This window comes from Bacillus paramobilis (assembly GCF_038096195.1).
In the GTDB taxonomy this organism is placed as follows: Bacteria; Bacillota; Bacilli; order Bacillales; family Bacillaceae_G; genus Bacillus_A; species Bacillus_A mobilis.
Map to the genome: position 1 here is coordinate 4,612,672 of NZ_CP151108.1, position 115,343 is coordinate 4,728,014.

Here is a 115,343-nt window from a genome sequence, read left to right on the forward strand (position 1 = left end):
AAATACCTGTCTTCCCATACATTAACTCTTTACCGAGAAACATATTTTCAGCTACTGTTAAATTCGATAATATATTCAATTCTTGATGTATAAATGCAATACCGTACTCTTCAGCTTCTTTCGCATTTTTAAAAGTTCGTTCTTGTCCATCAATCGTGATTGTTCCACCATCTCTTGTATATACACCTGTTAAAATTTTCATGAGCGTTGATTTACCCGCTCCATTTTCCCCCATCAATGCATGAACTTCTCCTGTTTCAATCATAAACTGTGCATTCTTCAAAACAGGATTGCCATTGAACGCCTTTGAAATATTTTTCATTTCAATACGCATTCCCATCACTTCCCTTTATTAAAAAATCACGCCTGCATGTAAAATTACATTGGCATAAGGAGTAGCCTCTCCTGTACGAATAATCGCCTTCGCTTTCTTCGTATGCTCTTTAAATTGTTCATGAGATACATATTCAAATGCTGGCTCTATTATTTTCAGCTCAATCTCTTTATTTACTTCCACATTATTGTTAATGACTTCTTCTGCTAACGTCACTTTTTCAATTGCCATATCATCGGCTACCACTTGCAATACGTCTAAAAAGCTAGGTTTTCCAATCTCAACTGCTAAATCAATTCGTTTTACTCCGTCGGGAATTGGTAACCCGCAGTCTGCGATTACAATTATATCTGTATGCCCAAGTGAAGCAAGGACTGATGCAATCTCACTGTTTAATACACCGTGCTTTTTCATCCGACGATCACCTGCACTTCACGTACTTTATCTCTCGTTGGCATACCACCTTGCGCCCCAAGCTTCGTTACAGAGAGACCACCAGCAATATTCGCAAAACGAATTGCTTTTTGAAGTGCTTCTCCTTCAGAAAGTGCAACTGCTAATGCCCCGTTAAATGTATCACCAGCTCCAGTCGTATCTACTACATCAACAGCAATGCTAGGAACATGTACAATCTCCGTACCATTATGGAAACGAACACCGTTAGAACCTTCTGTCATCAATAGTTTTTTGGGATATTTAGCTAGTAAATCTTCAATTGGTGATGTGAAATCATCTAATACGATGCGGCACTCATGTTCATTTGGCGTAATATAAGTTGCCTTTTCTAAAATATCTTCTGATAACACTTGTGCTGGCGCTGGATTTAACATAACCGGGATTTTGTGTTCCTCACAAATGGCCAATACATATTTTACTGTTTCAAGTGGAATCTCTAGTTGAAGAACAACCATATCTGCTTTTATAAGAAGATCTTTTGAACGATTTACAACCGACTCATTTACAAGAGCATTCGCTCCTTGCACGACAACAATACTGTTATCCTCTTCCGCTAAAACGATATGAGCAATTCCTGTCGCTGCATCTGTAACCGGTACCACATAGTCGATAAAAACACGTTCGTTCTCTAAATTTTTCCTAACTACAGTTCCATAATTATCGTTTCCTACCGCACCAACCATCGCTACATTTGCACCTAATCTAGCTGCAGCAACCGCTTGGTTGGCTCCTTTCCCTCCTGGAATTGTATGAAACGCTTCACCAATTACTGTTTCCCCTGCTTTCGGACGTTTTTTTGAAACGGCCACTAAATCCATTGAAATGCTACCTACTACTGCAATATTTGGCATCTATTTCATCTCCTTACTTCGTTGTATTTCGTTCTATAATTTCAATCGGTAATCGATAATGTTTCTCCTCTAATACGTTTCCTTCCATTTGCTCTAACAATAGCTCTGTTGCAATTTTCCCCATTTCATAAATTGGCTGTGCAACAGTTGTAATAGATGGATACATCATCTCTGTTAAAGAAATTCCATCAAATCCGATAATTTGTAAATCATCCGGAATAGAAATCCCCTTTTGAAGTGCAGCCTTTACAATACCTATTGCAATTAAATCATTTCCAGCAACAATGCCATCAATATGTGGGTATTTTTCTAATAATTCCACCGCTACACGCTCACTATTAGCTGGATCAAATGTACTCTCTGCGATCATATAAGAAAGATTATTTTGCGTAATAACGTCTACAAAACCTTCAAAACGTTCATTAGCGGTGCTTACGTCACGCGGTCCGCGAATATGTGCAATATGTTTACAGCCTTTATCTATTAATAACTTTGTCGCTGCCTGACTCCCTGCATAGTTATCTGCATATACAGTAGGAATACGCTCATTAAACATACGGTCAATTGCAACAACTGGAACAGACAACTTCATGTAATTAACACTATTTTGTGGATTTGTTGCTACAATAAATCCATCCACATTATTTTGCCTAAGTACATCAATATATTGCTTTTCTTTCTCTAAACTTTCATCAGAGTTACAAAGGACAACTGTGTATCCTTGCTTATGCGCTACATCTTCTACGGCACGTGCAACTTCCGGAAAGAATGGATTCACGATATTGGGAACAACTAAGCCAATTAAACGAGATTTTTTATTATACAGTGAACGCGCTACTGTACTAGGTTTATAATCTAGCATCTCAATTGCTCGCTCTACTTTCTTTAATGTATCTTCATGAACATATCCATTTTTATTTAACACTCTGGAAACGGTCGCAACAGATACTCCCGCTAATTTCGCAACGTCTTTAATCGTACTCATTCTCTTCCCTCTCCATTCCATGTAACCGTTTACAGAAAATAATATAACGCATTTCTAGAAATACGTCAATCATTTCTCATGAAAAAGCTTTTAAGGTTATACTCAAAAAAAGCACCGCCATAAGGCGATGCTTTTTCATTACGAATATGATACAGTCTGTTCTTTTTCCTCTGTAGCTGGCTCTTCAGCACCTTTTTTACGATCTGATAGCTTAATCTTCTGTAAGAAAATCGTAAAGATGGCACCTACCACGATAAATACTAATCCTGTTAAGAATACAGTATGAAGTGAATCTACTAAAGAGTTTTTCAAGATTGGTACAATACTATTAGCAAATGCTTCTGGCATTTGTTTTAATGCCTCTGGACTAAATAGCATCGAATATAAACCTTGTGGGTCTGTATGAATCATATCTTTAAATTTCGTTACCATTTGTCCCGCTTCTTTCGGGAATGTATCTAATACAGGTACTAAATTCTTTGTTAATGTTGTACCTGAAGTGTTATTCATAATTGATCCTAAAATTGTAATACCAAATGTTCCACCGATTTGACGGAAGAACTGACTTGATGATGTTACAACACCAAGGTCTTTTTTCGGGAAACTTTCTTGTAACGCTAATGTTAATGTTGGCATTACAAGACCCATTCCTAAACCGATAACCATCATATAAGAAGTTGCAGTTAATTTAGTTGTGTGCATATCCATCGTTGTTAATAACCAGAAACCACCAGCCATAATAAGCATTCCTGTAATAATTTGTGGTTTTACACCAACTTTTAATACAAGTTGCCCGCCGATAATACTCATCACAATCATAGTAATCATCATTGGCGTCATGATTGTTCCTGATTCAGCAGCGCTTACTCCTACAATTCCTTGCATAAAGAATGGTACGAACATAATCGCACCGAACATTCCGATACTCATAAAGAATCCAATCGCATTCAGTAATGTAAATGTGCGATTTTTAAAGAAATGCATCGGTAAAATCGGTTCTTCTGCTTTCGTTTCAACGATAATAAAGCTAACAATACCAATTAGAGCTAATGCAAATAACCCGATAATTTGCCAAGAATCCCATGGGTAATCTTTCCCGCCAAACGTCAATGCAAGTAATAAACTTACAACACCGAGAATCATCGTAAAGATTCCAGCAATATCAATTTTAATCGGTCCTGTTTGTTTATGTGACTTTAATCCCATTGCAATAAAGATTGTTGCTAAAATACCAACTGGTAAGTTAATGTAGAATACCCATCTCCAGTTCACTGCGTCTACAATCCAACCACCAACTTGTGGTCCAATTACAGAAGCAAGACCGTATAACGCACCAAAAATACCTTGCCATTTCGCACGTTCTTTTCCCGTGAACATATCTCCAATAATAATCATAGCCATTGGCATCATAATACCGCCACCAAGACCTTGAATACCGCGGAAAATAATTAATTCTGTCATACCATTTGCCATACCACATAACGCTGAGCCAACCATAAAGATAACTAGCCCTGTTATATATACATTACGACGACCAAGTAAATCCGCTAATTTACCTGCAATTGGTACAACTGTTGTTGATGTTAACATATAAGCTGTTGTTAACCATGTCATTAAGCTTAATCCGCCTAGTTCACCGACGATACGCGGCATTGCTGTACCAACGATTGTTCCATCTAATGCAGCAAATAGCATCGCGATTATTAAACCGATTAACAGCAACTTTCTATTTATGTTTTCTTGTTGCTCCATGTAATCTCCTCAATTCCTCTTAGTTATTCTCTTTTTTCTCTTGTGTCCCGCAAATAATTGTTTCTAACTTCTCAAAGAGGCGTAACAAATCTTCTCTTTCTTGTAACTCTAAATGTGAGAAATATTTTGCAATATGCTCATTACGAGCGGTCATTGCCTCTTCTACTCTAGCTTTCCCCTTTTTTGTTAACTCAATGATGACAACACGGCGATCATCTTTGTCGTGATAGCGTTCTACAAGCTCTTGGTCAATTAGGCGATCAATCATCACTGTAATTGCACTAGGCTTTACATACATCTTTTTCGCTAATTTTGTCGCTCTTGAAGCACCGTAATGATCTAAAATCTTTAAAATATAAAACTGCGGTGGTGTAAGTCCTGTTGCTTGCATTTGTTCTAATAACTCCGTCTGCATTTTCTTTCCAATCGAAAAGGCAAGAGCTTGAATTTTATCGATATGCGTCATATCATTTGGCATGTTATCCACCTCTTATTTAAACAATAAAATATTTAACGTATTTAAATATTAATCCCACGAACAAAATCCGTCAACACTTTTTATTTATAAAAACGTTTACATTTTTGTCACAAAGTTGTATAATTTTCGACGAAGTTAATATTGACAGTCACGGAGAATCGGAGTATACGGCTATGAATCATAAAAAAGGAAACTTTTTTATATTTCATGGCCTTTTTATATTCTCTCTGACTTAGAACATTTCGAATTCATTAGGGGAGGATTTTCATTTTATGTTTTTCACACAATTATTTAAACCTGCGCCCCACGCGGAACGCTTACCAGCTGATCGCGTTGATAGCGAATACCGTAAATTACGTTTACAAGTATTCTTAGGCATCTTCATCGGTTATGCAGGTTACTACTTTGTTCGAAAAAACTTTTCACTAGCAATGCCATACTTAATCGAACAAGGCTTTAGTAAAGGGGAACTTGGGGTTATCCTTTCAGCAGTATCTATCGCTTACGGATTAAGTAAATTTCTTATGGGTATCGTATCCGACCGTTGTAATCCTCGCTACTTTTTAGCAGCTGGGCTATTTTTATCAGGTATCATTAATATTATTTTCGGCTCATTTTCTTTCATTACAACGAGTATTATACTTATGTTTGTCCTTCAGTTTTTAAATGGGTGGGTACAAGGTATGGGATGGCCTCCTTGTGGTCGTACGATGGTTCACTGGTTCTCTATTAGTGAACGTGGTACAAAAATGTCTATTTGGAACGTTGCTCATAATGTCGGTGGCGCGCTGATGCCTTCTCTTGTGACATTAGGCTTATACTTCTTCGCAAATGACTGGAAGAGTATTTTTTACTTCCCAGGTATTCTTTCAATTTTAGTTGGTATTTATGTATTAATTACGATGAGAGATACACCTCAATCTTGTGGATTACCTTCTATTGAAGAACATACTGGAGAATATCCATCAGATGAAAAAGTAAAAGATCGAGAACGCGAACTTTCAGTAAAAGAAATTTTATTTACATACGTACTAAACAATAAATTTTTATGGTACATCGCTATTGCAAACGTTTTTGTTTATTTCGTACGTTACGGCGTTGTAGACTGGGCTCCTACTTATTTAGTAGAGGAAAAAAGTTTCACACATAGTAGCTCTCGTACAGCTTACGCTCTATATGAATGGGCTGGTATTCCAGGTACACTTCTTTGCGGATGGATGAGTGATAAACTATTTAAAGGGCGCCGTGCACCTGCTGGTATTTTATTTATGGTTGGTGTATTTATCGCCGTTCTTGTTTACTGGCTAAACCCTCCTGGTAATCCAATGGTTGATAGTATCGCACTTGTCGCAATTGGATTTTTAATTTATGGACCTGTTATGTTAATCGGCCTACACGCACTAGACTTAGCACCAAAAAAAGCTGCTGGAACTGCCGCTGGTTTAACTGGGTTCTTCGGTTACCTAGGTGGAGCTACTTTTGCTAGCGCAGCTATGGGCTTTATCGTAGATGCATTCGGATGGGATGGCGGATTCATCTTATTACTTGTATCTTGTGTACTTGCAATGTTCTTCCTTGCTCTTACTTTAAAGACAGGATCTGCAAAACAAAAACAAGCTTAAGTACTAATATTATTCTTATCAAAAAAAGAGAGGCTGTTCTTTCCAGAATACCTCTCTTTTTTCTACATATAATACTTTTTTCTTACAAAAGATTTATTTCCCTCACACATATATGTTAGCGTTTTCAAATTACTTCAACTACTAATACAACTACATTCATTTTTTGTATAAAAAGATTTTTGAATATTTTATCAACTTTTCCTTGTCAAACATTGTCAATCTATATTAAAATAACAACAACATACAAAATATTTAGTCTTTTCAGAAAAGATGGAGGGATAGCCATGAAGAATCCACTTCTTCGCATTGAAAACTTACAGACTTCCTTTCGCATACAAGATCACTATCATGCCGCAGTAGATGATGTTTCGTTAACTGTCCATGAAAATGAAATTGTCGCGATCGTTGGTGAATCAGGTTGCGGAAAAAGTGCACTTGCCCTTTCTATTATGCGACTGCATAATGAAGCAAATACAAAATTACAAGGGCAGCTTAACTATAGAGATAAGGATCTACTAACTATGTCAGCCGCAGAGATGAACAAAGTACGCGGATCAAACATCGGTATGATTTTCCAAGAACCTCTTACAGCACTTGATCCTCTCATGACAGTTGGAAAACAAATCGAAGAAAACTTAGACTACCACACAAGCCTTTCAAAAGTTGAAAAGAAAGAACGCACCTTAGAACTACTCCATCAAGTTGGTATTCCAAAACCAGAACTTACATATAAACAATACCCACACGAATTATCTGGCGGAATGAGACAAAGAATTGTTATCGCAATTGCAATTGCTTGTAACCCGGCACTCATTATTGCTGATGAGCCAACAACGGCTCTTGACGTAACCATCCAAGCACAAATTTTAGACTTACTAAAATCTATTCAAGAACAAACGAAAATGGGCATCATTTTAATTACTCATGATTTAAGTGTTGTCGCAGAAACAGCCGATCGTATCGTCGTTATGTACGCCGGACAAGTTGTAGAAACAGGAAAAGTTGAAGAGATTTTTAATAACCCTCTTCACCCATATACTCGTTCTCTATTAAACTCCATTCCATCTGCGTATGGTGAAAAAGAAAAATTGCATGTAATTCAAGGGGTGGTTCCTTCGTTAGCGAAGCTTCCTCGCACAGGTTGTCGCTTCCAAGCTCGAATTCCATGGATTAGACCTGATCAGCACGAGGAAAATCCAATTTTACATGAAGTAAAACCAGACCATTGGGTGCGTTGTACTTGCTACAAGCATTTCAACTTCCAAGATAAGAAAGGAGATGACGTAACTCATGGCACTGCTTAAAGTAGAAGATTTAAAAGTGCATTTCCCAATTAAAGGTGGTTTCTTCGGCCGCACATTAGATTACGTGCGTGCTGTCGATGGTGTAAGTTTTGAATTACAACCGGGTGAAACATACGGGATCGTTGGTGAATCAGGAAGTGGCAAATCAACAACTGGTAAAGCAATTATGCATTTAACGAAAGCAACAGAGGGTAGCATTCATTTTAATAATAGAGATTTAACAAAGTTAAGTCGCTCTGAGCTACGTGAACAAAGAAAAGATATTCAAATGATTTTCCAAGATCCGTATTCATCGTTAAATCCGAAGAAACGTGTTCTCGACATTATTGCTGAGCCTCTTCGAAATTTTGAGAAGCTCTCACCTGATGAAGAACGTAGAGCAGTTCAAGAATATCTTGATAAAGTTGGTCTAAATCCAGAGTCAATTTATAAATATCCACATGAATTTTCCGGTGGACAAAGGCAGCGGATTGGTATTGCACGCGCTCTTACATTAAAACCGAAGCTTATTATCGCTGATGAACCTGTATCTGCGCTTGACGTCTCTGTACAGGCACAAGTATTAAACTTCTTGCAGGATTTACAAGCTGAGCTCGGACTAACATACTTATTCATTAGTCATGATTTAGGTGTAATTCGTCATATGTGTGACCGTATCGGTGTTATGTATCGCGGACGCATTGTCGAAGAAGCAACTAGTGCAGAAATTTATAGTAATCCGCAACATATTTATACGAAGCGCCTAATATCTGCAATTCCTGATATTCGTCCTGAAAACAGAGAGAGACAGCGCAAGCTCCGTCAACAAGTAAGCTCTGAATACGAGAAATCATACGAAAATTATTTCAATGAAAACGGTCGGGCTTATGATTTAAAACCAATCTCGCCAACGCACCGGGTGGCATTACCATAAGGGAGTGATAAAACATGTGGAAGTTTATATTACGGAGATTTTTAGTGATGATCCCGCAATTATTCGTGTTAAGTGTACTTGTCTTTCTACTAGCTAAGGCAATGCCAGGCGATGCCTTAACTGGCAAAGCAATGAATCCAAAAGCGGATCCAAAAGTGATTGAAGAACAGCGAGAAAAGCTTGGATTAAATGACCCAGTTACAACACAATATGTTCGCTGGATTAAAAATGCAGCCCAAGGTGACTTTGGTATTTCCTATGCACATAAAATGAAAGTAACCGATTTAATTGGAGAACGACTTGGAAATACAGTATCTTTAGCACTTGTCATTCTTATTCTTACTTATTTAATTGCCATACCACTGGGAGTTATAAGTGGGCGTTGGAATGATACATGGGCTGATCGACTCATTACCCTTTACAACTATCTAGGTTTTGCTACACCACTATTTATATTTGCACTAGTTATGCTCTTCCTATTCGGATTTAAGTTTGCAATATTCCCAACCGGCGGTAGCGTAGATCCTCAAGTTGCAACAGGTACATTTGCTTACTATTTAAGCAAATTGAATCACATGCTACTACCAGCTTTATCCGGGGCATTAATCGCAACAGTTGGTACTGTTCAATATTTACGAAGCGAAATTATCGATACGAAACATAAAGATTTTGTTCGTACAGTAAGAGCAAAAGGTGTTCCAGAATCAAAAATCTATTCTAGACATATTTTACGAAATTCATTCTTACCAATTGCAGCCTTCTTAGGCTATGAAATTACAGGATTAGTTGGCGGTGCCATCTTTTTAGAAAGTATTTTTAGCTATCCAGGAATTGGACAACTATTTATACAATCTATCTCTCAACGTGATTTTAGTGTAATAACTACACTCGTTATGTTTACTGGATTTGCAACGTTACTTGGAACTCTCCTTTCAGATATTATTCTAAGCATCGTCGATCCACGTATTCGTATTGATTAAAGAAAGGAGATGACGTTATGTTAGCAAACCCTGAAAAACAAACTGAAGTTATTCATTACGAAAAAAGCCCTTCTGGTTTCTCTATTATGTGGCGAGAACTTCGTAAAGATAAATTAGCAATGTTTTCACTTATTTTCCTAGCAATCTTATTAGTAGCAGTCTACGCAACATCTTTTATTATGAAACAAGAAGATATTGTACGAGTTGATTTATTCGCTATTTATGCTCCTCCCTCTGCTGAACATTGGTTAGGAACAGATTACGGAGGACGCGACATTTTCGGCCAACTTATTATTGGTACACGTAACTCCTTTACAATTGGATTAGCAATTACTATTCTTTCTTGTTTCATTGGCCTTTCAATTGGATTAATTGCCGGGTATTTTGGAGGAGCTATTGATAATATCATTATGCGCATTATCGACTTTGTTATGGTTTTACCATTTTTAATGCTTGTAATTGTATTTATTACACTTGTTCCTACATTCAATATTTTTACTTTCATTTTAATTATGAGCGTGTTCTTATGGACAGGAAAGGCCAGATTAATTCGCTCAAAGGTATTAACTGAAAAAGAACTAGATTATGTCTCTGCATCAAAAACTTTAGGAACACCAAACTGGAAGATCATTCTTTTCCAAGTACTACCTAACTTAAGTTCCATTATCATCGTTAGTGTTACATTAAACCTTGCTGGAAACATTGGTATTGAATCTGGTCTAACCTTCTTAGGATTTGGTCTACCAGAAAGTACACCAAGCCTTGGTACACTTGTTAGTTATGCTAGAAATCCAGATGTATTACAAGAGAAATGGTGGATTTGGTTACCCGCATCAGTCATGATTTTAACATTGATGCTGTGTATAAATTTTATTGGTCAAGCGCTACGCCGTTCGGCCGACGCAAGACAAAGAAAAGGATAAGGGGTGGACGAAATGACAAATAAGCCAAAGTTTTTCAAAGTATTAAGTACACTTGCAGTTTCAACATTACTACTTTCAGCATGTGGGGGCAGTGGTGGTGGTGGTAGTGAAAAAACGAGCAGCACAAAAAAAGTAGATACAAATAAATTTAGTACATCTGTTAAAAATGATAAAAAAGAAGTTAAAGATGGTTCATTAACATATGGTCTTGTTTCTAACACACCATTTGAAGGACTTTTGAACTTCGCTGTGTATGAAGGAGATCCTGATAACCAAGTCATTACCATTTTCGATGAATCTTTATTATCAAATGACGAAAACTGGGAATACACGAATGATGGCGCTGCTACATATGAAATTTCTAAAGATAAAAAGACAATTACACTTAAAATTAAAGATAATGTAAAATGGCATGATGGAAACCCTGTTACTGCTGAAGATTTAGAATACTCTTATCTTGTAATTGGTAGCAAACAATATGCCGGTTCTCGCTATGACACTCAAATGCAAATGATTGAAGGTATGGAAGATTACCACAATGGAAAAGCCGAAAAAATTTCAGGTATTAAGGTAACGGATCCGAAAACGATTTCGATTACGTTTAAAACACCGAACCCTTCAGTGAAAACTGGGCTTTGGACATACCCTCTTCATAAGAAATACTTAGGAGATGTACCAATCGATAAATTAGCAGAATCTGATAAAATCCGTAAAAACCCAATTGGTTTCGGACCTTTTAAAGTGAAGAAAATCACGCCAGGTGAAGCTGTTGAATTTGAACGTTTTGATGATTATTATGGCGGAAAACCAAAACTAAAAAGTATGGTTTTAAAAGTTGTTAACCCTTCTGTTGTTAACGCGTCCTTAAAAAATGGTGATATTGACATTGCTGAAGTAAGTGCAGATCAGTATCCAAATGTAAGTACATTAAAAAATGCACAATTAGTCGGTAAAACTGATTTATACTATAGCTATATCGGTTTTAAATTAGGCCATATGGATAAAGAAAAAGAAGAAGTAGTAATGGATAAGGAGAAATTTAAAGATGTTCGTGTACGTCAAGCAATGGCGTATGCTATCGATCGAAAAGAAATTGGTGAAAAATTATATCACGGCCTACGTTATCCGGCTAACTCACCAATCCCACCATCTCTACCAAAATATCATAACAATAAAGCTGGTGCCTATGATAAAGATATAGAGAAAGCTAAAAAATTATTAGATGAAGCTGGCTATAAAGATACGAACGGAGATGGATTCCGTGAAGATCCTAATGGTAAAGAATTTAAAGCTAATTTCTTATCAATGAGTGGTAGCGATGTAAGTGAACCACTTGCAAAATTCTTTATTCAATCTTGGAAAGACATCGGCCTAAAAGTAGAGCTTCTTGATGGTCGCTTACATGAATTTAACTCATTCTACGATATGATTAAAAAAGATGATCCAAAAGTTGATCTTTTCGCGGCAGCTTGGGGAACTGGATCTGACCCAGATCCTTCTGGTATTTGGGCTAAAGATGCAGCGTTCAATTACCCACGTTGGGCTACTGAAAAAAACACAGAATTATTAAAACAAGGTATTTCTCCAGAAGCTGCTGATGAAAAGTACCGTAAAGATGTCTACGATAAATGGCAAAAATTAGTTCATGACGAAGTACCATTAATTCCACTTCATTATAAATTTGACTTAAAAGGTGTAAATAATCGCGTAAAAGATTATAAATATACACCAGAAGATCAATACAAGTGGGGGAAAGTTAGCGTAACAAGCGATAAAGCAGAAACAGAGAAATAAGAAAATAGCTCCTAGCACTAAGATACATGCTAGGAGCTATTTTTTATTTATAATACTTCTCTTGCTATTAATAACAACCAATTCCTTTCCTACTCTAAAATTAAAAGATTTGATGAACCATCTTTATTAAAATAGCTAACGTAACAGATGCAGCAAATCCCCCTAAACAAATAAGACCGACACCTTGGCTATATGATAAATTTTGAAATGCTTTCATCTTTTTCATCCTCCCTCTCTCCCCTTCGATATGTTTATTTTACCAATGGAATAATTTTCATAACATCGATTTCACTAACAACTAACTTACAAATTTGTAAGTTAACAATTTCCCTTTAAAGTTATATATCTAGTATGTCCAAGCTCTCTCCCTTTATACGTCAAAAAAGACCTCGCATTATATCAAGGTCTTGCTTACACTACAGAATATCTCACTCAATTTATTTTATAATCATCACCGGGCATTTCACTCGTTTTGCTATTTTATGACTTACACTACCAAGCACCATCTCTTGCAGTGTATTTAATCCTCTACTTCCAGCTATAACAAGATCTATATCCCCTGTATTTACATATTGAACGATCGTATCTCCAGGATCACCATGTAATATCGTAATTGTATAAGAAATGTTCTCTTTCTTTAATAAACCTTCAATCTCTTTTAATTTATCTTTTCGACTAGCCGATATCGTTTCTAAATCTGTTTGGCCTTGTATAATATCTGATTTTGCCGTTCTATTATCTACTACGTACACAACTTCAACATTTGTTTCTTCACTACATTTCGCAATATATGTTGCATGTTCCGCTGCTCGAAGTGCATGTTCAGAACCGTCACATGCTAATATAATTTGTTTGTACATATGCTGAATCCCCTTTTCGTTATCCTACTCGTATTATATATTAAAGCCCCCTAAAAAGGAGGCTTCTAACTAGCAATTCTTTTATTATAAGTAGCTAAATTTGAAATGATCTTCGAGCTTCGTTCATTTAATCCCGTTATACTTACTTTCATGTCACTTTGTTCATACTTCATGATAACTTTATCAATTGCGGCTACTGCTGAATCATCCCATACGTGTGCATGGGTAAAATTCAACTCAATTTCTTTTACATCTTCATTGAATGCAAAGTTATTTATAAAGTCTGCTGTAGATGCAAAGAAAAGTTGACCATGAATTTCGTATATTTTCTTATTTTCAATATATAAATGTTTCACGTGAATCTTTGCCATATTGAAAGCAAATAAAACTGCACTAATTACTGTTCCGATAATTACACCTAATGCTAAATTATGTGTAATTAAGACAATCACAACTGTTACGATCATAACTAATGCATTTCCTTTTGGTACTTTATGAATCGTTGTTACAGAGTTCCAATCAAACGTTCCGATTGAAACCATAATCATAACTGCAACTAATGCTGCCATCGGAATATGAACGACATAGTCACCTAAAACAAATAGTAATACGATTAAAAATCCACCCGCTACAAATGTTGATAAACGACCTCGTCCACCTGATTTAATATTAATAACAGATTGTCCAATCATTGCACATCCTGCCATTCCACCGAAGAAACCAGCGACAATATTCGCAATACCTTGCCCACGTGCTTCCTTATGTTTATTACTTTCCGTATGCGTCATATCATCTAAAACTGAAGCTGTTAATAATGACTCGAGTAAACCGATAATTGCAAGCATAACTGCGTACGGTAAAATAATCCCTAATGTCTCAAGTGTAAAAGGCACGTCAGGAATGCTAAAGAACGGTAATTCTTTCGGCAGACTTCCCATATCCCCGACTGTTTTTAACTGTAATCCGCTCATAAGTGCAATACTTGTCACGATGATAATTGAAATAAGTGTAGACGGTACCGCCGTCGTAATACGTGGAAATACATATATAATTGCAAGTCCTAGTGCGACAAGTGCATACATTTGCCAAGTTGCATTTTTAAAATGCGGCAATTGCGCTGTAAAAACTAAAATTCCAAGTGAATTTAAAAAGCCACTCATAACAGATTTAGGAACAAACTTCATAAATGAGCTCAGTTTGAACACGCCAAAAATAATTTGGACAATACCCGTTAATATTGTTGTAGCAAATAAATATTGCAAACCGTGATCTTTCACGAGCGTTACCATTAATAATGCCATTGCACCTGTTGCAGCTGAAATCATTCCAGTTCGTCCGCCAACAAATGAAATGGTCACTGCAATACAAAAGGCTGCATATAGCCCAACGGTCGGATCCACGCCTGCAATAACAGAGAAAGCAATCGCTTCAGGAATTAACGCTAAAGCAACGACAATTCCTGATAGTACGTCCCCTCTCACATTGGAGAACCAATCATTTTTTATCGTTTGAAACAAAATACCACTCCTCTACTCTTTTATCCCGCATTAACGGGCAGTAAGATCCCCAACTCAAAATTCAGCGGCAGCAAAGAAGTTAGGCGGGGATCAACTGCCCATAAAAGCCCGATTGGTTCAACTAATAATCAGTGAGGGATGAACAAAACCCCCACTGATTAAAGTTTCACTTTATCATTTGATTTTCTCCATAAGAAAATCTAAGCCGACTGCACGAAGGCTATTATATAACGAGTAGAGAGATTTTTGCTATGTAAAAGTTTCCTACAGAAAAAGACGCTACCTTAGCATCGCCTTTGCTCATTTTATTAATGTCCACCGTGCCCTTGACCACTTTCTTGCACAATCTCTAACCTCTCATCCAATATACCTTGTGTTTCAAATGAAATATCACTCGTACTTCCTAATAAGAAGCCGTGGTTATACGGTCCAAGTGTTGGGTCATCTTTAAACTTCGGCTGAATACTAGCAAGAAAGTCATACACTGGTTGTGAAGCTTTACCTTCTTCTAATAATACAACAGGGGCATGTTTACCCATATGTGAAAAAGGTGCTCCCGCAACTGCTAAGTCTGGTGTTTTGCTTGAAACAAATGATAAACCGTGACCTGGTTTTGTGAATCCCCAGCCAAATTTCGTTTTTTCATCTTTAAATTTCGCAAAAGCAACCGAATTTTCTGTTGGAGTTTCTCCACTAATACGCGTTACTTTCCCGTATTTACTTAACTCTTTTTCTACAGTTTTTGAAATAATTTTTTCTGGTCCTAATACATATATATTCGCTTTATCTTTTCTCATCTTTAATGCCTCTATCGTCGCTTCTGGCACCTTATCTTTATCTGTATATAAAAGCGGTTCTGGCATATGAGAGATCCAGTTCACAGCTGGTGTTGTATATAAACGTCCTTCTTCCTCAGACGAACCGATAATAACACTATTTGGATAGCTACCTGTTATATCGGCATATTCTTTATCCACTTCTTTAGCAAATGTAGCTGGATCCGTTTCTTTTATTTGCTTTACTTTATACTCTTTTAATTGCTCAAGGATAGATGCACCTACATCCCCCATCACCATAATTTGTGTTCCATCTTTCGTTCCGAGCGGATTTAATCGTTTTATTTCTTTTAATGTCATTTCGGGTACCTTTTCTTTTTCTATAAATAAAATCGGCCCGTTATTCGGATGATGAATAAGATCCGCACTCGCAATACCTAATTGCCACTCGTTTACTGGTACTAAAATAATAGCGCCTGGCTGATTCTCTTTATGCGTTGCTGGCCATATCGTTTGCGAAGTTAGTACTGCCATTTGCAGAGGATCGTTTGTGTTTAATCTCGTTACATTTTTTAAACTTGTCGTTAATAAATCATTCGATGCACCTTCGTTCATTTCTTTAGGCGCAGTTACCTCCTGATTCATTTTCATTTCCTTTTGCTCTGTTTTCTTCTCTTTTGTAGATTCATGATTTTTATGATCTGTATTCGTTTGTCCACACGCCGCAAGACCAACCGCCGCAATTATTGTTATCCCAAAAATTCGGGTCATCTGTTTCACTATACCGCCTCCATTTGAATCGTTTTCGAGCCAATATGATTACCTAAAATGGAATTTCAACTTTACAATAACAAGCAATTCTGAAGAAATTATGCAGATGCATGATAATCTGCACCATTTCTTCATGATTTTGACTTACAATTTAAGTAATAACTACAAATGCGGAGGTACTCTATGGTCGATATACTACTCGTAGATGATGAGCCGAGAATGCTTGAATTATTAACGCTTTATCTTACTCCAATCGGATATAACTGCGTATGTGCAGTATCTGGGGAAGAAGCTATTTCACATATAGAAAATCGAAACTTCAAATTTGTTTTACTCGATATTATGATGCCAAAGATGGATGGGTGGGAAACGTGCAAAAGAATTCGATCCTTTAGTAACGTTCCTATCATTATGGTAACGGCCCGTGATCAAACGGTAGATGTCATCCAAGGGTTAAAACTTGGAGCGGATGATTATGTAACCAAACCTTTCCATGAAGAAGAGCTTTTCGCAAGAATTGAAGCTGTTTTAAGGCGAACGAATCAACACGCGCAAATCCAATATCACGGCATTTTATGGGATGAGGCAAAGCATTTCGTTTCTGTCTATAATGAAGAACTTCTTCTCACTCCAATCGAATTTTCCTTACTCGGGTTATTTTTACGTCATGTGAACTACGTGTTAAGCCGCGATCAGCTCATTGAACGAATTTGGGGATTAAATACAAATACAGAAGATAGAACAGTCGATTCACATATTCGTAATTTGCGTGATAAATTACGAAAATTAAATTTCCCTATTGATCACCATTTGAAAACTGTTTACGGAGTCGGCTATCGATGGGTTGATACTGTAGATTAAGGAGCAAAACGATGAAGCGAATATCTATTCAACTCGGATTTTATTTTTTAATTGTTACACTTTTAATCGAAAGTGTTCTATTTGTCTTGCTTTATTATAGCCTTGTCAACAATAGAGTAAACGAAGAAATGACAGCTTTATTAAAGCGCGGAAATAGTCACCGAGATGTCCTTGAAAAGTATTTTGATAAGCAAACAATCTCCCATGTTGCACTAATGGAATCCGAAGCCGAAACCACTGTCGTTATTACAAATGCAAATAAAGAAGTACTGGCTAAATCCAACGAAATAAATACTACTATAAAAAAGCATATTGAAAAAATGCAAACACGGACAGATCATGACGGAGCAATTATAGAAAATCATTGGAAAACATCTAATTATATATGTACAGTTAGCCCCATTATAGTAGCAGGAAAAACAGAAGGCTACGTATATATGTTTCTCGGAACAGAATCGATTGAGGAAATGGTTAACGGGCTAACAAGACAATTCATTATTGCCGGAGTCATTACGTTTCTATTAACAGTCATCACCATCTTTCTATTATCACGATTGTTAACAAAACCATTGTTACACATGAAACATGCCACTGAAAAAATGAGTAAAGGCGATTTATCCGTTTCGTTAAAGACTACTCGAAATGACGAAATTGGTGAACTAGCATCGTCTATTCAAACGCTTGCTAATGATTTACATTATATGAAAACAGAGCGAAGTGAATTTCTAGCAAGTGTTGCTCATGAATTACGAACACCGTTAACATACGTAAGAGGTTATGCTGACATTGCTTTAAAAGAAACCACATCTCCTGAGCAACGTTTGCGATATTTATCTATTATAAAAGATGAGTCTGATTATATTACGAACTTAGTTCAAGATTTATTTTCACTTGCACAAATGGAACAACATAACTTTTCTATTCAAGTAAAGGAAGTACATTTATACGCCTTCCTTACTCGCATAGCCGAAAAGGTAAATGCCATGTATAAAGAAAGATACATTACAGTTTCTTTCTCTTGTCCTCCTACACTGCTAGTAAACTTAGATGAACAGCGATTTGAACAAGTTATAATAAACATTTTAAATAACGCTTATAGACATTCAAAAGAACATTCTCATATAAACATTTCTGTTACAGAAGAACATAAAAATATCTCCATTACAATTGAAGATGAAGGCGAAGGTATTCCTCCTGAAGACCTCCCTCACATTTTCGACCGCTTTTATCGAGTTGATAAAGCAAGATCACGAGCTACAGGTGGAACTGGTTTAGGACTATCTATCGTAAAAGAAATTGTAGAACTACACAGCGGGAATGTTACTGTCACAAGCGAAGTCGATCACGGGTCTTGCTTTATCATTTCATTACCATCTATAAAGAAACACGACTATTGATGGTAGTCGTGTTTCTTTATCATTTTACTTTATCCCGCTTTAATGGGCAGTAAGACCCCCACCTCAAAATTCAGCGAAAGCAAAGAATTTAGGTGGGGATCAACTGCCCCTAAAAGTCCGATTGGTGAGGGCTGATAATCAGTGGGGATGAAGAAAACCCCCACTGATTAAAGTTTCACTTTATAATATAAATTTACAAATTGCCCAAAACGTTTCGTATCGGTTAAAGTTAAATTAATTTCTGGATTCTTGTCTTGAAATAATGGAACTCCAGAACCTAATATATGTGGTGTAATCGTAACGATATATTCATCAATTAGATTATTTTTAAAGAACTCACTCAGTAGACTTCCTCCACCGACCATCCATATTTTAGATCCTTCTTGTGCTTTTAACCTTTTAGTAAACTCCACTACATCTTCATTTACAAACTCCACGTTTCCGTCTGAGCCTTTTTCTGAACGAGAAAAAACATAACATGCTTTATCTAAGTAAGGGAATGTTTCCGTATGCTCTACTACATAATCGTACGTTCTTTTCCCCATAATTATTGTATCAATCGTTTCATACATTTCTGTATAACCGTTATCTCCCTCTCCTTCGGTTTCCATTAACCACTCTAAATCATCATTCTCTTTCGCAATATATCCATCCAAACTAGCGGCTATAAATAAAACAACTTCACGTGACATCTCTTTTCCTCCTTGCAACGTATATTGATAAAATCACCTTATACGCACTATACTATCCTTAAAACATGACAATTCATGTCATATTAAAAAAAGAAATGAGTGAGATAGTTGTCAAAAGCAAAACGTCTACTAGACATTCTTATATTCGCTTCTGCGAAAAGAACATTTACAGCTCAGGAAATAGCTAATGAATTTAATATTTCCGTTCGTACTGTTCATAGATACATTTTAGATTTAAGCGATATGGGATTACCCCTTTACGCAGAACAAGGTCGTAACGGAGGATATAAAGTATTAATGAATAAAGTCATTCCGCCTATTTTATTCACCGAAGAAGAAGCAGTATCCATCTTTTTTGCTTTTCAGTCTTTAAGCTACTACAGAGACTTACCATTTAATACAGAACTCAATTCCGTTACGCATAAACTGTATAGCTCTCTACAACATGATGCGAAAGCGAAAGTTGATAAAATACGCTCTTATATTGCTTTTTGGAATCCAAAGAGAACAATTGATACACCTCTTTTAAACGAAGTGTTAACCGCAGCTATTGAAAATAAAAATTTACACTTTCAATATGAATCTAAATCGGGGATAAAAACAAAACATGTTCATCCTATCGGTGTATATGCTCATGATGGGCTATGGTACTTACCATCCTATGACTTCAGCAGAAAAAAGGTATTACTGTATCGCGTTGATCGTATTCTTTCTATATTATCAACAGAAGAAAATGAAGATACGTTCATGAATTTAGAAAAATGGTTCGACTCGAGCTCTAACGTCGTACACATTCCTACCCAGTTACATGTTTCATTAACAGCAGAAGGCGTGCGCCAATGTAAAAGCGTTCCTTACCTTGAAGAATTCGTGGTAGGAAACGAAGACGGGACAGGATATATACATTCAACAATTGATAAAGGTGAAATCAATTTTATTACCCCTTTATTTTATAGACTTGGAAAAGATGCACGAGTTTTAGAGCCAAAAGAATTGATAGATAGTTTACGTATACGTGCAAAAGAAGTTTTACATATGTATGAAGACGAAAAAAGCTGCTAGATATAAGCAGCTTTTTGTTTATTTGTTCCTATTGTTTTGACTGTTGACGAATATCAATCCACCAACGATATGACGCATTCATATTTTCAGTACTTCCATTCCCTCTGTAATGGAAAGCATCCAAAAAGATTGAATCTAGTTTATCTTCATCTACAAAATAACCTAAGTTAACTTTTACCGTTTCTCCTGGTCGGATACTGCCAATATTGTAGAAGCTTTTCCCATCTCCGTGAGGCTCTAAATAATCAACTTCTCCCGTCATAATACGCGTTGCTTCCATTCCCTCTTCTTTAGCGTATTTCCATGCATTCCCTTCAAATTTAAGCTGCTTTATGGATGGATGCATATAGATTTCTTCTGTCGCCTGTTTACCAATATTTCTCACTGTTGTTGTTAAGTAGACAAATTTAACATTAACTAATTTCGAATCTACTAATGTATCAATTGAATCTTTACCATTCCCTAATTTATATACATCCCGTCTGTACGATAGCAATTTCCCCGTCTGATCTAAAGCCTTCTTCTTGCTTAATATCCCTAGGCCAAGTTCATTAAAATTCTCTTGTTTAAAATCTTTAATCGAATCAAAAACTTCAACTTTTTCTATCACATATTCAATTTGGCTGTTATCCATAGATATCGTTACTGGAACCTTTTGCCCTATATGAAATAGTCGTTTGCTATCTTTTTTCAAAGGAATCACTTTAGGTTTTTTAGGTTCATCTGCTTGGCTAAAATACTTTTTATCATAATTTGATATATGTGCTGCCTTTTCTTTTGACGTGGGCTCAAGTGAAATATTCCCTAACACATCTATCATTTGTTCTTCATTTATATCTGATCCAATAAAACTTTCTAACATAATCCCTTCTTTCTCAAAAAAGAGAAAGACCTTCCTATCAAACATTACATTGTTGTTTCCAGTTTCTTTATGAACAATTACTGCTTTCTTGCCACCTATCTCTTTTTCTTCGTAGCTTTTTGAATATAAAGTTTGAAAGTCCGCATTTTCCCCTACTCTCCAAAGACTAAATGAAAAGCCTCCCTTTGCGTCGTTATCTTTAAATGAATATTTCATAGCAGAGTCATCAATTGCTTCCATATTTTCTGGCAATTTACCAACCTTCAACTTATACCACTTATTACTCTTTTGCGAGTCCTTATTTGTTACTGAAACATTTACTTCGTAATTTTGTTTTTGAACAATCATATTATAAACTTTCACTGCACCAAAAACGGTTGTCGGCATGCCGATTAATAAGCAAGCAGCAGCGATTAACATACGATGTTTTTTACGCTTTTTCTGTGGTTGTCCATCTTTCAGCTTCATTTCCTCCATAAACAATTTCTTTTTACGCGTATATGTATGTGAAAATTCATGTTGTTCTTCGAGTTTATCAAAATCATCTAAAGCAATTTTTTCAGCAAGTTCATATATTTCTTTGGAGTTCTTTGAATTCGTCATGTTGTATACCTCCTATAATATTTTGGACTCGTTTTCGAGCGCGTTCAAACTGCTTGCGGACATTGGCCTCGGTTATCCCCATGACACTTGAAATTTCTTGGTACGTTAAGTTATAGAAGACTTTGTACTTAAACACCTGTCTGTTAGATTCATTTAACTCTTTTAGCAATGTATCAATTTGAACCTCAGACATTTTACGTTTTTCCCACTCTTCAATATTTTCATCTACTGCTTCTGTTAATTCTCTTTCATATTCTTCTAAAAATGTTTCATGTCGTTTATTTTTTCGGTAACTATCAATCGCCTTGTTTTTCGCTATCCTCAAAATGTAGCGTTTAAGCTCTTCAGTGCTCAAGCTATGAAGCTTTTCCAAGTTCTTATAAAGAGTAATAAACGTCTCTTGAACTGCATCTTCAGCCTGCTGAATATTATTTAAAATGGAATAGGCTATATAATAAATTTTTTGCTCGTACAACTCGTATAGCTCTTCCATCTTTTCATAATCGTTGTTTGTAACTTTCATATAATTCCTCCTCTTACTCTATATAACGAATGAGCAATATACTTTGTGACACTGCAAAATCTTTTTATAGATAAAATTTAATAATAGAATAAACAAAAGCCCAATTTCTCTATTGTAACTGAGAAATTGGGCTTTTATTTATTCGAATTTTCCTGACTGCTCCTTTAAGATTATCCCTCTTACGCCTTGTCAGTAAACAGCATTTTCTCTATCGCTTCTTTTAACAAATGCTTTGTCTCTTCCAAGTTATAATTCTGCTTCTCTCCAGGGTGTACCGTATAAAACTCAGCAAATGAGCGCTCTTTATATCTTGGTACGACATGCATATGATAATGTGTTAACTCGTTAAATACTCCACCATTTTGACAAATTGTAATTCCGTCAGGTTTATATAATAGCTTAATCGCTTTTGCAATCAGCTTAGAAGCATCCATAATTGATTTCGCTATAACATCATCTAATTCGTCCACTTCTACAACATGCTGCTTTGGTACAATTAAAGTATGACCTGAATAGAAAGGTTCATGATCTAAAAAGCATGTTACATAGTCATCTTCATATACTTTATATATTTTTTCCTCTCCGCTTGCTAATTTACACCCTAAACATTCCATCATATTTCCCCCTTTATTAAAAACATAAAAACGTGAGAGCCGTATTCTCACGTTTTTATGTTTCACTTTATTAGTTCAATTGTTTCCGTAACTTTTATACTATCTTTTACCGATTGAACAATCGTACAATTTTTCACTGCTAGTTGCAGTGCCTTGTCCAACTGCTCTTCTGTAATGTTTTGTGCTTTAATTTTATAGTGCAAATGAACACTTTCAACTGGTTTTGATAAAGCTTCACTTCTACCAATTTCAGTCTCAATTGTAAACGTATCGTATGTAATACGTTTCTTTTCTAAAATTGTTCGAAAGACAATTGCACTACATCCTGCGATAGAAGAAACAAGTAATTGTAACGGTGAATACCCGTTTTCTTTTCCAATCGCTAATTGACCATACGATAAATCTGCCTCTATATCATCGTGTTTGATTGTTAGTTTCATTTGTTTTCTCCATCTCCACTTTCATCGGTTTCTTCCGTTTCTTACTCATATAATAATATATGTAGCAGAAAATGATAAATGGAATACCACAATATAACGCCATTCTTTGTTCTGGAATAAACGCTAAACTAATAACAACGATACTATTTGTAATTAAAGCTAAAATAGGAACGATTGGATATAACGGTGTTCTATACTTTAAGTCCTCTAACTTTCCCCCGCCTTTTATATACTGACTTCTAAAGCGAAGTTGCGATAGAGCAATAATGATCCAACTTGAAACAGCAGATAAACCAGCTATAGATAATAAGTACATGTATACTGTATCTTCTGCAAGGAAGCTTGTTAATAACGATAACGCCGCAACAGCAATCGTTACGACTAGCGCTGTAATTGGAATACCACGTTTATTTACCTTCTTGAAAGATGTTGGTGCCATTCCTTCATTTGCAAGTGACCATAATATACGAGTTGCCGCATATAATCCTGAATTCGCTACGGATAGTAAAGCTGTAATAATAACGAAGTTCATAATATCAGCTGCGTATGGAATTCCGATTTTATCAAATACAACTACGAATGGACTTTCAATTACTCCTGCTTCTTTCCAAGAAATTAACCCTACTAAAATTGTCATTGTTAAAATGAAGAATAACATAATGCGCCATACTGTATTACGAATTGCACGTGGAATTGTTTTTTCAGGCTCCTTACTCTCTCCTGCTGCAATCCCGATTAACTCTGTTCCTTGGAAGGAAAAGTTAACTGTAATCATCGTAAGAAGCACTGCAGCTAGTCCATTTGGGAATAGCCCACCATCACTTACAAAGTTAGAGAAAAGAGGCGCTGCTTCTTTTCCGTCGTATGGTAAAAATCCTAGTAACGCGCTACCACCAAGTAGAATGAATGCAATAATTGTAACTACTTTAATACTAGAGAACCAAAACTCTAATTCAGCATAACTCTTCGCTGATATTGCATTTGAAGCATATAAAATAACTCCGAATACGAGACACCATACCCAAACATCAACATTCGGAAACCATCTTTTCATCATTAAACCGATCGATGTTAATTCTAATCCTACTGTTACTGCCCATCCAATCCAGTATAGCCAACCGATCATAAATCCAGTTCCTGGTCCAATAAACTTCGTCGCATACTTTTGGAAAGATCCTGAAACTGGCATTGCTACCGTTAGCTCTCCAAGACAAAGCATTGTTAAATACATAATAAATCCGCCTACTAAATATGAAAGGATGGCTCCCCCTGGTCCAGCCTGATTAATGGTGTAACCTGAACCTAGAAAAAAACCAGTTCCGATTACACCACCTAGTGCGATCATAAATAAATGTCTACTCTTCATCGTACGATGTAATTGCTCATTCGTTGTTTGCTGCATCTTAATCCTCCCCCTACAATTACCCCTATCTCTTTTTAAAATTTTCTGATAATAAAAATATACACGAAAGCGATTACAATTTCTATATAAAATTAAAACTTTTCTGATAAAACAATATAAAAAATCGAATTATCGCAAGATTCAGATGCTACTTAAAGGAAAATAAGGATAAACAAGGAAAAACCTTTACATATATTGTAAAGGTTAACGAAGTTCTAATCTTCTCGATAAAATTGATAAACTATAATTTACGATAAAGTACATACAAGCTACTACTATAAACGTTGGAATCATATAATTTACATTCTGTCCGCTAATAATTTGAGCATTATGCATAAGCTCTGGCAGTGATATAACAACTGCTAATGCTGTATCTTTCAGCAATGAAATAAACTGACTGACAAGCGGCGGAACCATTCTTCTTAATGCTTGTGGTAAAATAATATGCCAAAGCGCTTGAACATACGTTAATCCTGAAGATCTTGCGGCCTCAATCTGCCCTTTTTCAATCGATAATAGACCACTTCGAACAATTTCAGATATCATTGCTGCTTCAAATATTGTTAAGGCAACAATTACAGCTGTTATAATTTCTAATTTCAATCCTACTTCTGGAAGTGCAAAATATGTGAAAAATATAATTAAAAGTAGTGGTAAATTCCGAATCACTTCAACGATAATTCCTAATATTTGTGAGACAACAGGTATTTTCATGTAGCGCAATATTCCTATTACACTACCAATAATAAAGCTAAGTACAATTGCTACGAGCGCTACCTCTAACGTTATAAGTAATCCTTTTAATAAAAACAGAATATGATCTCCTGTAATTGCTCCCTTAAAATCCATTTACACCGCCTCCTTTGCTAAGCGTTTTTCTAAATAACGCACTAGCATACTGAGCGGAATTGTTAATATTAAATAAAACATCCCGACAAATATATATACATCGAACGTAACAAATGTCTTCGTTGAAATTAAGTCTCCTTGATACATTAAATCAGCTCCAGCTATAATTCCGAGTATGGAAGAGTTTTTTACTAAATTGAGAAATTGATTTCCTAAAGGAGGGATTACGATTTTCATCGCCTGAGGTAAAACAACATAATACATTCCCTGTACATACGTTAATCCTGAAGACCGCGCCGCTTCCATTTGACCTTTTGCAACTGATAAAATACCAGCGCGAATGACTTCTGCAATAAATGCTGCTGTATATACGGTAAGCGTAACTGTTCCTGCTACAAAACCATTTAAAGTAATTCCTATTACAGGTAAAGCGAAATAAAATATAAATGCGATTAATACGAGTGGAATATTTCTTACAAACTCTACAAAAGCTGATCCTATCCAATTTAAAATACGAATAGGTGCAATGCGCATTACAGCCAAAATTATACCCAAAATAAAGCTGCCTATTAACGCAATTACACTAGACATCACTGTATATTTAAAGCCTTCTAAATACATATCAATGTTATTCGTTAATATAGAAAAATCAGGCACATATTCTCCCCTCTTTCTTTACAAGAAGAGGATGAGCGTCCCTCATCCTCTTACTATTTATCAATGGGAATACAGCTCCGCTCATTAAAATATCACTTTACTACTCTTGCTTTTGCCCAATCCATTTCTCATACAATTTGTCGTACTCCCCGTTCGCCTTCATATCTTTTAGCAAGCTATTAATCTCTTTCGTTAAATCATCTGCACCTTTTTGCACTGCAATTCCGTACGGCTCATCTGTGAAAATTTTCCCTACAACTTCATAATTCGAATCTTGTTTTGCCATGCCGTAAAGAATTGCATTATCTGTCGTTAAAACATCACCTTTCCCTGCTTTTAACGCCGTAAATGCCTCACTGTAATTTTCAAATTCTAATACAGTCGCTTCCGGTGACTTTTGACGAATATTATTTGTAGACGTTGAACCTTTTACAGCTAACACTTTCACACCCTTTTTCACATCATCAATACTTTTAATATCGCTTCCTTTTTTCACAAGTAACGATTGCCCCGCTTTAAAATATACATCTGAAAAATCTACTTCTTTTTTACGTTCTTCTGTAATTGTCATTGTTGCGATAATTGCATCAATATCACCGTTTTTCAGTAGTGGAATACGCGTTTTAGACGTTACTTCTTTTAATTCTAGTTTCTTTTCATCTCCAAGAATTTTTTTCGCAAGCGCCTTTGCTACATCAACATCAAATCCTTCTACTTGCCCTGTTGAAGGATTTTTCAATCCAAATAAGTTCGTATCATTCTTCACCCCAACTACTAGCTTCCCGCGCTTTTTAATTTGCTCAACAGCCCCGCCTTGCTTCGTATTCGTTTCTTTCGCCTCATCTTTTTTACTTCCACACCCGGCCACGACAAGTACGAATAAACATGAGAATACGATTAACGTAAACAACTTTTTCATTTTAAGCATAAAACTCCTCCTTTAATGATTTAACACTCTTCTTAAAAATAGACGTGCTCTTTCTTGTTCAGGACTTGCAAAAAATTGCGCCGGTGTTGTATCTTCAATAATTTGACCATCATCCATAAACAAAATCCGATCTGCTACTTCTCGCGCAAATCCCATTTCATGTGTGACAACGACCATCGTCATCCCTTCTTTAGCTAGCGTCTTCATAACATCAAGTACTTCCCCGATCATCTCTGGATCAAGAGCAGACGTAGGCTCATCAAATAGCATAATTTCCGGCTGCATTGCGAGCCCCCTAGCAATTGCTACCCTTTGCTGTTGTCCTCCGGATAATTGATGCGGGTATACACTAGCCTTCTCCGGAATTCCTACTTTCTCTAAATAAAACATCGCTGTTTTCTCAGCTTCCCCTTTTGAAACTTTATTTACTTTAATCGGTGCTAGTGTAATATTTTGAAGAACCGTCTTATGTGGATATAAATAAAAATGTTGAAAGACCATTCCAATATTTCGGCGTAATTCATTCATATCTGTTTTTGCATTGTGTACTTCCGTATCTTGTACAATTAACGCTCCATCTGTAATTGTCTCTAACTGATTTATACACCGTAGCAACGTACTTTTTCCTGATCCGGACGGCCCAACAACTACTACCACTTCACCTTTTTTCACTTGTACATTAATATCTTTTAAAACTTGAAAGCTGCCATAATATTTATTTACATTACGAAACTCTATCAACATACTCCCCCCTTCCCTTACAAAGCATGTACATTCTTTTTATATTCAAAAATAGGCAAAAAAATAACTTCCAGCCTCATTTTGCCCATAAAAAAAGCAAAGGGATTTTCCCTTTGCTTTTTCATTTCTATTCCATTAAGATACTTCTTCTTTCTTATCTTTGCCGTATTCATGCTCCCAGAAATCCGCATTTTTAATTCCTAATGGCCCTGGATCAAATACTGGATCTTTTCCTTCTTTTTTCTGCTTTTCATAATCCTTTAATGCAACTAATGCAGGTTTTTGTAATAATAAAATCGCAATGATATTTACCCATGCCATAATTCCTACACCGATGTCACCTAAAGCCCAAGCTGTTGCTGCTGTTTTTATACAGCCGTAGAATACAGCTCCTAAAAATACAAATTTTAGTACCATAGACAGCCAAGGACGGTCTTTATCACGATTTAAGTACGCGATATTCGTTTCTGCAATGTAGTAATACGCCATAATTGTTGTAAAGGCAAAGAATAATAACGAGATTGCAACGAAACCGTTTCCAAATCCAGGGAAAACAGATTCTACCGCTGCCTGTGTATATCCAGGTCCTGGCTGAGCACCATTTAATTTATTTACGATAAAGTTTTTTCCGCTTGCATCAAATACGTTATACATGCCTGTAATAATCATCATAAATGCTGTTGCTGAACAAACAAATAATGTATCAATGTAAACGGAAAATGCTTGCACTAAACCTTGTTTAGCTGGATGTGATACTTCAGCTGCTGCTGCAGCATGTGGTCCAGTTCCTTGCCCTGCTTCGTTGGAATAAATACCACGTTTTACTCCCCAAGAAATTGCTAAACCGATAATACCACCGAAAGCCGCTTCTAATGCAAAAGCACTTCTTATAATTAACATAAATGCTTCTGGCAATTTTTCAATATTCATAGCAACAATAACGCAAGCTACTAAAATATAACCAACTGCCATAAACGGTACGACAACTTGTGCAACGTTAACGATTCGCTTTACGCCACCGAAAATGATAAGAGCTAACACAACAACTAATAAAGCCCCTGATACAGTAGTGTTAATTCCAAAAGCTGTTTCTAAACTTACAGCAATACTATTTGCTTGCACACCTGGTAGTAAAAGCCCCGTTGCAAGAATTGTCGCTGCAACGAATACTAATGCATACCATTTCACACCTAAACCTTTTTCAATGTAATAAGCAGGTCCACCACGAAACTGTCCTTGATGTTTCGTCTTATATATTTGCGCGAGTGTTGATTCTACATAAGCTGATCCTGCTCCTAAAAAAGCCACTGCCCACATCCAAAATACAGCTCCTGGTCCACCGAAGGCAACCGCTGTTGCTACCCCAGCTATATTCCCTGTCCCAACGCGCCCTGATAATGAAAGTGCTAACGCTTGGAATGAAGAAACACCAGCCTCTGATTTTTCACCTTGAAATGTCAGCTTCACCATTTCTCCTACATGCCTTACTTGTAAAAACCTCGTTCGAATGGAAAAATATAAACCTACTCCTAAACATAAATAAACAAGTGCTGGACTCCAAACAATATTATTTAACCAATTTACGAAAGCTTCCAACATTCCCCCTCCTTCTTTATAAAGAATATTCAGAATATATATAAAATTATAAGTGTATACCGAATCTAGGACAATATTATTTTAATAAAGTAAACATATTTTTGTATAAAAAAACAAAGTATATATTTATTTTATATACTTTGTTTTGAACAAAATGTATTATATATTCACAATTGCTTCTCTTTTTATAATTCTTTCGTACAGCTCTTCTGATAATTTTCGGAAGTTATCTGGCATATCTTTCCCTTTAAACTTCTTTTGAAGCGTGCCATATAAACCTATATCACGTAAACGTAAAAATAGCGGTAATGATTCATACCAACTATCCGCCAGTCTGTGCTCATACTCATACCCTTTTCGTAACACTTGTAATTGTTTACGAGCAAAATCTGTCTTCTCTTCCGCTGTCCACAGTGTAAATAGAACAGAGTAATAGAGAACCATCGCTAAATCGTGTATAAAGTAATTATAAGCCGCATCATCAAAATCAAAGATTGTTAGCTCTTTACCATCATAATGAAAATTACCTGGATGAATATCACCATGCATAAGACCAAACGCTTCTCTTTCAATGGGAAGGGCCTTTATTTCATCCATTAATACCGCTGCAATCTTTTTCACTTGATCATCTTCTAATTCATTCACAATCCCACTTTCGTCTTCTTCCCACGTATCACGATAGTCTGTTTTAGGATAGTTCATTGTTAGGCGATGCAGTTGGCCAATCGCTTTTCCCCATGCTTCAAAGTAAGTCTCCCCCCAATAAGGTGATTCTTCTCCTTTTACTTGCTCACCCTTTGCATATGTAAATAAAGATGCAAAAAAGAAAGTGCTATCTTCCGCTCCAATTTCTTCTACCAGATTTTGAGAAGTTGAGTAAAGAGGTCCTGCTACCTTTGCCCCATTCTCCGCAACATATCGTAAAAAATCTAGTTCAGCTTCGACTTCTTTCTTTGAACGGTGAGAAGAATGGGTTAAACGTAATACGTAATCTTCGCCACGATTGCCCTTCGCCTTAAAAATATAATTTTCAAAATCTCCAAGTGGCTTTTCTTCCACTGTTACATGAAATGCCCTTGCTGCTCTTGCTAAAATTTCTTTTGTAAAAACTCGTTCTACTGCTATTTCCATCTATATCCCTCCTATATATCTTCTTAATTCGACACAAATGTGAGAAGTACTGCTATGAAATTGAATAATGCGTGGGCAATCATCGCTGATAAAATAGAATTTGTTTTCTCATATAACCACGCAAATACTACTCCACTTAAAAAATTCACTGGTAATGTGTTATATGTTGGAATATGAACAACAGTAAATATTATAGAACTTATAAGCACTCCACCCCATATGCCATATCTATCACGAAAAAACGTATAAAAAACACCTCGATATAAAACTTCTTCATAGATTGGTGATATAACTGCTGCTCCAATTACCGCGATACAGAACGCATATATTGATTTATCATTTTGAACTGTTTCCGTTTTACTATTTTCAAAAGAAATACCCATTTTCTCCATTATCATTAATACAGCAATACTAACTATAATTAAAAAAATTAGCGCTACAACTGTCCATAGGAAATCTCTCCATGAAAGCTTCCGAATTCCAATGTCTTTCCACGACAATTTATATCTTTTTATACAAAAAAGATAAACTACAGTAGTAAATATCACTGCCATTATAAATCCCATTAATACTCCAGCATATAATGCGTTCCCTATTATCTCTAAAGCATAGTCATAAAAAAGAGATTCAACTGTTACTGGAACAATAATGAATACAAACATAAATAAATATAAGATTTCTTTCCATCCCCACATACTTTTTAAAATCATATACACCATCCCCCTACTCTGTGTTTCTTTAAGTATAAAAGATGACGTAACGTAACTTTCAAGCTACTTTTTCAAAAATAACCCAAGCATAAATTTCTCACAAAAAGCAAAAATTAACAGAAGTAACTTTATTCTAAAAGAGGTGGAAATTATGACAAAGCAACAAGAACAACAAGAACAACAAGAACAACAAGAACAACAAGAACAACAAGAACAACAAGAGAGTAAAAAACAAAAGCATATGTTTCCATCACTTCCGGAAAATATTAATTACATTGAAAATAAGCTTTGTCACTCAGATGATATAAAAAAATTAGATGTCCCTTTTCAAAACGGAAAAGGAACGATCATATATATTGAATCTTTAGCAGATCCAAATCTAATTCATCAATTGGCTCTTGAGCCATTGTTAACACGGTCGGATTTATCTTTAGATAAATCTTTTTCTACGTTAAATATGAAAAAAGAAACGAATTTAAATTATGGGGTACAACTTTTATTACAAGGCAAATCCTTATATTTTCATGAACATGTCGACAGTTTTTGTATTTTCGAAACGACCTTATCTTTAAAGAGAGATATAACAGAACCTGATAATGAAGGCATTGTACGTGGACCGCATACTGGTTTTGTAGAAGATTTAGCAACCAATTTAACTTCGATTCGTAAGCTCATAAAAAGTCCAAATGTCGTCGTTAAATATTTCACACTTGGTGAAGAAATGCACACGAAAGTTGCAATTGCTTATATGCAAAATATAGCGAATGACGATTTAGTTGTAGAAGTGAAAAGAAGATTAGAAACAATTAAAACGGACGCACTTATGCCTCCAGGATACATACAAGAATTTATAGAGGATACGTCTTTCTCCCCCTTCCCGCAGCAATTAAATACAGAGCGTCCAGATAGAGTCGCAGCAAATTTAATGGAAGGGCGCGTCGCTATTTTATCTGATGGAGATCCAACAGCGCTCATCGTACCTGTTACGTTATTCGCTTTCTATCAATCACCAGATGATTATAATAACCGCTGGATTGTCGGTTCTTTCGTCCGAATGATTCGCTTAGTAAGCTTTTTAATTGCCTTTCTCTTGCCAGGTTTATATATTGCAACTGTCGCTTTTCATCCTGATGTGTTGCCGCTCGAACTTGTGTATACAATTAAAGCTTCATTAGAGAAAGTACCGCTTCCTCCTATTTTTGAAGCTCTCTTAATGGAATTAATCTTTGAATTACTACGGGAAGCTGGTATTCGCTTGCCAAGCCGAGTTGGACAAACAATCGGTATTGTAGGCGGTTTAGTAATTGGTGATGCAATTGTAAAAGCCGGCCTTGTTTCTTATACGATGATCATCGTTGTAGCTTTAACTGCAATCTCATCTTTTCTCGTTCCATCAAATGATATGAGTTCCGCAGTTCGGATTCTTCGTTTTCCGTTAATGCTCCTTGCTGCCATATTCGGATATGTAGGCATCTCATTCGGTCTAATTATAACTTTCGTTCATTTATGTCAACTACATTCTTTTCATACACCATATCTTTCTCCCGTTGCCCCGATGCGGATAAAAGATATGAAAGATTCTTTCGTAAGACTACCAATTTGGTCATTTTGGGAACGACCACATGATCCAAAACCGAAAAAAATGCAACGACAACATGTAACGAGAGAGGATGAGGACGGTGACAAACACGCAAAGTAAAATCTCGCTAGTTCAATTTACCTTTTTCGTTATTCAATGCCAAATCGGTGTCGGCATACTTTCTCTACCAAACCGTCTTCACCCAATTGCTAAAGGTGGTGGATGGATTTCTGCACTCATCGCTGGATTGGCAATTCAACTTATCATTTTACTTATGTGGCTTTTCTTAAAACGATTTCCTGATGCAGATATGTATGAAAGTGTTTGTATGCTATTTGGTAATAAGTTTGGAAAACTATTAGGTTTTGCTTATGTTTTTTATTTTACCCTTATCGGTATGACGGTTATGTTAAATGTTTGTAATGTCATTAAAGTGTGGATATTACAAGCAACTCCGTGGTATGCCATTCTTATGCTATTTACAATAGCTTGTTGTTATGTAGCTTATAATACGTTTAAAGTCATCGTACGATTTTATGTCATGGCCTCTATTCTCATTTTACCTATGGCGCTTTTAATTGCCCTAGGGCTTACACGAGCTGATTTTTCTTATATTTTTCCCATTACAGAGGCTGGATGGTGGAATATTATTCAAGCATCCAAAGAAACAATTACAGCCATGTATGGTTTTGAAATTATTCTTATCGCTTTCCCAAAAGTAAATGGGAATTCTATGGAAAAACTAAAGGCCATTTCTATCGCTAATGGATTTGTAACTCTTTTTTATACTTTTACTGTTTGGATTTGCTTTATCGTATTTAGTCCAAAGCAAGTTGAGCTTATTCCAGAACCAGTTGCTTACTTATTACGCTCCTTACATATCGGGATTATAGACCGAACTGATTTACTATTCATACCAATTTGGATGATAACTGTTGTAGCTTCTATTGCTAGTTATTACTATGCCGCTTCTATAGGAATCGGACATATCTTCAATCTTGCTAATCAGAAAAAGGCTGTTCCAATCGTTGGTATTATTGCTTTTAGTGTAGCCTTATTTATAGATACACCTGAAGAATTAAAAGTAATTGCAACCTTCACTGATAAGTTCACCTATATTTTTATCGTTCTCCTCCCTCTTTTATTTCTACTTTATTCAGTAATAAGAAAGAAGAAAGGAGAACAGTATGTTCAAAAAAAGAGTTAGACTACTTTTTATATTATGTACTAGTTGCCTCCTTTCTGGCTGTTGGGATCAAGAACCATTAAGAGAAGCTAGATTAGCTTATAGCATTGGATATGATGTTACGGAAGAGAATAAGCTTCAGCAAACGCTTGAACTTGTAAAAAGTTCAAGCGGAGAGCAATCTTCATTCGAGAATGAAATACATTCGGCAACCGGGCATAACATAAGGGATACAAGCGATGCCCTAAAAAAAAATGTGACTGGAAATATTCGCTATTTCAAATATGGTGTTCAATTACTAGGAACCAAAATTCTAAAAAAAGGCATACTACCCTATTTAGATGTCAGCTTTCGGGACCCAACAAACCCAACTGCTTTAGTAAAACTTATTGCAGTAGATGGTGAAACATCCGAGATACTAGAAAAAAAGAAAGTAGGAAATTTACTAATTGGAGATTTTCTAAAGAAAAAAGTAAAAAGTTTAGAAGATATGAGTGTATTTCCAAAAGAAACTTTAGAAACAGCCGCTACAAAAATGTTAGATCCCGGTAAAGACTTTACCCTCCCCTCTATAAAAATAAAAGGAAAAGAAGTAATTACAAACGGGTTAGCTTTATTTAACAATGATAAATTAACTGGGCATTTACCTTTGAAACAATCTGTTTTATTCGTATTATTAACCGGAAAAATGGGAACAAGCGCCCGTATAACCCAAAAACTTACTAGCGATGAATCAGAGAAAACATCTGATTATTTAACAATGGAAATTAGCAATCGAAAGTTAAAACGAGACTTAAAAATAACAACAGATAAAAAAGGAAATGTTTATGCTCACATTAAGCTCCAACTAAAAGTAATAGCACTTGAAGCCCCAAGAGATAATATTTATAAAATGGATGCCAGAAAAAAACTAAATAAGGAATTATCAAAGCAACTTACGAAAGAAGCGAAAAAAATAACAAACAAACTACAAAAAGCAAATTGTGATGCTTTCGGAATTGGTAGACATCTCATTGCATATCACCCTGACTTATGGAAGAAAAAAAATTGGAATAAAGATTATGCAAAAGTAAAATTTAAGCCTGAGGTAGAAGTAAGCATTTTGTATAGTGGTGTCTTAAAATAAAAGGTTGTATGCCGCGCGGGCATACAACCTTTCTATTTCGCATATCGATATACAATGGATTCATATGGTCTTAAGTTAAGTTTTGTAATATCCTTGCTGGAATCTTTATAATTCGACAGTAGTATTTCTTGTTTCATTCCATCTAATTGAACATGTGCTGGTATAGAGTACGTTATTTCTTCTTCATAGAAGTTATTGATAACAAGTAATATTTCATCATTTACAGTACGTGTGTATGCCCAAATCTTAGGATGATTTTCATCTAAAATAGCATATTCTCCTTCTGTAATAACATCATATGTTTTTCTTAGTTCGATTAGTTTTTTATAATGATAAAATACAGATTCCTGATCTGCTAATGCCTTCTCTACGTTTATTTCTGTAAAGTTTTCAGCCACTGAAATCCAAGGTGTACTTGTTGTAAAACCACTGTTCATCTCTTCATTCCACTGCATCGGAGTACGGGAGTTATCACGAGATTTTTGTTTTAAAATCCCGATAATCTCTTCTTTTGATAATCCTTCTTCTCGCTTTATATCGTGTATATTTAACGATTCCACATCGCGATATTGCTCAATGGACTCGAATTTAGGATTCGTCATACCGATTTCTTCGCCTTGATAAATGTAAGGTGTGCCCTGCAACATATGCATAGCTGTCGCTAACATTTTCGCAGATTCATTTCGGTACTTTCTATCATCACCGAAGCGTGACACAATACGAGGCTGGTCATGATTACACCAAAATAATGCATTCCATCCTCCGCCCTTTTGCATTTCAATTTGCCAATTAGACATAATCTCTTTTAATTTAATGAAATCAAAATCTGCTTTCGTCCACTTATCTCCATTCGGATAATCCACTTTTAAATGATGAAAACTAAATGTCATACTTAATTCATTACGCTCAGGGTTTGAATATTTAATACAATTATCAATTGTTGTAGATGACATTTCTCCAACTGTAATTACATCTTTCCCTTCAAAAACATTTCGGTTCATCTCTTGTAAATATTCATGAACCCGCGGACCATCTGTATAATATTTACGGCCATCGCTTGTCGCCGTACTTCCGTCATCATTTAAAAACTGTTGATCTTTTGAAATTAAATTAATAACATCTAATCGGAATCCAGTTACCCCTTTATCCAGCCAAAAACGCATCATATCATACACTTCTTCACGAAGTTTTTCATTTTCCCAATTTAAATCAGCTTGCGTCTCATCAAATAGATGTAAAAAATATTGCTCTGTCTTCTCATCATATTTCCAAGCAGACCCACCAAACTTAGATTGCCAATTATTTTTTTCATCACGCCAAATGTAATAATTACGATATGGACTATTTTTATCTTCCTTCGCTTCCTTAAACCACTTATGCTCCGTTGAACTATGATTTACAACGATATCAAGCATAATTTCAATATTACGTGCCTTTGCTTCTTCTAAAAGCTCTTCAAACTCTTCCATCGTTCCGTAAGATGGATCAATGCTGTAGTAATCACTTACATCGTATCCATTATCATTTTGTGGTGATTGGTATATCGGTGTTAACCAAATATAATCTACTCCGAGTTCTTTTAAATAATCTAGTTTCTCTGTAACCCCTTTTATATCACCGGTTTCTTTATTGTAATAGCTATTAAAGCTCTTCGGATAAATTTGATAAACTACACTTTTATGCCAATCCTTCATGTTTAACTTCCTCCTACTTCTGTTTTGCTCGTTTTGCAAATAACCACGTTAACGTAAATGGGATTACAACTGCGATAATCATTCCTACAATAAATATTGGAATCGATTTCGGAATGATAGAAATAAATGCTGGTAATCCGCCAATTCCGATAGCAGGTGCTAATACACCATTTAGCGTAATAAATATAGCTGCAATAGCCGATCCTATAATTGCGGCATAGAACGGGAATTTATTTCGTAAGTTTACACCAAACATAGCTGGCTCTGTAATACCGAAATATGCTGAGATTGCTGATGTAGATGCCATACTTTTATCATTTTGATTTTTAGAAATCCAGAACATCGCAAGTGCCGCACTACCTTGCGCAATGTTAGAAAGAGCAATCATTGGCCAAATGAATGTACCACCGTGCTGTGCAATTAATTGTAAGTCGATAGCAATAAACATATGATGCATACCTGTAATTACAAGCGGTGCATATAATGCTCCAAACAATACTGCTCCAACTACTGGTACTGTTTCATATACACCTACTAATCCAGCTGTTAATAAATCTCCAATATGACGTGTAACTGGACCAATAATTCCTAATGCTAACACACCTGTTACAACAATCGTTGTAATTGGTACAACTAATAATTGAATTGCATTCGGTACATGTTTCTTTAAGAAGATTTCCACTTTACTTAGTACGAATGCTGCTACTAAAACCGGTAAGATTTGACCTTGATACCCTACCTTTTCAATTTGAAATAGTCCTAAAATATCGAAGTACTCAATCTTTTGTCCATCTAAACCAGTCGCTGCTTTGCCATAATCCCACGCGTTTAATAAGGCTGGATGCACAAGCATTAATCCCATAACAATCCCTAATATCGGACTACCACCAAAACGCTTCGTTGCTGACCAACCGACAAGTGCTGGTAAGAATACAAATGCTGTATTCGCCATCATATTAATTAAATCCCAAAGCCCACTTAAGTTTGGATACACATCTAATAAATTTTTACCTTCAAAAAATAAGTCCTTCGCCCCTAATAGATTGTTAATTCCCATTAGTAAACCAGCTGTTACGATTGCTGGTAATATCGGCATAAATACATCTGAAAATACTTTTACAAACTTTTGAGCTGGATTTAACTTTTGGTTTCCAGAGTCTTTCACGTCAGCTACTGTCGCTTCCTTCATACCTGCAAGCGTTATCAATTCTGCATATACTCGATCTACATCTCCTGGACCAATTACAATTTGAAATACCCCAGCGTTATGAAACGCTCCCTTCACTAATGAAACAGACTGCAATTTATCGTTATCTATTTTACTTTCATCTTTTAAAGCGATACGGAGCCTCGTTACACAGTGCGCAGCTTGTTCAATATTGTCTTTCCCACCAATATACTGCAACACTTCCTCTGCTGTTTGACGATAGTCTTTCCCCATATTCCCGTCCCTCTTTTCTTTTTTTGATACCGTTTACAATTACATATTAACTCGTATATATAAGTTAGTCAACACTCGTATATACGAGTTTGTGATTTTTTTATAAAAAAAGAGATGAAACAATAGTTTGTTCCACCTCTTTACTTCCTCCGCGCCACATCCGAAAAATGAAAAATATCTAAACGATGGCGTGATTCTGTATATTCGAACTGACTCCCATCATAAAAATGCGTAAAGTTTTTCACGACAACAACATAGTCTGTTCCATTTAAATCTAAATACTTTCTATCGTCCTCTGTACATGACTGTACTTCAATTACTCTCTGTGAGTAACTAATATGAAGACCTAGTTCTTTCTCAATGTATTTATAAATGGACTGCGCTGCAATTTCACTCGTTAATCCAGGAATATATTCCGATACAAAATGATTGATATCCAAAATTACTTTTTCCCCATCAATATTCCGTACGCGTTTAATATGATCTATTTCTGTTTTCTCTTTCACATTTAATAGCTTTGCAACCTCTTTTGTCGCTTTTACTTTCTCCATTTCCACGACTTCTGTAATACAATGGCGTCCTAAACGTTCATTTTCTTCTTGGAAGCTTACAATGCCACCGAAGTTGAATTCAATGTTTTTTCGCTTTAAAACAAAAACACCTTTTCCATGTATTTTTTGAACATACCCACGCTCTTGTAATAAATCTACAGCTTTTCTTACAGTACCGCGGCTTGCTTCATACTGCTTCATTAATTCAGTTTCTGATGGGATTTTGCATCCCTCTTTTAATTGTTTATTATCAATTGACTTGCTGATTTCTGTATAAATTTGTTCATACTTACTCATCATCTACAATAGCCCCTTGTCACCTTCTAATTCTATATGTATTATACCACGCTACACTCTTCTGCCAATCTCTCACTTATTTTCCAGTATAGGAAAAATACAGGTAAATATTTAATCTCTAAAACGTATTTTTATAAAAATTTTTATATTTTTCTTTTCATTCAAAAAAACATGTAGTATACTAACTTCAAAATCAGAGGAGAAAGGGAGCAAAGAACTATGCTTACTTATACAACAATTGTAGTTACATTTGCACAAAAACATCATCATCATACGTAACCCTTGAAACCTAGCGGAAAAATTACGCGTAGGTACAAGGGTTATTCCCGTTGTACCTACGTTAGGCGAAGAGCCATGTAGGTATTTTTTATCTACATGGCTCTTTTTTTATTGCCAAAAAGCTAGTAAAAAATGATGTTTAAGCAAAACTTACTACAAAGGAGTTAACAAAAATGGAAACGAAAAAATGGGGATTATGGATTTTAACAGCTTTTGTGATCGGAAATATGGTTGGCGGTGGCGTATTTATGCTCCCAGCGAATTTAGCACAAGTATCAGGTCCAATGGGTTCTACACTTGCTTGGAGTATTACAGGTCTTGGCGTATTTATGATTGCACTCGTATTTGGAAATTTAGCAATTCGAAAACCAGAATTAAAAGCAGGACCACAAAGTTACGCTCAAGCAATGTTCCCTTCAAAAAAAGCGGGAAAAGTTGCAGGATACAGTATGGCATGGGGATATTGGGCTGCGAACTGGGCTGCAACAGCATCTGTTATTATTTCCTTTGCTGGATATTTATCAACATTCTTTCCAGTTTTACAAAGTAAGCAAATTCTCTTTTCAACGAACGGATTTTCACTAGAACTCGGAAAAGGATTAACTTTCCTCGTATGTAGCCTTATGTTATGGGGAATTCAATATATTCTGTCTCAAAATATTGACCGAGCTGGAAATATGAATCTTCTTGCTACCATTGCAAAAATTATCGGATTTACAATGTTTATTGTAATCACATTATTCATTTTCAATGCCTCTAATTTCGGAGACGGTCAAACATTTATGAATGAAGCGGGACAATCCATTTCGTTAGGTGGACAAATCAACTCAGCTGCTATCGCAACACTTTGGGCATTTATCGGTATTGAATCTGCTGTAATGCTTTCTAACCGTGCTAAATCTCAGCGCGATGTAAAAAAAGCTACCATTTTCGGATTAATTATCGCTCTTCTTATTTACATGTCAATTACTTTACTTACAATGGGAGCTCTTCCACAAGATGCTTTAAAAGAATCTCAAAAACCATTAGTAGACGCATTAAATTTAGCAATTGGCAATAAAGGTGCCTATATAATGGCTTTACTTGCACTTGTATCTTTATTTGGATCTACAGTTGGCTGGATTGTTGTTAGTTCAGAAGTACCTTACCAAGCAGCAAAGAATGGACTTTTCCCTACGTTTTTCGCGAAAACAAATAAAAAAGGTAGTCCTTCAAAATCATTATTTATTACAAATGTGATGACGCAAATTTTCTTATTCTCAACGATTTCTGGTACTGTGTCAGAAGCTTATAATTTCGCTATAGTTGTAGCGACATTAGCTTATTTAATTCCATACCTTGTTTCTACGCTGTACCAATTCAAATTAGTTATTACAGGAGAAACGTATGACGTAATGCCAGGCTCTCGAATAAAGGATGGAATCATTACTACACTAGCATTTGTCTACTCTATTTGGGTTATCAAAACAGGAACTGCTGATTTAAAAACGTTCTTCTTAGGAATCGGATTGTTTGTATTAGGTCTTATTCTTTATCCAGTATTAATGAAAGACTCAAAAAAAATGAATTAAAAAAAGAGAAGCTACCAGCTTCTCTTTTTTATTAAAAATCTGTAATTAACTTTTCTTTTAACTCTCCTATAGATAAAGGTCTCGCATAATAAAATCCTTGTACGTAATCACAGCCCATAGATTGTAATAAACTTTCTTGCTCTACTGTTTCTACCCCTTCAGCAACTACTGCTAAATTTAAGCTATGGGCAATTTCAATAACAGATTTTACAATCGTTCGCTCTGGCTGTGCGTGATCATAATGAAATTCACGAATAAAGTTACGATCAATTTTCACTATATCCAGTGGCAGTTGCTTTAAATAGTATAAAGAAGAATAACCCGTTCCAAAGTCATCTAAAGCAATTAAAATACCCATATTTCTTAATTCTTGTAATGTAGCAATAATATAATCAAAATGGCGAACAGCGATACTTTCCGTTACTTCCAAAATTAAACGATTCGGTGGAAAGCCAGTTCTCCTTAAAATGCTACGTACAGATAAAATAAAACGCTTTTGCATTAATTGTTGTATGGATAAATTAACAGATAACCTTAGTCCTTCTTCGTAATCTGGCAATGTTTTAAACAAGCGACATGACTTTTCTAATACCCAGTCTCCTAATTTTATAATAAGTCCAGATTCTTCAGCTACTGGAATAAATTCGCCTGGCGAAATAGGCCCTTCTTCTGTCGAACAACGTGCTAAAGCTTCAATACCAGTATATTTCTTCGTTTTCAAATCAATAATAGGCTGCAGTACCACATCTAATTCTTCATCACGAATTGCCTTTTGCAAAGCGAATTCAATTTTCATTCTACGATTTATTTTCGCACGTAACTCATCTGTAAAGAAACACGCGGCATTTCTACCTTGTTCTTTCGCACTGTACATGGCTAAATCCGAATTTTTCAATAGTGTTTCTACATCTTGTCCGTCTTGCGGATATGAGCACAGTCCTAGACTAGCTGAAATGTATACTTCATGACCTTCAAGCATGAATGGTGCCTGAAAACATGACAACACAGATGTCGCTAACTGCCTCATCTCATCTTGTGTATGATTTTTTGTTAACAGCACAAATTCGTCGCCACCCAGCCTAGCCAGAACATCTTTCTCTCCTAGCACATAATGCAACCGTGAAGCAACTTCGCTTAAAAGTAGATCTCCTATCATATGACCTAGCGTATCGTTTACTAATTTAAAACGATCCAAATCAAAGTAAATCATACCAAATTCTTTTTTGTCTGCAATCATCTCGTTTACAGTCGTTATTAACTGCAATCGGTTTGGTAAACTCGTTAAAGCATCATGATACGCAAGCTCCCTATAACGACTTTCGCTTACCCGCAACCTCCGTTCTGCTTCTTTCCTACTACTAATATCATTTCGGATCGCAATAAATTGATATGGCTCCCCTTTTTCATTTAAAAATGGAACAATTGTTGTTTTAACCCAATAATATGTACCATCTTTTGCTTGATTTCGAATCTCACCTCTCCATACTTTTCCGCTCAAAATGCGCTTCCATAGAATTTGAAAAAATGTTTTCGGGTGATATCCTGAATTTAAAATACGATGATCTTTCCCTATTAACTCTTCTCGTGTATATTTGGAGATTTCACAAAACTTATCATTTACATATGTAATACGACCATTTCGGTCTGTAATCGCAACAATTGAAGACTCATCTAATGCTAACTTTAAATCTCGCAATGAAGAGTCATATAATGCATGACCTCTTTGTTCTAGCATGCGCATCTCTCCTTGCTTCCTATCTGACTAAAGCACAACTTGTTTCTTTTCATAGAAATAGAGATATTTCATTTCCTAATAATCGTCCTCTACATAAATCACGTTTTGAAATATGCCGATTAAAATAACATAATATTATTTGTAATAAAAAGCAATATAATACCGTTTCAATTATAAATAGTAGTCTCTGATCGTTATAATTAGCTTACTTTATTATACCTTATTCATTCTCTTACATTCCTTTATAGCTAGCTCCATACAACCACTGTTTCCTACTAATTCCGCTCACATTTAACCTCTTTGCTTTACTAGCGAAATAGAAGTTTGAGCACACTATACAACTATTCACGAATAATAATATAAAAATTAAAATTAGTATATATGTTTTTGAATTACAATAACAAAATATTAACATATTTTCACCTTTATTTTGGAAATATTTTATAAATAAATACTTTATTAAACGAAAAAAAAGAGGATAGCCTCTTTTTTTCGTTTAATATGGATATGGCATTGGCTGATAACCCGGATATGGCGTTGGGTATGGGGCTGGATAAGTTACTGGGTACGGTGCTGGATAGTAGCCTCCACCTGCTGCACCCGTTAATGCACCAGCTGTAAGTCCACCTAACATGCCTCCAGCAAAACTTCCAGGGAAAAATCCACCGCCCCATGAGCCGCCACCCCAGCCCCATCCACCACCGTGATGATGATGATCATAATGATTGTGACCACCATAGTGATGATGCCCGCCATTATGATGGTTTCCTCCATGATTATGACGATAATACAATCCGTTATTTTCTATATAATTCATATTTCTCCTCTCCTTTGCCATTTTCTCAACTTAATAGGTATTGCATGAATAGTACGGACCTTGTTAGTAACCTATATAATAAGAAGAAACCACATAATACGGATAACCATATCCTAAGTTTCAGCATGCATCTGCTACAAATCCATGATATGATTATCCCCTTTCCTATATAAAGGGCCTGGGTTTTGTCCCTCCTACACTGTTTATTAACCAGCAAATAGCGGGATAATAACGTAACAATATACTGTATGTAGGACAAATGCGGAAAGCATGGGGAAACTGCCTATATTTTGTAAAAAAATCAAAACACTTTATAATAAGAATGTCGGATTATACCTTTTTATATTAGAAGTCTATATTTAAGAAAGATTAGAGGAATTTTATAGAAATGAAGAAGCCTATCGTTCAATTATTATTGGTATTTACAATTATATCTATCGTTCTTTTCCTATTAAATACATCATTTATTTCTTTATATACATTTGTCGGTGCACTATGGTCTATTACAATCGTAGGAATTTCATTCGTTATTTTTATCGAAAATAGGTCTCCTCAAAGCACCTTAGCATGGTTTTTAGTATTAGCACTTCTTCCCGTTATAGGGGTGCTTTTATACTCTATTTTCGGTCGTAGCCGTTGGAGAAGAAAAAAACATCTACATCGTTCAGAAGAGCAAAGAAAATTATTCCGTGAAATATTAGAAGGAAGACGAGTAGAATTATCACTCACAGTCCCCTTACATGAACGTTCTACACATTTAACAAAAGTCGTACAAAGATTTGGAGGCGGACCTGCCGCAGATAAAACAACTACAAAACTTTTAACAAATGGCGATCAAACATTCTCAGAAATTTTGCAAGCTATCGAGCAAGCAAAACATCACATACATATTCAATACTATATTTATAAATCTGATGAGATTGGTACAAAAGTTCGAGATGCTTTAATAAAAAAAGCAAAAGATGGTGTTATTGTACGATTCCTTTATGATGGACTCGGAAGTAACACTTTAAGAAGACGTTTTTTACAACCTATGAAAGAAGCTGGAATTGAAATTGTTGAATTTGATCCTATTTTTTCAGCTTGGTTACTTGAAACTGTCAATTATCGTAACCATCGAAAAATCGTTATTGTAGATGGAGAAATCGGTTTTACTGGTGGACTCAACGTCGGTGATGAATATCTTGGTCGTTCAAAAAAATTTCCCGTTTGGCGTGATAGTCATTTAAAAATAGAAGGAAAAGCACTATATAAATTACAAGCAATTTTTCTAGAGGACTGGCTCTATGCCTCTAGTGGTTTAAACAACTATTCTTGGGATCAATTTATGAATAGACAATACTTCCCAGGTAAAGAAATTTCAAATACAGAAGGCGCTGTGCAAATTGTAGCGAGCGGACCAAGCTCAGATGATAAAAGCATTCGTAATACATTATTAGCCGTTATGGGATCTGCAAAAAAATCGATTTGGATCGCTACACCATACTTTATTCCAGATCAAGAAACCTTAACATTATTACGTTTAAGTGCAATATCTGGCATAGATGTACGCATTTTATATCCTGGTAAAAGTGATAGTATTATTAGTGATCAAGCATCACAATCCTACTTCACTCCACTTTTAAAAGCTGGTGCCTCCATTTATAGTTATAAAGATGGTTTTATGCATGCAAAAATTGTACTCGTTGATGATAAAATCGCGACAATCGGAACAGCAAATATGGACGTACGTAGCTTTGAATTAAATTATGAACTTATTAGCGTACTATATGAATCAGAGACCGTTCATGATATTAAACGTGATTTTGAAGATGACTTTAAATATTCCACTGAAATTAAATGGAACACATTCCAAAAAAGAAGTATCAAAAAACGAATATTAGAGTCTTTCATGCGACTCATTTCTCCATTACTGTAAGCAATCAATATAATATTGATTGCTTTTTGTTTTGCATTTATCCCCTTTCCTTTTCTTTGCATACCATATTAAAACAAGTTATCATAAGATGTATTACTTTATGAAAATAATGTTAGGTGGGAAATACATGTTAGAACAATTTCATATACATGCTGATTTAAAACAACAGCTCTCAACCATTCACGAAAAGAATAAGCAAGAAGCTGGTGAAAATGCACATTTAATTGGTAAGAAAATATATAAAGCATCTGATAACAGCATTATTGAAGATGCTATTACAGCACTTCTTCTTGGCAAAAACATTCTACTAAAAGGACCAACTGGTAGTGGTAAAACAGTACTAGCGGAAACTCTTTCTTCTTTATTCCAAAAACCAATGCATAGCATTAACTGTTCTGTCGACCTAGATGTAGAAGGTATTTTAGGATACAACACGCTACAAACAAAAGATGGCGCATCTGAAGTTACATTTGTTAACGGTCCTCTTATGAAAGCAATGAAGAGCGGTCATTTCTTATATATTGATGAAATCAATATGGCAAAACCTGAAACGTTACCACTTCTTCACGGTGCGTTAGATTACCGTAAAATGATTACTAACCCGTTTACACAAGAAGTTGTATATGGTGATGACGAGTATCGTGTAATTGCGGCAATTAATGAAGGTTACGTTGGTACAAGTGAACTAAACGAAGCATTAAAAAACCGTTTCGTTATTATTGAGGTTCCTTACATTCAAGGTGATACATTAAAAGAACTATTATTAGCTGAATCAAAATTAAATGATGTTGCAACAATTGAAAAGTTCGTTGCATTTGCAAGCGACCTTATGCCTTTAGCTCGTGATGGACGTGTAAGTGAAGAGGCAGCAAGTATTCGTGGCATTATCGACGCATGTGATTTAGGTGTATATATTCCTGTTATGCGCGCAATCGAACGTAGTATTATCGCAAAATTAAACGATGAAACAGAACAAATGACTGTCCGTGAATTAGCAGAAAGTTATTTCTTTGAGGGATAATTCATGAGACAAATTTTTAGTGACAAAAAAATTGATGCGTCGCTGTTTCTACAAATGGAAAACTTAATGTATGCTCTTTTAAAAGAAGACGATGCCTACCTTGAGTATGGCTATAAAGCATACTACGACGAAATTGAAAAAAAGGTTGTCATTAGTCACTTTTGGGATGATCGAAAAGAAGAGGATACAGTAATCGGATTAAAAAGCGAAGTGTTTTTAAAAGCACTTGGTAATAAACATTACTCGGACATGACTTTAATTCGTTCTTATGCGATTGAATTACAAGAATCACCCTTAAAAAAGTTTTTAACACAATTATTTGTTCTATTAGAAGATTTACGTGTTGAGGAAATCGTAAAAAACTTACGCCCTGGCACAAAGCATGTTTTTAAAAGAAGAAAAGAAATGTATCGCAATTACTTTGGTTCACAAAATGAAATCAATCGTGTTCGTAACTATCACGGTGATCGTCTATTTTGTCTCTGCTATCTTTCATTAACGAGCGATAAATATGAAATGTTTAATAATGAATATTTCGAGCAAATTGAAGCAATTTTGCATGAAACATTCCAAGCCCGTAATACAGAAGACATTATGTATATCGTTGAAAAAATTCGCTATCGTTTAGAAGGACTTCTTGAAAGTGATATGCTGAACAATTATTTCGGACATGCTCCGCTTTATTTATCTGTCATTGCAGACGAAAAGAACTGTCGTGTCGAAGATTTAGCAAATGATGATACGCAGCTCGTAGATGACGATGAAAATAAAAACAAAATGGATGAAAGTTTCTCCACATGGCATCGTGAAAATAAAAATAACGAAAACGAGAACTTTTTACGCTTTGAATTAGAAAGCGGAACAAAAACAAACATGATGGGCGATACTGCTCGTGAATCAGAAGATGGTGACCAAGCACTTGGCTCTGTACAAGGTACTTCTCAAAAAAGTACACAATCCAACTTTGATGGCGCTGATACAGAAGAAGCAAGAGCTTCACACGCTTCTAGCCAAAACGAGGGTGCGTACGGTAAGTATAACGTTGGTGCCTCTCATACATTTAAAGAAGCTCGTAAAGCAAATGCCGATGAGAAAAAAGATTACCAAGCTATCAAATCAGTCGTTAATAAAGATGTAAAAGAATTAAAGAAAATTATCGAAAAAACGATTGAAAATAAAACGAATGCAAATAGTGATAAATACTACGGAAGACTTCGTAAGAAATTCCTTCGTATTTATACTGAAAAGCAGCCGCGCATGTTTTATAAAAAAGGACAAGAATCACAAGAACTCGATGTTGCATTCCAATTGTTAGTCGACTGCTCTGGTTCTATGTATAACAAAATGGAAGAAACGAAAAAAAGTGTGGTCCTATTCCATGAAGCGTTGAAATCTTTAAAAATCCCGCACGCTATTAGCGGATTTTGGGAAGATGCTTCTAGTGCTAAACCTGAAGATAAGCCGAACGTTATCCATGAAGTTGTAACGTATAAAAACTCAACGTTACCAAACGTTGGTCCCGAAATTATGCAGCTTCGCGAAGAAGAAGATAACCGCGACGGATATATTATTCGTATCGTTTCTGAAAAGCTTGCGAAAAGACCAGAAAAGCATAAATTCTTACTCGTCTTTACAGACGGTGAGCCTTCTGCGCTGGACTATCAGCAAGACGGTATTTTAGATACGCATGAAGCTGTCAAACTTGCTCGTAAAAGTGGTATGGAAGTAATCGGGATCTTCATCGAAGAAGGCGAAGCGAAAGAAGCAACTTATCAATTAATGAAGAACATTTATAACCATCACTTCTTAGTTGCAAATCACGCTGAAGATTTACGCCTGAAGATTAAACCACTATTGAAAAAGTTACTACTGAAGACGATTGAATAGAAAAACAGGAGCCTTGCGCTCCTGTTTTTTTCTTTCACTCACTTTGTTTCTGGTTGAAATTTGTATGGAATGGCTACTTCTAATAATGCCTCGAATCCTCTATCGTAGAATGGGAATCGTTCATTTGCGAGCGTTCGATCCACCCACTCTATTGCAGAAATTTCTTCTTCATCTTCCGCAATCAGTTCACCTTTTACTACATTTGCTCGGAATGTAAAAAGTATTGCATGATTCCCTGATGCTTCAAAGAATTTTTCATTGATCGCAACAAGTCCACCTGCCACGGCAGTTAAACCTGTCTCTTCTTTCACTTCTCTTATTAGTGCTTCCTCTAACGTTTCATCCTTTTCAACAGCCCCGCCTGGCAATGACCAAACGTTTTGTTCTACATTATGTACCATTAATATTTTATCTGTTTCTTCGTCATGTATTAGTGCATATACGACATCAACTCTTTGCATAAGACTTCTCTCCCTCCAAAAATGATGAAGAGCCGATTCCTAAGAATCGACTCTTCCTATTAATTCATCACTAACTCAGCTGTGAGCTTTTTTTTTAACTTAGCCAGCATGTCCGTTGTCATTTTGTCTAAATCGTATTCTGCTTTAAAGCCCCACTCTTTCATTGCTGCTGTTGCATCAATAGAGTTTGGCCAGCTATCAGCGATTGTTTGACGAGCAGGATCTACAGCGTAATCCATTGTAAACGTCGGGATGTGTTTACGAATTGATGCTGCGATTTGCTCTGGCTCAAAGCTCATTGCTGTAATATTAAACGCGTTTCTATGCACAAGTTTACTTGGATCAGCTTCCATTAATGAAATGATCGCTTGTAAAGCATCTGGCATATACATCATATCCATGTATGTTCCTTCTGCAATGTATGAGGTGTATGTGCCTTTTTTAATCGCCTCATAATAAATTTCAACTGCATAGTCAGTTGTTCCGCCTCCTGGAGGAGCTACGTAAGAAATTAAACCTGGGAAACGTACACCGCGCGTATCAACGCCAAACTTTTGATGATAATAATCACATAGTAATTCTCCTGCTACTTTGTTTACCCCATACATCGTAGTAGGACGCTGAATTGTATCTTGTGGCGTATTATCTTTCGGTGTTGATGGACCGAATGCACCGATAGAACTTGGCGTGAAAAACTTACAGTTTAATTCACGGGCTGCTTCTAATGCATTTACAAGTCCACCCATATTTAAATTCCAAGCAAATAACGGATTTTTTTCTGCTGTCGCTGAAAGTAAAGCTGCTAAATGAATAATTGTATCTACTTCATTACGCTTTGCGATATCATGTAGTTTTTGTCCATCTGTTACATCTAACGTTTCAAATGGACCAGACGTTACTACTTCACTATCTGTTTCACGAATATCTGTTGCAATAATATTTGATGCACCGTATACATCACGAAGTTTCATTACTAGTTCAGAACCAATTTGCCCTAAAGAACCGGTTACTAGAATTTTTTTCATTTTCCCCACTCCTCATTTGCAAGCTATTCAAAAGATGCCCTTACTTAAATGATGCCCATTTCTTTCCCTACTTTTTCATACTTACGAATTGCTTCATCTAACATTTCTTTCGTATGAGCTGCTGTAGGCATATTACGAACGCGTCCTGTTCCTTTTGCTACAGTTGGGAACACGATAGATTTTGCGTATACGCCTTCTTCATTTAGACGTTTACTAAATTCTTGTGTTAATACTTCGTCACCAATAATACAAGGTGTAATTGGCGTTTCACTTTCTCCGATGTTAAAGCCAAGTTCTTTTAACCCTTGTTTTAAATAGCGACCATTTTCCCATAAACGATCATGCAACTCTGTGCTTTCCATTAAGATTTCAATTGATCGCATACATGCAGCTGCATCAGCTGGTGTTAATGCTGTAGAGAATAAGAATGGACGTGAACGAACTTTTAACCAGTCAATTAAGTTTTGTTTCCCTGCTACATATCCACCAATTACCCCAATTGCTTTTGATAATGTACCAATTTGGAAATCAACTTTATCAGATAGACCGAAATGCTTTACAGTTCCTGCACCTTTTCCAAGTACACCTGAACCGTGTGCATCGTCTACATATGTCATTAAATCTAATTCTTCTGCAATCTCAACAATTTCTGGTAATTTCGCAACATCTCCATCCATTGAGAAGACACCGTCTGTAATTACCATTAATTTATTGTAAAGACCTGACTCTTTCGCCGCGATTGCTTTTTGGCGTAAATCTTCCATATCCGAATGTTTATAAACAATAATTTTTGCTTTTGATAGACGACTACCATCAATAATAGAAGCATGGTTTAATTCGTCTGAAAGAATCGCATCATTTTTATCCATAACAGCTGAAATCGCTGCCATATTACAGTTAAATCCTGATTGGTAAGCAATTGCTGCTTCTGTATGTTTAAACTTTGCAATTGTCTCTTCTAATTTAATATGCAAATCTAAAGTACCGTTAATTGTACGAACAGCTCCTGCTCCAACGCCGTACTTATGAATTGCACCAATTGCTGCTTCTTGCAAACGGCTATCTGTTGCTAATCCAAGATAGTTGTTTGAAGATAAGTTAATATATTCTTTTCCGCCAATTGTAATGATCGGTCCATTTGAACTCTCAAGCGGATCAATTACGTTATAAAGCCCCTTTGATTTTAAATCCTCTAAATTTTCTTCTAAAAATTTTGCAAGTGTTTTACTAGACATTGTGAAGCCTCCCATCGTTCATGTAAGCGAATTATTGTCTTAATAGTTCTAATAATCCCTCTACTAGCTTAACACGTTTTCAGAATTTATTATAGAAAAATAGTTTAAAGTAACCGCTTACAATTCTAGATTATATATGATTCATTACAAGAAATCTATCATTTACTTTTCATATTTGGTAGAATAAAAAAAATATTTAAGGGGGCTTCAATCATGGCATTTACTGAATCTGATGCATATAATAACGAAGCATTTTTTAAACAATATATGAAACGAAGATACCGAGAAAATAGCCCAAATGAATCACTTGAAAAACCAGCCTTCTTTCAACTCATTGGTGATGTGAAAGGAAAGGAAATCCTTGATTTAGGCTGCGGTGACGCAAAATTTGGCAAGGAATTATTAGAAAAAGACTGCCGCTCTTACACCGGTATTGAAGGCTCCGAACTTATGTATGAAAAAGCTAAAAAACAACTAGAAAATAAAAATGGGATCGTCCATTTTTTAAACCTCAAAGACTACACATACCCTCCTGCTACTTTTGATTTAGTAACATCTAGACTCGCCTTACATTATATTGAACATCTTCCTATCATTTTTCAAAATGTGTACGAAACTTTAAAAACAAATGGAACCTTTACTTTTAGCGTTCAACACCCTGTTATTACCTCTTCATTTGAAAGCTTGCAAACGAGCGGAAAAAGAACGAGTTGGCTCATCGATGATTATTTTAAAATGGGAAAACGCGTTGAACCTTGGATTGATCAAGAAGTTATTAAATATCATCGTACAACGGAAGAATATTTTACATTATTACAACAAGCTGGATTTACGATTACAAATATAAAAGAAGCTACACCAAATCAAACTTATTTTCAGAGCGAAGAAGAATATGAACGACGTTTACGTATTCCCCTCTTCCTACTATTCTCTTGCGAAAAATAAAAAAGACGATGATGATTCATCGTCTTTTTTATTATCTCATTGCCTGAGCAACCTCTTTACGTACACGTCTTCCTTTTCCGTGCGGAATACAAAGTGGCGTCCCAAATAACGGATCCGTACTAATTTGACATTCCATTCGGAATACATCACGTACTAGCTTCTCATCCACTACTTCTTCTGGCTTACCTTGTGCATATATTTGTTTATCTTGAATGGCTACAATATTGTCTGCATAACGGCATGCTAAATTTAAATCGTGTAATACCATAACAATTGTTCTTTGTTCTGTTTCATTCAATTCGAATAATAAATCTAGCACTTCAATTTGGTGAGTCATATCTAAATATGTAGTAGGCTCATCCAGTAAAATAATATCTGTATCTTGTGCAAGCGTCATTGCAATCCAAGCACGTTGACGTTGTCCACCTGAAAGAGCATGCACATCACGCTCAGCAAATTCTGTCATACCTGTTGCCGCAAGGGCTTTTTGTACCATTTCCTCATCTTTTTCTGACCATTGCTTCAGCCATGTTTGATATGGATAGCGTCCTTGTTTTACAAGTTGCAATACTGTAAGCCCTTCTGGTGCTTGTGGTCCTTGCGGTAAAATTGCCATTTGACGAGCGATTTGCTTCGTTTGCATACTTTGAATGGCTTGATTATCTAACAAAATGTCACCAGTTGTTGGTTTTAATAATCTAGCTAGTGAACGTAATAAAGTTGATTTCCCACAACCGTTAGAACCGATAAAGATTGTAATTTCGCCTTTTGGAATTTCTAAATTCAACTCATCAATAATAATTGTTTCACCATAAGACAACGTCAAACGTTTCGTCTCCAATGCTTTTTGCATATTCATCTCCCTTTATGAATTCCGACTTTTATAAAGTAAATAAATAAAATAAGGTGCACCAATTGCTGATGTAAATACTCCTGCTGGAATTTCAAGTGGCGTGAAAACTGTACGCCCAATTAAATCTGCAGCAAGTACTAAAATTGCACCAACGATTGCCGCCACTGGGAGTAATGCACCGTATAAAGAACCAATTAGTCTTCGTGAAATATGAGGTGCCATTAAACCGACAAATCCAATTCCTCCGGCAAAGGCAACTGCTCCACCAATTAAAGCTGTACTAAGTAATAACATGAATACGCGTGACTTCGTTAAAGGAACACCAAGTCCTACCGCAATATCATCCCCTAGCTCTTGCGCATTTAAATGTCTAGCAGCTATAAATGATATTACCGTTAAAATGATAACCCACGGCGCAAGTACCATAACATTTTGCCATGAAGAACCGTACACAGTACCTGTAATCCATACATTCGCTTGACTTGCTTGATAAATTGGTGCTAACAACATAAACAAAGTCGTTGCCGCTTTCGTTAACGCCCAAAACCCAACGCCAATTAAAACAAGACTAATTGGTGATAATCCATCATTTCTCCATGCAAATAAATATACAAAAAGCGCTACAATCGTTGCCCCAACAAAGGCTGCGAGCGGCATATAATGAATGCTTACGGTTAGCGCATTATTTTTATCGCTAAATATAGCTAAAAATAAGACAACTGCAACACTTGCACCACCTGTAATCCCGATAATATCAGGAGAAGCAAGTGGATTTCGAACGAGACCTTGTAAAATACATCCTGCTACAGCAAGTGCAATTCCTACAAGGATGGCAATTAAAATACGCGGCATACGAAACTTATTTACAACCATATTTGACATCGCATCGCCATTTCCAGTGATCGCTTGCCATACATCATAAGGAGCAATTTTCATGTCTCCCATACCTGCACTCGCAAAAAATAATCCTATTAAAACAACTAATAAACTGAATAAGACGAGACAAGCTCGTTTATACATTAAAAACGAGAGCACGCCTTTTCCTATACGAAACGGAATATACTTCTTCATTTGCTAAGCCCTCTCTTACGTGCAATATAAATAAAGAATGGAGCTCCGATAAACGCTGTCATAACTCCTACCGGTACTTCTTGTGGCATAATGACATATCTTGCTGCGATATCGGCTAAGATTAATAGTATTGCACCTAACAAGCCGCTATACGGTACTCTCCACCTATGATCTACTCCAACAAGAAATCTGGAAAAATGCGGGGTAACAATACCAATAAATCCAATTGGACCTGCGACCGCAACTGAACCACCAGATAGCAGAACAATAATAAGTAGTACGAATGATTTCATTAAAATCGTTCGTTGTCCAAGCCCTTTTGCAACATCTTCCCCCATCATTAATGTATTTACTTTCCCTGCCATCATAATTGATGCAACCCAGCCTACTAATAAATACGGGAATACAGATTGTAAAATTTCTAACTTTCTTCCTTGCACCGATCCGGCAAGCCAAAATAATACCTCTTCAAGTGCTTTTTCATTTAACACAAGTAATCCTTGTGTTAATGATGAAAATAAAGCACTGATTGCGACCCCTGCTAATGTTAACTTAAGAGGCGTCGTCCCTTCTTTCCCTAAAGAACTAGAAGCGAATACAAGTACAGCTGCAACAGCTGCCCCTAAAAAGGCAATCCACGTGAAAGCTGATAATGATGTCACGGAAAAAATAACAATTGCTACAACTATGAAAAACGCAGCACCTGAATTTAATCCAATAAAATCTGGAGAAGCAAGTGGATTCTTCGTTAACGTTTGCATAAGACAACCAGCAATGGCTAAACTAGCACCAACACTAGCTGCAATTAACGCCCTTGGTAGACGCACATTTTGAATAATAATATGTTCATTGGAACCATTAAAATGAAAAAAAGCATCCAACGCTAATTTCCAACTCGTATTTGTATATCCGAAAATAATACTTCCCCATATACAAATAATGACTGCAATGATTCCAACAAATAATCCGATCCATTTTGCTTGATTTGTTTTTAATAACATGCAGCGTTTCCCCTTCAATGTATAATGATACGTTGTAAGTGTATTTCAACTTAATTCGCATTGTCAACGGAAATGAGAATTATTTTCAACCGTATGTATTGACAATCAAAAGATAAAGGCTTAATATCATGCTTGCTATTGAAAAAACTTCTCAATATGTAGGGGGTACATAATGAAATTCATGCGAAAGAAATCGTTTACAGTATTTGTATTTTTACTAGCCTTTTCATTACTTTTAAGTGCTTGTGGAAAATCAAATACGAAAGAAGAAACAAAAGAAGATACGAAAAAAGAAATGATTACAGTTGAACATGCAATGGGTAAAACAGAAGTTCCTGCGAACCCAAAACGTGTAGTTATTTTAACAAATGAAGGAACTGAAGCTTTACTTGAACTAGGTGTGAAACCAGTTGGGGCTGTAAAATCTTGGACTGGTGATCCATGGTATCCACATATTAAAGATAAAATGAAAGATGTAAAAGTTGTTGGTGATGAAGGACAAGTGAACGTAGAAACAATCGCTTCTTTAAAACCAGACTTAATTATCGGTAACAAAATGCGTCACGAAAAAGTGTACGAGCAACTAAAAGCAATTGCACCTACTGTGTTTTCTGAAACGCTACGCGGTGAATGGAAAGATAACTTCAAATTTTATGCAAAAGCATTAAATAAAGAAAAAGAAGGTCAAAAGGTTTTAGCTGATTACGATAAAAGCATGAAAGATTTAAAAGCCAAACTAGGCGATAAAGTAAATCAAGAAATCTCTATGGTTCGCTTCATGCCTGGTGATGTTCGTATTTATCATGGCGATACATTCTCTGGTGTTATTTTAAAAGAACTTGGATTTAAACGTCCTGGTGATCAAAATAAAGATGACTTCGCAGAGCGTAACGTATCTAAAGAACGTATTTCTGCAATGGATGGCGATGTATTATTCTACTTCACATTCGATAAAGGAAACGAGAAAAAAGGTTCTGAATTAGAAAAAGAATATATCAATGATCCTCTATTTAAAAACTTAAATGCAGTGAAAAATAATAAAGCATACAAAGTTGACGATGTTATTTGGAATACAGCTGGTGGTGTAATGGCTGCTAACCTACTACTAGATGACATTGAAAAACGCTTTGTTAAATAATACACCTCTAGCCAGCTCCCTTCTACGGAGCTGGTTTTTTCATTTCACTGAAGTGTCACATTATTTCATTTTGTATTTTTATTCCCAATATGTTATATTATAAAAGTAAATAGAATATATTTTCTCTATATCAGAATAAATGTTTTAATCTAAATTTTCTGATTAATCACTATTTTATTTTCTTTTAGAATTCAATTATTACATTTGAAAACGCTTATCATCTCGTTTTCAGGGCAAAATACAGTAACGGTTGAAGAAAAATAGAAATTTTCTAGAAATTTTCTTTCTATTTCCATATAATTCTATTGACTTCTAAATATTTTGTGAATTAAAATAATTACATAAATATCCGTTATACAGGATTAGGGGGAAACAAAAATGGATGCAGCTTTAAAATTAGAAAAAGCTGGAGAACAACAATCACCAAAAAAACATCCACCAGGATTATATTTGTTGTTCTTAACAGAAATGTGGGAAAGATTTAGTTATTATGGAATGCGTGGCCTTTTAGTTCTTTATTTAACAACTGCTGCCGTTAGTGGCGGATTAGGATTTGATAAGGCAGTCGCAGTGCAATTATATGGTACTTTTACAGCAGCAGTATATTTCATGCCAATTATAGGCGGATGGCTAACTGATCATTATATTACGAGACGTCATGCCATTACTCTCGGCGGAATTATTATGGCGATTGGTAACTTTGTACTATTCTCCATGAATACAAAAACAGGACTATTCCTTGGATTAGTACTATTAGTTATTGGTAATGGATTCTTCAAACCAAATATTTCTACACTGTTAGGTGAATTGTATGACGAAAATGATTCACGTCGTGACAGTGCATTTACTATCTTCTATATGGGTATTAACGTAGGTGCTTTCTTCGCTCCACTTATTTGTGGATTTTTAGCAGAAGATTTCTTTAAAACAAGCGTTGATGGCGTTATGGTTATGGGATATAAATACGGATTCTTAGCAGCTTGTATCGGTATGATTATTGGACAAATTGTTTTCAACTTATTAGCTCCTCGCTACCTTGGTACAGCAGGAACAACAGTTGTTGGTAAAAAAACAAAAAATCAACCTGCAATCGAAAAGAAACCTTTAACAAAACAAGAAAAAAATCGCACTTGGGCAATTGTAATTTTAACTTGTTTCGTAGTATTCTTCTGGGCAGGCTTTGAACAAGCTGGTAGTTCTTTAACACTTTATACAGATAAATTTGTTGATCGTACAATTTTCGGATGGGAAGTTCCAACATCTTGGTTCCAATCCGTTAATCCAGCATTCATCGTACTACTTGCACCATTCGTATCTATGCTATGGTTAAAACTTTCTAAATCAAAACGTGGCGATTTAAAAGTACCAACAAAAATGGCATTTGGTATGATTTTACTAGGTATAGGTTACCTTGTTTTAACATTAGCGGTTCTAAAAACTGGAAGTACTGAAGCTGATATAACTGTTAAAGCAAACTTATTATTCATCGTTATCACTTATATGTTCCATACAATTGGCGAACTATTCTTATCACCAATCGGTCTATCAATGGTAAGTGCAATTGCACCTGTTAAATTAGCATCATTACTAATGGGTGTATGGTTAGCTGGTTCAGGTATGGCTAACTGGTTAGCTGGTAAACTTGCTTCCTTTACACAATCATTAGGTTATCTTGAAGTATTTGCAAGTATCGGTATTATCGTTATCGTCCTAGGAGTTGTACTTCTTCTCTGCTCTAAAAAAGTTGCAAGTATGATGGAATAACACAAAAAAGACGCTTCTAAACATTTAGAAGCGTCTTTTCTATTACTTCTCCTCTAAAGCCGTCACGTTCACGTGAACGCTTTCTCCGGGATTAGATACATCATACACTTGAGCAACTCCACTCTGCTCGTCACAGCTCTCAATCCATACTGGGACACCCTCATATGTAACGTCAATTCTACTTGAAGAAGATAAAATTTGTTTCACACGTTTTACATCCATACTACTATTCCTCCTTTTACTTACTGCACTCCTTTCTATCTTTTCTTTCCCCTTTAGAATATATTCCACATAGCAGCATTTTAATGGATAGCCTTTTCTTCCCTTCATGCTAACATTTTCTCTCCTATTATCTTTCTGACAATAAAAAAAAGACGTATATCCCACACGTCTTTTTCCATAATATTCAAATTTTAAGAAAATAATGTTTTTACAACTTCACTTACTTTATCATTATGAATTTGATAATACACTTCTAGTCCTCGTCTTTCAAAGCGCACTACTTTATTTTGTTTTAATTTCGTTAAATGTTGCGAAACCGTTGATTGTGGAATTTCTAACACTTCCTGTAATTGTGTTACATTACAAGTTCCACGTTGCATTAGTTCCATTACTAGGCGTAAACGTAACGGATGCGCTAGCGCTCTTAACATTTGTACATCTTCTTCTGAAATACGACATTCGAATTGATTTTGGCTCATAAAGTTCCCCTCATTTTCGTTTTTATTTTCTTTTTATTTATTTATATATCTGTTCTTATATTTCCTGTTACGACATAACTTTATCAACCTATAAAGCTGAAAATTTTTTCCACTTTTATCAGGAAAGAGTTCAGGAAAAAATCCTTACTGATTTTGAATATTATACTATATGATATAACGAAAAAGCAAAACAACGGGCTGCAAATACTTTGCTTACAAACGTTGTTTTATCAAGCTTTTTGTTATATTTTCACCTCACTGCAACGTACAGTAATGATATTGTAAAATACCGTCTATAATTGATAACCTATCGTAACGTATTTGGGTTATATTTAACCTCTCTGTTATGCTAAAAGGAATTTTCAGTAAAAAAGATACCGTAACAAAAAAATTAATTTATTGTCGTTTAATTCGTGTTCAATAGCTTGAACTGTGATGGAATACTTCTTATTAAATGTATTTACTGTCCCTTTCTGACTTGATCAAATGGGACAAGCTGTGCTCCCTATTAAATCTTAAGTATTACAACACCCTTTCATATTCGATACAAAGACAGCCTCTACTATAGAGCTATAGGATCAATAATATAGAAATAACTAAAAGAAAAGAATATGCAAATAATTTATCCTTCTATTAGCGGACAATACGAATCCTATTTCAAATTTTGGCGAATGCGGGATAAAGCTTTACTTTATAAAGTACACTCAAATAGATTCGAGTGTGCTTTTTGTCTACTTTATGAACAAAGCATTTCTTTTAACACTATTATGGAATAATTATACTTTTTTACGTTGACAATAGTGTTGAAGGAGAATATACTAAGCATGTAAGTTGATTGTGAATAGTTTCACAAATAATGTGAATTTCTTCACATAAAATAGATAGGAGTTGTCATTATTATGAGTACTTGGACACAAATTTATGACCCATTAAACAATATTTGGTTATCTGCACTAATCGCAGCACTTCCAATTTTCTGCTTCATCATTTGTTTAATGGGACTGAAAATGAAAAGTTACATGGCTGGCCTTTACAGTGTGATTGTCGCTATTATTCTTGCTATATTCGTTTATAAAATGCCAGCAACTGTAGCTGTAGCATCTGCCGGATTCGGTGTTTTATCTGGATTTTATCCAATTTGTACTATCGTTATCGCTGCAATTTTCCTTTATAAATTAACTGTTAAAACAGAGCAATTCAACATCATTCGTGATAGTATTTCAAGCATTACAAATGACCAACGTTTACAAGTATTATTAATCGCTTATTCTTTCGGTGCTTTCTTAGAAGGCGCAGCTGGTCTAGGGGTTCCAGTTGCTATTACAGCTGCATTACTAGTAGGTATGGGCTTTAACCCATTAAAAGCAGCAGGAATTTGTTTAGTAGCTAACATCGCTGGTGGTGCTATGGGTGCTATGGGTATCCCAGTTACAGTACCGGCACAATTAACTGAACTAGATGCATTAACTATCGGTCGTCAAACTGTTCTTATTTTACCTTTCATTAGTATTGTTTTACCTTTCTTACTTGTATCAATGGTTGATGGAATTAAAGGTATTAAGGAAACTTGGCAAGGTATTCTTGTAAGTGGTGTTTCTTTCGCGATTACTCAGTTCCTTGTAACTTACTTCTTAGGTGCAGAACTTACTAATATTTTCGCAGCTGTTGTAAGTATGATCTCTCTTGCATTATTCTTACGTGTTTGGCAGCCAAAATCTTCTACTAAAGAAGAAAAACAAGAAGAAAATGTATCTCATACATTCAATCAAATTTTATATGCTTGGTCTCCATTCGTATTCTTAACTGCATTCGTAACAATCTTTAATTTAAAACCAATTAAAGCTTTATTTGCTCCGGATGGCGCACTAGCAAACTTAGTATTTAACATTCAATTCCCTGGTCTTCATAATGCTGTTATGAAAACTACACCTATTACAAAAGCTGATACACCTTTCGCAGCTGTTTTCAAATTTGATGTATTCTCATCTACAACTACTGCAATCGTATTAGCAATTATCGTTTCACTTATCGTGTACCGCGTAAAAGGTAAAATGGTTAAAGAATTAGTAGTGGAAACAATGAAAGAACTAAAAGCTCCAGTATTTACAATCTGTAGCGTTATCGCTTTAGCTTACGTAGAGAACTACTCTGGTATGTCATCTACACTTGGACTTGCATTCTCTTCTACAGGTAATGCATTCCCAGTTCTTTCTCCAATCTTAGGATGGATTGGCGTATTCATTACAGGATCGGTAGTATCAAGTGGTTCATTATTCGCACCGCTTCAAGCAGTAACTGCAGATCAATTAAACATCGTTCCTTCTACACTTGTTGCATTAAACGTAGTAGGTGGTACAATGGCAAAAATGGTTTCTCCACAATCTGTGGCAGTTGCTTGTGCAGCAGTTGGACTAGTTGGTAAAGAATCTGCCCTATTTAAAACAGCAATGAAATACAGTTTAATCTTCTTAGCTATTATTAGCTTACTTCAATTAAACTCTGTATTTAATATCTTTTAAAAATAAAACACCGATCCAAATGGATCGGTGTTTTTTCACATTACATCTTCTTATTCTTTAATAAAGAAGCACCAGCAATTTCAGGATGCGTCATTTCGAATGGATCTAAAATAATATCCAACTCTTCTTCTGTCAGTACACCATGTTCTAAGCATAACTCCCTAACAGATTTTCCTGTTTCAATTGCTTCACGTGCAATACGAGATGCTGCTTCGTAACCAATATGAGGGTTAACTGCCGTAATAATCCCAACACTCTTCTCCACATATTGCTTCAGCAATTCTTCATTTGCTGTAATTCCTTTAATACAATATTCACGGAATACACGGAATCCGTTATTCATAATACTAATAGATTGAATTAAGTTAAACACGAGTACAGGCTCCATTACGTTTAACTCTAATTGTCCTGCTTCTGATGCTAAGCAAATTGTATGATCATTACCAATTACTTGGAAAGCAACTTGATTAATTACTTCTGCCATAACAGGATTTACTTTCCCTGGCATAATAGATGAACCTGGTTGACGAGCTGGTAATTGAATTTCCGCCAATCCAACACGTGGACCAGATGCCATAATACGAAGGTCATTCGCAATTTTAGACATATTCATCATACATACTTTTAATGCTGCAGATACTTCTGTGTATGCATCTGTGTTTTGCGTTGCATCAACTAAATGCTCTGCACCAACAAGTGGGAATCCGCTAAATGTTCGCAAGTGTTTAACCACTTGTTCAATGTACGTAGGGTTTGCATTTAATCCCGTGCCAACAGCTGTTGCCCCCATGTTCACTTCATATAAATGTTGGCGAGACTGCTTAATTCTTTTTATATCACGCTCAAGCACGCGGCTATACGCTTCAAATTCTTGTCCAAGACGAATCGGAACAGCATCTTGTAAATGTGTACGTCCCATTTTAATGACGTGATCAAACTCTTTTGCTTTTGCACGGAAAGCAGCATGAAGTTCTTCCATTGTAATAAGAAGTTCTTCTAACATCATAAGAGTTGCAATATGAATTCCTGTTGGAAACGCATCATTCGTTGATTGAGCCATGTTCACATGCGTGTTTGGACTAATTTTCGCATACTCACCTTTTTCATATCCCATACGTTCTAACGCTCGATTAGCGATTACTTCATTTGTATTCATATTAATAGAAGTTCCAGCACCGCCTTGGATTGGATCCACGATAAATTGATCATGGAATTTTCCATCAACAATTTCTTGCGCTGCTTCTGCAATTTCATGTCCAATGTCTGTAACTAAGTAACCAGTATCCATATTTGCAAGTGCCGCCGCTTTTTTCACAATTGCCATTGCCGTAATGAGTGACGGATGAATGCGATATCCTGTAATCGGGAAGTTTTCAACAGCACGTAATGTTTGTACACCATAATAAGCTACACTCGGTACTTCCTTTTCACCTAAAAAATCTTTTTCTATACGTATATCCTTCGTTGCTATCATTTTCATCACCTATGCTTTTCATTCTAAATCCTTATCTAAAAAATTCGCCATCTAAAAATACGAGTATCATTCAGAAGAATTTTTCAGTATCCACCTTCACTATATAGCACCCTTTTTGAAAGCGCAAACATTTATTTTTCTATATATACCTTTTATAAAGTGAAACCTTAATCAGTGGGGATTTTGTTCATCCCCCACCTAACTTCTTCGCTTTCGCTGAATTTTGAGGTAAGGGTCTTACTGTCCGTTAATACGGGATAAAAATTTATAGAAAATCATTCTTCTACCTTCTTTATTTCCACTCGTTTAATTTGATGCATATCCTTTTCGAGAACTTTAAAAGAAAAGCCGTGTTTTTCAATAACATCTCCTTCAGCAACGATTTGCTTTTGTACCATAATCCAGCCACCAATTGTATCTACATCATCAGCGATTAAGTGTATGCCAAATAAATCATTTACTTCACTAATAAGCACTTTTCCCTCTACGATTTTACACCCCTCACTTATATGCTCTATAGGCGGGTGCTCGTCTTCATCGTATTCATCTCGGATTTCTCCAACAATTTCTTCTAAAATATCTTCTAATGTAACAATCCCCGCTGTACCACCATATTCATCATATAATACAGCTAATGGGATTCGTTTTCTTTGCATTTGTAATAGCAAATCATGTATAGGAATATTTTCTAGTACTTCAATAACTGGCCTTGTATACGGTGTAATCGAGCACTCCTCATCTCGATTACCATCCATATAACGAATAAATAAATCCTTTACATTAACCATCCCAATAATTTCATCTTTATCTTCACCAAATACGGGATACCTCGTATATTTTTCTTGTGCGATTATTTTAATATGTGTTTCAAATGGTTCGTCCTCATATAAACCTACAACTTCCGTACGAGGTACCATAATTTCCTTTGCGACTCTATTATCAAATTCAAAAATATTATTTACATATTTAAATTCCCTTTGATTAATCTCTCCGCTCTCATAACTCTCGGATAAGATTAATCGCAATTCTTCCTCCGAATGAGCTACTTCATGTTCAGAGGCTGGATGTAATCCGAATAGCCCTGTTACAAGCCTTGCTGAACCATTTAAAGCCCAAATAAACGGATACATTACTCGGTAAAAATAAATAATTGGCTTCGATAATAATAAGCTAACTTGCTCTGCTCTTTGTATAGCGAGCGTCTTCGGAGCAAGTTCACCAATGACAACATGTAAAAATGTAATCACTGCAAAGGCAATAATAAATGAAACTGTACTTGCAATTGCAGGAGAGAAATGTAGTTTTAAAAACAACGGCTCGAGTAAATGTTTTATGGTCGGCTCTCCTAACCACCCAAGCCCTAAAGCAGTAATTGTAATACCTAACTGACATGCTGATAAATACTCATCTAAATTCGAAGTTACTTTTTTTGCTGCCAATGCTCCTCGTCGTTTTTCACTAACGAGTTGATCAATACGACTGCTGCGCACCTTAATAATTGCAAACTCAACAGCTACAAAAAAACCTGTTAACGCGATAAGGATGACTACCATCAATAATTTTAAAATATCCACATATACCCTTTAGCTTTCTTAGCTAAAGTTACACCTCCTTTAAAAAAGAAGTTTCACTTTAGTTTCTTCATTTACGCAAAAGCAACCCTATATAAAATTCACCAATTTCAAACCTCATACAATTCTAAGGGCAAGCCATCAGGGTCTTGGAAAAAGACGAATTTTTTTCCGGTTATTTCATCCATACGTATCGATTCAGTCTCTACACCACATTCATTTAAATGTTTCACAGCTTCTCCTATATTTGTAACAGCAAATGCTAAATGTCTAAGTCCAGCCGCTTCCGGGAAACTTTGGCGCTCAGGCGGACTTGGAAATGAAAATAATTCAATTTGATACTCTTCCCCTACACATAAATCTAACTTATAAGAATCTCGTTCCTTTCTATATACTTCATTTATCGCTTTAAAACCTAATATCCGAGTATAAAAATCCTTTGACACTTCATAATTCGAACAAATAATTGCAACATGGTGCACTCTACATATATTCATGCTCTCTCTATTCCTTTCTTTACCAAAGATGCATATTCTCCCTTGAAATGAAAAACATATATAGCAGAATATTTCTTTTAGGGGGTTTACTATGAAATTTATTACTTTTTTCGTGGGACTTATCGTTGTTTTCTTCCTTGCTTATATTGCTAGCAACAATAAGAAACATATTAAATTTAAACCAATATTCATCATGCTTATTATACAGTTAATTTTAACCTATTTATTATTAAATACAGAAATCGGCCTCATACTTATTCGGGTCATTTCCAGTCTGTTTACAAAGCTACTTGAGTATGCTGCTGATGGTATAAACTTCGTATTTGGCGGTCTTGCCAATAAAGGTGAAATGTCATTTTTCCTTACTGTATTATTACCAATTGTTTTCATTTCCGTCTTAATTGGTATACTACAACATTTCAAAATACTACCATTTTTTATTCATTGGATCGGTTACTTCCTTAGCAAAATAAATGGTCTTGGGAAATTAGAATCTTACAACGCTATCGCCTCTGCCATTGTCGGCCAATCAGAAGTTTTTATTACGGTAAAAAAACAATTAGCTCAAATTCCAAAACACCGTCTTTATACACTTTGTGCTTCTGCCATGTCAACCGTATCTATGTCTATCGTAGGTGCCTATATGACAATGATCGAACCTAAATATGTAGTAACCGCACTCGTTCTCAATTTATTTAGTGGTTTTATTATCGTACTCATCATTAATCCTTACGACGTTAAAGATGACGAAGATATTTTAGAAATTAAAGGCGAAAAGCAAAGCTTTTTTGAAATGCTTGGAGAATACATTCTAGATGGCTTTCGCGTAGCTATTGTTGTCGGCGCTATGCTCATCGGATTCGTCGCATTAATTAGCTGCATTAATGACCTATTCCTCATTATATTCGGCATTACTTTCCAGCAATTAATCGGCTACGTATTTGCGCCTGTTGCATTCCTTATCGGTGTACCAAGTTCTGAAATTGTCACAGCGGGTAGCATTATGGCAACGAAGCTTGTGACGAATGAATTTGTAGCAATGATGGACCTTAGTAAAATTTCTAATAGTCTTTCTCCCCGTACAGTTGGTATTATTTCTGTTTTCCTCGTTTCTTTTGCCAACTTTTCTTCTATCGGCATTATTTCAGGTGCAGTAAAAGGATTAAACGAAGAACAAGGAAACGTCGTTGCCAGATTTGGCCTTAAATTACTATATGGAGCTACTCTCGTTAGCATTTTATCTGCAATTATCGTAAGCATTATGTTGTAATCAGGTAAAATTTTATCATTTTCTTATCCCTATCTTTTGTATACAATAACGAATAGATGTCTTTATAAATAATCAAGACATCTATTTTTTATACATGTACAATCGCTTTTATTTAGCGTACAATATTTTTTATGTGTTTGAATGCGCTTCTAGATGTATACACTTTGATAGCTTTAAAGGAGAAAAAATGATGAAATCCGATATGAACAAAGATACTCGAGCCAAAAAAGGACGCTCAAAGAAAAAACGCCTCCTTTGGTTCCTTCTTATTCCATTACTGATTATAGCACTTGGAGCAGGAGGCTATTCCTTCCATATATACAGTAAAGCAAAGTCTGTATTAAGTAATGCTTATTCTGAACTGAGCCGCGGGGATAAATCCAGCAAACGTGAAAAAGCCGTGAAACCTATGACTGACAACATTTCCGTACTTATTATGGGTGTTGATGAAAGTGAGATTAGGGATAAGAATTACGGAAAAGCAACTCGCACGGATGCGCTATTACTTGCAACGATTAATAAAAGCGATAAATCTGTTAAGCTTGTCAGTATTCCACGTGACTCACGTGTCTACATTAAATCACGTGAGAAATACGATAAAATTACACATGCGCACGTATTCGGTGGTGTAGATAGCACAATTGATACGGTAGAGAACTTTTTAGATGTTCCAGTTGATTATTATGTAAAATTCAACTTTAAATCATTTATCAAAATTGTCGATTCTCTTGGTGGTATTACTGTCGATGTTCCAGTTGAGTTTACAGAACAAAATAGTAAAGACGAAGCAGATGCAATTCACCTAAAAAAAGGACGTCAACATTTAAATGGCGAAGAGGCATTGGCGCTAGCTAGAACTCGTCATATCGATAGTGATTATATGCGCGGTCAACGACAGCAGCTTGTTTTAGAAGCTATCGCTCAAAAAGCACTATCTCTTAATTCCATTAATAAAATTGGTGGTCTACTCGACGCTGTCGATAAAGACTTAAAAACAAATTTAACTTTTGATGATATGATGACAATTGCCAAAAATTCAATGGATTCCAATTTAAAAATGGACAAAATGCAAGTAGAAGGTACTGATAAATATATAGGTGGTATTTATTATTACGTTCCAAATGAAAAAAGCGTCAATACTATTTCGACAACACTACAAGAACATCTCGGTGTTACGAATAAAAATGAACATAAAAAATTATAATAAAAAGGCTGCTAGATCTTTCTAGACAGCCTTTTTATTATAATTTTCAACATATTTCTCGTACATATTGTGACAAAAAGAGACAATTATTACAGCAATGTAACATTTTTTATAAAAACATTACACACATAGTGGGAATAATAGTATACTAGTACGTACATAATGTTATTTTCATCATTTTTATACAAAAAATGTAATACATATATTTATACAAAAATTTCTGGGGGGAAATAAATGAAGCTAAGTAAAATACTGATCGGTTCTGCAATTACTGGAGGCATATTACTTTGTGTAGGCGGTGTTGGTGGATATCAATATGTATCCACACTAAATAATCAATTAGATACTACTGCATTACCAAATACTACATTTGAAGGTATTTCTCTCGATGGAAAAAATAAAAAAGATATTCAAGCAATTATTAATCAAAAAGTAACTGAATTAGACCAAAAATCTCTTACCTACATATTTCAAAATGATAAACAAACGTACACATGGAAAGATTTAGGGATAAATTATAAGGAAAAAGATATTATCGACAAAATCTTTAAAGAACAAGAAGGAAACGCAATGAATCGTTACAAAATGCGGAAGCAGGCTGAAAACGGTGAATTAAAACGTGATTATAAATTAACGCCTCAATTAAATACAACTGCTTATGAAAGCTTTATGAAGGATAAATATAATGACACATTAAAAAATCCTGTTAATGCAGAATTAAATGTTGAAGGCTCTACAGTAAATATTAGCCAAAGTCAAAATGGTGAAAAAATTGATAAAGGAAAGTTAACTGATTTAACGACACAAGCGATTACTTCTGGCACATCAGACGTTACGTTACCAGTTACACTCTTAAAACCTGAACGTTCTACAGAAGATATACAGAAAATGGGGATTAAAGAGGTGATCGCTGAATATTCGACTCCAATGGCTGGTCGTAATGGGAATCAATCCTTTAACGTAAATAAGTCAGCTAATACTTTAAGTGGAGTTATTGTCGCACCTGATGAAACGTTTAGTTTTAATGGACGCGTTGGCGTAACGGATGCTGCACATGGTTATAAATCCGCAGCAGTATTTTCAGAAGGTAAAGTTATACAAAGTGCAGGTGGAGGCGTTTGCCAAGTTAGTAGTACTTTATATAGCGCCGCTTTAAGGGCAGATTTAGGAATTGTTTCTCGAAGCAATCATTCCATGCCCGTAAATTATTTACCACTTGGGCAAGATGCAGCAGTGGCAGATTATGGTCCGGATTTAAAATTTAAAAACAATACAGGCAATCATATTTATATTCAAGCATTTTCAAATGGAGGTAGTATTACTACTCGTATTTTCGGCACAAATACTGGTAAAAATGTTGAAGTTTCTTCTCAAGTAATTAGTAGAGCTAATGACAAAATAACAGCGGTAACGTATAAAAAAGTAACACAAAACGGTGAAGTAATCTCAAATGGACAAATTTCAAAAAGCGTATATAAAAGCGCTCCAAAACAATGAGGTGCTAATAAACAGGCAAATTTCCAAAAAGAAAAGGCGTGATCTACTCACGCCTTTTTCTTTTGCAATAATATTAAAAAGTTTGCAAGATGGTCTTTCGTTTCTTCTAACGACCACATGCGATTTCCTTGCTTCGCAGCTAATACGCACGCCTCTTCCCAAGCATTCTTTTTCTTCATATATAATAATTCATCGCGTAATTTCAAAACAATTTCTTTATCCTCTTGCTCTATAAACTCTTCCATCACGCCTACTATTTCATCTTCATGAACACTTAACGTACAGTACGATTTAAGAAAGTATTGTAATGTCGTATACATATGTACTCCCCCTTCTTATTTGTCAGATGGATAAGAAGTAATGATCTTATATCCTAAATCTCCTGACTTATCTCTCGCCAAAACAGTAACAGTTTTTACTAGCTTGTCTTTTACATTCATATTCTTCTTTATTACCGTTTTTCCAACCGGGAATGAATGAGTTGTATTTAATACGAGACGAGCCTCTTTAGAATTTTTTAACCAATCTTGAATTTCCTTATCATGCTGCTTCAAACTATCTTTTACAGCTTTTGTCGCTGTTTCCTTATCATAGTATGTACTTGCCGCTGATACTTTATCTGTCTTCAAGCGATTCTTCAAATCCTCTTCTGATTTTCCTACATGTCTTTCAATCGTATGACCATTTTTAGGTGGCCCTTCCATTTCATCTAAAATATTATCACTAATTTTTTCTACTGATGTCGATTGATTACCTGTTTGTTTCTCTGTTTTTTGTTCTTTTCCTGCACATCCACTTAAGATCAGCATTAATGCCAATAAACTACTTAAGAAAAGACTACTTATTCGTTTCATCATATCACCTCTTCCATGATTATTATCGTAACTTACCTAAAAGTCAATTTCACAACGAAAAGACATATATATTTTTAAAATTCCTCGTTTATTTTTCCATATTACTACCATAGTTTCATTAAATCGCTATTTCAGCCCTCATTATAAATATACCCCTATGTTTTTCTGATTATTTCCCAAGTTAAATCACCCCTAAAATTATCAAATAATTCCTTTAAACATGGAGTTTTTTGGTTGTTTTCAAAAATATAAATATACCCCTATTTTTATATACCTAATACCCATATAAGGTATACATGTCGTATTTTATCAACGTTTTATACATTATGTAAATTCGTGCTTGCCTACACAATGGAAATATGGTGTAATGCAAAAAAAGATAAAGGATTTTAAACAATGGCTGAAACAATTCAAAACTTCTTAACAGACTATTATTCAATCGCAATTCCACTTAGTATCTTAATCAACATCATCATCAGTCTTTTAGGTTTTATCCCTAGTATTTTTTTGACCGTCATTAACATACAGCTCTTTGGCGTAGTAAACGGCACAATCATTTCGATCATAGGTGAGGCCTTAGGGGCTATTATCTCGTTTTATATTTATCGTATAGGCCTTCAAAAGTTCACTCACGATAAAGTAAATAAGCATCCTAAGGTAGAACGTCTTCTTTACGTAGAAGGTAGAGAGGCCTTTCTACTCGTCCTCTCTTTTCGTTTTATTCCATTCATTCCGTCCAGTATCGTGACTTTATTTGCAGCTCTAGGCAAAATGTCATTACTATCCTTCAGTATTGCCAGTACCATAGGTAAAATACCGTCCTTGTTGATTGAAGTATATTCTGCATATCATGTTATAAACGGTACAAACGAAGCAAAGTGGATTGTAACAATCGCAGGTTGTATCGGATTGTATTATTTGTGGAAAAAATGGAGAAAAAAATAAAGAAGGAGCCTATGCTCCTTCTTTATTTTTGAGGTATTTTATTAATAGCTATCTCTTAAAACCTTAGTTTATACCAACAGCACTAAATGATTGCTTCACTGCTGCTACTTCCGCAGAAGTCGCACCATATAAATCAGCTGCAGCTTGTACTGCACCAGCACGAGCTTGGCTAAATGTAGTAGATTGCGTGAAATATTGTGTGTTTGCACGGTAATAAATTGCACCTAACTTATCTTTACCGATACCAGTTACAGTTACACCCGAATGCGTACCGCCATTTGCTAATAAATAAGCTTGTTTGTTAATAATACCACTGTTCGTATGAACTCCACCGTTATCACTTGAACCAGTGTAACGCTTAGAGTAATGGTCTGGGTCACCATATTTCGCTGGATCACTCATAGAGCGAAGCGCATCTCCCGCTTTACCAGGCGTGTAAATATCTTCACCAATCTCCCAATCTGGGTTACGATTATCATAGAATTCTACTAAAGTACCAAAGATATCAGAAATCGCTTCATTTAGCGCACCTGATTCATTTTGATAAATTAAATCCGAGCTATTCTCCGTAACAGCATGCGTTAATTCGTGACCAATTACATCAATTCCACCAGATAATGAAGTAAATGTTACACCATCACCATCTCCGTATACCATTTGTGAGCCATTCCAGAACGCATTATTATACTTACTTCCGTAATGAACTGTCGATTTTAACGGAGCTCCTGCATCATTAATAGAGTTTCTATTAAATGTAGCTTTATAATAATCATATGTTCTACCTGCATAGTAATGAGCATCTACTGCCGCTGCATCATACGCTGCATTGAAAACATTATCTGCATCTGCCCATAATGTTCCTGGTAATGTTGAACGATTTTTTGCATCATATGTGAAAATTGTCGCTCCGCGCGTATTATCTTGCAAGTAGTAAGATGAGCCAGATAACGTTGTATTAAGTGATTTCGTATCTCCTAATACACCTTTACCAGTTCCTACTTTATTTGTCCCTGTTACAGGCTTTACAACCGCCTTCGCTTCTTGTTTAGGAGCATCTTGCTTAACTGGTGACTTATCTTCATTTGCTACATGATCAAGTTTATTATATTTATTTAATACTTTACCGCTGTCTGCTTCAATGAAATAGTAGTAGTTTCCTGGGCTTGGCTCTAAGAAGTTTAAATTTACAACGTATGCATATGTTGTTTCTTCACCGTTTTGATATACATATAAGTCCGCTTTTGGTTCTACCTCATATTTAGGTGTAACCCCTAAATCTTTTTGCGCAATTTCAATTGCTTTTGCGCCTTCAATCTTATTTTTATTTTTCAACTTGTCCTTTTTGTCTAAATCAGGCGCAACTGTTCCAGACAATACTTTTAAAGAACCATCTTTACTTACGTGAGCTACTTGAGTAGACCCCCATACAGGCACTCCTTCGTAAACTTGTTGCATACGTACTACTGTTGAATCAGTTACAGCATCTTTCTTCACTTGTTTCACTTTGAAAGAATCTTGCGCACTCTTTTCCCCTAGCTTGTAATCGCCTTTTGCTGCGTTTAAGTAATCAAACACAACAGATTCTGCTTTCTTGCCAGTTGCTCCAGTTAAATCACCAGAAATAAACTCCGGTGACTGCACCGTCTCATTGTACTTTTTCGTAGAGAGCACATTTTTAGAATCCGCAAATGCAGAGCCTGTCCCTCCAAACGTTGTAACTGCCATTCCTGTCGCTAACACTAATGCTAAACTTTTCTTTTTCATGAACCTTCCCCCTAATAAAAAATTTTTTTGAAAAAGAGTAGTTTTATCGTAGCACTATGTTTCCACTATTAATATACTAAAAATTCAAATAATTATTTTCTCAAGTATTGTAGAATTTTGGGGAACAAATATTGAAAAAACCCCTTTCCTATTGGAAAGGGGTTTCTCAATTATGAATTAATTTGTTGGACTGTTTTAGCTTCTTGACCAAGAGTATCTGGTTTCCATGCATATTGAATATCCAATACCACTGCCGCAATCGCCATAACTACAAATGTTCCTGCAATTAACTTTTTCATACTATTCCTCCTCTTTATTCTTCTAATAAATTTATCGCTAACTTATAGTAGCGATTACTTTCTTTAAAATCCGAATATTCTTCTAAATATTCAGCTAGTTCTAAGTATATCTTCTTTAAATCTTTTATATTTTCCTCTGCTTTAAAGAAAGGAACTACTTCTGTTTCTAGAAATTTTTTATAAACATCTCTTGCTTCAAAGTACTTATACTGCAGACTTAACAATAAATATAGCATCCCTTTATATCTATCATCTTTCCTTGCGGCATTGATACCTTTTTCAATCCATTTTGCTGCTTCCTCTATTTCTCCTAATTGAATACACTGTAATGAAAGCTCATACATAGCATCAATATAGTTCATATCCTCTTCTTTTTTATACTTTAGGCATTCTATATAGTACTCTTTTGCCTTGGTATAATTTTTTTGGCAATAATACAGGTAGCCAATATTATTTAAAGCAATAGAGAGAATATTATCTTTATCCGCAAAAGAAGTTGCTTCCCTTATGATATGATTATAAATTTCCATAGCTTCATTGTATTGTTTTTTTCTGGTATAACTAAAAGCAATTAAAAACTTGCAATTAATTATATTTCTAAATTTATATTCACTTTTAAAGCCCTCTAATGCCACATTAGCAAAGTATAATGTCATATGATCTATTTCTATCTGACTATATGTCAATGCTAAATTATAATATATTCCCGTTTCATAATATCCTAATTCTTTTGCCATTGCTTCTGTCTTTAACAAGTACTCTAATGCCTGTGTATATTTGTACTGTACAGAATATAATAATGCCTTATTATACGTATATAACATCTTCTGAAAAGGTGAGTATTTCTTATACACTTTCTTCAAATTATCCAATTCTTCTTCAACAGCAGGTAGATCTCTCTTCATCATTAAATAACGCGTATACAGCAGTTTATAATAATTTATAATTTCAAAATCCAAAACATGCTTCATTTCACCTTGCAATTCTTCATATATGCGTTCTACTTGTTGCTTGTCCAAATGAACAAGTGCATTTAACCACTCATCCAGCTTCCCCTTCACATCTTCTTCTACATCTCTCAAATCCGTCACGGCAATTTCTAACCTTGTGCAGAGCAATTGTAGAATTTCTTCTGATGCTTCGATCTTTCCGTTTTCGATTTTACTTAAGTATGAGACAGAACAAATGCCCTGACATAATTCTTCTTGTGTCATTTTTTGCTGTAGCCGTTTATAAAAGACTTGTTTGCCTATTTTTTCTAATGTTTGTTGCATTGTCCTCCTCCATTCTCATTACCCCCATTACTCTAATAATACATAAAATCTTGAGAAATATAAATTGATAAATGTTAATTTTCTAAAAAATATGCAATATTTCATTTTTTTCCCTCTTGACTATACTTTCATATCCATTCTTTGCTACGAGCGGTGAAAAATTGGTATACTATAACCAAATTATGGAGGTGTTTTCGCGATGACTTATTACAAAGACGATAGCTATGCCTTACATACAGATTTATATCAAATTAATATGGCTTATACATATTGGAAAGATGGTATTCACAATCACCGCTCAGTGTTTGATTTATACTTTCGAAAGCTTCCATTTGAGAACGGTTATGCTGTTTTTGCTGGTCTTGAAAAAATTGTAGAGTACATAGAAAACTTCAGCTTTACCGAAAGCGATATCGCTTATTTAGCAGAATTACAATTTGAAGAAGAATTCCTTCATTATTTACAAAATATGAAATTCACTGGGACAATTCGGAGTATGCAAGAAGGTGAAGTTGTATTTAATAACGAGCCTTTATTACGTGTTGATGCACCGCTCGGCGAAGCACAAATTATTGAAACTGCCCTGTTAAACATTGTGAATTACCAAACATTAATTGCAACAAAAGCTGCTCGTATGAAGCACGCTGCAAATAATGATGAACTTTTAGAGTTTGGCACAAGACGTGCTCACGAGTTTGATGCTGCTCTTTGGGGCACACGCGCTGCCTTTATTGGCGGGTTTTCGTCTACGAGTAACGTTCGTGCTGGAAAACGCTTTGGGATCCCTGTAGCCGGCACACACGCTCACTCTTTCGTTCAAGCGTATCGCGATGAATATGTCGCGTTTAAGAAATACGCTGAAACTCATAAAAAATGCGTCTTTCTCGTTGATACATACGACACTTTAAAATCAGGTGTTCCAAATGCGATTCGCGTCGCGAAAGAGTTTGGAGATCGTATCGATTTTTATGGTATTCGCCTTGATAGTGGTGATATGGCTTATTTATCTAAAAAAGCAAGAAAACTATTAGATGAAGCTGGGTTTACACATACAAAAATTATTGCTTCTAGCGATTTAGATGAATACACAATTATGCATTTAAAATCTCAAGGAGCAAAAATTGATGTATGGGGCGTTGGAACAAAGTTGATTACATCCTTTGAGCAACCGGCATTAGGGGCTGTTTATAAACTAGTTGCGATTGAAGATACTGATGGAAAGTTAAATGATACAATTAAAATTTCATCTAACCCTGAAAAAATTACGACTCCAGGACTGAAACGAATTTATCGCATTATCAATCGAGTTAATGATCATGCAGAAGGCGATTATATTGCATTAGATTCTGAAGTACCAGGAAAAGAAGAACGTTTAAAAATGTTTCATCCTGTTCACACGTATATAAGCAAATTTGTAACAAACTTTGAAGCTCGCGAACTGCATAAAGACATTTTCATTAACGGCGAAAGAACATATGAACTACCAGGTATATTAGATATTCAAAAATATAACGAACAAAGTCTCGCGCTATTTTGGGAAGAGTATATGCGAACTTTAAATCCCGAAGAGTACCCTGTCGATTTAAGTCAAGAATGTTGGGATCATAAAATGAATTACATTCAAACTGTTCGAGAACAAGTTGAAAAAAATATACAAAAATAAAACAGAGAAGCTCCTCCTTCTCTGTTTTTTCAATACAATATGTATCTTTGTGAAAAATATATTAAAATAATAAGACAATTATTTTTTATTTGTAAATTTTAATATTAAGTTATTTATTCACAAAGTAAGATTTGCTATTATTTTATTGAGTCAATTTCAACAAAATAACCTAAAAAAGAGGACGCAGGTTGCGTCCTCTTTTTTATAAATCTTTCACTCGTAGTACACGCATTGCATTTAACACTGCAAGTAGTGTTACACCAACATCTGAGAAGACAGCTTCCCACATTGTTGCAATACCAAACGCACCAAGTAATAAAACTAATCCTTTTACCCCTAATGCAAAGATGATATTCTGCCATACAATGCGTCGTGTACGTTTTGCGATGTTTAAGGCTGTTGCAATTTTTGAAGGCTCATCAGTCATAATAACGATGTCTGCCGCCTCAATCGCTGCATCTGATCCTAAACCACCCATCGCAATACCAACATCTGCTCTTGCTAATACCGGTGTGTCATTAATACCATCACCAACGAAAGCAACTTTTTCTTTTCCGTTCTTCGCCGCATCAATTTTTTCAATCTCTTCTACTTTTTGTTGCGGTAATAGTTCTGCGTGAACTTCATCTAAACCTAATTCCTTACCGACAGCTTCACCAACTGCTTTTGCATCACCAGTTAACATGACTGTCTTCTTAATACCTAGTTCTTTTAATTTTTGAATTGCTTGTTTTGAATCTTCTTTTACCTCATCAGAGATAACGATATAACCTGCATATTCCCCATCTACAGCAACGTGAACTAATGTACCTACCGTTTCTGGTTGCTTAAATGTAATGTTTTCTTTTCTCATTAACTTAGCATTACCTGCAAAAATTTCTTTTCCTTGTACTTTTACGACTGTACCGTGACCAGAAATTTCGTTATAATCATCGATTATTTTTTCATCAATTGATTTTCCATATGCCTTTCGAATCGATTGTGCAATTGGATGATTAGAATACACTTCAGCAAATGCTGCATACTCTAATAATTCTTCATTTGTAATGCCTTCGCTTGGTTCCATTTTTGTAACTTTGAAGACACCTTTTGTTAATGTTCCCGTTTTATCAAAAACAATATATTTCACATCATTTAAAGCTTCTAAATAGTTACTTCCTTTTATTAACACACCACTTTTAGATGCACCACCAATTCCTCCAAAGAATCCAAGAGGTATTGATACAACTAGCGCACATGGACAAGAGATTACTAAGAACACTAAAGCTCTATAAATCCATTCTGAGAATGTAGCTCCTTCTAAAATAATTGGTGGAATAAACGCCATGATGGCTGCTGTAATAACTACAACTGGAGTATAGTAACGCGCAAATTTCGTAATAAAGTTTTCTGTTGGCGCTTTTTTACTGCTTGCATTTTGAACTAAATCTAAAATTTTTGATACAGTTGATTCACAAAATTCTTTTGTAACTTCAATTGTTAATACACCATTTTGGTTCACAAAACCACTTAATACATCATTTCCAACTTCGACTTCACGTGGTACAGATTCACCAGTCAATGCTGAAGTATCTACCATTGATGTTCCTTCAACTACTTTTCCGTCTAATGGTACTTTCTCACCAGGCTTCACGATAATATAATCGCCGATTTGTACATCTTCTGGTGATACTTGTTTCGTTTCATTTCCAACCTTCACATTTGCATAATCAGGACGGATATCCATTAATGAAGTAATTGATTTTCGGGAGCGATTGACCGCAATACTTTGGAATAGTTCCCCCACTTGATAGAATAGCATTACCGCAACAGCTTCTGAATATTGTTGAATCGCAAAAGCTCCTAGTGTTGCAATTGCCATTAAGAAGTTCTCATCGAATACTTGGCCGCGAGTTATGTTTCTTACCGCTCTCCAAACAATATCTCCACCTATTAATAAATACGCAAAGACGAATAACGGAATTGTGATCATTTGTGGTAAGCCAGCTAATGCAGCAATTGCTGTCAAAATTCCGCCGACCACTAATCGTCCTACCATCTTTTTCACATTTGCTTCACCATGGTCGTGACTATGCCCGTGGTCATGGCCACCCTTTTCTTCACGAACAACTTTTACATCTGGTTCTAACTTTTGAACGACATTTGTTATATTCGCTACAGTCGCTTCTAGTTCTCTTTTATTCGCTACTTCAACTCTTAATTTCTTTGATACGAAATCAACAGTCGCTTCTGAAACGGTCGGCATTTCTTTCACTTTATTTTCAATCTTCATCGCACAGTTTGCACAATCTAAACCTTCTAATATAAACACTTCTTTTGCTACTTTTGTGTTTTTTTCTTCTTGTACTTTAATATGCGGTTCTAATTTTGTAACGAGTTGCTTTGCTTCTGTAACAACTTCGCTTTCTTTATTTTGTGCTGTTTCTAAAACCATTGTTTTTGTCGCGAAATTTACAGAGCAAGAATTTACTCCTTCTATATTCCCAACGCCTTTTTCAATTTTCATTGCACAGTTCGCACAATCTAAACCTTCTAACACCAGTTTCTTTTTCACTAATGCTTCAGCCATCGTTCTCCCTCCTCGCGTTCTTTTTATTCTTCCTCGTTTACGTGTTCAAACGCTTGCTCGAAGATATGAATTACGTGCTGGTCAGCTAACGAATAATAAACGACCTTTCCTTCTTTACGATTCTTTACAAGTTTCGCTTGCTTTAACACACGAAGCTGATGTGAAATAGATGATTGTGTCATTCCTAATAAATACGCTAAATCACAAACACACATTTCAGCTTCAAATAATGCATGTAATATTCTCGTACGTGTACGATCGCCTAATACTTTAAATAGTTCTGCTACTTTACTTAAACTTTCATCAGTTGGAATTGTTTGTTTTACTTGATCAACAACTTCTTCATGAATTATCGTTTGAGAACATGTCTCTTGTGGTGTTTCTACTTTATTTCCAGCCATTATAGCTCACCTCTTCATTTGAACATATGAACAATCATTCATATATCTTATACTCTTATTATATGAGCGTCTATTCATATGTGTCAATGAAATCACATACATTTTTTCGAACATTTCGTTCACATTTTAATAAGACGTGTACTTATTTTCCGCATCCATTACATTCTCATACAAAAAGGATGTACATTTTGCACAAAAGAAAAAAGCCTTGCGCGTTCCCTAGACGCACAAGGCTTACTATACTTATATCCCTTTTAATTAAGCTTTTAATTAGCTTGTTCTAAATTATCCTGCGAACTTCCATCTTCTTTTAAATGACTATGTTTTTTCGAATAAACAAAGTATACAACTACTCCAATTGCTAACCAAACACCGAAGTATATCCATGTTTTTAATGGTAAATTTACCATTAAGAATAGACAACATGCAACTGAAATAATCGGTAAGATTGGTACAAGTGGTACCATAAATCCACGTTGCAGTTTCGGATGCGTTTTACGAAGAATGATAACAGTTACACCAACCATAGCGAATGTTAATAACGCTCCAATATTCGCTAAATTCGACAATTCTTTTAAATCGATAAATCCAGCAATTAAGGCACTACCAATTCCTGTTAACCAAACTGAAAATGTTGGCGCTTCAGTCTTCTTGTTAATTTTCGCGAAAGATTTTGGCAATAAACCGTCACGGCTCATTGCGAAGAATACACGAGTTGTTGCATAAATGTAAGCGAAAATTACAGCCATAATACCGATTACAGCTCCAATAGCAATTACACCAGCCACTTTATCTTGTCCTACAACTTCTAACACATATGCCATAGCTTCAGGTACATCTAATTCCTTATAAGAAACCATACCTGTCATAACGAGACAAACTACAACATAAATAATTGTACAAATAACTAACGAAGCAATAATACCAATCGGTAGATCACGTTGTGGATTTTTTACTTCTTCAGCAGAAGTTGCTAATGCATCAAATCCTAAGAAAGCAAAGAATACTGCTGCTCCTCCGGCAAAGACTCCACTTAAGCCGTATGGTGCAAATGGTATCCAGTTTTCTGGTTTCACGTAAAATACACCAACTGCAATGAATAAAACAACAATACCAATTTTAATTAATACCATTATGTTATTCACACGCTTACTTTCTTTCGTACCTCGTGATAATAACCAAGTTATCACTAACGTAACGATAACTGCTGGTAAGTTTACCATACCACCTTGTGCTGGAATCGTTAGCAATGCTTTTGGAATTTCAAGTCCCAATCCACTCACTAGGTTATGGAAATAACCCGTCCATCCTCCGGCTACTGCGGCAGTCGTTACGACATATACGGATAACAATGTCCATCCCATTAAATGGGCAACAAACTCACCAATTGTTGCATACGAATATGTGTACACACTACCTGAAACAGGAAGTGTCGATGCAACTTCTGCATAACATAACGCTGCAAATCCACAAACAATTGCTGCAATCATAAATGAAAAAATAACTGCTGGACCAGCATCTCTTGCTGCTACTAATCCTGTTAATACTAGAACTCCTGTACCAATTATCGCACCAATCCCTAGCATTGTTAGGTCAAATGCCCCTAGCGTTTTCGTTAAAGTTTTACTTTTACTTTCCCCTAACAATTGCGTAACGGATTTCTTTTTAAATAGGTTGGCCACGATGAATGCCCCCTTTTACCAAGAAGAGCTAAGAGGTATTATCTCTTAGCTCTTATCATGTTGTTTTATATATTGTTCGATTTTGTTTTGTATAATGCTTCTATTAGCAAGATACTGTTTCTGCTTCTAATAATTCTTTAGCACCTTTGTACTCTACACCGTGAGCTTCTGCAACTGCTTCGAATGTTACATAGCCGTCTAATGTGTTAATACCTTTTAATAATGCAGAGTTTCCTAAGCAAGCTTCTTTGTAGCCTTTGTTAGCAATTTGTACTGCATATGGTACTGTTACGTTTGTTAATGCAAGAGTTGATGTACGTGGAACCGCACCTGGCATGTTTGCAACTGCATAATGAACAACGCCGTGTTTTTCGTAAGTTGGGTTATCATGAGTTGTAATACGGTCAGTTGTTTCGAAAATACCACCTTGGTCAATCGCGATATCTACAACAACAGAACCTGGTTCCATTGATTTAATCATTTCTTCTGTTACAAGTTTTGGCGCTTTTGCACCTGGGATTAATACTGCACCGATTACAAGATCAGACTCTTTTACAGCTTCTGCAATATTGTAAGGATTAGACATTAAAGTTTTTACTTGGTTTCCGAAAATGTCATCTAATTGACGAAGACGTTCTGCACTTAAGTCGATGATTGTTACATCCGCACCTAGTCCAACTGCAATTTTAGCAGCATTTGTACCAGCTTGTCCACCACCGATGATTGTTACTTTACCACGTTTAACCCCTGGAACACCCGCAAGTAAGATACCTTTACCGCCTTTGTTTTTCTCAAGGAATTGTGCACCAATTTGTGCAGCCATACGACCAGCTACTTCACTCATAGGTGCAAGTAATGGTAGAGAACGGTTTTCTAATTGTACTGTTTCATATGCAATAGAAACAACTTTCTTTTCGATTAATGCTTTTGTTAATTCTGGTTCTGGAGCTAAGTGTAAGTATGTGAATAAGATCAAACCTTCGCTGAAGTGTTTGTATTCGCTTTCAACTGGTTCCTTAACTTTCATAACCATTTCCATGTTCCAAGCTTCTTCAGCCGTATCAACAATTTTCGCTCCCGCTTCAACATACTGAGCATCTGTGAAACCAGATCCTAAACCTGCACCCTTTTGAATGAATACTTCGTGATTGTTACGAATTAAATGTACAACACCTGCTGGTGTCATTGCCACACGGTTTTCGTTGTTTTTAATTTCTGCTGGTACCCCAATACGCATAATGAAATGCCCCCTTATAATTAACAGAAAAAAGAAAGTCTTTTTTCTTTTTGTAATAATTAATAACTTATGTCCTTATTCTAGCATAACTTAAAAGTTATGAAAACGCTAACATATCATTTTTTTAAAGTTTATATATTTAGAATAGTGTAAATATATGGAACATTGATTCTATTATCATCTTCGTTACATTCCATTATCTATCACTCTATTTTTATTATACTCCTTAAAAATAAGCGGCAACCATTTATTATTCGACAATAATGTAACAATGTAAGAAACCCCAATAATGCCGTATACATATACAGTTATTAATTGACACAATACTTTAGGGATATATTCTTGTCATACAAAAAACAGCTGCGGGCATTTAGCCAGCAGCTGGGTAACTTATAAATAACTTGGAAAATAAATCATCTGTTGTTTCACTAATTTTATCAAACAGATCACTTTCTTCCGCTTCTTGCTCTTTTAGCATCTTAATTGTTTCACGTGCATCTTCAGGATAATCGGTAATGATGCCATCTACGTTTAACTTATAATATCCCTTTAAACTTTCCATATCATTTACTGTCCATACGTAAATTGGCTTGTTTAACTTCCTTGCTTCCTTTACTAACTTCTTATTTAACATATATTCTTCCGCTACATAAAAATCAGCTTTCACATTCTTTAAGTTGGCTCTACTTGCGTACAGTATATATCCGACTTTTATATCTGAATTTGCACGCTTAAACTCTTTAATAAGCGGGTAATGTAACGTTTGAATGACACACTGTTTCTCAAATTCATTATCTTTAATCGCTTTTAATACTTTGTTTACGAAATCTTTTTCGCCACCATGAAGCTTCACTTCAATATTAAGTTTAATTTTGTCCTTTGACAGCTTAATGATTTCATCCAGCGTACTTATTTGTCCTGACAATCCGTCTTGACTAAGAGTAAGCTGCCTTAACTCATCCATCGTTAAATCTGACACATGAACATTAGCATTAGCAAGACGCTTTAGCTTCAAATCATGTATAACTGCTAGTTCACCATCTTTCGTTTGCAGTACATCAATTTCAGCGTAGTCTGCTTTCGCATCAATAGCCCCCTGCACAGCTTCTTTCGTATTCTCTACACCTTTTGAAATATAACCACGATGCGCCATAATAATTGGTTCTTTATATGTGTTTGTAATAAAGGTCACAATGAAAGCAACAACCATTCCCGCAGTAATAATTCCTACAATATATACGCCAATAAATTTCCAACGATGTTTTTGGAAGAAACATTTATCTGCTTTAGTTTTCGAATAATCTAATCCTTCTTCTAATAAAACATCTTCAACCGGAACCTTTTGTAAATACAATCTTGTTAACGCCATAATGTAAAACGGCGTCATAATAAAGCTAAATAGATACAATGTACTTGTTAGGAAGACTGAAATAGTTGACTCTGCTAGCAGCGCAAATGTCCCTTCGGGGTTTGTAAATTCATATACTCCCCACAGACAAAGTAGATAAATTCCTACACATAAAAGAAAGACAATTCCTACAGATATGAAAAAACCTACTAAAAAGAACAATACTTTAAAGAAGCTTTCTTTTACTAAGTTCGCACTTTTTCGTGCTGCCGTACGGAACGGCTTTTCCTCTAAAACTATAATAGGTAAAACAAAAATCCAACGAAGATTCAAATAGGCAACTACAGCAAAGAAAGTATAATATCCAACTTGCCCCATTGTTGTCTTAAATAGTTCACCTGTAATAAAATTAGGAATTTGAATTTCAGGAATCAATGCAGATTTATACCCCATACTTAATAATGGTAATAGTACAACTGCATACAAAACAAATCCAGGTAAGCAATATGTAAACAGGGAAGGTAAATACGTTACTGTTTTATACAAAATTGGACGTAATCTCACCTTTTGCCTTTTATGAGCGAAGTACGAAATGATAATAAGTACTGCAAACTCTGTAAAGATAAGAAACAATGCCAATATAGATAATATTACAATCGCCAAAATCCCGTATGGTGTTTTCAAAAATGCTAATAACTCATCATTTGTTGCATTTGCATACCCACCAAAGTACAACAACTTATTGAAAATAATACCGAAAAGTGGGATAAACACAATCGCTGCTAACAATTTATAAGCAAGTTGGAATGTTAACACATTCCAAAAAGCAAATCTAACAGTTTGAAAGGAATGTCTCATTACTCCTGGTATAGATAGTCTTTTACGGTGTTGCATATATTCCTCCACATTCTAAAACGATATTTGAGATGGATTCCATATTTCCATTTTCGATCCATCTTTTTAATAATAATATATTCCGCTTAACATGAACACTCTTATACATACAATGAAAAAAGTGATGGCTACTTCCCATCACTTTTTCATCTACTCTATTTTTTCTCTAACCCTTGTCCAAATGCTTTCAAGAAACTAAAACCGAATGTAATGGCTCTATTGATATCTGGATCTTTTAACACTTTAAAGAAATCCATCACTTTTGTTTTTTTACCACTATTTAATTCATCTGTTGCAAATTGCAACCCAGTAACTAAACTTGATGTGATTTGCTTTGTTACTTCTGGGTCAACTGCGGATAGCGCTTCCCCCGCTCCCATCATATTATTGAGTGCATTTTTAACTGGTTCACGATTTAATTGCTCCACAGCGATTTTTGAAACATCTTCCTTCGCAGCAAGTAAACTAATCGCCGCATCTAATATCCCAGCCTTCTGCAACTGTGCTAAAAGCTGCATCGTTTCCTCTACTGCTTCACGATTATTAGATAGCTCATTTAGAAGTTCATCTGCTACTTGCTGTTTCTGTTCTTCCTCTGTTACAACTTTCTTTTTAATTAACGTAATTTCTTTCGCCACTATCTCCGCCCCCTAGTCCACAAGTGATACGTATTGTTTTCTTTTCCACTTTTGCTCAATTTCAACACCATTTTGCGGATTACGCTTTTTATCTCGCGGGTTTGAAGATGGTAACGGACGATTTCCTTTTTCACGTAATACACGCATTTTCACCATCGTTTGTTTATACGCCGGTGTACACGTATACAGGTCTGTTGCCGTCCCAGTTAAAATATTAATCGCTTCTTCATTTATCGTTGCATGCATCGGTAAATATAGCTCTTTCCCCGTTACACGATCCGTAATAAGCGCTTGTACTTTAATTTTTCCAAATGGTGATGCTAATTCCACAAGACCACCATCTTTCACATTGCGCTCTATAGCGAGTTCAGGTGAAATTTCAACGAATACTTCAGATACTTTAGATAAAATACCAGCCGACTTATTCGTCATGTTCCCTTCATGGAAATGTTCTAGCATACGACCATTATTTAAAAGTAAATCATACTCATCTGGCGCTACAACCGGTGGCACCCATTCATCTAACGATAAACGAGCGAGTTTATCTGGGAAGTTAAATCCGTCTACATATAATAGCGGTGTATCGCTACCATCATGACTACCCCAACATAAACTATTCCATCCTTCTAGACGGTCGTACGTTGCTTGAGAGTATAACGGTGCAAGCGATGCGATTTCGTCCATAATTTCACTTGGACTTTCATAATTCCAATCCCCACCTAGTGCACGAGCAACTTTTTGCAAAATCCACCAGTCTGGTTTGGAATCACCAAGCGGTTTCAATACTTCATATAATCTTTGAATACGGCGCTCTGTATTCGTAAACGTTCCTTCTTTTTCTAAGCTTGGTGCCGCTGGTAAAATAACATCAGCAAAACGAGCTGTTTTTGATAAGAACATATCTTGAACAACGAGAAAGTCTAAATTCGATAAAATATGTTGCACATGGTTCGCATTTGAATCGACTAAAGCCATTTCTTCACCCATGACATACATACCGCGTAGTTTTCCTTCTTCTGCCGCAAGTAACATTGCAATATTATTTAATCCTGGTGCTTTTGGAATAGTTGTACCATATGCTTTTTCAAACTTCGCACGAAGCGTATCATCTGATACTGCTTGATAACCAGGAAGCCAGTTCGGTAATGTTGCCATATCACAAGCACCTTGTACGTTATTATGCCCTCGTAATGGATATGCACCTGCACCAGGACGACGATAGTTACCCGTAACAAGCAGTAAATTTGAAATGGCAGCAGACGTTGTACTTCCTCCTGTATTTTGCGTTACACCCATTCCCCAAAGTATACAAGTTCCATCTGCTTCATATACCATACGAGCCATTTCTTTCAGATTTTCTTTTGAAATCCCCGTAATTTTTTCTGTATAATCAAGCGTATACTTTTCTAACATTTTGCTATATTCATCAAAGTTCTTCACATTTTCAGCTAAAAACTTTTTATCGTGCCAATCTTGATCAATAATATATTTCGTAATACCAGCAAGCCATACATAATCCGTACCTTGGCGCGGATGAATAAATAAATCCGCACGCTCTGCCATTTCATGTTTACGAAGGTCTGCTACGATTAATTTTTGCTCGTGTAATTTATGAGCACGTTTTACTCTCGTAGCAAGTACAGGATGTCCTTCTGTTGGATTCGCACCAACGATAATAACAAGGCCTGCTTCAGCTATATCTTTCACTGTTCCAGCATCTCCGCCCATACCGACAGTTTTAAATAAACCGTCTGTCGCTGGAGATTGACAATAACGGGAGCAGTTGTCCACATTATTCGTTCCATATATTTGACGAGCTAGTTTTTGCATAAGGTAATTCTCTTCATTTGTTACTTTCGAAGAAGAAATGAATCCGAATGCATCGCTGCCATATTCAGATTTAATATGCTGCATGTTAGAAGCAACAACTTCTAATGCTTCTTCCCATGAAGCTTCAACAAACATATCTCCTTGGCGAATTAATGGCTTCGTAATTCGATCTTCACTATTTACAAAGTCCCATCCAAATTTACCTTTTACACATGTGGAAATACCATTAACAGGTGCATCTGAAACAGGTTGTACTTTTAATATATGACGATCTTTTGTCCATACTTCAAAGGAACAACCGACACCACAAAATGTACAAACTGTTTTTGTTTTATTCACTTTCGTCTTACGCATCGCAGCCTCTACTTCTGAAACCGCTAAAATACTACTATATCCCGGCTCTACATCCTTTACAAAATCAATCATCGGATCTAACACATCTGGTTTCAATCCAGTCATAAACCCAGCTTCACCTAACATTGATTTTTCCATTAATGCATTACACGGACATACTGTTACACATTGTCCACAACTTACACAAGATGAGTCATTTATACTTACACCATGATCCCATATAACACGTGGACGATCCAAGTTCCAATCTATCGATATAGTTTCATTAACCTGTAAGTTTTGACATACTTCTACACACTGCCCACAAGCAATACATTGATTTGGATCATATCGATAAAACGGATGTGACATATCCACTTCACAAGCACTTACTTTCGGCTCATACGGATATTTCTGTTCTTCAATTCCCATCATATGTACAGTGTTATGGACTTTACAGTTACCATTATTGTTATCACAAACGGTACAATACAATAAATGATTCTCTAATATACGATCCATCGCCTCAGTCTGTGCCTCTTTTGCACGCTGGGACTGTCTTTCGATATGCATACCATTCTCTAATTTCGTTGAACAAGCACGCATTAACTTCCCATTTACTTCTACAATACACGTATCACAAGTTTGAATTGGATCTACTTCTGGTACATGACAAATTTGAGGATGTTCCAAATTACTCTCGTTAAATAATTGTAGTATCGTCTTTTCACCCGATGTGGAAAATTCTTTACCATCCACGGTTACACGGACTGTCTGTTCTGCCATAGTTTCCCCTCTCCTTACAACCAACTGTACAACACAATTATGAATCCGTTTTCAAAAATCGCATTACTGTACATATTTTTGAAACGCTCTGCCCAAATACTTTCTTATGAAGTCGATTCTAGATGTTATAAGGTATAACTACGAAAGCTTAAAAATATCACTATTCTACAGTTCTATTATATCGTACATATACAATAATAACCAAAATAATCTGTGATCTTCTTCCTAAGAGGTGTTTTTATTTTTTCCATTGTTTTATGATAAATATGGGAGAGAAATACATAAAAAAGGGGAATTTAATATGGAGCCTACGCAAGAAACTTATACAATTGTACGCTATCAATCTGGTACATTTTCAAAACAGCTTGATGAGATTGTTACAGAATCTCCTATTACTATTAAATTGAATGGTGAAGAATATGTAACAGTCGTATGCACACCAACCTATATTGAAGATATGGTAATTGGTTTTTTAATTTCTGAGGGGATTATTTCTTCTTATAAAGATGTTGAAGAACTATGGGTGCAAAAAGATAACGGAATTGTCCATGTAAGATCATCAAAAGTAAATCCGCTCTATCAAACTTTATATAATAAGCGCTACATCACTTCTTGCTGTGGAAAAGGTAGACAAGGTTTTATTTTCGTTAACGATGCAGCAAAAGCAAAAGATTTACATGATATACACGTGAAAGTTACTCCTGAAGAATGTTTTTACTTAATGAATACTTTACAACAATCTTCCACTACATTTCGCCAAACCGGCGGTGTTCACAATACCGCTCTATGTGATCGAAACAATATCCTCCTATCAAGAATGGATATCGGTAGACATAATGCATTAGATAAAATATATGGCCATTGTTTGCGCAACGATATATCTGTTAAAGGAAAAATTATTGCATTTAGCGGGCGCATTTCATCCGAAATTCTACTCAAAGTTTCAAAAATCGGATGTGAAATTGTTCTATCTAAATCTGCTCCAACAAAATTAGCATTACAACTCGCTCACGATTTAGGCATTACAGTCGTAGGATTTATTAGAAATGAATCTTGTAATATTTACACCCATCCACATAGAATTGATGGCTATCAATCGAATAACTAAAATAACTCCTCGGTTGAGGAGTTATTTTAGTTATAAAAATGTAATATATTAAAGACTTGAATAGTTAATAAAGTTAATATATAATTTCATTACATATTAAAAAACAAAACATTGTAGCATATATCTTTTCATTCTTTTACAAATTAAAAGAGACTGCTAACAAAACGCATACACAATCTTATAAAAGTCATGGATTTATTTTATTTGAAATCGACCAAGGAGGTTACAACTATGGAAATTCGCTTATTAACGACAGAGGACGCAGAAATATATTTAAAAGTTTGTATGGAAGGTTTAACGAAGAACCCAGAAGCTTTTAGCTCTTCTTATGAAGATGTTCTTAAACATGAGGATCCTGTAGCTGCTATGGCAAAACGATTAAGCAATCCGGATAAGTATACTCTAGGGGTCTTCAAAGATAATGATTTGATCGGCATTTCTACTTTAGAAACAAAGCCTTTCATTAAACAAGAACATAAAGCAAAAATCGGTTCCGTTTTTGTTTCCCCAAAAGCGCGTGGCCTTGGCGCAGGGCGAGCTCTAATTAAAGCAATTATTGAAAATGCCGATAAATTACATGTAGAACAACTTATGCTCGATGTTGTAGTGGGTAACGATGCTGCAAAAAAATTATATGAGTCATTAGGCTTCCAAACTTACGGCGTACAAGAACGTTCATTAAAACATAACGGCCAATATTGGGACGAAGAACATATGGTTCTGTTCTTAAATGATTAATACTTCAATATAGTTTTTTAAAAGCATCTTCTTATTAAGGAAGGTGCTTTTTTCATTACAACAATGTAATCTTCATGTCACCTTTATCGATCGTACCAAACCTTTCCATTCATTATACTAAAAGTATAAAGTGAAACTTTACTCAGTGGGGAACTACATCCCACGCTAATCGCATGTACTTGATATGTAGAGGAGAATGTGACATGAAACAAAACAAACGAGCTATGCTTTTAATATTTACTACAGCAATTGTAACTTCTGGATTAGCAATTTTACCTTGGTTTATTATATAAAAATACTCCCCCTAACAACGAAAAAAGCTTATTGCTTCTTAAGAAGCAATAAGCTTTTTCTATATTATAAAATCCCCAAAATTTTATTTACACAACTTATAATAATAACCATAGATACGGCAATGCACATGACAACCGTATTACGATCTTGCTTTTCTTTTTTTGAAATTTCTTCTTTTGGATTCATGTGTATGATCTCCTTTTAAAAAAAGTGTGAGATAGGAAATTTTTCTTATCCGATGCGAGGTGAATACGAAAACCCTCTCTATCTCACATACACAATAGAATGGAATTGTCATTTTATAAATAAAATGACATGACGTTATGTCGCAACATAGGGTATTTTGTGTCGCTACGTTTTCTATTATAAAAAATAGTTGTGCAAAACTAGTGCATTTTTTATGTCAATTACTCTGAGCGTAAAAATAACTCTTCCACTCAATCACATAAAAAGAGTTTTTTATTATTTTCATGTAAACTATACAAGTAGAATGAACAGTTTGGGGTGCACAAGATTATGGTGAAAATTTTATTAGTAGACGATGAAGAACGCATGTTACGATTATTAGATCTGTTCTTAAGTCCTCGTGGCTATTTTTGTATGAAAGCTACCTCTGGCCTTGAAGCACTAAAGTTAATAGAACAAAAAGACTTCGATATTATTTTGTTAGATGTTATGATGCCGAATATGGATGGATGGGATACTTGCTATCAAATCCGTCAAATTTCCAACGTTCCAATTATTATGCTAACAGCTCGTAATCAAAATTACGATATGGTGAAAGGCCTCACTATGGGCGCGGATGACTATATTACAAAACCATTTGATGAACATGTATTAGTTGCACGAATTGAGGCTATATTACGCCGTACAAAGAAAGATGGATTTGTTAGCTTCAATGGTATCGAGTGGGATAAAACGAAACATACTGTCACAGTATATGATGAAAAAATCTCACTAACGCCTATCGAGTTTTCGTTACTTGGACTATTTTTACTAAATACAAACCGTGCTTATAGCCGAGATGATTTAATCGAAAAAATTTGGGGTTATGAAACAGATATTGAATATAGAACAATCGATTCACATATTCGCAATATCCGTGATAAATTACGCAAAAAAGGATTTCCAGTTGAAAATTACTTAGAAACTGTCTATAAAGTCGGATATAAATGGAAAAGTGAATAATTACTTCGGTCAGTGGACAATAGTATATCACTGACCCTTTATATGAAATAAGGCATGGTGAGAAAATGAGTAAACTTTCCCTTAAAATTGGGACATACTTTTTAATATTAGCTTTATGTATTGAAACAATTGCTTTCGTATCTTTTTACAAAAGTATTTCAACAATGCGGATTGAGGAAGAAACACTTGCTCTTTTAGAAAAAGGTAATCGCTATAGTAACAAAATTACAACCCGCGCAAAGTGGAATGCATTTGCTAAAGAAAAGAAACATATCGAACGCGCTGAATACAATAAAAATCCTAACCGTCCTGTGTATCCAGAGTTCGATATCGCGGATGAAGCTGAACACTTAGTAGAATCAGAATTAATTGCTAACTCTGATATAGCTATCATAATAACAGACAATACTGGCAAAATTATTTCCACTTCAGAGCCCGTAACAAAGTCAATGCAAAAACAACTTACTTGTAAAACAGAACCTATTCCAAAAGGCGGATTGATCGTCGAAAAGAACTGGAAAAAATCAAAATTCATCACAACGGTAAGCCCACTTAACACAGCAGAGTTTCAAGGAAAGTTATATATGTTATTAAAAACATCTTTCTTAGAAAATATGTTACTTAAACTCATGAATCAATTTCTTATCATTAGTGTTTTGACAATTATTTTAACGACTATTTCTGTCTTTGTTTTTTCTCGCGTTATTACAGAACCTCTTATAAAAATGAAGAGGGCAACAGAAAAAATGTCAAAATTAAATACACCAATTCAATTAGGTATTAAACGGAATGATGAGCTTGGAAGCTTAGCAAAAACGATTGAAGATTTATCCAGTGAACTGACTTATATGAAAAAAGAACGCAATGAATTTCTCGCTAGTGTTGCCCATGAACTATTAACTCCATTGACCTATATGAAAGGTTATGCGAAGGTAGCAAAGAGGGATTCTTTAACGAAAGAAGAACGTGAAGAATACTTACAGATCATTGAGGATGAAACAGATAGTGTAACCGATCTCGTCCAAGATTTATTTATGCTAGTGCAATTAGAACAACATCAATTTGTTATAAAAAAACAAAAAGTGGGCCTTAAACCATTTTTAGAACGAATGGTTGAAAAAACAAGAACAACATTAACTAACAAACAAATGCAACTCCATGTATATTGCAAAGATGATTTAGAAGTTTGCATAGACGAAAGACGTATGGAACAAGTTATGTTAAATTTATTACACAATGCTTATCAACATTCGCCAGAAAACACATCTATTACGATACGTGTACTCGCGAAAACAGATTCTTTTACAATAAGTGTAGATGATGAAGGAGAAGGTATTCCCGAAGAAGATATCCCCCATATTTTTGATCGTTTTTATCGTGTTGATAAATCCAGAACGAGAGCTACTGGCGGAAAAGGTATCGGGTTAGCTGTTGCAAAAGAAATTGTAGAATTGCATAACGGTTCCATTCTAGTAACAAGCCAATTAGGAGTAGGAACAAACTTTAGAATCGAGCTACCTTTTGAATAAGATGCGTGTGAAAACACCAGTAGTAGTAAACACTACTGGTGTTATTTTGTTCGTAAAATCAGCTCATATAAGCTAAGCTTTTGAAATTATTCTTATTTCAATATAAAATAAAGGTACATTTGCAAAGATTTGGAGGGTGATACAATTGGATATCCATGTATTAACAAAAGACGAAGCAGAAATTTACTTAGAACTTCGTGTAGAAGGGCTAAAGCAAAACCCTGAAGCTTTCAGCTCTTCTTATGAAGATATTATTAATAAAGAGTGTGCGATTGAATATAAAGCACAAAAATTAGCACAAGATGAAAACTATACGCTAGGTGCATTTAAAGATGGACAATTAATCGGGGTTGCAACACTGGAAACGAAACCATATGTAAAACAAGAACATAAAGCTAAAATCGGTTCTGTATATGTTTCTCCAAAAGCACGCGGACTTGGAGCAGGAAAAGCACTTATTAAAGAATGTCTTGAACTTGCTAAATCTTTAGAGGTGGAACAAGTTATGCTTGATGTTGTTGTTGGCAACGATGGTGCGAAGAAACTTTATGAATCATTAGGTTTTAAAACATTCGGTGTACAAGAACGTTCACTGAAATATAACGGACAGTATTGGGACGAAGAGCATATGGTCTTATTCTTAGATGAAAATAAATAATAAAAAACATCCTCATGCCTGGGGGATGTTTTTTACTTTCTTGTATACCATGCCTTATGTAATAATTGAATCGCTTTCGCAATTTCGTCTTCTGATAAAATTGCAAACCCAAGTAAAACTACATTTTCAGGCGCAGTACCGTCTTTATAGTACGTAGAAACAGGATATATTTTAATACTATATTTTGCAGCTTCTTTAATGAGTTCTTCTTCTCGCATTCCATTATGCACTTTTAATAAAATATGCAATCCCGAATCTTCTCCTATTACTTCAACACGATTAGAGAAATACTTTTCTATTTCAAAGACAAGTCGATCCCTCTTTTTTCGGTAAACGACACGCATTTTATGAATGTGTTTTTCCCAATAGCCTTCATTTAAAAACCTTCTTATCACTTCTTGATCCATTCTTGAAACACTTTGTGTATAAAACAAGTATTCCTTTTGATATTTTCCAATTAAATTCTTCGGTAATACTATATAGCTCATCCGTAATGAGGGCAACAAAGCTTTTGATAGCGTCCCCATATAAACAACTTTCCCATCTGTATCTAACCCTTGTAGTGCCGGGATTGGCTTTCCTGAATAGCGAAATTCACTATCGTAATCATCTTCAATAATATATCTATCTTCTTCTTTCTTCGCCCATTGTAAAAGCTGCGTTCTTCTCGTAATAGGCATAATCATTCCATATGGGAATTGATGAGAGGGAGTTACAAATACAACATTTGCATCGCTATTTTCTAAATCAGCTATACAAATTCCGTCCCTATCTAAAGGCAACATTTGAACCTTCTTTTCTCCCTGTTCAAAAACGACCAGTTTCCTATGATAACCTGGGTTTTCAACTGCATAATTACTTCCCTTTAACAATTGAAACAGCAGCTTCACTAATATTTGTGTTCCCGCTCCTAATACAATTTGACTAGCTGAACAACGCACACCTCTAGATTCATACAAATAGTTCACAATTTCCTCCCTCAGGCTCAATTCTCCTTGAGGGTGTCCAAGAAAAAGCAACTCATTATTATGTGGCTGCCATACATCATTTATAAGCTTGCGGTACGTAGTGAACGGAAAAGTATTCGTATCAACCCCTGTTTGGGTGAAATCAAATGTATAGTTCTCTTCCCGAAACGGTACTTCTTCTACTTTCTCTTCGCTTCCTTCTACATAAATCATTTGTTCAATTTTACATACAAAATAACCTTTTCTCGATGCCGATTCAATATAACCTTCTGCAAGTAATTGCTCGTAAGCCGCTTCTACTGTATTCTTACTCACTTGTAAATAGCTCGCCAGCTTTCTTTTTGCAGGTAATTTTGTAAAAGCCGGAATCATTCCATCTTTAATTTCTTTTTTTATATACTCATACAATTGCACGTACAATGCCTTTTTACTATTCATATTTAAATTAGGCGTTAATTCTAACATAATATCTGACCCCTTAATAAAACTGAAATCTGATACTTTTTACAGTACCAGAAGTTATATATAATTCCTTGTATCATGTCACACATAAAAAATCAAATACTCGAGAGGAGATGCATGATCATGAACAACAATAGACGGATTGGGCTCATTATGATTATTACAGGAGCTACCTTATGGGGATTATCTGGACCGATGATGCAGTGGCTATTTCAACATACTAACGTATCATCAATTGATTTTTTGACGATACGCTTGTTGCTTGCGGGAATATTTATTTTATCTTTCTTACCTATAAAAAAACAAAACATATTTCAAATTTGGAAACACCCTAAATATTCTATACAACTTATTATTTTCTCTATTCTCGGCATGCTCGGTGCACAATACGCCTTTATCGAAACAGTTCATATTAGTAATGCGGTTACAGCCACTTTATTTCAGTTTCTTGGTCCTGTTCTTATTACCATTTATGTCGCATTTGAACAACGAAAATTCCCAGCTTCTCTGCAACTACTCGCAATTATAACTGCCCTAACAGGAACATATTTTATTATTACAAACGGTTCAATTGAAAATATTGTCTTATCGAAAGAAGCCATTATTTTCGGCCTATTAACAGCAATTGGATTTGCATTTTATACCCTCCATCCAGCTTCTCTTATTAAAGAATGCGGAACAACTGTAGTAATTGGCTGGGGGATGTTAATCGGCGGTATTGCCCTACTTATTTGTAATCGCTCGTTTGGATGGAATCAGCTTTCACAAACTTTTACACCAAAAACTTTTTCTATGCTTATTCTTATCATCATAAGTGGCACCCTTTCTTTCCTTCTTTATATCGGTAGTCTCAAATATTTAGCAGCAACAGAAACAAGCATTTTATCTAGCATTGAACCACTTGTAGCTGCCGTTGTTTCAATCGCTTGGCTAAATGAATCCTTTGGAGCATATCAATTACTAGGCGGCGTATGTATCGTTCTTTCTGTTATTTTCTTAACCATGCCGCAAAAAGAACGAGAACCAACCTTTACAACTGAGCAAATATAGAAAATGTCAAAAGAGGTCGTACAAAACTTACGACCTCTTTTGACGTTTTAAAGGAATTGTCCCGCTTTCTAGCAAATACAATTACACTAACAAGAAAAATTAGGAGTGTGACACCATGAAAAAAATCAGAACTATGCTACTTTTCTCCTTTCTCATCGTTGGATGCACACAAGGACAACTTGATTCAGAAGTGCCTAAAAAAGAAGCCATCGCAACGTCATCCACTCAAGTTAATGCACCTTCCTTTTTTCATCTTAGCGTTTTAAAAGATGTAAATTGGGAAGAAACCCCCTCCTTCATACAAGAAAAAATACCTTTAAAAGGCATCGAAGAAAAAGTCGCAATGGCTGATAGACCTATTATCGCAAATGAAAAAAATGAAATGATGTGGTACTTTTTAGATCCTGAAATGCCAACTGGAAAACTATCTATTATTGCACTAAAACAAGGATCAGTAACCCCAACACCCGTACTCTTTCAACAAGAAACTTCTAAACCAACTTGGACTACTTCAAATACAATTGATTCTACTACAACCGAACTCCCACTCACTATGTCACTACCTTCATCTGGATTATGGGTATTAAACATATATATAAATGAAAAATATTATGAGCAATTTGTAATCACCGCTAAGTAAAGTGACAAAAATAAACCACTTTCTTACAACAATGTAATTTCTACGTCATGTACTTCGATAGTTGAAGTATCTCTCTTCTCTTATACTTAAAGTAAGAAATGCAACGAGGAGAGATGAGAGATGAAAAAAGTGATAGAAGTGATCGTAGCAGTAACTGAGGTTTTAGTAAATGGTAAACAAGTTGCAATGGAATTAAATAAATAGTGAAGAAACATAAATAATTCTACACTTCTTCATTATTTTGATTTCTTATCTCAAAAAAGCAGTGCCTTTTAGGCACTGCTTTTTGCTATTAATAACTTGGTATTGTCGTAATTTGCGCCACGCCTGAATTAATAGCTGCCTTCGCTACTGCTTCCGCAACACTTGGAACAACTCTTTTATCTAACGGATTCGGGATTACATAATTCGTATTACGTTCTTCGTCCGTAATGATGTTAGCGATCCCATATGCTGCCGCTAATTTCATCTCTTCTGTAATATCCGTCGCGCGCACATCTAACGCACCACGGAATATCCCTGGGAACGCCAATACATTATTTACTTGATTCGCATAATCCGAGCGCCCGGTTCCTACTACAGCTGCCCCAGCCTCTAATGCATCCTCTGGGAAGATTTCTGGAATTGGATTCGCCATAGCAAACACGATTGCTTTCTCATTCATCGTTTGTACAAGTTCTTTCGTTAATACGTTAGGAGCAGATACGCCAATAAAAATATCAGCTTGATGAATCGCTTCTTTTAACGTTCCACGCACATATTCTCGATTTGTCTTTTTAGAAACTTCAATTTGTGCTTCGTTCATCCATGATTCACCTTCACAAACAATACCTTCTAAGCTAACTAACGTAATGTGTTTTGCACCAGCCTTTAATAATAATTTTCCAATTGCAATTCCTGCCGAACCCGCACCGTTAATAACAATTTTTACATTATCCATTTGTTTGCTAACAACTTTTAATGCATTAATAACAGCTGCCAAGACGACAATAGCGGTTCCATGTTGATCATCATGGAATACAGGAATATTTGTTTCTGCTTTTAATCGCTTTTCAATTTCAAAACAACGTGGTGCCGCAATATCTTCTAAGTTAATTCCTGCAAACGTAGGCTCTAAATTTTTCACAAGGGTAACGATTTCATCCACATCAGTCGTACCTAAACATAACGGGAAAGCATCTACATTCGCAAATTTCTTAAATAAAATACTCTTCCCTTCCATAACAGGCATAGCTGCTTTCGGTCCAATATTTCCTAAACCAAGTACCGCTGTTCCATCTGAGACAACTGCCACCATATTACCGCGTGCTGTATAGTCATACACTGTTTCTTCATCCGCCGCAATTGCTTTGCAAGACTCCGCTACACCTGGTGTATATGTCAGGCTTAAATCATCCGCTGAATTTACTTCTACTTTACTTGTAATTTCAATTTTCCCTACTAATTCTTTATGCAATAACAATGATCTTTCATTAATTTGATTTTCTAACATACTTATAATCTCCCCTTAATTTGACAAGCTAGCTATATGAATATAGCTAGCTTGTTTGATTATGAAAACATTTTTAATAAAATTGTCGCTGTTACAACCATTGCTGCCCCGCCTAAACGTGTTGAAATTTGCGCAAACGGCATTAATTCCATACGATTTGAAGCTGATAAAATAGCAACATCTCCAGTTCCACCTAAACCACTATGACATCCCGTTACAATTGCTGATTCAACTGGATACATTTTCATCACTTTCCCTACAAGAAAACCTGATGCTACCATTGTAAGAACAACTGATGCGCACACAACAACATATCCTACTGAAAGAACTGCTGCTACGTCTTTTAGCGGAATATATAGCAATCCTAATCCAACCATTAACGGCCAAGTTAAATTCTTTGAAATAAATTTATATAGATGGAATGCTCCTTGCTCCATTTTTGCTGGCATTAATTTAAAGTATTTCACAAGTGCTGCTGAGAAAATCATAATGATTGCCCCAGGAATACCGATGAACTTAGAAGCAAATCCTCCGAAGATGAAGAACGTACACGCAATTAATAAACCTGCTCCCATTAATGAGAAGTCAATTGGCTTCTCTGTATTTTGTTCTTTTAATAACTCTGCTTGATTGTCTGTCTTCACTAATACACCGTTACCACTAAGCTCTGGTTTCTTCTCACCTAAACGCTTCATATACCCTGCACTCACGATTGCGAACATATTTCCAATAATAGCCGCTGGAATAAGCTGTGATACAAACGTTGCTGATGATTCATTTAAAATATCACTATAAGCGAGCGACAATGGTAAAATCCCTTCCCCAATACCACCACTCACAATTGGTACGATGATAAAGAAAAATGTTTGCTTCATTTCAAACCCAAATAGTGAACCGACCAATAATCCTACTGCTACAGAAGCTAACGTCCCTACTACTAAAGGTATAAACATACGAACGAAACCTTGTACTAATACTTTACGATTCATTCCTAAAATACTTCCGACTACTAAACAAGAAATATATAAATATAAAAAGTTCGATTTTTTCATTAACATAGTCGCAGCTTCCATTGAAGCTGGATTCATCCAGTTAAAAAATACAAGTAATGATGGAATAAATAATGAAAGTATTGCCGGACCGCCGATATTTTTTAAAATTGGAATTCTCATTCCAATGTCGCCTAAGAAAATACCCATGATCATAATAACTGCAAATCCACCAATCATATCTGCTGGCAATTTATTATATACAGATGCTCCATAAATAATAGCAGCCAATACTACATATAACGGTAAAGGTATAACACCGATTTTTACATTCATAATTTTAGAAGCGAAAGATTCTCTTTGTACTTCATTTCCTTCAGAAAATGATACCGCTTCCACATTCTTTTGAATTCCCATATGGCACCCCCTTGTTTTCTTAATAACAATATTAAAACGCTTTCAATAGTAAAAATAGTTTTTGTAAGTTTTGTAATTGATTTTGTAATTAAAAAAAGTATAAGCGACTTATAATAAGTCGCTTATACGTAAAACTCTATTTTATTTTGATCAATACACCTTAATTTACTCACTGGTCTTCCTACATGTTGATACACCATTTCGTTTTCTAATACTCCAATTTCAGTCAAAAACATTACATACTTTCGAATAGAAACTCTTGAAACTCCAACTAATTGCGCCATTTCATCTGTTGTAAACGCTCGTCCATTTAGCGACTCAATCTTCCGCCAAATTAATTGCATCGTTTGCTTCGTTAATCCTTTCGGAAGCTCTTTAGTGACAGTAGGCTCTCTTTTTTCTTTTTGCAAAATTAACGAATCTAATTCCGATTGACTAATTTTTTGTTGTTCTTTCATGAAAGTAAGTTTTTCTCGATATATAGTTAATGCCTTTTTAAATCGTTCAAATGTAAATGGTTTAATTAAATAATCTACTACACCATATTGTAATGCTTTTTTAATACTCCCCATATCATGTACAGCTGAAATCATCATAATATCGATTTCTTTTTCTTGGTTCCGAATATACATTAAAAGCTCAAATCCAGTTTCTTCAGGCATAAAAATATCAAGTAATACTAAATCTACTCGTGATTTCTTTAATACTTCTATCGCTTCTTTAACGGAGTTAACTGCTTGAACAAGTTCAAATCCTCCTACTTGCTCTAAATAATGCGTATTTAACATCGCTACCATCGGGTCATCTTCTACAATTAAAACTTTAATCATATTTGCCTCTCATCCCTACCTCTAGGTATTTCAATTGTTATCGTTGTTCCCTTTCCTACTAATGAATGCATATGAATTTTCCCATTTATTCGCTGTATACTTTCTTTTACAAGATACAAACCATAACCGCGGTTATCTCCCTTTGTGGAATAACCTTTCGTAAATAATGCCCCTATTTCTTCTTCTGGTATACCTTTCCCCGTATCTTGTACTGTAATGATTAATGTATCACCATATTGTATCTCAAGTTCAACTTGCTTTTTTTCACAATTTGTCACTGCCTCTAATGCATTATCAATTAAATTTCCGACAATCGTAATTAGTTCATGAATAATACTTTCATCATCTATTTCCGGCATGTAAGAGTCTTCACTTATGATTAATTTTATATTTTTCTCTCTAGCATAGCTAAGTTTCCCAAGTAAAAAACCAGCAAATACTGGACTTTTTATTCTTTCCATAACCCCACCAATTTCATATTGATGCTCTGATACCATACCGCTTATATACTTCTGCAATTCTTCATACTGCTTCATGTGTGTAAGCCCTAATACGACATGCATTTTATTCATAAATTCATGCGATTGTGCCCGTAATGCTTCCGCATATAGTCTAATACCAGTTAATTCTTCTGCTAACTTTCTAATCTCTGTTTTATCACGAAATGTTGCAATCGCACCAACTATTTCTCCTTTTACATATAAAGGAACACGATTCGTCACAATCGTAATTCCATAAATATTTTGTTCTTCGTTTAATTGTACCTCTCCCGTTTGTAATACTTCTTTTATACGTGAATTAGGCATATACAACTCAACATCTTTACCAATAAAATCTTCTTCAAGACCACTTTTCTTAAACAATCGTTTTGCCTCATTATTTATTAAAGTCACATTGGCCTCTTTATCTACAGCAATAATACCTTCCTTTACAGATTGTAGCATCGTATTTCTTTCTTCAAGAATTTTCGCTATCCTGTGAGGTTCAAGACCAAATAAACTTTTCTTTATATGTCTAGCTAGTAATATTGCTCCTATAATTCCGACTAGTACTCCAACTCCAACTCCAATATAAATGATATGTCTACTTTCCTTAACTCTCTCTTTTACATTATCTGCTGAAATACCAACGGCCACCGCTCCAAGTTGTTTACCTGTTTCAGAAAATACAGGTACAAACACTCGCATTGAAATACCTAAAGTTCCTTCTGCCAGCGATACATGTTCCTTTCCTTTCAATGCAGGCCCTTCATCTCCCCCAATAAAATGATGACCTATTTTTTGAGGATTTGGATGTGATTTTCTTATTCCATTCATATCCATAACTACAATAAATTGAACACCTGTGTTTTTTAATATTCTATTTGTATACGTTTGGATTGCAGAAGTATCTGCTTTCCCAGTCAAACCATCGATTACAATCGGATCATTCGCCACAATGTGTGCAATTGTTTTTGCTTTTTCTGCTTGGCTATCCTCCGTCGTCCGTTCTACATTATGACTAATTAATATATCTGTCACAAGTAAAGAAAAAATTACAACTGTACAAACTAACAATGTAATCGTTTTCCATAAATTCCATAGTCTTTTTCTTTTTTTCATCCCGTTAATGACTCCCCTAATTACTAAATAGAAAAATAAGTAAGGTGATATTATTTTCACCTTACTTATCTGCTGTTATTATACTTTAAATTTACTAGTCATCGCTTGTAGTTCTTCGGCCATCTCAGCTAAATTTTGCGAAGCTGAACTAATTTCTTCCATTGAATTCATTTGTTCTTCTGTTGAAGCAGCAACACTTTGCATACTAGCTGTATTTTCTTCTGCAGCCGCTGCAATTTCATCAATAGCATTTGTCACTTCATTTGCATCTCCAGCAATTCTCTTCGTTGTTTCTACCATTTGATTCACTTGAGAAACAATATGTGTAGTAGAACTTAAAATTTCCGTAAAACTTACTTTCGTTTTTGTTACAACATCAAGGCCTTGTTGAACTTCCCCATTCACATTATCCATCGCCTTAACTGTATGTTCAATATCAGCCTTAATTTCTGCAATTAAATTTGCAATCTCTCCAGATGATTCTCCTGATTGCTCCGCTAATTTTCTAACCTCATCTGCTACAATAGCAAACCCTCGGCCCTGTTCGCCTGCTCTTGCTGCTTCAATAGCCGCATTTAAAGCTAATAAGTTCGTTTGAGTAGCGATGTTTTGAATTGCTTCAGAAATGGCTCCTACCTGCTTTGATTTCTCATCAAGAAGTTTAATAATAGCATCTGACTCGGATACCGATTTAGAAATAGACTGCATTTGTTTTGCTGTTTGTTCAACCAATTCTTCCCCTTCTTCAGCTCTTTCTCTCGCATGTAATGAGGAGATAGAGATTGATTCCGCGCTTCCATTTACATCTTGAATTGCTGTATTTACTTGTTGTAATGTAGCCGCACCTTCTTCAACACCTTGACTTTGTGATTCAGCCCCACCTGATACTTGTTCCATTGCAATTGTAATTTGATCTGTCGCATCATTTGCTTGCTGTACGCTCGCTGTTAACTCTTCAGCCGATGCAGCGACATGTTCTGCTGAAAAACTAATTTGAGTAATCACATCTTGTAAAGAGGCAGACATTTCATTGAAGGAATCCCCTAATTTCCCTATGTCATCCTTGGAATGGATTGTAATTTTCTCTGTCAAATCTCCCTTACTAATTTTATTTGCCGAGTCAGCTATTTTTCTTAATGGCCTTGTAATAGACTTTGTAATGAAATAAATTAATACACTACCAAATACAATAGCTATAGCTATGACAATAAAAGTTTTATAAAATACTGGATTCGCAGCTTGGATAATTTCTTCGTCGAACATAACTCCAACTACTTTCCATCCTGTTTTCTCATTTGTTGCAAAGATTAAATTCTTTTTATCATCTTGTTCTGTATAAGACACATTTCCTTGTTTATCTTCATAAATTGGTTTAATCCAAGGATCAGTAACTTTTGCACCTGGTTTTCTAGATGGATGACTAACAATTTGCTTATTTTGATCTAAAATAACTGCATAACCTTTTTCACCAATATTAATCATTTTGGAAATTTTTAAGATGTTATCTAAATTTAAGTTAATTCCTATAACACCTTTACCATCTTTTACTTCTTTAGCAATTGTCACTACCATATTTTTAGTAGATGCTGATTGATATGGTGAAGTAACAATTACTTTCCCTTTATTTTCATGCGCTTCTTTATACCAAGATCTATCTGTTGGATTATATCCATCAGCCATTTGGATAAATGGTTCTCTTATAAACTTTCCCGTCTGCGTTCCAATATAAATGCCTTCTACTTCTGGATGAAGTTTTATATATTGTGCTAACTTCGTTCTTACTATTTCTTCTTGCCCGTTTGCATATGTATCCTCTGTTAAGATATCTGCAAAGTATGCTGCATCAACAAATTTCTCTTCTATATTTTGAGAAATAACAGTATTTAAAATCGAAATGTTTTCCTTTGTTTTACCTGTGATTTGTTGTTCAAAATTTGTTTTGGCAGTTTGATATGAAACACCACCGATAATAAGTCCTGGTATAGTTAAAATAAGAAAAAATGAAATGATTAATTTCTTCTTGATACTCATACATTTAACCCAGTTAAATATTTTTTGCATAATAAGCCTCCTTTATGTAATGTGAATACTTGTGTAATTTTATACAATCGACATATATAAAACAATATATAATGATAACATGTAATTTTTTCGTCAATTATGCATTTTTACATATTCACTACTTCTAAAGATTTAATCATAAAAAATAAGAGAACTTCAGCTTATATAATAAGCTGAAGTTCTCTTATTTCTTAACAAAATACACCCACAAAAACTCCTCTTATAATTCCTTACATCCCTTTCCTTACTAATTGCTTTTCACATAACTAATCGCCTGACTCCCCATTTGCATCCATGCCTCTTCAAAACGATCTCTCGGTACTTTTACATCTAAACTTTCACTGAGAGGATCTCGAATATATACAAATTCTTCATCATATCCAATCAGTACTACACAATGTTCATTATACGTAATAGAAACATCTCCACTATTTGTCTCCCATGTAGTAAATTCATCTTTATCTAATGGCGCAAATGTTGCATTTGTAATCATAACTACCGGTTGTCCTGATTTTACACTCTTATACGTTTCTTCTATACTCTTCCCTGTTAAGTCTACAGCTTTATTAGGCAAATATTTTTTCGCTAATTGAAAAAGTGGCTCATGATATACACCATATCCAGATTCAGAAAAGGTATAAATATTCCCTACAAATCCTTCATTCGGATTTCCACGTACACCATCGTTCATAAAATCAACTTTCTTTATTTCATTTGCTAATTTCATCTTATCCACTGTAATGCCTGCGTATTGTAACATCATCGCTAAGCTCGTTACTTCGCACCCTCTATCTAGCTCTGGTAATTGCTGAATTAAAGGTACATTTGATATGATAACCTTTTCATCATTCTTACTAAACTCCGCTTCTTTTCCGCTTTGTATATTGAAAAATGTTAACTTCTCCATATACTTTGTCATTCCATTTGTATATACGTTCCATACTGCTATACCGAGTAAGGCCATACATAAATACCACTTCCATCTCCGTATCACTCTCACGCCCTTTTTAGTTCGTTAAATAAGAATAAAACGCGTCAGCATCCGTGCGAATCACCGGTACAAAATTTAGTTCTTTTCCTTTTTCAGGCTGATCTTTTTTTATTTTTTCGGCTAATTCTTGAACGTTCATATTCGTTTTATCCATATTAAGCTCATCTGCCATTTGTAATACTTTTTGCTCATTAATTTCTTTTAATACTTGATATATATCTTTACCATACAAATCAATATGATATTTTTTTGCTTCTTCCTGTACTTTTTGTTCATACACTTCTTGTGCTAACGTTTCTATCTCTTTTCCTTTTTGGGAAATACCTAACTTCCCTGCTTCCTCTCTTACTTTCGTTCCATAGATTTCTTCCTCAATGTCCTCTATTTCTTTTCCATTTGTCGAAATGCCTAATTTATCCGCTTCATCGTTAATTTTAATCGTATTAATTTGATTAATTAAATTTACAATCGTTGTATTCTCTATAGATATGCCTAGCTTTAACGCTTCTTGCTTTATTTTTGTTTCATAGATTTCTTCTGAAAGAGTTCCAACATCTTTTCCTTCAATCGAAATTCCTAACTGTTCTGCTTCCCTTCCTACTTCTGTTTCATGGATTTCTTTTTCTAGCGTGATTTGTTCTTTCCCTTCCGTTTCAATCCCTAAATTCTCTGCCTTTTCTTCTGTATGTACCGCATGTATCTTCCCATTGTTTAATTGTTCTTTGCTGCGTTGCTTGTAATCTGTCTTCCCTTTTGATGTTTCAGAAGGAGAGGCACCCCCTAATATACTTAAACTCATTACTCCAATAGTGAATACCGTCATCATTTTCTTTTTCAAAATTAATTCCTCCCTCTTACACTTTCTTTTACATCATTCCCTATACATAATCGAAATAACGTTATGATCGATATAATCTGCTCAAATACCTTTTTATAATCGCTTCTTCATACGGCGAACTTTCTGTATATCATACATGTTATAAATAGTTTCTTAACTTTCCCTTAAAAAAAGACGACCTTGTAAAAACAAGATCGTCTTCTCACTTATATTCTTTGGTTTTTAGGAAGAATCACTTCAAAGCAAGTCCCCTCTCCCCATTGGCTCTCTACTGATATTTTCCCATAATGCTTTTCTACAATCCAGTTCGCGATTGAAAGGCCTAATCCCGCGCCTTCTGACACACTTCTCGCTTTATCTCCTTGATAAAAACGATTAAATAGTTTTGGGATGTCCTCATCTTTTACTCCTATCCCATCATCTTTCACTCGTATACGAATCGAGCTGTTCGTTTGCGTACAATCGATTTGAATATGCCCACCTTCATTCGTATACTTCATCGCATTATCTAACAATATGACCATCATTTGATGGATTCGCTCTCTATCACCCATAAATGACATGCCATGCTCTACTTTCAATATCATCTCTTTTTCTTGATAGGAAGCAATCTCTTTATATGGCTCTACTATTTCTTCTAACAATGTATCCATTTCAAATGTTTTCTTATCCATCTCAATTTGATTAGAATCCGAACGTGCTAACAATAATAAATTAGCTACAAGCTTAGATAACCTTCTACACTCCTTTGAAATCGTAGAAATATCCATCGCTTTTTCTTCTATCGTCGCAGATGGTGACTGAAATAATATGTCTGTTTTGGATTGAATAACTGCAAGTGGTGTCCTTAATTCATGCGATGCATCCGACACGAATTGTTGCTGTTTTTCCCATGAATTTTGAATGGGTACGAGTGCCCTGCCAGCTAAGAAAAAGCCGATTCCTATTGCAAATAAGCTTCCTACACTACAACCTATAACAAGAATTAAAAATAAAGTATTTAACATTTCTTCTTCAGCTGTTGTATCACGTACAATTTGAACTATTTTCCCATCTTCTTTAAACGCAAAGGTTCTAAAATATCGTCCTTGCACTTCAAGATCTTGCAAATCCCCTAACTTCTTTGGAAAAAACTGATCCAAATTCCCTTCAAAGCTAGAACGAAATTTATGGTTATCTCCCTCTATCTCTACTACTTTCCCATTCCAAGTTATTTTAGTTACCCGTGGATCTCCAATTTTAATGTTCTCCATACGTTTTCTTGGTAATATTTTAGCATCTAATTTTTTTCCAAACTGAGCCATCATTTTTATAGATTGATCCATTTCATTATAAATCCGCTTATATGTGTACGAATAAATGATACTACCTAATACGCCTATCAAAATGATAAATACTAACGAATTCAATATAGTCAATCGAATGCGCGTCTTCTGAAACATACTTCCCTTTTTCATTGTTCTTTTAATATGTATCCAATACCTCGAACGGTTTGAATATCTTTCTGATAACCGAATGGCTCTAATTTTTTACGTAAATGATGTACATATACTTCTACAATTGCTACTGTCGTATCTGAATCAAATCCCCAAACACGATCAAAAATTTGTTCACGCATTAAAATCTTTCCGCTATTTTGAACAAGGTACTCTAGAAGCTCATATTGTTTTAATGTTAGCTTAATACCTTGTCCATCTACTTGAACATCTTTATCTTTTCCGAACAATTCAATCCCTTTATAACGAATGGTCTGCTTTGTTGTTAAACTACCGCTTCGTCGTAACAAAGCACGAATTCTCGCCTTTAATTCTGGGGCCTGAAACGGCTTAACGATATAATCATCCCCACCAAAATCTAACCCTTTCACTCGATCCTCTAGAGAGTCTCTCGCTGTCAAAAATAGGACTGGTGTTTCAATCTTTTCATCACGTATTTTTTGAATCACTTCAAAACCATCCATTTCTGGCATCATCACATCAAGCAAAATGGCATCATATATATTTTGTAACGCTAGAAATAATCCATCTTCTCCATTCAATGCTGTATCTACTTCAAATTCATCGCGTAATATTTGAACAATAGACTCTAATAAAGAAGCATTATCTTCTACTACGAGTAAGCGCATATTCTCACCTTCCACCATATTATTCAATTCTATTTATAATTACATTTCTTCTCTTCATACCGAAAGAATGTAGTCACATTATGTAATTTCATTTTTAACTATTTCTTTTTGAAGTTTTATTATAAAAGCTTTGTCTTAAATTTAGCTTAATAAAAAGTTGAAAGAAATAAGATTCCTCTTATCTCTTTCAACTTTTTACTACGTATACCTCTTTACTCGGCAATTCTAAACAATTTAGCTGGCCACCATATACAGCACCGCCATCAATTCCAATAATACGATTACTCCCAAAATATACTCCGCACTCCTCACTACCATGAAGCGTTTTTGTTTCCGTATGACCAAATACAACAACCTTTTCCCCACTATATCCATTATGAAATTCATTACGAATCCACATTAACGTGTATGGTTCAGATTCAGAAACTTGTTTCATTGGCTCAACACCAGCATGTACAAATATATACTCTTCTGTTTCAATGTAATGATCTAATTCTTGAATAAATTTTACATGTTCATCTAATACACGAGATTGTAAAATCGGTTTTTGGAAATCTCCCTCATTAACCACAATATCTTCTTCTACAAATCCATAACTATATAAAGTCTTATCTCCACCATTTCTTTTTACCCAATGGTTCCATGAACGTTCCTCATTTGTCGTTAGCGCCTTAATCATCATATCTTCATGATTTCCTTTTAAAACAAAGGCACCTTCTTCTTTTAAATCTTTTACCTTTTCGATTACAGCACGTGCATTTGGACCACGATCTACATAATCGCCCAATAAAATTAATTGATCTTGTCTCGCATCGTATTGAGCTTCTTCTAACAACTGTTTGAACTTTTCTATTTCTCCATGAATATCACTAATAACAAGAATTCTTTTCATATTATCCCCTTCTCTCTACACCACTCTCTTTCTAATTATAGTTCAAAACAACAGAAATTTTCGAACTCATATTTATTACAACTGAAACTATTATCCTTACAACAATGTAAGTCTCTTGTCATCCAATTCGATAGTTGCAATTACTATATTTCCTTATACTAAAAGTAAGAAATGAAACAAAAAACAAGGAGAGATGAGAAATGAAAAAAGTGATGGAAGTTGTAGTAGCAGTGGCAGAGGTTTTCGTAAATGGCAAACAAGTTGCAATGGAATTAAACAAATAATGAAAAGGAAAAGATTCATTCTAGACCCTTTACTCATATAAAAGAGATAAGACTTCTTCATTTTTTTGATCCCTTATCTCCTTGTAAAGAAAACCGCATCCTAAAAAAGGATGCGGTTTTCTTATTCCACAGGTTGTGGTTGTGGCTGTACGACTTCATTCGCTCCAGCTACCCTCAACATATTTGCAATATCTTTAAAACCTCTTTTTCCAGCATATTGCAGTGGCGTAATATTTTCCTTATTGGCCATATTTACATCTGCCCCGTGGTCAATAAGCATTTGAATTACTTTCTTATGGCTTTCACTACCATTTCCTAATACGATTGCTTCTACTAAAGCTGTTCCACCACGAGGATTTCTATAATTCACATCAATATCCGTATGCTCTAATAACTCTTTTACGACCTCTACATGTCCACGTTCAGATGCAGAAATGAGTGCTGTTCCACCCGATTTAGTAAGTTCTTTCGTATTAACCCCTGCATTAATTAGTAGCTTTACAATGTCCGTATAACCTTCTCTACTTGCATAAAGAAATGGATTACTTTGTTTCTCATCTTTACTGTCAATATTAGCCCCCGCACCAATTAATGCTTTAACTGTCTCTACATGATTTTGATACGTTGCTGCAAGGATAGGCGTTTCTCCGTTGTCACCTTCTACGTTTATATTCGCTCCATCTTGAATCAGCTTCATAGCTGTTTCTGTGTCTCCAAGGGTCGCAGAAAGTAGCAACTGTTTGTCCATTAAATTTATACTTTTTTCTTCTTTAGGTTCTTCCTGTTCTTTATGTTTTTCTTTTTTCTTTTCGTTTTTCACATGAACCGGTTTCGATTCTGGCTCCTCTTGCTTATCGCAAGCCACTACCGTCATTAAAAGTCCTAATAACATACATAATAAAATTTTTTGTTTTCTCACAACTACAGCTCCTATGAAAGATAATGTTTTCTTAACCATTCCTCCATCACATACAATAACTCTTCTTGATTACATTTATCCATAAGCCCTTTATATTCCTTCTTTAATCGGATTATCTAAACTTATACCTAAATTTCTCAACCTATATTAGCGCAGCAATTAGTTTAGCACGATTTTACCGCATTTGTATACATTTCTACAAAGTACATAAAGTGAAACTTTAATCAGTGGGAGGGTTCACCCCACTGATTATTAGTTGAACCAATCGGGTATTTACGGGCTGTTGATCTCCCACCTAACTTCTTTGCTCCTGCCTAATTTTGAGGTGGGAGTTTTACTGCCCGTTAATACGGGGTAAATGATTGCTTTAGGTTACTATATTCCATTGTAACCGTTCTTCTAAAAATTTTACACCTTTTCTATATTTGCACCTGAGTAATAATAAAAAAAGACAACTATATAGTTGTCTTTTTTTATTATTAATGGTGCCCACCGTGATTTCCCGTTTTCGGTTTCCCCATCATCTCTTTATTCATTTCCCATTTATGCTCTGATAGCTCTTTATATGAAAGAACTTTCCCTTTATAGTTAGACACAAAATTCTCTGCATCCTTTTTATTTTCAAATGAAATGACATTATAAGCCATCGGTGTCGTTATTGTTTTATCATATACGTAAGTCGCATCTTCTAATGAAATCCACTCTTTCGAATCATAATCTCGAACAAATTTTTCTTTCGTCTTTTCACCTGGATTAATCTCCATCCATTTATACATACAACCGATATCATCAAACTTTAACGCTTTTCCATTTTCTAAAATGACTTCTGTTGCAAATTGATTATCCATTACCCCAATTTGGCAAATATCACATTTATCATGTTTCTCATCAATTGCCACAGCCTCTACTTGTTTCTTACCACATCCTACTATTGTAAAGACAAAAAACAAGCATATAGCAAGCATCACATACTTTGTTCTCATTTCATTTCCTCCCTAACCGTATCTTCCACTAGGAGAATATCAAAAACTTGTGTGAGATTTGTGAAAAAACAATGTTCTTTTTGTAATATATGGAACAAAAAAGATGTGTAGTCATATCTACACATCTCTCATCATTCACAACCTGTAATTAATAAATCATCTTCTAACTTAACTAATAATGTATCTGTATTAATTTGCTGTCCAACAACTACATTTACTAACCTTATATTTCCACTGATACCGATCGCAACTTTTTCAAGTTCACCGTTATTTTTTCGGATCATCATTAATTTTTCCCACTCATATACGTAAGAAGATTCTTTAACAAAAATCTCTTCTACTTTTCCTTCATAAGAACTATAAATCTCTTCCATTCTCGTTTTCATATAAAATCTACTCCCTATTTCACACTTCAATATTTTCATCTTATTCTACCATTCTTACGGAGAGCAGCTTACTTTTTAAAAATTCAAATTAACTCCTGTGAACAAAATGACCAAAATAAAAATTATGCTTCTAATGATGTTATTTTTCAAATTATTTACCATTTGAATGATTGATTTTATGATAAACAAAAAACATTTTATCTGAATTTTCATTACATTTTGAAAGCGCAATCATTTTCGAGGGGGAGATTACATGTTAGCACTACTTGGATTTGCGATGGTATTTGTCTTTATGTTTTTAATTATGACGAAACGTATGTCGGCACTAGTAGCATTAATATTAATTCCAATTACTTTCGCATTAATTGGCGGTTTTTATGCAAATATGGGACCTATGATGTTAGAAGGAATTCAAAAACTAGCGCCTACTGGTATTATGCTTATGTTTGCTATTTTGTATTTTGGAATTATGATTGATAGCGGTTTATTCGATCCTGTCATTAGTAGGATTTTGAAATTTGTAAAAGGAGATCCTTTAAAAATTGTTGTTGGTACAGCGATTCTTACTATTATCGTTTCATTAGATGGGGATGGAACAACAACGTATATGATTACTGTTTCTGCAATGTACCCACTATATAAACGCCTTGGAATGAATCCACTTATATTAGCTGGGGTTGTTATGTTAGGGGCAGGAGTAACAAATCTTACACCGTGGGGCGGACCGACGGCTCGGGTTATGAGTGCTCTTGGACTAGACGCATCAGAACTCTTTACACCACTTATACCAGGAATGATCGCTGGTGCAATTTGGGTCGTTTTCGTTGCTTACTATCTTGGCAAAAAAGAACGAAAACGTTTAGGCATTATGGATGTACAATATTTAAAACAAATGCAAACGATGGATGAGCAAGCTGCAACAGTAGAAGCTGCCGTTCATAAACGCCCTAAGCTTCTATGGATTAACTTTTTATTAACTGTTACCTTACTTGTCTGCCTTATACTAGAAGTTATGCCGTTACCTGTTTTATTTACAATTGCTTTCGCGATTGCTGTTATGCTTAACTATCCAAACTTAGAACAACAGAAAGAACGTATTGCTTCTCACGCAGGAAACGTATTAGCGGTTGTTTCTCTCGTATTTGCCGCTGGAATTTTCACCGGTATTCTATCCGGAACAAAAATGGTAGATGCAATGGCTCAAAGTGTAGTCACTCTTATACCAGACGCTCTTGGACCACAACTACCAATTATTACAGCTCTTCTTAGTATGCCGTTCACATTTTTCATGTCTAATGATGCATTTTACTTCGGAGTATTACCTATTTTAACGAAAGCTGCCGCTGCGTACGGAATTAGTGCAGCCGAAATGGGACGCGCTTCATTACTTGGTCAACCTGTTCACTTATTAAGTCCTCTTGTCGCATCCACTTATTTATTAGTCGGAATGGCCAAAGTTGATTTTGGTGAACATCAACGCTTTACTTTACTTTGGGCAGTTGGAACGACAATGGTGATGTTGATTACTGGAATTGTAATTGGGATTATTCCAATATAAAATAAAAAACAGTAGCGGACATATATCCGCTACTGTTTTTTATTATGAAGAAACAAGAAAATATCTTCTTTCTGGTCTCCCTACACTCCCATATATAAGCTCCGCATGAACTTTCTTTCCTGATATTAAATACTCTAAATAACGCCTCGCTGTTGACCTGCTTACTCCTACCATTGTACTTAACACTTCTGCCGTAATTCCTTCTTCATTCACTGTTAACATATGCTTTTTTATTTTTGCTAAAGTTAAGGGGTCTATCCCTTTCGGCGCATATTCTATTTCATTTCCCTTTACGCCTCTTTGAGACCATAAATGTTCTATTTGTTCTGTAGATAATTGATTATTTTTCTTCAACTGCACAATCTTTTTTTGATAACTTTCCAGACTCGCCTTAAATCGATCAAACATAAGCGGCTTTACGATATAATCTGTTACTCCACCTCGTAAAGCGTGCCTCACTACATCTGTTTCCGATGCAGCTGTAATCATAATAATATCTGTATCATGTAAATTATGCCTAATATATGTGACAAGTTCCGTTCCTTGCATATCAGGTAAATACACGTCTAATAAAACGAGTTGCGGCTTCACAAGATCTAGCCATTCTTTCGCTTGTTCTCCAGTCGTCGCTGTTCCAATTACTTTAAATCCCTCAACTTTTTCAGTAAAACGACGATGAATATCCGCAATTCGAATATCATCTTCTACAATCAATACTTCAATCTCCTCACCCATTACAATTCGCCTCTCTCTTTTGGTAATGCGATAATAAATAATGCACCACCTAAATCCCCTTTTTCGATTGCAATACTTCCATTTAAATCTTCTACTAACTCTTTCACTTTTGCTAATCCATATCCTCGCTTCCCGCCCTCTTTCGTCGAAAAGCCTTTATAGAATATGCTAGTAATAACTTCATCATGAATTCCTTGTCCTGAATCTTCCACTTCAATTACTATTTCTTCGCCGATATCAGTTACAAACATTCTTACCTTCTTATCATTCTCTTCATTTCTTTCAATCGCTTCAAATGCATTCGTAATTAAATTCCCTAAAATAGAAACGACATAATTACTCTCAATGTGCGGGCTTAATTTGTCTAAGCTACTTTCTCGATCTAGCATAAAATCAATCTTCAACTCTCTTGCTCTATTATAGAATCCAATTAAAATCCCACCTAACCACGGATTTTGAATTCGCTTCATAATAAATTGAACAAAATCTTGATATACCGCTGTTTCCTTATGAATAAGTTCTAAAGCATCCTCATATGATTCTAACTGAATAAGTCCTGAAAGCGTATACAACAAATTGTTATATTCATGTGTTTGCGCTCGTAATGCCTCTGTATATTGCTTCGTCTGAGATAATTCTGCTGTTAATTGATCCATTTCAGATTTCAAACGCAAGCTCGATACAACGCCAGTTACTTTATTCTTTACTTTAATAGGTAGACGGTTCGCAATCACAGCCTGCCCTTTTATATTTAATTGACGATCAAACTGTTCTTCACCAGTTTGAAATACATCTAGTATTGTTGAATTAGGAATTACATTTAAAATAAATTCTCCAATAATATTTCGTTGTTTATCTAGCGAAAGAATATCATAAGCCGCTTGATTGACTAAACTAATCATGCCATTTTGATCAATAACAATAATCCCTTCACGTACAGATTGAATCACTGTACTATGCTCTTCATATAAAGATGAAATTTCTTCTGGCTCCATCCCAAACATCATTCTTTTTATACTTCCCGCTAAATATATAGAGCCAATTATTCCAATTAAAAGACCAATTATTGTAATCCAAAATACACGCTTTCCATACACTTCTACGGCTCCATGAATATCATCCATTGAAAATCCAACAGACACCACGCCAATAATTTCATTTTCCTGATTACGGATTGGAACTTTGCCACGTAATGAAGGGCCTAATGATCCAGTTGCTCTCGAAACATATGATTTTCCTTCTAATAGAACCCCTTTGTTATCTCCACCAACCATTTCTTCTCCTATTTTATCTCGCTTAGGATGTGCATATCGAATCCCCTCTTTGTTTCCAACTACAATAAAATCAGCATCTGTATCAATTCGAATTCTTTCTGCAATTGGCTGAATAATAGAAGCTGGATCTTCTTTTTGAAAAGCTTCCGTTATTTCAGGTATAGCAGCAACTGTTTTCGCAACATGCAAAGCCCTTTTACCAATTTGCTCTTCTACCGTTTCAGACAATATGTAATAAAATAAATAACTTGTTAATAGAAGTACGACTAGAATAAGTGTACTAATTGTTATTGTAATTCTCGGTTGTAGTTTTAACTTTTTAAATTTCAAAACCATTCCCCTAACATAATTAAAGATAGAATTTAAAGAATTTACAGTCTTTTATAATTACACCTAATCATAACACGGGTACTCTATATTTCTTTATTTTTTATCTTCATAAAGCAAAACTTTAATCTCCCCACAAATAGCGGGATAAAAAAAGAAACGAAGTACAATTACTACCTCGTTTCTTAACATTGTTATTATACTTTAAACTTTCCAATCATCTCTTGTAATTCTTCTGCCATTTGCGATAAATGAACTGCTGCTGCATTGATTTCATCTACTGAAGCTAGTTGTTCTTCTGAAGAACCAGCAATATTTTGAACGCTTGCTGCATTTTCTTCAATCGTAGCTGCAATTTCATTAATAGATGCACTAACTTGTTTTGCATCTACTGTCATTTGTTTCGCTACTTCTACCATACTATCAATTTGTACAACTGTATCATCTGTAGACTTCAATATTTCAGCAAAGCTTTGCTTCGTTTCATTTGCAACTACAAGTCCTGATTGTACTTCTGTTCCAACTTGCTTCATAGAACTTACTGTCTCTTTTATGTCAAATTGTATCTCTTTTACTAGTTTTCCAATTTCCGTAGAAGACTGTCCTGATTGTTCTGCTAACTTTCGCACTTCATCTGCTACAATTGCAAATCCTCTTCCTTGCTCTCCAGCTCTCGCAGCCTCAATTGCAGCATTTAATGCTAGTAAATTTGTCTGCTCTGCAATATGTTGAATCACCTCAAGGATTGCTCCAATTTGTTTCGATTTATCATCTAAC

At 35.3% G+C, this 115,343-nt stretch carries 102 protein-coding genes (2 of these 102 only partly in view); 33 read left to right on the forward strand and 69 right to left on the reverse strand.

Going from position 1 to position 115,343, the window contains the following annotated elements:
* The 6 genes from rbsA to AABL52_RS23740 all read right to left on the reverse strand — a co-directional run.
* On the reverse strand, positions 1-334 hold the 5' end (the start) of the coding sequence (gene rbsA, locus AABL52_RS23715; RefSeq protein WP_341518556.1) for a ribose ABC transporter ATP-binding protein RbsA. 1,151 nt of this gene lie to the left of the window's left edge; only the first 334 of its 1,485 coding nucleotides appear in the window; it begins with the start codon at positions 332-334; the stop codon falls past the left edge of the window.
* Between the two features lie 18 nt (positions 335-352).
* Positions 353-748, reverse strand: a complete 396-nt coding sequence (rbsD, locus tag AABL52_RS23720) for a D-ribose pyranase (RefSeq protein WP_341518557.1) — start codon at positions 746-748, stop codon at positions 353-355.
* Complete coding sequence (rbsK, locus tag AABL52_RS23725) at positions 745-1,641, reverse strand: ribokinase (RefSeq protein ID WP_341518558.1); 897 nt, start codon at positions 1,639-1,641, stop codon at positions 745-747. Before rbsK ends, rbsD begins: the two co-directional genes overlap by 4 nt.
* Positions 1,642-1,654: 13 nt before the next feature.
* Positions 1,655-2,626 (reverse strand): ribose operon transcriptional repressor RbsR, encoded by a 972-nt coding sequence (rbsR, locus tag AABL52_RS23730; protein ID WP_341518559.1) that lies wholly within the window; start codon positions 2,624-2,626, stop codon positions 1,655-1,657.
* Between the two features lie 138 nt (positions 2,627-2,764).
* On the reverse strand, positions 2,765-4,378 hold the full coding sequence (locus AABL52_RS23735; protein WP_097845731.1) for an MDR family MFS transporter: 1,614 nt from the start codon (positions 4,376-4,378) through the stop codon (positions 2,765-2,767).
* A gap of 19 nt (positions 4,379-4,397) precedes the next feature.
* Positions 4,398-4,856, reverse strand: a complete 459-nt coding sequence (locus AABL52_RS23740) for a MarR family winged helix-turn-helix transcriptional regulator (RefSeq protein ID WP_001132358.1) — start codon at positions 4,854-4,856, stop codon at positions 4,398-4,400.
* Positions 4,857-5,128: 272 nt separating this feature from the next.
* Between AABL52_RS23740 and glpT the strand changes: the two genes are divergently transcribed.
* The 6 genes from glpT to opp4A all read left to right on the forward strand — a co-directional run bounded on the left by glpT (position 5,129) and on the right by opp4A (position 12,392).
* The gene (gene glpT / locus AABL52_RS23745) at positions 5,129-6,478 is read left to right on the forward strand and encodes a glycerol-3-phosphate transporter (RefSeq protein WP_088321540.1); all 1,350 of its coding nucleotides are present in this window, start codon (positions 5,129-5,131) and stop codon (positions 6,476-6,478) included.
* Between the two features lie 284 nt (positions 6,479-6,762).
* Complete coding sequence (locus AABL52_RS23750; RefSeq protein ID WP_000795364.1) at positions 6,763-7,782, forward strand: ABC transporter ATP-binding protein; 1,020 nt, start codon at positions 6,763-6,765, stop codon at positions 7,780-7,782.
* Positions 7,769-8,695 carry an ABC transporter ATP-binding protein gene (locus AABL52_RS23755; protein WP_001196373.1) on the forward strand — a complete coding sequence of 309 codons (927 nt, stop codon included), beginning with the start codon at positions 7,769-7,771 and terminating at the stop codon, positions 8,693-8,695. Before AABL52_RS23750 ends, AABL52_RS23755 begins: the two co-directional genes overlap by 14 nt.
* Positions 8,696-8,709: 14 nt before the next feature.
* On the forward strand, positions 8,710-9,675 hold the full coding sequence (gene opp4B, locus AABL52_RS23760) for an oligopeptide ABC transporter permease (RefSeq protein WP_033655978.1): 966 nt from the start codon (positions 8,710-8,712) through the stop codon (positions 9,673-9,675).
* 17 nt (positions 9,676-9,692) lie between these two features.
* On the forward strand, positions 9,693-10,598 hold the full coding sequence (locus AABL52_RS23765) for an ABC transporter permease (protein ID WP_000880735.1): 906 nt from the start codon (positions 9,693-9,695) through the stop codon (positions 10,596-10,598).
* Between the two features lie 12 nt (positions 10,599-10,610).
* The gene (opp4A, locus tag AABL52_RS23770) at positions 10,611-12,392 is read left to right on the forward strand and encodes an oligopeptide ABC transporter substrate-binding protein (protein WP_341518560.1); all 1,782 of its coding nucleotides are present in this window, start codon (positions 10,611-10,613) and stop codon (positions 12,390-12,392) included.
* A gap of 100 nt (positions 12,393-12,492) precedes the next feature.
* Here opp4A and AABL52_RS23775 read toward each other — a convergent pair whose 3' ends face one another.
* From AABL52_RS23775 to AABL52_RS23790, 4 genes are all read right to left on the reverse strand, one after another.
* The gene (locus AABL52_RS23775) at positions 12,493-12,618 is read right to left on the reverse strand and encodes a DUF4027 family protein (RefSeq protein ID WP_000738294.1); all 126 of its coding nucleotides are present in this window, start codon (positions 12,616-12,618) and stop codon (positions 12,493-12,495) included.
* 211 nt (positions 12,619-12,829) lie between these two features.
* Positions 12,830-13,252 carry a universal stress protein gene (locus AABL52_RS23780; RefSeq protein ID WP_000277998.1) on the reverse strand — a complete coding sequence of 141 codons (423 nt, stop codon included), beginning with the start codon at positions 13,250-13,252 and terminating at the stop codon, positions 12,830-12,832.
* A 65-nt stretch (positions 13,253-13,317) separates the two neighbouring features.
* Positions 13,318-14,769 (reverse strand): SulP family inorganic anion transporter, encoded by a 1,452-nt coding sequence (locus AABL52_RS23785; RefSeq protein WP_341518561.1) that lies wholly within the window; start codon positions 14,767-14,769, stop codon positions 13,318-13,320.
* 308 nt (positions 14,770-15,077) lie between these two features.
* Complete coding sequence (locus AABL52_RS23790) at positions 15,078-16,325, reverse strand: cell wall-binding repeat-containing protein (RefSeq protein ID WP_341518562.1); 1,248 nt, start codon at positions 16,323-16,325, stop codon at positions 15,078-15,080.
* 174 nt (positions 16,326-16,499) lie between these two features.
* Here AABL52_RS23790 and AABL52_RS23795 point away from each other — a divergent pair, with 174 nt between their 5' ends.
* Complete coding sequence (locus AABL52_RS23795; protein WP_000227656.1) at positions 16,500-17,177, forward strand: response regulator transcription factor; 678 nt, start codon at positions 16,500-16,502, stop codon at positions 17,175-17,177.
* An 11-nt stretch (positions 17,178-17,188) separates the two neighbouring features.
* On the forward strand, positions 17,189-18,574 hold the full coding sequence (locus AABL52_RS23800; RefSeq protein WP_341518563.1) for a sensor histidine kinase: 1,386 nt from the start codon (positions 17,189-17,191) through the stop codon (positions 18,572-18,574).
* A 167-nt stretch (positions 18,575-18,741) separates the two neighbouring features.
* Here AABL52_RS23800 and AABL52_RS23805 read toward each other — a convergent pair whose 3' ends face one another.
* On the reverse strand, positions 18,742-19,266 hold the full coding sequence (locus AABL52_RS23805) for a dihydrofolate reductase family protein (RefSeq protein ID WP_073517280.1): 525 nt from the start codon (positions 19,264-19,266) through the stop codon (positions 18,742-18,744).
* A gap of 108 nt (positions 19,267-19,374) precedes the next feature.
* Here AABL52_RS23805 and AABL52_RS23810 point away from each other — a divergent pair, with 108 nt between their 5' ends.
* On the forward strand, positions 19,375-20,328 hold the full coding sequence (locus AABL52_RS23810) for a helix-turn-helix transcriptional regulator (RefSeq protein ID WP_341518564.1): 954 nt from the start codon (positions 19,375-19,377) through the stop codon (positions 20,326-20,328).
* Between the two features lie 28 nt (positions 20,329-20,356).
* Here the strand turns inward: AABL52_RS23810 and AABL52_RS23815 are convergent, their stop codons facing one another.
* The 12 genes from AABL52_RS23815 to AABL52_RS23870 all read right to left on the reverse strand — a co-directional run bounded on the left by AABL52_RS23815 (position 20,357) and on the right by AABL52_RS23870 (position 31,384).
* On the reverse strand, positions 20,357-21,793 hold the full coding sequence (locus AABL52_RS23815; RefSeq protein ID WP_341518565.1) for a DUF4367 domain-containing protein: 1,437 nt from the start codon (positions 21,791-21,793) through the stop codon (positions 20,357-20,359).
* Positions 21,759-22,316 (reverse strand): RNA polymerase sigma factor, encoded by a 558-nt coding sequence (locus tag AABL52_RS23820; RefSeq protein WP_341518566.1) that lies wholly within the window; start codon positions 22,314-22,316, stop codon positions 21,759-21,761. The genes AABL52_RS23815 and AABL52_RS23820 overlap by 35 nt, the downstream gene beginning before the upstream one ends.
* Before the next feature lie 179 nt (positions 22,317-22,495).
* Complete coding sequence (locus tag AABL52_RS23825; protein WP_341518567.1) at positions 22,496-22,933, reverse strand: HIT family protein; 438 nt, start codon at positions 22,931-22,933, stop codon at positions 22,496-22,498.
* Between the two features lie 59 nt (positions 22,934-22,992).
* On the reverse strand, positions 22,993-23,370 hold the full coding sequence (locus tag AABL52_RS23830; RefSeq protein ID WP_000778841.1) for an OsmC family protein: 378 nt from the start codon (positions 23,368-23,370) through the stop codon (positions 22,993-22,995).
* The gene (locus AABL52_RS23835) at positions 23,345-24,772 is read right to left on the reverse strand and encodes an amino acid permease (RefSeq protein ID WP_098258529.1); all 1,428 of its coding nucleotides are present in this window, start codon (positions 24,770-24,772) and stop codon (positions 23,345-23,347) included. The genes AABL52_RS23830 and AABL52_RS23835 overlap by 26 nt, the downstream gene beginning before the upstream one ends.
* Positions 24,773-24,976: 204 nt before the next feature.
* Positions 24,977-25,621, reverse strand: coding sequence for an amino acid ABC transporter permease (locus tag AABL52_RS23840; protein WP_341518568.1), 645 nt, complete (start codon positions 25,619-25,621; stop codon positions 24,977-24,979).
* A complete protein-coding gene (locus tag AABL52_RS23845) occupies positions 25,622-26,278 on the reverse strand; it encodes an amino acid ABC transporter permease (RefSeq protein ID WP_341518569.1) in 657 nt (218 codons plus the stop codon).
* Positions 26,279-26,378: 100 nt separating this feature from the next.
* The gene (gene glnH, locus AABL52_RS23850; RefSeq protein WP_000916482.1) at positions 26,379-27,206 is read right to left on the reverse strand and encodes a glutamine ABC transporter substrate-binding protein GlnH; all 828 of its coding nucleotides are present in this window, start codon (positions 27,204-27,206) and stop codon (positions 26,379-26,381) included.
* 12 nt (positions 27,207-27,218) lie between these two features.
* Positions 27,219-27,950, reverse strand: a complete 732-nt coding sequence (locus AABL52_RS23855; RefSeq protein ID WP_423250469.1) for an amino acid ABC transporter ATP-binding protein — start codon at positions 27,948-27,950, stop codon at positions 27,219-27,221.
* Positions 27,951-28,082: 132 nt separating this feature from the next.
* Complete coding sequence (locus AABL52_RS23860; RefSeq protein WP_000387178.1) at positions 28,083-29,543, reverse strand: alanine/glycine:cation symporter family protein; 1,461 nt, start codon at positions 29,541-29,543, stop codon at positions 28,083-28,085.
* Between the two features lie 159 nt (positions 29,544-29,702).
* Positions 29,703-30,674 carry a phosphotransferase enzyme family protein gene (locus tag AABL52_RS23865; RefSeq protein ID WP_341518570.1) on the reverse strand — a complete coding sequence of 324 codons (972 nt, stop codon included), beginning with the start codon at positions 30,672-30,674 and terminating at the stop codon, positions 29,703-29,705.
* Positions 30,675-30,697: 23 nt separating this feature from the next.
* Positions 30,698-31,384 carry a CPBP family intramembrane glutamic endopeptidase gene (locus AABL52_RS23870; protein ID WP_098872486.1) on the reverse strand — a complete coding sequence of 229 codons (687 nt, stop codon included), beginning with the start codon at positions 31,382-31,384 and terminating at the stop codon, positions 30,698-30,700.
* A 151-nt stretch (positions 31,385-31,535) separates the two neighbouring features.
* Between AABL52_RS23870 and gerKA the strand changes: the two genes are divergently transcribed.
* Genes gerKA through gerKC form a run of 3 tightly spaced genes read left to right on the forward strand, consistent with a single transcriptional unit; the run spans position 31,536 to position 35,275 of the window.
* Positions 31,536-33,083 carry a spore germination protein GerKA gene (gene gerKA / locus AABL52_RS23875; RefSeq protein ID WP_341518571.1) on the forward strand — a complete coding sequence of 516 codons (1,548 nt, stop codon included), beginning with the start codon at positions 31,536-31,538 and terminating at the stop codon, positions 33,081-33,083.
* A complete protein-coding gene (locus AABL52_RS23880) occupies positions 33,064-34,170 on the forward strand; it encodes a GerAB/ArcD/ProY family transporter (RefSeq protein ID WP_000185790.1) in 1,107 nt (368 codons plus the stop codon). The genes gerKA and AABL52_RS23880 overlap by 20 nt, the downstream gene beginning before the upstream one ends.
* Entirely contained in the window at positions 34,151-35,275 is a 1,125-nt protein-coding gene (gene gerKC / locus AABL52_RS23885) for a spore germination protein GerKC (RefSeq protein WP_098914080.1), read from the forward strand. Before AABL52_RS23880 ends, gerKC begins: the two co-directional genes overlap by 20 nt.
* 32 nt (positions 35,276-35,307) lie before the next feature.
* Here gerKC and treC read toward each other — a convergent pair whose 3' ends face one another.
* From treC to treR, 3 genes are all read right to left on the reverse strand, one after another.
* On the reverse strand, positions 35,308-36,969 hold the full coding sequence (treC, locus tag AABL52_RS23890) for an alpha,alpha-phosphotrehalase (protein WP_341518572.1): 1,662 nt from the start codon (positions 36,967-36,969) through the stop codon (positions 35,308-35,310).
* A gap of 13 nt (positions 36,970-36,982) precedes the next feature.
* Entirely contained in the window at positions 36,983-38,410 is a 1,428-nt protein-coding gene (treP, locus tag AABL52_RS23895; protein WP_097844431.1) for a PTS system trehalose-specific EIIBC component, read from the reverse strand.
* A gap of 140 nt (positions 38,411-38,550) precedes the next feature.
* Positions 38,551-39,261 carry a trehalose operon repressor gene (gene treR, locus AABL52_RS23900; RefSeq protein WP_000987245.1) on the reverse strand — a complete coding sequence of 237 codons (711 nt, stop codon included), beginning with the start codon at positions 39,259-39,261 and terminating at the stop codon, positions 38,551-38,553.
* A gap of 449 nt (positions 39,262-39,710) precedes the next feature.
* Between treR and AABL52_RS23905 the strand changes: the two genes are divergently transcribed.
* Entirely contained in the window at positions 39,711-41,108 is a 1,398-nt protein-coding gene (locus AABL52_RS23905) for an amino acid permease (protein WP_341518573.1), read from the forward strand.
* Between the two features lie 31 nt (positions 41,109-41,139).
* Here AABL52_RS23905 and AABL52_RS23910 read toward each other — a convergent pair whose 3' ends face one another.
* On the reverse strand, positions 41,140-42,843 hold the full coding sequence (locus AABL52_RS23910; RefSeq protein ID WP_341518574.1) for a putative bifunctional diguanylate cyclase/phosphodiesterase: 1,704 nt from the start codon (positions 42,841-42,843) through the stop codon (positions 41,140-41,142).
* Between the two features lie 496 nt (positions 42,844-43,339).
* Positions 43,340-43,660 (reverse strand): cobalt transporter, encoded by a 321-nt coding sequence (locus AABL52_RS23915; protein ID WP_336180838.1) that lies wholly within the window; start codon positions 43,658-43,660, stop codon positions 43,340-43,342.
* Positions 43,661-44,048: 388 nt separating this feature from the next.
* Between AABL52_RS23915 and AABL52_RS23920 the strand changes: the two genes are divergently transcribed.
* From AABL52_RS23920 to AABL52_RS23930, 3 genes are all read left to right on the forward strand, one after another.
* On the forward strand, positions 44,049-45,578 hold the full coding sequence (locus AABL52_RS23920) for a cardiolipin synthase (RefSeq protein WP_000743051.1): 1,530 nt from the start codon (positions 44,049-44,051) through the stop codon (positions 45,576-45,578).
* A 127-nt stretch (positions 45,579-45,705) separates the two neighbouring features.
* Positions 45,706-46,599: an ATP-binding protein gene (locus AABL52_RS23925; protein WP_000892966.1), complete on the forward strand. Its 894-nt coding sequence runs from the start codon at positions 45,706-45,708 to the stop codon at positions 46,597-46,599.
* Positions 46,600-46,602: 3 nt separating this feature from the next.
* On the forward strand, positions 46,603-48,486 hold the full coding sequence (locus AABL52_RS23930) for a vWA domain-containing protein (protein WP_001248854.1): 1,884 nt from the start codon (positions 46,603-46,605) through the stop codon (positions 48,484-48,486).
* A 38-nt stretch (positions 48,487-48,524) separates the two neighbouring features.
* Here AABL52_RS23930 and AABL52_RS23935 read toward each other — a convergent pair whose 3' ends face one another.
* Genes AABL52_RS23935 through AABL52_RS23945 form a run of 3 tightly spaced genes read right to left on the reverse strand, consistent with a single transcriptional unit; the run spans position 48,525 to position 51,207 of the window.
* Positions 48,525-48,947, reverse strand: a complete 423-nt coding sequence (locus AABL52_RS23935) for an NUDIX hydrolase (protein WP_001189936.1) — start codon at positions 48,945-48,947, stop codon at positions 48,525-48,527.
* A gap of 59 nt (positions 48,948-49,006) precedes the next feature.
* Positions 49,007-49,972, reverse strand: a complete 966-nt coding sequence (locus tag AABL52_RS23940; RefSeq protein ID WP_073517306.1) for an L-threonine 3-dehydrogenase — start codon at positions 49,970-49,972, stop codon at positions 49,007-49,009.
* 44 nt (positions 49,973-50,016) lie between these two features.
* On the reverse strand, positions 50,017-51,207 hold the full coding sequence (locus AABL52_RS23945) for a glycine C-acetyltransferase (RefSeq protein WP_000095906.1): 1,191 nt from the start codon (positions 51,205-51,207) through the stop codon (positions 50,017-50,019).
* Between the two features lie 213 nt (positions 51,208-51,420).
* Between AABL52_RS23945 and AABL52_RS23950 the strand changes: the two genes are divergently transcribed.
* Entirely contained in the window at positions 51,421-52,152 is a 732-nt protein-coding gene (locus tag AABL52_RS23950; RefSeq protein ID WP_098986101.1) for a class I SAM-dependent methyltransferase, read from the forward strand.
* Positions 52,153-52,183: 31 nt separating this feature from the next.
* On the opposite strand, the gene AABL52_RS23955 is transcribed toward AABL52_RS23950, so the two are convergent.
* The 3 genes from AABL52_RS23955 to AABL52_RS23965 are packed head-to-tail and all read right to left on the reverse strand — an operon-like array spanning position 52,184 to position 55,077.
* Positions 52,184-53,005 (reverse strand): ABC transporter ATP-binding protein, encoded by an 822-nt coding sequence (locus tag AABL52_RS23955; protein ID WP_001167960.1) that lies wholly within the window; start codon positions 53,003-53,005, stop codon positions 52,184-52,186.
* Positions 53,006-53,017: 12 nt separating this feature from the next.
* Positions 53,018-54,076: a FecCD family ABC transporter permease gene (locus tag AABL52_RS23960; protein WP_098986102.1), complete on the reverse strand. Its 1,059-nt coding sequence runs from the start codon at positions 54,074-54,076 to the stop codon at positions 53,018-53,020.
* The gene (locus AABL52_RS23965; RefSeq protein ID WP_097844439.1) at positions 54,073-55,077 is read right to left on the reverse strand and encodes a FecCD family ABC transporter permease; all 1,005 of its coding nucleotides are present in this window, start codon (positions 55,075-55,077) and stop codon (positions 54,073-54,075) included. The genes AABL52_RS23960 and AABL52_RS23965 overlap by 4 nt, the downstream gene beginning before the upstream one ends.
* A gap of 172 nt (positions 55,078-55,249) precedes the next feature.
* Here AABL52_RS23965 and AABL52_RS23970 point away from each other — a divergent pair, with 172 nt between their 5' ends.
* Both AABL52_RS23970 and AABL52_RS23975 read left to right on the forward strand, forming a co-directional pair.
* Positions 55,250-56,215, forward strand: a complete 966-nt coding sequence (locus tag AABL52_RS23970) for an ABC transporter substrate-binding protein (RefSeq protein ID WP_000671034.1) — start codon at positions 55,250-55,252, stop codon at positions 56,213-56,215.
* A 378-nt stretch (positions 56,216-56,593) separates the two neighbouring features.
* Positions 56,594-57,979, forward strand: a complete 1,386-nt coding sequence (locus tag AABL52_RS23975) for a peptide MFS transporter (RefSeq protein WP_000338334.1) — start codon at positions 56,594-56,596, stop codon at positions 57,977-57,979.
* A 42-nt stretch (positions 57,980-58,021) separates the two neighbouring features.
* On the opposite strand, the gene AABL52_RS23980 is transcribed toward AABL52_RS23975, so the two are convergent.
* On the reverse strand, positions 58,022-58,201 hold the full coding sequence (locus AABL52_RS23980) for an acid-soluble spore protein H (RefSeq protein WP_000382683.1): 180 nt from the start codon (positions 58,199-58,201) through the stop codon (positions 58,022-58,024).
* A 191-nt stretch (positions 58,202-58,392) separates the two neighbouring features.
* Positions 58,393-58,680, reverse strand: a complete 288-nt coding sequence (locus AABL52_RS23985) for an ArsR/SmtB family transcription factor (RefSeq protein ID WP_000081429.1) — start codon at positions 58,678-58,680, stop codon at positions 58,393-58,395.
* Positions 58,681-59,579: 899 nt separating this feature from the next.
* Between AABL52_RS23985 and AABL52_RS23990 the strand changes: the two genes are divergently transcribed.
* Positions 59,580-61,199 (forward strand): L-lactate permease, encoded by a 1,620-nt coding sequence (locus tag AABL52_RS23990; protein WP_000109125.1) that lies wholly within the window; start codon positions 59,580-59,582, stop codon positions 61,197-61,199.
* 40 nt (positions 61,200-61,239) lie between these two features.
* Here AABL52_RS23990 and aspA read toward each other — a convergent pair whose 3' ends face one another.
* The 3 genes from aspA to AABL52_RS24005 form a co-directional block, all read right to left on the reverse strand.
* Positions 61,240-62,673 carry an aspartate ammonia-lyase gene (gene aspA / locus AABL52_RS23995; protein WP_341518575.1) on the reverse strand — a complete coding sequence of 478 codons (1,434 nt, stop codon included), beginning with the start codon at positions 62,671-62,673 and terminating at the stop codon, positions 61,240-61,242.
* Positions 62,674-62,948: 275 nt separating this feature from the next.
* Positions 62,949-64,247, reverse strand: coding sequence for a hemolysin family protein (locus AABL52_RS24000; protein ID WP_097844441.1), 1,299 nt, complete (start codon positions 64,245-64,247; stop codon positions 62,949-62,951).
* A gap of 107 nt (positions 64,248-64,354) precedes the next feature.
* Positions 64,355-64,741 carry a VOC family protein gene (locus AABL52_RS24005; RefSeq protein WP_060487024.1) on the reverse strand — a complete coding sequence of 129 codons (387 nt, stop codon included), beginning with the start codon at positions 64,739-64,741 and terminating at the stop codon, positions 64,355-64,357.
* A 91-nt stretch (positions 64,742-64,832) separates the two neighbouring features.
* Here AABL52_RS24005 and AABL52_RS24010 point away from each other — a divergent pair, with 91 nt between their 5' ends.
* The 3 genes from AABL52_RS24010 (at position 64,833) to AABL52_RS24020 (ending at position 68,712) form a co-directional block, all read left to right on the forward strand.
* Positions 64,833-66,011, forward strand: a complete 1,179-nt coding sequence (locus AABL52_RS24010) for a NupC/NupG family nucleoside CNT transporter (RefSeq protein ID WP_000668857.1) — start codon at positions 64,833-64,835, stop codon at positions 66,009-66,011.
* Between the two features lie 187 nt (positions 66,012-66,198).
* Positions 66,199-67,215, forward strand: coding sequence for an LCP family protein (locus AABL52_RS24015; RefSeq protein ID WP_002070431.1), 1,017 nt, complete (start codon positions 66,199-66,201; stop codon positions 67,213-67,215).
* Positions 67,216-67,449: 234 nt separating this feature from the next.
* The gene (locus AABL52_RS24020) at positions 67,450-68,712 is read left to right on the forward strand and encodes a VanW family protein (protein WP_098237761.1); all 1,263 of its coding nucleotides are present in this window, start codon (positions 67,450-67,452) and stop codon (positions 68,710-68,712) included.
* Between the two features lie 47 nt (positions 68,713-68,759).
* Here the strand turns inward: AABL52_RS24020 and AABL52_RS24025 are convergent, their stop codons facing one another.
* Positions 68,760-69,032 carry a hypothetical protein gene (locus AABL52_RS24025; protein ID WP_341518576.1) on the reverse strand — a complete coding sequence of 91 codons (273 nt, stop codon included), beginning with the start codon at positions 69,030-69,032 and terminating at the stop codon, positions 68,760-68,762.
* Between the two features lie 15 nt (positions 69,033-69,047).
* Positions 69,048-69,566, reverse strand: a complete 519-nt coding sequence (locus AABL52_RS24030; RefSeq protein ID WP_000822712.1) for an RNase A-like domain-containing lipoprotein — start codon at positions 69,564-69,566, stop codon at positions 69,048-69,050.
* A gap of 396 nt (positions 69,567-69,962) precedes the next feature.
* On the opposite strand from AABL52_RS24030, the gene AABL52_RS24035 reads away from it, so the two are divergent.
* Positions 69,963-70,511 carry a TVP38/TMEM64 family protein gene (locus AABL52_RS24035; RefSeq protein WP_341518577.1) on the forward strand — a complete coding sequence of 183 codons (549 nt, stop codon included), beginning with the start codon at positions 69,963-69,965 and terminating at the stop codon, positions 70,509-70,511.
* 63 nt (positions 70,512-70,574) lie between these two features.
* Here the strand turns inward: AABL52_RS24035 and AABL52_RS24040 are convergent, their stop codons facing one another.
* The 3 genes from AABL52_RS24040 to AABL52_RS24050 all read right to left on the reverse strand — a co-directional run bounded on the left by AABL52_RS24040 (position 70,575) and on the right by AABL52_RS24050 (position 73,848).
* Positions 70,575-72,275 (reverse strand): M4 family metallopeptidase, encoded by a 1,701-nt coding sequence (locus tag AABL52_RS24040; protein ID WP_097844444.1) that lies wholly within the window; start codon positions 72,273-72,275, stop codon positions 70,575-70,577.
* Positions 72,276-72,445: 170 nt separating this feature from the next.
* Complete coding sequence (locus AABL52_RS24045) at positions 72,446-72,574, reverse strand: NprX family peptide pheromone (protein WP_000733137.1); 129 nt, start codon at positions 72,572-72,574, stop codon at positions 72,446-72,448.
* A 14-nt stretch (positions 72,575-72,588) separates the two neighbouring features.
* Positions 72,589-73,848 (reverse strand): tetratricopeptide repeat protein, encoded by a 1,260-nt coding sequence (locus AABL52_RS24050; protein ID WP_098259367.1) that lies wholly within the window; start codon positions 73,846-73,848, stop codon positions 72,589-72,591.
* A 199-nt stretch (positions 73,849-74,047) separates the two neighbouring features.
* Between AABL52_RS24050 and AABL52_RS24055 the strand changes: the two genes are divergently transcribed.
* Positions 74,048-75,511, forward strand: a complete 1,464-nt coding sequence (locus AABL52_RS24055; RefSeq protein ID WP_341518578.1) for a nicotinate phosphoribosyltransferase — start codon at positions 74,048-74,050, stop codon at positions 75,509-75,511.
* Positions 75,512-75,713: 202 nt separating this feature from the next.
* On the opposite strand, the gene AABL52_RS24060 is transcribed toward AABL52_RS24055, so the two are convergent.
* The 7 genes from AABL52_RS24060 to fdhF form a co-directional block, all read right to left on the reverse strand.
* A complete protein-coding gene (locus AABL52_RS24060) occupies positions 75,714-78,080 on the reverse strand; it encodes a heavy metal translocating P-type ATPase (RefSeq protein WP_341518579.1) in 2,367 nt (788 codons plus the stop codon).
* A gap of 23 nt (positions 78,081-78,103) precedes the next feature.
* Positions 78,104-78,481, reverse strand: coding sequence for an ArsR/SmtB family transcription factor (locus AABL52_RS24065; protein WP_000918377.1), 378 nt, complete (start codon positions 78,479-78,481; stop codon positions 78,104-78,106).
* 266 nt (positions 78,482-78,747) lie between these two features.
* On the reverse strand, positions 78,748-80,163 hold the full coding sequence (locus AABL52_RS24070; protein WP_340422367.1) for an amino acid permease: 1,416 nt from the start codon (positions 80,161-80,163) through the stop codon (positions 78,748-78,750).
* Positions 80,164-80,266: 103 nt separating this feature from the next.
* Positions 80,267-81,400: an alanine dehydrogenase gene (ald, locus tag AABL52_RS24075; RefSeq protein WP_001219751.1), complete on the reverse strand. Its 1,134-nt coding sequence runs from the start codon at positions 81,398-81,400 to the stop codon at positions 80,267-80,269.
* A gap of 370 nt (positions 81,401-81,770) precedes the next feature.
* The gene (locus tag AABL52_RS24080) at positions 81,771-83,642 is read right to left on the reverse strand and encodes a glycerophosphoryl diester phosphodiesterase membrane domain-containing protein (RefSeq protein WP_001164742.1); all 1,872 of its coding nucleotides are present in this window, start codon (positions 83,640-83,642) and stop codon (positions 81,771-81,773) included.
* 155 nt (positions 83,643-83,797) lie between these two features.
* A complete protein-coding gene (locus tag AABL52_RS24085) occupies positions 83,798-84,280 on the reverse strand; it encodes a DUF1641 domain-containing protein (RefSeq protein ID WP_001040525.1) in 483 nt (160 codons plus the stop codon).
* A 12-nt stretch (positions 84,281-84,292) separates the two neighbouring features.
* Positions 84,293-87,229 (reverse strand): formate dehydrogenase subunit alpha, encoded by a 2,937-nt coding sequence (fdhF, locus tag AABL52_RS24090; RefSeq protein WP_340422371.1) that lies wholly within the window; start codon positions 87,227-87,229, stop codon positions 84,293-84,295.
* A gap of 301 nt (positions 87,230-87,530) precedes the next feature.
* Here fdhF and fdhD point away from each other — a divergent pair, with 301 nt between their 5' ends.
* Together fdhD and AABL52_RS24100 are read left to right on the forward strand one after the other, a co-directional pair.
* The gene (gene fdhD, locus AABL52_RS24095; protein WP_341518580.1) at positions 87,531-88,337 is read left to right on the forward strand and encodes a formate dehydrogenase accessory sulfurtransferase FdhD; all 807 of its coding nucleotides are present in this window, start codon (positions 87,531-87,533) and stop codon (positions 88,335-88,337) included.
* A 231-nt stretch (positions 88,338-88,568) separates the two neighbouring features.
* On the forward strand, positions 88,569-89,075 hold the full coding sequence (locus AABL52_RS24100; protein WP_000405878.1) for a GNAT family N-acetyltransferase: 507 nt from the start codon (positions 88,569-88,571) through the stop codon (positions 89,073-89,075).
* Between the two features lie 357 nt (positions 89,076-89,432).
* Here the strand turns inward: AABL52_RS24100 and AABL52_RS24105 are convergent, their stop codons facing one another.
* Positions 89,433-89,555: a hypothetical protein gene (locus AABL52_RS24105; RefSeq protein ID WP_001068388.1), complete on the reverse strand. Its 123-nt coding sequence runs from the start codon at positions 89,553-89,555 to the stop codon at positions 89,433-89,435.
* 330 nt (positions 89,556-89,885) lie between these two features.
* Here AABL52_RS24105 and AABL52_RS24110 point away from each other — a divergent pair, with 330 nt between their 5' ends.
* From AABL52_RS24110 to AABL52_RS24120, 3 genes are all read left to right on the forward strand, one after another.
* Positions 89,886-90,557 carry a response regulator transcription factor gene (locus AABL52_RS24110; protein ID WP_063261618.1) on the forward strand — a complete coding sequence of 224 codons (672 nt, stop codon included), beginning with the start codon at positions 89,886-89,888 and terminating at the stop codon, positions 90,555-90,557.
* 65 nt (positions 90,558-90,622) lie between these two features.
* Entirely contained in the window at positions 90,623-92,086 is a 1,464-nt protein-coding gene (locus AABL52_RS24115) for a sensor histidine kinase (RefSeq protein WP_341518581.1), read from the forward strand.
* Positions 92,087-92,231: 145 nt separating this feature from the next.
* The gene (locus AABL52_RS24120) at positions 92,232-92,744 is read left to right on the forward strand and encodes a GNAT family N-acetyltransferase (protein WP_000351216.1); all 513 of its coding nucleotides are present in this window, start codon (positions 92,232-92,234) and stop codon (positions 92,742-92,744) included.
* A gap of 32 nt (positions 92,745-92,776) precedes the next feature.
* Here the strand turns inward: AABL52_RS24120 and AABL52_RS24125 are convergent, their stop codons facing one another.
* Complete coding sequence (locus AABL52_RS24125) at positions 92,777-94,177, reverse strand: PLP-dependent aminotransferase family protein (RefSeq protein WP_341518582.1); 1,401 nt, start codon at positions 94,175-94,177, stop codon at positions 92,777-92,779.
* A 120-nt stretch (positions 94,178-94,297) separates the two neighbouring features.
* On the opposite strand from AABL52_RS24125, the gene AABL52_RS24130 reads away from it, so the two are divergent.
* Both AABL52_RS24130 and AABL52_RS24135 read left to right on the forward strand, forming a co-directional pair.
* Positions 94,298-95,224, forward strand: a complete 927-nt coding sequence (locus tag AABL52_RS24130) for a DMT family transporter (RefSeq protein WP_341518583.1) — start codon at positions 94,298-94,300, stop codon at positions 95,222-95,224.
* 115 nt (positions 95,225-95,339) lie between these two features.
* Positions 95,340-95,864 (forward strand): DUF4871 domain-containing protein, encoded by a 525-nt coding sequence (locus tag AABL52_RS24135; protein WP_341518584.1) that lies wholly within the window; start codon positions 95,340-95,342, stop codon positions 95,862-95,864.
* Positions 95,865-96,156: 292 nt separating this feature from the next.
* Here the strand turns inward: AABL52_RS24135 and AABL52_RS24140 are convergent, their stop codons facing one another.
* The 13 genes from AABL52_RS24140 to AABL52_RS24200 form a co-directional block, all read right to left on the reverse strand.
* Positions 96,157-97,356, reverse strand: coding sequence for an NAD(P)-dependent malic enzyme (locus tag AABL52_RS24140; RefSeq protein ID WP_341518585.1), 1,200 nt, complete (start codon positions 97,354-97,356; stop codon positions 96,157-96,159).
* 59 nt (positions 97,357-97,415) lie between these two features.
* Positions 97,416-98,762: a 2-hydroxycarboxylate transporter family protein gene (locus AABL52_RS24145; protein WP_000512725.1), complete on the reverse strand. Its 1,347-nt coding sequence runs from the start codon at positions 98,760-98,762 to the stop codon at positions 97,416-97,418.
* A 122-nt stretch (positions 98,763-98,884) separates the two neighbouring features.
* Positions 98,885-99,592: a response regulator gene (locus tag AABL52_RS24150; RefSeq protein ID WP_098872498.1), complete on the reverse strand. Its 708-nt coding sequence runs from the start codon at positions 99,590-99,592 to the stop codon at positions 98,885-98,887.
* A complete protein-coding gene (locus AABL52_RS24155; protein WP_341518586.1) occupies positions 99,589-101,193 on the reverse strand; it encodes a sensor histidine kinase in 1,605 nt (534 codons plus the stop codon). Before AABL52_RS24155 ends, AABL52_RS24150 begins: the two co-directional genes overlap by 4 nt.
* Positions 101,194-101,271: 78 nt before the next feature.
* Complete coding sequence (locus AABL52_RS24160; protein WP_423250484.1) at positions 101,272-103,113, reverse strand: methyl-accepting chemotaxis protein; 1,842 nt, start codon at positions 103,111-103,113, stop codon at positions 101,272-101,274.
* Between the two features lie 388 nt (positions 103,114-103,501).
* Positions 103,502-104,248, reverse strand: a complete 747-nt coding sequence (locus AABL52_RS24165) for a C39 family peptidase (protein WP_341518588.1) — start codon at positions 104,246-104,248, stop codon at positions 103,502-103,504.
* 13 nt (positions 104,249-104,261) lie between these two features.
* Positions 104,262-105,083, reverse strand: coding sequence for a hypothetical protein (locus AABL52_RS24170; RefSeq protein ID WP_000728593.1), 822 nt, complete (start codon positions 105,081-105,083; stop codon positions 104,262-104,264).
* Positions 105,084-105,289: 206 nt separating this feature from the next.
* Positions 105,290-106,540 (reverse strand): sensor histidine kinase, encoded by a 1,251-nt coding sequence (locus tag AABL52_RS24175; protein ID WP_341518589.1) that lies wholly within the window; start codon positions 106,538-106,540, stop codon positions 105,290-105,292.
* On the reverse strand, positions 106,537-107,208 hold the full coding sequence (locus AABL52_RS24180) for a response regulator transcription factor (protein WP_063261630.1): 672 nt from the start codon (positions 107,206-107,208) through the stop codon (positions 106,537-106,539). The genes AABL52_RS24175 and AABL52_RS24180 overlap by 4 nt, the downstream gene beginning before the upstream one ends.
* 187 nt (positions 107,209-107,395) lie before the next feature.
* Positions 107,396-108,100 carry a metallophosphoesterase family protein gene (locus AABL52_RS24185; RefSeq protein WP_341518590.1) on the reverse strand — a complete coding sequence of 235 codons (705 nt, stop codon included), beginning with the start codon at positions 108,098-108,100 and terminating at the stop codon, positions 107,396-107,398.
* A gap of 405 nt (positions 108,101-108,505) precedes the next feature.
* Positions 108,506-109,342, reverse strand: coding sequence for an ankyrin repeat domain-containing protein (locus AABL52_RS24190; protein ID WP_341518591.1), 837 nt, complete (start codon positions 109,340-109,342; stop codon positions 108,506-108,508).
* A gap of 440 nt (positions 109,343-109,782) precedes the next feature.
* Positions 109,783-110,286 carry a nitrous oxide reductase accessory protein NosL gene (locus AABL52_RS24195; protein WP_001259407.1) on the reverse strand — a complete coding sequence of 168 codons (504 nt, stop codon included), beginning with the start codon at positions 110,284-110,286 and terminating at the stop codon, positions 109,783-109,785.
* A gap of 131 nt (positions 110,287-110,417) precedes the next feature.
* Positions 110,418-110,672: a hypothetical protein gene (locus tag AABL52_RS24200; protein WP_000857649.1), complete on the reverse strand. Its 255-nt coding sequence runs from the start codon at positions 110,670-110,672 to the stop codon at positions 110,418-110,420.
* A 253-nt stretch (positions 110,673-110,925) separates the two neighbouring features.
* Here AABL52_RS24200 and AABL52_RS24205 point away from each other — a divergent pair, with 253 nt between their 5' ends.
* Positions 110,926-112,230: a CitMHS family transporter gene (locus AABL52_RS24205; protein WP_000880452.1), complete on the forward strand. Its 1,305-nt coding sequence runs from the start codon at positions 110,926-110,928 to the stop codon at positions 112,228-112,230.
* Positions 112,231-112,272: 42 nt separating this feature from the next.
* Here the strand turns inward: AABL52_RS24205 and AABL52_RS24210 are convergent, their stop codons facing one another.
* From AABL52_RS24210 to AABL52_RS27170, 3 genes are all read right to left on the reverse strand, one after another.
* Complete coding sequence (locus AABL52_RS24210) at positions 112,273-112,965, reverse strand: response regulator (protein ID WP_000503477.1); 693 nt, start codon at positions 112,963-112,965, stop codon at positions 112,273-112,275.
* Positions 112,965-114,575 (reverse strand): ATP-binding protein, encoded by a 1,611-nt coding sequence (locus AABL52_RS24215; protein WP_423250470.1) that lies wholly within the window; start codon positions 114,573-114,575, stop codon positions 112,965-112,967. The genes AABL52_RS24210 and AABL52_RS24215 overlap by 1 nt, the downstream gene beginning before the upstream one ends.
* Before the next feature lie 188 nt (positions 114,576-114,763).
* A protein-coding gene (locus AABL52_RS27170) for a methyl-accepting chemotaxis protein (RefSeq protein WP_375337819.1) crosses the window boundary here: on the reverse strand, positions 114,764-115,343 show its 3' portion. 368 nt of this gene lie beyond the right edge of the window; only the last 580 of its 948 coding nucleotides appear in the window; its start codon lies beyond the right edge, outside the window; it ends in the stop codon at positions 114,764-114,766.

Excerpts from the sequence above, each read along its gene's own strand:
- glpT (WP_088321540.1), top strand. The coding sequence starts at position 5,129 with ATGTTTTTCACACAATTATTTAAACCTGCGCCCCACGCGGAACGCTTA.
- AABL52_RS24210 (WP_000503477.1), bottom strand. The coding sequence starts at position 112,965 with ATGGGTGAGGAGATTGAAGTATTGATTGTAGAAGATGATATTCGAATT.
- AABL52_RS23930 (WP_001248854.1), top strand. The coding sequence starts at position 46,603 with ATGAGACAAATTTTTAGTGACAAAAAAATTGATGCGTCGCTGTTTCTA.
- AABL52_RS23740 (WP_001132358.1), bottom strand. The coding sequence starts at position 4,856 with ATGCCAAATGATATGACGCATATCGATAAAATTCAAGCTCTTGCCTTT.
- fdhD (WP_341518580.1), top strand. The coding sequence starts at position 87,531 with ATGGAGCCTACGCAAGAAACTTATACAATTGTACGCTATCAATCTGGT.
- AABL52_RS24010 (WP_000668857.1), top strand. The coding sequence starts at position 64,833 with ATGAAATTTATTACTTTTTTCGTGGGACTTATCGTTGTTTTCTTCCTT.
- AABL52_RS23735 (WP_097845731.1), bottom strand. The coding sequence starts at position 4,378 with ATGGAGCAACAAGAAAACATAAATAGAAAGTTGCTGTTAATCGGTTTA.
- AABL52_RS23915 (WP_336180838.1), bottom strand. The coding sequence starts at position 43,660 with ATGAATTATATAGAAAATAACGGATTGTATTATCGTCATAATCATGGA.
- AABL52_RS23835 (WP_098258529.1), bottom strand. The coding sequence starts at position 24,772 with ATGCAGCAAACAACGAATGAGCAATTACATCGTACGATGAAGAGTAGA.
- AABL52_RS24135 (WP_341518584.1), top strand. The coding sequence starts at position 95,340 with ATGAAAAAAATCAGAACTATGCTACTTTTCTCCTTTCTCATCGTTGGA.
- AABL52_RS24205 (WP_000880452.1), top strand. The coding sequence starts at position 110,926 with ATGTTAGCACTACTTGGATTTGCGATGGTATTTGTCTTTATGTTTTTA.
- AABL52_RS23800 (WP_341518563.1), top strand. The coding sequence starts at position 17,189 with ATGAAGCGAATATCTATTCAACTCGGATTTTATTTTTTAATTGTTACA.
- AABL52_RS23965 (WP_097844439.1), bottom strand. The coding sequence starts at position 55,077 with ATGTTATTAAAAACAAATCAAGCAAAATGGATCGGATTATTTGTTGGA.
- AABL52_RS24030 (WP_000822712.1), bottom strand. The coding sequence starts at position 69,566 with ATGAAACGAATAAGTAGTCTTTTCTTAAGTAGTTTATTGGCATTAATG.
- AABL52_RS23945 (WP_000095906.1), bottom strand. The coding sequence starts at position 51,207 with ATGTCTAGTAAAACACTTGCAAAATTTTTAGAAGAAAATTTAGAGGAT.
- AABL52_RS24145 (WP_000512725.1), bottom strand. The coding sequence starts at position 98,762 with ATGGGAATTCAAAAGAATGTGGAAGCGGTATCATTTTCTGAAGGAAAT.
- AABL52_RS23795 (WP_000227656.1), top strand. The coding sequence starts at position 16,500 with ATGGTCGATATACTACTCGTAGATGATGAGCCGAGAATGCTTGAATTA.
- AABL52_RS23825 (WP_341518567.1), bottom strand. The coding sequence starts at position 22,933 with ATGATGGAATGTTTAGGGTGTAAATTAGCAAGCGGAGAGGAAAAAATA.
- AABL52_RS23910 (WP_341518574.1), bottom strand. The coding sequence starts at position 42,843 with ATGCTAGAACAAAGAGGTCATGCATTATATGACTCTTCATTGCGAGAT.
- AABL52_RS24105 (WP_001068388.1), bottom strand. The coding sequence starts at position 89,555 with ATGAATCCAAAAGAAGAAATTTCAAAAAAAGAAAAGCAAGATCGTAAT.
- rbsK (WP_341518558.1), bottom strand. The coding sequence starts at position 1,641 with ATGCCAAATATTGCAGTAGTAGGTAGCATTTCAATGGATTTAGTGGCC.
- treP (WP_097844431.1), bottom strand. The coding sequence starts at position 38,410 with ATGGGGAAAGACTATCGTCAAACAGCAGAGGAAGTGTTGCAGTATATT.
- AABL52_RS23970 (WP_000671034.1), top strand. The coding sequence starts at position 55,250 with ATGAAATTCATGCGAAAGAAATCGTTTACAGTATTTGTATTTTTACTA.
- AABL52_RS23990 (WP_000109125.1), top strand. The coding sequence starts at position 59,580 with ATGAGTACTTGGACACAAATTTATGACCCATTAAACAATATTTGGTTA.
- aspA (WP_341518575.1), bottom strand. The coding sequence starts at position 62,673 with ATGATAGCAACGAAGGATATACGTATAGAAAAAGATTTTTTAGGTGAA.
- AABL52_RS24215 (WP_423250470.1), bottom strand. The coding sequence starts at position 114,575 with ATGGTTTTGAAATTTAAAAAGTTAAAACTACAACCGAGAATTACAATA.
- AABL52_RS24115 (WP_341518581.1), top strand. The coding sequence starts at position 90,623 with ATGAGTAAACTTTCCCTTAAAATTGGGACATACTTTTTAATATTAGCT.
- AABL52_RS24045 (WP_000733137.1), bottom strand. The coding sequence starts at position 72,574 with ATGAAAAAGTTAATTGCAGGAACATTTGTAGTTATGGCGATTGCGGCA.
- AABL52_RS23840 (WP_341518568.1), bottom strand. The coding sequence starts at position 25,621 with ATGGATTTTAAGGGAGCAATTACAGGAGATCATATTCTGTTTTTATTA.
- AABL52_RS23765 (WP_000880735.1), top strand. The coding sequence starts at position 9,693 with ATGTTAGCAAACCCTGAAAAACAAACTGAAGTTATTCATTACGAAAAA.
- AABL52_RS24080 (WP_001164742.1), bottom strand. The coding sequence starts at position 83,642 with ATGCAACACCGTAAAAGACTATCTATACCAGGAGTAATGAGACATTCC.
- treR (WP_000987245.1), bottom strand. The coding sequence starts at position 39,261 with ATGATGAGTAAGTATGAACAAATTTATACAGAAATCAGCAAGTCAATT.
- ald (WP_001219751.1), bottom strand. The coding sequence starts at position 81,400 with ATGCGTATTGGGGTACCAGCAGAAATTAAAAACAACGAAAACCGTGTG.
- AABL52_RS24035 (WP_341518577.1), top strand. The coding sequence starts at position 69,963 with ATGGCTGAAACAATTCAAAACTTCTTAACAGACTATTATTCAATCGCA.
- AABL52_RS24025 (WP_341518576.1), bottom strand. The coding sequence starts at position 69,032 with ATGTATACGACATTACAATACTTTCTTAAATCGTACTGTACGTTAAGT.
- AABL52_RS24185 (WP_341518590.1), bottom strand. The coding sequence starts at position 108,100 with ATGAAAAGAATTCTTGTTATTAGTGATATTCATGGAGAAATAGAAAAG.
- AABL52_RS23940 (WP_073517306.1), bottom strand. The coding sequence starts at position 49,972 with ATGAAAAAAATTCTAGTAACCGGTTCTTTAGGGCAAATTGGTTCTGAA.
- AABL52_RS23865 (WP_341518570.1), bottom strand. The coding sequence starts at position 30,674 with ATGGAAATAGCAGTAGAACGAGTTTTTACAAAAGAAATTTTAGCAAGA.
- glnH (WP_000916482.1), bottom strand. The coding sequence starts at position 27,206 with ATGCTTAAAATGAAAAAGTTGTTTACGTTAATCGTATTCTCATGTTTA.
- fdhF (WP_340422371.1), bottom strand. The coding sequence starts at position 87,229 with ATGGCAGAACAGACAGTCCGTGTAACCGTGGATGGTAAAGAATTTTCC.
- AABL52_RS24200 (WP_000857649.1), bottom strand. The coding sequence starts at position 110,672 with ATGAAAACGAGAATGGAAGAGATTTATAGTTCTTATGAAGGAAAAGTA.
- AABL52_RS24015 (WP_002070431.1), top strand. The coding sequence starts at position 66,199 with ATGATGAAATCCGATATGAACAAAGATACTCGAGCCAAAAAAGGACGC.
- AABL52_RS23755 (WP_001196373.1), top strand. The coding sequence starts at position 7,769 with ATGGCACTGCTTAAAGTAGAAGATTTAAAAGTGCATTTCCCAATTAAA.
- AABL52_RS23805 (WP_073517280.1), bottom strand. The coding sequence starts at position 19,266 with ATGTCACGTGAAGTTGTTTTATTTATAGCCGCTAGTTTGGATGGATAT.
- AABL52_RS24100 (WP_000405878.1), top strand. The coding sequence starts at position 88,569 with ATGGAAATTCGCTTATTAACGACAGAGGACGCAGAAATATATTTAAAA.
- AABL52_RS24125 (WP_341518582.1), bottom strand. The coding sequence starts at position 94,177 with ATGTTAGAATTAACGCCTAATTTAAATATGAATAGTAAAAAGGCATTG.
- AABL52_RS23950 (WP_098986101.1), top strand. The coding sequence starts at position 51,421 with ATGGCATTTACTGAATCTGATGCATATAATAACGAAGCATTTTTTAAA.
- opp4A (WP_341518560.1), top strand. The coding sequence starts at position 10,611 with ATGACAAATAAGCCAAAGTTTTTCAAAGTATTAAGTACACTTGCAGTT.
- AABL52_RS23830 (WP_000778841.1), bottom strand. The coding sequence starts at position 23,370 with ATGAAACTAACAATCAAACACGATGATATAGAGGCAGATTTATCGTAT.
- AABL52_RS24130 (WP_341518583.1), top strand. The coding sequence starts at position 94,298 with ATGAACAACAATAGACGGATTGGGCTCATTATGATTATTACAGGAGCT.
- AABL52_RS24005 (WP_060487024.1), bottom strand. The coding sequence starts at position 64,741 with ATGAATATATGTAGAGTGCACCATGTTGCAATTATTTGTTCGAATTAT.
- AABL52_RS23905 (WP_341518573.1), top strand. The coding sequence starts at position 39,711 with ATGGAAACGAAAAAATGGGGATTATGGATTTTAACAGCTTTTGTGATC.
- AABL52_RS24040 (WP_097844444.1), bottom strand. The coding sequence starts at position 72,275 with ATGAAAAAGAAAAGTTTAGCATTAGTGTTAGCGACAGGAATGGCAGTT.
- AABL52_RS23925 (WP_000892966.1), top strand. The coding sequence starts at position 45,706 with ATGTTAGAACAATTTCATATACATGCTGATTTAAAACAACAGCTCTCA.
- AABL52_RS24150 (WP_098872498.1), bottom strand. The coding sequence starts at position 99,592 with ATGATTAAAGTTTTAATTGTAGAAGATGACCCGATGGTAGCGATGTTA.
- treC (WP_341518572.1), bottom strand. The coding sequence starts at position 36,969 with ATGAAGGATTGGCATAAAAGTGTAGTTTATCAAATTTATCCGAAGAGC.
- gerKA (WP_341518571.1), top strand. The coding sequence starts at position 31,536 with ATGACAAAGCAACAAGAACAACAAGAACAACAAGAACAACAAGAACAA.
- opp4B (WP_033655978.1), top strand. The coding sequence starts at position 8,710 with ATGTGGAAGTTTATATTACGGAGATTTTTAGTGATGATCCCGCAATTA.
- AABL52_RS23980 (WP_000382683.1), bottom strand. The coding sequence starts at position 58,201 with ATGGATGTAAAACGTGTGAAACAAATTTTATCTTCTTCAAGTAGAATT.
- AABL52_RS23780 (WP_000277998.1), bottom strand. The coding sequence starts at position 13,252 with ATGTACAAACAAATTATATTAGCATGTGACGGTTCTGAACATGCACTT.
- AABL52_RS24195 (WP_001259407.1), bottom strand. The coding sequence starts at position 110,286 with ATGAGAACAAAGTATGTGATGCTTGCTATATGCTTGTTTTTTGTCTTT.
- AABL52_RS23985 (WP_000081429.1), bottom strand. The coding sequence starts at position 58,680 with ATGAGCCAAAATCAATTCGAATGTCGTATTTCAGAAGAAGATGTACAA.
- AABL52_RS24155 (WP_341518586.1), bottom strand. The coding sequence starts at position 101,193 with ATGAAAAAAAGAAAAAGACTATGGAATTTATGGAAAACGATTACATTG.
- AABL52_RS24140 (WP_341518585.1), bottom strand. The coding sequence starts at position 97,356 with ATGTTAGAAAATCAAATTAATGAAAGATCATTGTTATTGCATAAAGAA.
- AABL52_RS23855 (WP_423250469.1), bottom strand. The coding sequence starts at position 27,950 with ATGTTGATAGAGTTTCGTAATGTAAATAAATATTATGGCAGCTTTCAA.
- AABL52_RS24180 (WP_063261630.1), bottom strand. The coding sequence starts at position 107,208 with ATGCGCTTACTCGTAGTAGAAGATAATGCTTCTTTATTAGAGTCTATT.
- rbsD (WP_341518557.1), bottom strand. The coding sequence starts at position 748 with ATGAAAAAGCACGGTGTATTAAACAGTGAGATTGCATCAGTCCTTGCT.
- AABL52_RS23870 (WP_098872486.1), bottom strand. The coding sequence starts at position 31,384 with ATGATTTTAAAAAGTATGTGGGGATGGAAAGAAATCTTATATTTATTT.
- AABL52_RS23955 (WP_001167960.1), bottom strand. The coding sequence starts at position 53,005 with ATGCAAAAAGCATTGGAGACGAAACGTTTGACGTTGTCTTATGGTGAA.
- AABL52_RS23815 (WP_341518565.1), bottom strand. The coding sequence starts at position 21,793 with ATGACGAATTCAAAGAACTCCAAAGAAATATATGAACTTGCTGAAAAA.
- AABL52_RS23975 (WP_000338334.1), top strand. The coding sequence starts at position 56,594 with ATGGATGCAGCTTTAAAATTAGAAAAAGCTGGAGAACAACAATCACCA.
- gerKC (WP_098914080.1), top strand. The coding sequence starts at position 34,151 with ATGTTCAAAAAAAGAGTTAGACTACTTTTTATATTATGTACTAGTTGC.
- AABL52_RS23750 (WP_000795364.1), top strand. The coding sequence starts at position 6,763 with ATGAAGAATCCACTTCTTCGCATTGAAAACTTACAGACTTCCTTTCGC.
- AABL52_RS23920 (WP_000743051.1), top strand. The coding sequence starts at position 44,049 with ATGAAGAAGCCTATCGTTCAATTATTATTGGTATTTACAATTATATCT.
- AABL52_RS24110 (WP_063261618.1), top strand. The coding sequence starts at position 89,886 with ATGGTGAAAATTTTATTAGTAGACGATGAAGAACGCATGTTACGATTA.
- AABL52_RS24190 (WP_341518591.1), bottom strand. The coding sequence starts at position 109,342 with ATGGTTAAGAAAACATTATCTTTCATAGGAGCTGTAGTTGTGAGAAAA.
- AABL52_RS24060 (WP_341518579.1), bottom strand. The coding sequence starts at position 78,080 with ATGGCTGAAGCATTAGTGAAAAAGAAACTGGTGTTAGAAGGTTTAGAT.
- rbsR (WP_341518559.1), bottom strand. The coding sequence starts at position 2,626 with ATGAGTACGATTAAAGACGTTGCGAAATTAGCGGGAGTATCTGTTGCG.
- AABL52_RS23960 (WP_098986102.1), bottom strand. The coding sequence starts at position 54,076 with ATGAAGAAGTATATTCCGTTTCGTATAGGAAAAGGCGTGCTCTCGTTT.
- AABL52_RS23775 (WP_000738294.1), bottom strand. The coding sequence starts at position 12,618 with ATGAAAAAGATGAAAGCATTTCAAAATTTATCATATAGCCAAGGTGTC.
- AABL52_RS24055 (WP_341518578.1), top strand. The coding sequence starts at position 74,048 with ATGACTTATTACAAAGACGATAGCTATGCCTTACATACAGATTTATAT.
- AABL52_RS24175 (WP_341518589.1), bottom strand. The coding sequence starts at position 106,540 with ATGAAAAAGGGAAGTATGTTTCAGAAGACGCGCATTCGATTGACTATA.
- AABL52_RS24050 (WP_098259367.1), bottom strand. The coding sequence starts at position 73,848 with ATGCAACAAACATTAGAAAAAATAGGCAAACAAGTCTTTTATAAACGG.
- AABL52_RS23935 (WP_001189936.1), bottom strand. The coding sequence starts at position 48,947 with ATGCAAAGAGTTGATGTCGTATATGCACTAATACATGACGAAGAAACA.
- AABL52_RS23820 (WP_341518566.1), bottom strand. The coding sequence starts at position 22,316 with ATGAAAGTTACAAACAACGATTATGAAAAGATGGAAGAGCTATACGAG.
- AABL52_RS24020 (WP_098237761.1), top strand. The coding sequence starts at position 67,450 with ATGAAGCTAAGTAAAATACTGATCGGTTCTGCAATTACTGGAGGCATA.
- AABL52_RS24065 (WP_000918377.1), bottom strand. The coding sequence starts at position 78,481 with ATGGCTGGAAATAAAGTAGAAACACCACAAGAGACATGTTCTCAAACG.